General features: G+C 63.0%; 88 protein-coding genes, 4 tRNA genes and 1 pseudogene (1 of these 93 cut by a window edge). 56 read left to right on the top strand and 37 right to left on the bottom strand.

From position 1 onward, the window contains the following. Positions 1-76: 76 nt before the first annotated feature. Together GSQ92_RS28150 and GSQ92_RS28145 are read left to right on the top strand one after the other, a co-directional pair. Positions 77-1,153, top strand: a complete 1,077-nt coding sequence (locus GSQ92_RS28150; RefSeq protein ID WP_158806420.1) for a hypothetical protein — start codon at positions 77-79, stop codon at positions 1,151-1,153. Between the two features lie 217 nt (positions 1,154-1,370). Continuing rightward, entirely contained in the window at positions 1,371-2,537 is a 1,167-nt protein-coding gene (locus GSQ92_RS28145) for a Fic family protein (RefSeq protein WP_158806422.1), read from the top strand. A gap of 59 nt (positions 2,538-2,596) precedes the next feature. Here GSQ92_RS28145 and GSQ92_RS28140 read toward each other — a convergent pair whose 3' ends face one another. Then, positions 2,597-3,013, bottom strand: a complete 417-nt coding sequence (locus GSQ92_RS28140) for a DUF423 domain-containing protein (protein ID WP_158806424.1) — start codon at positions 3,011-3,013, stop codon at positions 2,597-2,599. An 81-nt stretch (positions 3,014-3,094) separates the two neighbouring features. On the opposite strand from GSQ92_RS28140, the gene GSQ92_RS28135 reads away from it, so the two are divergent. Then, a tRNA-Pro gene (locus GSQ92_RS28135) sits at positions 3,095-3,171 on the top strand. Between the two features lie 188 nt (positions 3,172-3,359). Then, positions 3,360-5,180, top strand: a complete 1,821-nt coding sequence (edd, locus tag GSQ92_RS28130; RefSeq protein ID WP_158806426.1) for a phosphogluconate dehydratase — start codon at positions 3,360-3,362, stop codon at positions 5,178-5,180. A gap of 179 nt (positions 5,181-5,359) precedes the next feature. Here edd and GSQ92_RS28125 read toward each other — a convergent pair whose 3' ends face one another. The 5 genes from GSQ92_RS28125 to GSQ92_RS28105 form a co-directional block, all read right to left on the bottom strand. Beyond that, entirely contained in the window at positions 5,360-6,529 is a 1,170-nt protein-coding gene (locus tag GSQ92_RS28125) for a Gfo/Idh/MocA family protein (RefSeq protein WP_158806428.1), read from the bottom strand. Positions 6,530-6,820: 291 nt separating this feature from the next. Next, a complete protein-coding gene (locus tag GSQ92_RS28120; RefSeq protein WP_158806430.1) occupies positions 6,821-7,888 on the bottom strand; it encodes a WD40 repeat domain-containing protein in 1,068 nt (355 codons plus the stop codon). Between the two features lie 7 nt (positions 7,889-7,895). After that, positions 7,896-8,906 (bottom strand): GTP-binding protein, encoded by a 1,011-nt coding sequence (locus tag GSQ92_RS28115; protein WP_158806431.1) that lies wholly within the window; start codon positions 8,904-8,906, stop codon positions 7,896-7,898. 14 nt (positions 8,907-8,920) lie between these two features. Beyond that, complete coding sequence (locus tag GSQ92_RS28110) at positions 8,921-10,252, bottom strand: O-antigen ligase (protein ID WP_158806432.1); 1,332 nt, start codon at positions 10,250-10,252, stop codon at positions 8,921-8,923. Continuing rightward, on the bottom strand, positions 10,249-11,385 hold the full coding sequence (locus GSQ92_RS28105; RefSeq protein ID WP_158806433.1) for a glycosyltransferase family 4 protein: 1,137 nt from the start codon (positions 11,383-11,385) through the stop codon (positions 10,249-10,251). Before GSQ92_RS28105 ends, GSQ92_RS28110 begins: the two co-directional genes overlap by 4 nt. A gap of 312 nt (positions 11,386-11,697) precedes the next feature. Here GSQ92_RS28105 and GSQ92_RS28100 point away from each other — a divergent pair, with 312 nt between their 5' ends. The 3 genes from GSQ92_RS28100 to GSQ92_RS28090 all read left to right on the top strand — a co-directional run bounded on the left by GSQ92_RS28100 (position 11,698) and on the right by GSQ92_RS28090 (position 13,651). Further along, complete coding sequence (locus tag GSQ92_RS28100; protein WP_158806434.1) at positions 11,698-12,141, top strand: MucR family transcriptional regulator; 444 nt, start codon at positions 11,698-11,700, stop codon at positions 12,139-12,141. 158 nt (positions 12,142-12,299) lie between these two features. Next, positions 12,300-12,827, top strand: coding sequence for a Fur family transcriptional regulator (locus tag GSQ92_RS28095; protein ID WP_158806435.1), 528 nt, complete (start codon positions 12,300-12,302; stop codon positions 12,825-12,827). Continuing rightward, positions 12,824-13,651, top strand: a complete 828-nt coding sequence (locus GSQ92_RS28090; protein WP_159014707.1) for a GNAT family N-acetyltransferase — start codon at positions 12,824-12,826, stop codon at positions 13,649-13,651. The genes GSQ92_RS28095 and GSQ92_RS28090 overlap by 4 nt, the downstream gene beginning before the upstream one ends. A 178-nt stretch (positions 13,652-13,829) precedes the next feature. On the opposite strand, the gene GSQ92_RS28085 is transcribed toward GSQ92_RS28090, so the two are convergent. From GSQ92_RS28085 to lipB, 9 genes are all read right to left on the bottom strand, one after another. Next, complete coding sequence (locus GSQ92_RS28085; protein ID WP_158806438.1) at positions 13,830-14,813, bottom strand: RluA family pseudouridine synthase; 984 nt, start codon at positions 14,811-14,813, stop codon at positions 13,830-13,832. Then, positions 14,810-16,177 (bottom strand): replication-associated recombination protein A, encoded by a 1,368-nt coding sequence (locus GSQ92_RS28080; protein ID WP_158806440.1) that lies wholly within the window; start codon positions 16,175-16,177, stop codon positions 14,810-14,812. The genes GSQ92_RS28085 and GSQ92_RS28080 overlap by 4 nt, the downstream gene beginning before the upstream one ends. Before the next feature lie 217 nt (positions 16,178-16,394). Beyond that, entirely contained in the window at positions 16,395-16,829 is a 435-nt protein-coding gene (gene rplQ / locus GSQ92_RS28075) for a 50S ribosomal protein L17 (protein ID WP_158806442.1), read from the bottom strand. Between the two features lie 34 nt (positions 16,830-16,863). Next, positions 16,864-17,883, bottom strand: a complete 1,020-nt coding sequence (locus tag GSQ92_RS28070; protein WP_158806444.1) for a DNA-directed RNA polymerase subunit alpha — start codon at positions 17,881-17,883, stop codon at positions 16,864-16,866. An 84-nt stretch (positions 17,884-17,967) separates the two neighbouring features. Next, positions 17,968-18,366 carry a 30S ribosomal protein S11 gene (rpsK, locus tag GSQ92_RS28065; protein WP_158806446.1) on the bottom strand — a complete coding sequence of 133 codons (399 nt, stop codon included), beginning with the start codon at positions 18,364-18,366 and terminating at the stop codon, positions 17,968-17,970. Positions 18,367-18,457: 91 nt separating this feature from the next. Next, entirely contained in the window at positions 18,458-18,835 is a 378-nt protein-coding gene (rpsM, locus tag GSQ92_RS28060; protein WP_158806448.1) for a 30S ribosomal protein S13, read from the bottom strand. Between the two features lie 145 nt (positions 18,836-18,980). Then, positions 18,981-19,667, bottom strand: a complete 687-nt coding sequence (locus tag GSQ92_RS28055) for an adenylate kinase (RefSeq protein ID WP_158806450.1) — start codon at positions 19,665-19,667, stop codon at positions 18,981-18,983. Then, positions 19,664-21,013, bottom strand: a complete 1,350-nt coding sequence (secY, locus tag GSQ92_RS28050) for a preprotein translocase subunit SecY (RefSeq protein ID WP_158806452.1) — start codon at positions 21,011-21,013, stop codon at positions 19,664-19,666. The genes GSQ92_RS28055 and secY overlap by 4 nt, the downstream gene beginning before the upstream one ends. 76 nt (positions 21,014-21,089) lie before the next feature. Next, on the bottom strand, positions 21,090-21,821 hold the full coding sequence (gene lipB, locus GSQ92_RS28045) for a lipoyl(octanoyl) transferase LipB (protein WP_158806454.1): 732 nt from the start codon (positions 21,819-21,821) through the stop codon (positions 21,090-21,092). Between the two features lie 24 nt (positions 21,822-21,845). Here lipB and GSQ92_RS28040 point away from each other — a divergent pair. The 4 genes from GSQ92_RS28040 (at position 21,846) to pgmG (ending at position 26,804) form a co-directional block, all read left to right on the top strand. After that, positions 21,846-21,931: transfer RNA gene (locus GSQ92_RS28040), tRNA-Leu, on the top strand. Between the two features lie 134 nt (positions 21,932-22,065). Further along, a complete protein-coding gene (locus GSQ92_RS28035) occupies positions 22,066-24,336 on the top strand; it encodes an NADP-dependent malic enzyme (protein ID WP_158806456.1) in 2,271 nt (756 codons plus the stop codon). Positions 24,337-24,491: 155 nt separating this feature from the next. Further along, entirely contained in the window at positions 24,492-25,367 is an 876-nt protein-coding gene (gene galU, locus GSQ92_RS28030) for a UTP--glucose-1-phosphate uridylyltransferase GalU (RefSeq protein ID WP_158806458.1), read from the top strand. A 21-nt stretch (positions 25,368-25,388) separates the two neighbouring features. Then, positions 25,389-26,804 carry a phosphoglucomutase/phosphomannomutase PgmG gene (gene pgmG / locus GSQ92_RS28025; protein WP_158806460.1) on the top strand — a complete coding sequence of 472 codons (1,416 nt, stop codon included), beginning with the start codon at positions 25,389-25,391 and terminating at the stop codon, positions 26,802-26,804. Between the two features lie 143 nt (positions 26,805-26,947). Here the strand turns inward: pgmG and GSQ92_RS28020 are convergent, their stop codons facing one another. Continuing rightward, on the bottom strand, positions 26,948-28,420 hold the full coding sequence (locus tag GSQ92_RS28020; RefSeq protein ID WP_158806462.1) for an NADP-dependent isocitrate dehydrogenase: 1,473 nt from the start codon (positions 28,418-28,420) through the stop codon (positions 26,948-26,950). Between the two features lie 194 nt (positions 28,421-28,614). Between GSQ92_RS28020 and GSQ92_RS28015 the strand changes: the two genes are divergently transcribed. From GSQ92_RS28015 to GSQ92_RS27995, 5 genes are read left to right on the top strand one after another with little or no spacing between them, the layout of a single operon-like run. Further along, positions 28,615-30,330 (top strand): methyltransferase domain-containing protein, encoded by a 1,716-nt coding sequence (locus GSQ92_RS28015; protein WP_254065969.1) that lies wholly within the window; start codon positions 28,615-28,617, stop codon positions 30,328-30,330. Positions 30,331-30,376: 46 nt separating this feature from the next. Next, positions 30,377-31,090, top strand: a complete 714-nt coding sequence (locus GSQ92_RS28010; protein WP_254065987.1) for an ABC transporter ATP-binding protein — start codon at positions 30,377-30,379, stop codon at positions 31,088-31,090. Further along, entirely contained in the window at positions 31,087-31,851 is a 765-nt protein-coding gene (locus GSQ92_RS28005; RefSeq protein ID WP_158806468.1) for an ABC transporter permease, read from the top strand. The genes GSQ92_RS28010 and GSQ92_RS28005 overlap by 4 nt, the downstream gene beginning before the upstream one ends. 28 nt (positions 31,852-31,879) lie before the next feature. Continuing rightward, complete coding sequence (locus tag GSQ92_RS28000) at positions 31,880-32,734, top strand: MOSC domain-containing protein (protein WP_158806469.1); 855 nt, start codon at positions 31,880-31,882, stop codon at positions 32,732-32,734. Continuing rightward, positions 32,731-33,264: an ankyrin repeat domain-containing protein gene (locus tag GSQ92_RS27995; protein WP_254065970.1), complete on the top strand. Its 534-nt coding sequence runs from the start codon at positions 32,731-32,733 to the stop codon at positions 33,262-33,264. The genes GSQ92_RS28000 and GSQ92_RS27995 overlap by 4 nt, the downstream gene beginning before the upstream one ends. 6 nt (positions 33,265-33,270) lie before the next feature. Here GSQ92_RS27995 and folE read toward each other — a convergent pair whose 3' ends face one another. From folE to GSQ92_RS27980, 3 genes are all read right to left on the bottom strand, one after another. Further along, positions 33,271-33,897, bottom strand: a complete 627-nt coding sequence (folE, locus tag GSQ92_RS27990) for a GTP cyclohydrolase I FolE (RefSeq protein ID WP_158806471.1) — start codon at positions 33,895-33,897, stop codon at positions 33,271-33,273. 67 nt (positions 33,898-33,964) lie between these two features. After that, on the bottom strand, positions 33,965-35,434 hold the full coding sequence (locus GSQ92_RS27985; protein ID WP_158806479.1) for a glycosyltransferase family 39 protein: 1,470 nt from the start codon (positions 35,432-35,434) through the stop codon (positions 33,965-33,967). 37 nt (positions 35,435-35,471) lie between these two features. Beyond that, entirely contained in the window at positions 35,472-35,690 is a 219-nt protein-coding gene (locus GSQ92_RS27980; RefSeq protein ID WP_158806481.1) for an NYN domain-containing protein, read from the bottom strand. A 933-nt stretch (positions 35,691-36,623) separates the two neighbouring features. Between GSQ92_RS27980 and GSQ92_RS27975 the strand changes: the two genes are divergently transcribed. Next, complete coding sequence (locus GSQ92_RS27975) at positions 36,624-38,072, top strand: L,D-transpeptidase family protein (RefSeq protein ID WP_158806483.1); 1,449 nt, start codon at positions 36,624-36,626, stop codon at positions 38,070-38,072. 253 nt (positions 38,073-38,325) lie between these two features. Here GSQ92_RS27975 and GSQ92_RS27970 read toward each other — a convergent pair whose 3' ends face one another. Beyond that, positions 38,326-40,122: an IlvD/Edd family dehydratase gene (locus GSQ92_RS27970; RefSeq protein WP_158806485.1), complete on the bottom strand. Its 1,797-nt coding sequence runs from the start codon at positions 40,120-40,122 to the stop codon at positions 38,326-38,328. 163 nt (positions 40,123-40,285) lie between these two features. On the opposite strand from GSQ92_RS27970, the gene GSQ92_RS27965 reads away from it, so the two are divergent. From GSQ92_RS27965 to GSQ92_RS27925, 9 genes are all read left to right on the top strand, one after another. Continuing rightward, complete coding sequence (locus GSQ92_RS27965; RefSeq protein ID WP_158806650.1) at positions 40,286-41,026, top strand: SDR family oxidoreductase; 741 nt, start codon at positions 40,286-40,288, stop codon at positions 41,024-41,026. Positions 41,027-41,046: 20 nt separating this feature from the next. After that, on the top strand, positions 41,047-41,823 hold the full coding sequence (locus tag GSQ92_RS27960; RefSeq protein WP_158806487.1) for an SDR family oxidoreductase: 777 nt from the start codon (positions 41,047-41,049) through the stop codon (positions 41,821-41,823). Further along, on the top strand, positions 41,820-42,548 hold the full coding sequence (locus tag GSQ92_RS27955) for a GntR family transcriptional regulator (protein WP_159014706.1): 729 nt from the start codon (positions 41,820-41,822) through the stop codon (positions 42,546-42,548). Before GSQ92_RS27960 ends, GSQ92_RS27955 begins: the two co-directional genes overlap by 4 nt. 130 nt (positions 42,549-42,678) lie before the next feature. Continuing rightward, the gene (locus GSQ92_RS27950) at positions 42,679-44,223 is read left to right on the top strand and encodes a UxaA family hydrolase (RefSeq protein WP_158806490.1); all 1,545 of its coding nucleotides are present in this window, start codon (positions 42,679-42,681) and stop codon (positions 44,221-44,223) included. A 10-nt stretch (positions 44,224-44,233) separates the two neighbouring features. Continuing rightward, positions 44,234-44,998: a FadR/GntR family transcriptional regulator gene (locus tag GSQ92_RS27945; RefSeq protein WP_158806492.1), complete on the top strand. Its 765-nt coding sequence runs from the start codon at positions 44,234-44,236 to the stop codon at positions 44,996-44,998. Positions 44,999-45,096: 98 nt separating this feature from the next. Then, on the top strand, positions 45,097-46,464 hold the full coding sequence (locus GSQ92_RS27940) for an NAD(P)H-dependent oxidoreductase (RefSeq protein ID WP_159014705.1): 1,368 nt from the start codon (positions 45,097-45,099) through the stop codon (positions 46,462-46,464). A 67-nt stretch (positions 46,465-46,531) separates the two neighbouring features. Continuing rightward, positions 46,532-47,728 carry a substrate-binding domain-containing protein gene (locus tag GSQ92_RS27935; protein ID WP_158806496.1) on the top strand — a complete coding sequence of 399 codons (1,197 nt, stop codon included), beginning with the start codon at positions 46,532-46,534 and terminating at the stop codon, positions 47,726-47,728. 29 nt (positions 47,729-47,757) lie between these two features. Continuing rightward, positions 47,758-49,293 carry a sugar ABC transporter ATP-binding protein gene (locus tag GSQ92_RS27930; protein ID WP_158806498.1) on the top strand — a complete coding sequence of 512 codons (1,536 nt, stop codon included), beginning with the start codon at positions 47,758-47,760 and terminating at the stop codon, positions 49,291-49,293. A 10-nt stretch (positions 49,294-49,303) separates the two neighbouring features. Next, entirely contained in the window at positions 49,304-50,332 is a 1,029-nt protein-coding gene (locus GSQ92_RS27925; protein WP_158806500.1) for an ABC transporter permease, read from the top strand. A 211-nt stretch (positions 50,333-50,543) separates the two neighbouring features. Here the strand turns inward: GSQ92_RS27925 and nusG are convergent, their stop codons facing one another. From nusG to GSQ92_RS27910, 3 genes are all read right to left on the bottom strand, one after another. Then, positions 50,544-51,074: a transcription termination/antitermination protein NusG gene (gene nusG, locus GSQ92_RS27920; RefSeq protein WP_158806501.1), complete on the bottom strand. Its 531-nt coding sequence runs from the start codon at positions 51,072-51,074 to the stop codon at positions 50,544-50,546. A 13-nt stretch (positions 51,075-51,087) separates the two neighbouring features. Beyond that, entirely contained in the window at positions 51,088-51,282 is a 195-nt protein-coding gene (secE, locus tag GSQ92_RS27915; RefSeq protein WP_158806503.1) for a preprotein translocase subunit SecE, read from the bottom strand. A gap of 93 nt (positions 51,283-51,375) precedes the next feature. Next, positions 51,376-51,452: transfer RNA gene (locus GSQ92_RS27910), tRNA-Trp, on the bottom strand. A gap of 216 nt (positions 51,453-51,668) precedes the next feature. Here GSQ92_RS27910 and GSQ92_RS27905 point away from each other — a divergent pair. From GSQ92_RS27905 to GSQ92_RS27895, 3 genes are all read left to right on the top strand, one after another. Continuing rightward, the gene (locus GSQ92_RS27905; protein WP_158806505.1) at positions 51,669-53,234 is read left to right on the top strand and encodes a Do family serine endopeptidase; all 1,566 of its coding nucleotides are present in this window, start codon (positions 51,669-51,671) and stop codon (positions 53,232-53,234) included. Positions 53,235-53,361: 127 nt separating this feature from the next. Next, on the top strand, positions 53,362-54,393 hold the full coding sequence (locus GSQ92_RS27900; RefSeq protein ID WP_158806507.1) for an NAD(P)-dependent alcohol dehydrogenase: 1,032 nt from the start codon (positions 53,362-53,364) through the stop codon (positions 54,391-54,393). 10 nt (positions 54,394-54,403) lie between these two features. Further along, a complete protein-coding gene (locus GSQ92_RS27895) occupies positions 54,404-55,171 on the top strand; it encodes an SDR family NAD(P)-dependent oxidoreductase (RefSeq protein WP_158806509.1) in 768 nt (255 codons plus the stop codon). A gap of 194 nt (positions 55,172-55,365) precedes the next feature. Here GSQ92_RS27895 and rlmB read toward each other — a convergent pair. Then, positions 55,366-56,157, bottom strand: a pseudogene (rlmB, locus tag GSQ92_RS31275) (23S rRNA (guanosine(2251)-2'-O)-methyltransferase RlmB); the annotation flags it as partial. A 501-nt stretch (positions 56,158-56,658) separates the two neighbouring features. Between rlmB and GSQ92_RS27885 the strand changes: the two are divergent. The 6 genes from GSQ92_RS27885 to GSQ92_RS27860 all read left to right on the top strand — a co-directional run bounded on the left by GSQ92_RS27885 (position 56,659) and on the right by GSQ92_RS27860 (position 61,318). After that, positions 56,659-56,744, top strand: a tRNA-Tyr gene (locus tag GSQ92_RS27885). A gap of 488 nt (positions 56,745-57,232) precedes the next feature. Further along, positions 57,233-57,919, top strand: a complete 687-nt coding sequence (locus GSQ92_RS27880) for a type 1 glutamine amidotransferase domain-containing protein (RefSeq protein WP_158806513.1) — start codon at positions 57,233-57,235, stop codon at positions 57,917-57,919. A 21-nt stretch (positions 57,920-57,940) separates the two neighbouring features. Then, the gene (locus GSQ92_RS27875) at positions 57,941-58,792 is read left to right on the top strand and encodes an enoyl-CoA hydratase/isomerase family protein (protein WP_158806515.1); all 852 of its coding nucleotides are present in this window, start codon (positions 57,941-57,943) and stop codon (positions 58,790-58,792) included. A 120-nt stretch (positions 58,793-58,912) separates the two neighbouring features. Next, positions 58,913-59,995 (top strand): bifunctional DNA-binding transcriptional regulator/O6-methylguanine-DNA methyltransferase Ada, encoded by a 1,083-nt coding sequence (gene ada, locus GSQ92_RS27870; protein ID WP_158806517.1) that lies wholly within the window; start codon positions 58,913-58,915, stop codon positions 59,993-59,995. Positions 59,996-60,089: 94 nt separating this feature from the next. After that, the gene (locus GSQ92_RS27865) at positions 60,090-60,605 is read left to right on the top strand and encodes a methylated-DNA--[protein]-cysteine S-methyltransferase (RefSeq protein WP_158806518.1); all 516 of its coding nucleotides are present in this window, start codon (positions 60,090-60,092) and stop codon (positions 60,603-60,605) included. Then, entirely contained in the window at positions 60,602-61,318 is a 717-nt protein-coding gene (locus tag GSQ92_RS27860; protein ID WP_158806520.1) for a 2OG-Fe(II) oxygenase, read from the top strand. The genes GSQ92_RS27865 and GSQ92_RS27860 overlap by 4 nt, the downstream gene beginning before the upstream one ends. A 51-nt stretch (positions 61,319-61,369) precedes the next feature. Here GSQ92_RS27860 and GSQ92_RS27855 read toward each other — a convergent pair whose 3' ends face one another. Then, on the bottom strand, positions 61,370-62,302 hold the full coding sequence (locus tag GSQ92_RS27855; RefSeq protein WP_158806522.1) for a LysR family transcriptional regulator: 933 nt from the start codon (positions 62,300-62,302) through the stop codon (positions 61,370-61,372). A 93-nt stretch (positions 62,303-62,395) separates the two neighbouring features. Here GSQ92_RS27855 and GSQ92_RS27850 point away from each other — a divergent pair, with 93 nt between their 5' ends. The 3 genes from GSQ92_RS27850 to GSQ92_RS27840 all read left to right on the top strand — a co-directional run bounded on the left by GSQ92_RS27850 (position 62,396) and on the right by GSQ92_RS27840 (position 63,995). Further along, positions 62,396-63,277 carry an aldo/keto reductase family oxidoreductase gene (locus tag GSQ92_RS27850; RefSeq protein ID WP_158806524.1) on the top strand — a complete coding sequence of 294 codons (882 nt, stop codon included), beginning with the start codon at positions 62,396-62,398 and terminating at the stop codon, positions 63,275-63,277. 69 nt (positions 63,278-63,346) lie between these two features. After that, the gene (locus GSQ92_RS27845) at positions 63,347-63,688 is read left to right on the top strand and encodes a helix-turn-helix transcriptional regulator (protein WP_254066724.1); all 342 of its coding nucleotides are present in this window, start codon (positions 63,347-63,349) and stop codon (positions 63,686-63,688) included. Between the two features lie 55 nt (positions 63,689-63,743). After that, a complete protein-coding gene (locus tag GSQ92_RS27840; RefSeq protein WP_371418099.1) occupies positions 63,744-63,995 on the top strand; it encodes an SRPBCC domain-containing protein in 252 nt (83 codons plus the stop codon). Between the two features lie 6 nt (positions 63,996-64,001). Here GSQ92_RS27840 and GSQ92_RS27835 read toward each other — a convergent pair whose 3' ends face one another. Together GSQ92_RS27835 and GSQ92_RS27830 are read right to left on the bottom strand one after the other, a co-directional pair. After that, positions 64,002-64,274 carry a hypothetical protein gene (locus GSQ92_RS27835; protein ID WP_158806528.1) on the bottom strand — a complete coding sequence of 91 codons (273 nt, stop codon included), beginning with the start codon at positions 64,272-64,274 and terminating at the stop codon, positions 64,002-64,004. A gap of 1,055 nt (positions 64,275-65,329) precedes the next feature. After that, positions 65,330-65,800, bottom strand: a complete 471-nt coding sequence (locus tag GSQ92_RS27830; RefSeq protein WP_158806530.1) for a cupin domain-containing protein — start codon at positions 65,798-65,800, stop codon at positions 65,330-65,332. A gap of 803 nt (positions 65,801-66,603) precedes the next feature. Here GSQ92_RS27830 and GSQ92_RS27825 point away from each other — a divergent pair. From GSQ92_RS27825 to GSQ92_RS27815, 3 genes are read left to right on the top strand one after another with little or no spacing between them, the layout of a single operon-like run. Beyond that, positions 66,604-67,635 carry a sugar ABC transporter substrate-binding protein gene (locus GSQ92_RS27825; protein WP_158806532.1) on the top strand — a complete coding sequence of 344 codons (1,032 nt, stop codon included), beginning with the start codon at positions 66,604-66,606 and terminating at the stop codon, positions 67,633-67,635. A gap of 10 nt (positions 67,636-67,645) precedes the next feature. After that, positions 67,646-69,136, top strand: coding sequence for a sugar ABC transporter ATP-binding protein (locus GSQ92_RS27820; protein ID WP_158806534.1), 1,491 nt, complete (start codon positions 67,646-67,648; stop codon positions 69,134-69,136). Between the two features lie 10 nt (positions 69,137-69,146). Then, complete coding sequence (locus GSQ92_RS27815; RefSeq protein ID WP_158806536.1) at positions 69,147-70,184, top strand: ABC transporter permease; 1,038 nt, start codon at positions 69,147-69,149, stop codon at positions 70,182-70,184. A gap of 26 nt (positions 70,185-70,210) precedes the next feature. Here GSQ92_RS27815 and GSQ92_RS27810 read toward each other — a convergent pair whose 3' ends face one another. From GSQ92_RS27810 to GSQ92_RS27800, 3 genes are all read right to left on the bottom strand, one after another. Beyond that, positions 70,211-71,269 (bottom strand): aldo/keto reductase, encoded by a 1,059-nt coding sequence (locus GSQ92_RS27810; RefSeq protein WP_158806538.1) that lies wholly within the window; start codon positions 71,267-71,269, stop codon positions 70,211-70,213. Between the two features lie 38 nt (positions 71,270-71,307). Continuing rightward, positions 71,308-71,895, bottom strand: a complete 588-nt coding sequence (locus GSQ92_RS27805; RefSeq protein WP_256367143.1) for a TetR/AcrR family transcriptional regulator — start codon at positions 71,893-71,895, stop codon at positions 71,308-71,310. A 79-nt stretch (positions 71,896-71,974) separates the two neighbouring features. Beyond that, on the bottom strand, positions 71,975-72,667 hold the full coding sequence (locus GSQ92_RS27800) for a GntR family transcriptional regulator (RefSeq protein ID WP_216850618.1): 693 nt from the start codon (positions 72,665-72,667) through the stop codon (positions 71,975-71,977). Between the two features lie 291 nt (positions 72,668-72,958). Here GSQ92_RS27800 and GSQ92_RS27795 point away from each other — a divergent pair, with 291 nt between their 5' ends. From GSQ92_RS27795 to GSQ92_RS27735, 13 genes are all read left to right on the top strand, one after another. Then, a complete protein-coding gene (locus tag GSQ92_RS27795; RefSeq protein ID WP_216850619.1) occupies positions 72,959-74,239 on the top strand; it encodes an alpha/beta fold hydrolase in 1,281 nt (426 codons plus the stop codon). A 211-nt stretch (positions 74,240-74,450) separates the two neighbouring features. Beyond that, on the top strand, positions 74,451-75,626 hold the full coding sequence (locus GSQ92_RS27790; protein WP_158806542.1) for an ABC transporter substrate-binding protein: 1,176 nt from the start codon (positions 74,451-74,453) through the stop codon (positions 75,624-75,626). Between the two features lie 106 nt (positions 75,627-75,732). Beyond that, a complete protein-coding gene (locus GSQ92_RS27785; protein ID WP_158806544.1) occupies positions 75,733-77,280 on the top strand; it encodes a sugar ABC transporter ATP-binding protein in 1,548 nt (515 codons plus the stop codon). Next, positions 77,277-78,260, top strand: a complete 984-nt coding sequence (locus GSQ92_RS27780; RefSeq protein WP_158806552.1) for an ABC transporter permease — start codon at positions 77,277-77,279, stop codon at positions 78,258-78,260. Before GSQ92_RS27785 ends, GSQ92_RS27780 begins: the two co-directional genes overlap by 4 nt. After that, positions 78,257-79,273: an ABC transporter permease gene (locus tag GSQ92_RS27775; RefSeq protein ID WP_158806554.1), complete on the top strand. Its 1,017-nt coding sequence runs from the start codon at positions 78,257-78,259 to the stop codon at positions 79,271-79,273. Before GSQ92_RS27780 ends, GSQ92_RS27775 begins: the two co-directional genes overlap by 4 nt. A gap of 54 nt (positions 79,274-79,327) precedes the next feature. Then, the gene (locus GSQ92_RS27770) at positions 79,328-80,257 is read left to right on the top strand and encodes an MBL fold metallo-hydrolase (RefSeq protein ID WP_216850620.1); all 930 of its coding nucleotides are present in this window, start codon (positions 79,328-79,330) and stop codon (positions 80,255-80,257) included. A gap of 126 nt (positions 80,258-80,383) precedes the next feature. Further along, a complete protein-coding gene (locus GSQ92_RS27765) occupies positions 80,384-81,529 on the top strand; it encodes an LLM class flavin-dependent oxidoreductase (RefSeq protein WP_216850621.1) in 1,146 nt (381 codons plus the stop codon). Between the two features lie 4 nt (positions 81,530-81,533). Next, positions 81,534-81,935, top strand: coding sequence for a GFA family protein (locus GSQ92_RS27760; protein ID WP_158806556.1), 402 nt, complete (start codon positions 81,534-81,536; stop codon positions 81,933-81,935). A 287-nt stretch (positions 81,936-82,222) separates the two neighbouring features. Beyond that, complete coding sequence (locus GSQ92_RS27755) at positions 82,223-83,641, top strand: DUF4070 domain-containing protein (RefSeq protein ID WP_254065972.1); 1,419 nt, start codon at positions 82,223-82,225, stop codon at positions 83,639-83,641. 39 nt (positions 83,642-83,680) lie between these two features. After that, positions 83,681-84,760: an AI-2E family transporter gene (locus GSQ92_RS27750; RefSeq protein WP_158806560.1), complete on the top strand. Its 1,080-nt coding sequence runs from the start codon at positions 83,681-83,683 to the stop codon at positions 84,758-84,760. Positions 84,761-84,890: 130 nt separating this feature from the next. Next, the gene (locus GSQ92_RS27745; RefSeq protein ID WP_254065973.1) at positions 84,891-85,394 is read left to right on the top strand and encodes a DUF1993 family protein; all 504 of its coding nucleotides are present in this window, start codon (positions 84,891-84,893) and stop codon (positions 85,392-85,394) included. 196 nt (positions 85,395-85,590) lie between these two features. After that, positions 85,591-86,649 carry a class I SAM-dependent methyltransferase gene (locus tag GSQ92_RS27740; protein WP_158806564.1) on the top strand — a complete coding sequence of 353 codons (1,059 nt, stop codon included), beginning with the start codon at positions 85,591-85,593 and terminating at the stop codon, positions 86,647-86,649. Positions 86,650-86,878: 229 nt separating this feature from the next. Beyond that, the gene (locus GSQ92_RS27735; protein ID WP_158806565.1) at positions 86,879-87,109 is read left to right on the top strand and encodes a hypothetical protein; all 231 of its coding nucleotides are present in this window, start codon (positions 86,879-86,881) and stop codon (positions 87,107-87,109) included. A 47-nt stretch (positions 87,110-87,156) separates the two neighbouring features. Here the strand turns inward: GSQ92_RS27735 and GSQ92_RS27730 are convergent, their stop codons facing one another. The 4 genes from GSQ92_RS27730 to GSQ92_RS27715 form a co-directional block, all read right to left on the bottom strand. After that, positions 87,157-88,683, bottom strand: coding sequence for a SpoVR family protein (locus tag GSQ92_RS27730; RefSeq protein ID WP_158806566.1), 1,527 nt, complete (start codon positions 88,681-88,683; stop codon positions 87,157-87,159). Between the two features lie 27 nt (positions 88,684-88,710). Then, positions 88,711-90,000: a YeaH/YhbH family protein gene (locus tag GSQ92_RS27725; protein WP_158806567.1), complete on the bottom strand. Its 1,290-nt coding sequence runs from the start codon at positions 89,998-90,000 to the stop codon at positions 88,711-88,713. A gap of 10 nt (positions 90,001-90,010) precedes the next feature. Continuing rightward, a complete protein-coding gene (locus GSQ92_RS27720) occupies positions 90,011-91,957 on the bottom strand; it encodes a PrkA family serine protein kinase (RefSeq protein WP_158806568.1) in 1,947 nt (648 codons plus the stop codon). A 733-nt stretch (positions 91,958-92,690) separates the two neighbouring features. After that, on the bottom strand, positions 92,691-93,317 hold the full coding sequence (locus tag GSQ92_RS27715; RefSeq protein WP_158806569.1) for an ABC transporter substrate-binding protein: 627 nt from the start codon (positions 93,315-93,317) through the stop codon (positions 92,691-92,693). A gap of 232 nt (positions 93,318-93,549) precedes the next feature. On the opposite strand from GSQ92_RS27715, the gene GSQ92_RS27710 reads away from it, so the two are divergent. Further along, the gene (locus GSQ92_RS27710; protein WP_254065974.1) at positions 93,550-93,861 is read left to right on the top strand and encodes a hypothetical protein; all 312 of its coding nucleotides are present in this window, start codon (positions 93,550-93,552) and stop codon (positions 93,859-93,861) included. Here the strand turns inward: GSQ92_RS27710 and GSQ92_RS27705 are convergent. Together GSQ92_RS27705 and GSQ92_RS27700 are read right to left on the bottom strand one after the other, a co-directional pair. Continuing rightward, positions 93,858-94,883 (bottom strand): aldo/keto reductase, encoded by a 1,026-nt coding sequence (locus GSQ92_RS27705; protein ID WP_158806570.1) that lies wholly within the window; start codon positions 94,881-94,883, stop codon positions 93,858-93,860. The two genes, GSQ92_RS27710 and GSQ92_RS27705, sit on opposite strands and share 4 nt — an antisense overlap. 190 nt (positions 94,884-95,073) lie before the next feature. Beyond that, positions 95,074-96,156 (bottom strand): IS5 family transposase, encoded by a 1,083-nt coding sequence (locus tag GSQ92_RS27700; RefSeq protein ID WP_159014704.1) that lies wholly within the window; start codon positions 96,154-96,156, stop codon positions 95,074-95,076. Positions 96,157-96,475: 319 nt separating this feature from the next. On the opposite strand from GSQ92_RS27700, the gene GSQ92_RS27695 reads away from it, so the two are divergent. Then, positions 96,476-96,922 (top strand): DUF2501 domain-containing protein, encoded by a 447-nt coding sequence (locus tag GSQ92_RS27695; protein ID WP_158806571.1) that lies wholly within the window; start codon positions 96,476-96,478, stop codon positions 96,920-96,922. A gap of 85 nt (positions 96,923-97,007) precedes the next feature. Here the strand turns inward: GSQ92_RS27695 and ggt are convergent, their stop codons facing one another. Beyond that, positions 97,008-97,564: the final stretch of a gamma-glutamyltransferase gene (ggt, locus tag GSQ92_RS27690; RefSeq protein WP_159014703.1), read on the bottom strand. The gene runs 1,180 nt beyond the window's last position; 557 of the gene's 1,737 nt are visible here — the last part of the coding sequence; its start codon lies off the right edge, out of view — the gene reads right to left on this strand; its stop codon occupies positions 97,008-97,010.

Below are 97,564 nucleotides of genomic sequence, written 5' to 3'. Positions count from 1 at the left end.
TGACGGTATCCTCCCGCCATCTCCAGAATCACAATGCGCCGAGCCGAAGCAAGCAATTAATGGGTCCTGACCCTAGATGGTTGGCGCAGTGACGGTGAAGGGCGGCGCTCTGGTAGAGATGAATTTCGTGGGGTATCTGCCCCAGCCGCAATCGGCCGGAAAAAGCAACTACGCGAATTTCTTCGGTTCGGGAGCCTCGCTGGGCGCCAGCAGCGTTATCTATGATGGGTCGTCGCTACAGGATTCATCCGTTTCGCCCAACGCATCCCTCTGGATTTTCTCCAATAGTAGCGTAAGCGTGCCGGGCTCGTACAACGCGGTCTACGATGGCACCTTCGGTGACACGGTCACCACAGGCGCCGACAATCAGATGACGTTCCTGCAGGACAATGGTGTGGGGAATGGCACTGTCCTAAACCTCACGTTTGGCAGCAATACAATCTTCGCTGCCGGTGCCGACACCATCAACACCGGCAGCGCCTCTACCTTGATCTTTGCGGGTCGCAACGACGTCAATGTCCACGGCGGCAGCGGCTCCATGTATTTCGTTGGCGGCTCGGGCGCCGTTTCCATCCTCGGTGGTTCCGGGCCGACGACCCTTTTTGGCTCGTACAGCGCCAACACCTTGCTCGAGGCTGGCAGCGGGCAGAACGTGCTTATCGCGGGCGCTGGGCCCGAAAATACGACACTCGTTGGCGGCAGCGGTTCGACTTGGGAATTCGCCAACGGTTCTGGCCCCGTCACGATGTACGCCGGCAATTCTTCCGGCTCCGGCGCTTCCCCCGCTATCTCGATCTTGGTCGGCGTGACTGGCACCGGCCCCGAATTGATGAAGACTGGCAGCGGGAACGCGCTTATCGGCCTGAACGCCGCTGCTGACACGGTTATAGGCGGCTCCGGCGCGTCCACGGTTCTGGGAGGCATCGGCGACGACGTCTATGCTTTCGTCAAAAATCAGACAGAGGGAACCGAAGTCATCCTCGGCTTCAAGGTGGGCAAAGACGCCCTGGTCTTCAGCCCTGGCTACGGCGACAAGCCAGTGGCAAGCGAGACCATCGAGAAAGTGGCGGGCTACGGGACTTCCGACGTCATTCAGCTGACCGACGGAACGACCATTACTCTTATCGGCGTCTCGCATAAGATCGAGACCTAACGCTCTCGCTTCTCCGTTCCTGTTCCTCTGTCATTGAAAGGCCCGCCCAGTGCGGGCCTTTTTTTGCGCGAGAACTGCGTTTGATCTGTGAAGCGGTCGTAGTCCTGAGGCACCTCTGCTCAGTGTTAGGGGCAACTAACGAAAAGCACATGCCGTCCCGCTACATCTGTCAGGCCTGCTGAAGTCGCCATTTGCGGCGAGACGGAGAGAGGGGCGAATGAAGTTAAGCGATCTGTCCGCGGACCGGCGCCGTAGTGTTGTGGATGTTGAAGGCCGGCCCGGCGTCGTGGCACTGGTGCCAGCACCGTTACCGCGTCAAGTTTCGGTGGCGAATGTCCTGCTTCCACTGGAACAGGCGATTTCGGCCCTTGCCATGCTGCGGCTGACGGCCGATGGATTCCCGCTCGCGCGCTCCGCAGAGTTCGTTCTCGGCCGCAGCGAGGCCATAGCTTCCGCCCATTTCGCCCATGAGGATTGCGATCTGGTCAGCCTTCTTGCCTATGAGGCATCTGAGGAGGAGGAACTGCCTGCGGCGAAGCTGCGCCAGGCGGTTAACTGTATCAAAGCGCTGCAATTCGGCATGGGCCAGACCAGCGGTGGCTTTGCCGTCACGCTGTCCTTCCTGCGGGATGCCCACCGCATTGCCACCGGATCGGCCGCCGTCAACGGGATCCCCGGCGAGCTTCGCAGCCGTCAGACATGGATCGGCGGCCACCGCATCGAGGTCGCGCGGTTTGTGCCGCCACCGGCCTCACGGCTGGAACAATGCCTCGCCGACGTCGAGGAGTTCGTCGCCGCGCCGAAGTCAATGCCGCTGATCCTGCAAATCGCTCTGCTCGTCGCACAAGTCGAGGGCATTGCGCCATTCGAGTTCGGCAACGGCATTGTCAGCCGGCTGATCCCCTCATTGATGAGCGCCGGCGCGGGCTATCCGCCGCTCTTCATGTCCGGCTTTCTCTACGAGAACAGACAGGAATACGAGGAAGCGATCGCTGCGGTGCATCTTCGCAATGACTGGGACCGCTGGCTCTCCTTCTTTTTGGATGGCGTGGCGGCCGCCGCGAACCACACGATTAGCACGATCCAGGCGATGGCGCGGCTGCATGCAAAATGGGAAGGCAAGCTCGCTTTTCTCCGCTCCGACTCGCGTGCCAGGGACGTTGCCGGGCTCGCCTTCGGCAATCCCGTCATGACGGTCGGTGGGATCCAGCGGCAACTTGGCGTTTCGTTCCAAACAGCCAATTCGGCCGTCGTCGCGTTGGGCAAGATCGGCATCCTCAGCAGCTTCAACGGAAACCGGCGCGGGCGGGTCTTTGTCGCCGACGATATGCTCCAGCTGCTCGGCTCCGAGCGGAAGCAGGAAGCGTCACTGGTCACCGCCTGACGCCATGCGGGCCGTGCCGGCGGGCGCGGCCCTAGTCCTGTCCAGCCCCGCCGTGGACTTCAGATCACCGCGGGGCTGGCTTTGGGTGCCCTTGAAGAAGGCGCCGTTTTGCGAAGCGCCGAAACGGCCAGCAGAAGCCAGCCGGCCATCAGCAAGAAGCCGCCGGTCGGGGCGACGGCCGACAGCCGAAGCTTCGCGAGCGCCAGGGCGTAGACCGCGCTGCAAAACAGCGGTGTGCCCAACGCGAAGGCCAGTCCCGCAAGCGGGAGCAGGCGCCCCGTTGCACCCTGACCACGCAATAGCGCACCGCAAGCGATCAGCGCGAGCGCGTGCCACATCTGCATCTCGATCGCTGTGTGGACCAGAATGAGATCGCCGGCGGATAGGCGTTGGGGCAGGGCATGCGCGGCCAGCGCCGCGAGGATCACACCCAGCAAGCCGTAAAGGGCTCCGATCCCGATCCAGGCACGATCCATTCTCTGTATCCTCGCGTGATCGTCCTATGCGCCGCGCCGCTTGCCGGGGCGCGCCCCTGCCGCTATATGCCGCCGCTCGGCCGGAGTGTAGCTCAGCCTGGTAGAGCACTGTGTTCGGGACGCAGGGGCCGGAGGTTCGAATCCTCTCACTCCGACCAAAAATCTCAACGGCCCGGCAGTCATCTTCAAACAGTGACCGCTGGGCCGAGCGAACCCTTTGGCGGACGATCTTTCTGAGGGCGCGGCTCCGTCCATGTTTCGCGGGCGGCCTGATGCGTCTTAGCCGCGCTCGGTTCCGCTGCTAGAATGACCTTTGCGTCTGACAGCCGGAGGGTATTGCCCCGCCATGACCACTACTCACGCCCGCATCGCATCCGTCACGGACCGCATTCGTACGCGGAGCGCCGCGTCCCGGGCCGCCTATCTTGTCCGAACGCGCAAGGCCGCGGAAGCACATCCGGCGCGGTCAGGGCTGTCCTGCGCCAATCTCGCCCATGCCTATGCCCCGATGTCGGCGGGTGACAAGCTGCGCCTCGCCAATGGCAGCGCGCCGAATATCGGGATCATCACCTCCTATAACGACATGCTCTCGGCCCATCAGCCCTATGAGCACTACCCGGAGCTTATCCGGCGCGGCGCGAAAGAGGCGGGCGGCGTCGCGCAGGTGGCGGGCGGCGTGCCCGCGATGTGCGACGGCGTGACGCAGGGCAATCCGGGCATGGAAATGTCGCTGTTTTCCCGCGACGTGATTGCCATGAGCACGGCGATCGGGCTGTCACACAACGTCTATGACGCGGCGCTCATGCTGGGCATCTGCGACAAGATCGTGCCGGGACTGGTGATCGGCGCGCTACAATTCGGCCATCTGCCGACGATCTTCGTGCCTGCTGGCCCGATGACCTCAGGCATCTCGAATGCCGAGAAAGCGAAAGTCCGTCAGCAATATGCGATGGGCGAAGTCGGCCGGGAGGCGCTGCTCGATTCCGAGATGAGGGCCTATCACGGGCCCGGCACCTGCACCTTCTACGGTACCGCGAATTCCAATCAGATGCTGATGGAGGTCATGGGCCTACATTTGCCGGGTGCGGCCTTCGTACATCCCAATACGCCGCTGCGCGACGCGCTCACCGCGCATGCCGCGAAGCGCGTGCTGGAGATCTCGGCGCGGGGCAACCAGTACATCCCGATCGCCGAGGTGGTCGATGAACGCGCGGTGGTCAATGGCATCGTGGCTTTGATGGCAACGGGCGGCTCGACGAACCACACGATTCACCTTGTGGCGATGGCGCGTGCCGCTGGCATCCATATCACCTGGGACGATTTCGACGAGATCTCGGCCGCGACCCCGCTGCTGGCGCGTGTCTATCCCAATGGCAAGGCCGACGTGAACCACTTCCACGCCGCGGGCGGTATGGCGCTGCTCATCGGAGAGCTGCTCGACGCTGGGCTGCTACATGAGGACGTGACCACGGTCGCCGGCCGGGGTCTGTCGCATTACCGCACGGAGCCGGTGCTGGAGGATGGCGCGCTGGTCTGGCGCGATGGCGTGAAGGAAAGCGCCGACCCGGCGGTGGTGACTTCGGTGGCGAAGCCGTTTTCGCCCGATGGCGGGCTGCGGCTGATGCAGGGCAATCTTGGCCGTGGTGTCATTAAGGTGTCCGCCGTCACGCCGGAGCATCGGCGGGTGCGGGCGCCGGCGATCGTCTTCGACACGCAGGAGGCGGTGGTGGCGGCGCATAAGCGCGGCGAGCTGCAGCGGAATTTCGTCTGTGTCGTCCGGCATCAAGGGCCGCGGGCGAACGGCATGCCCGAACTCCATCGCCTGACGCCGGTGCTCGGCGCTTTGCAGGACCAGGGCTTCCATGTGGCGCTGGTGACGGATGGGCGGATGTCTGGCGCCTCCGGCAAGGTGCCGATGGTCATCCACCTGTGCCCCGAGGTCATGATGGGCGGCCCGGTCGGCCGGTTGCGCAACGGCGACATGGTGCTGCTGGATGCGGAGGCCGGCCAGTTGAATGCCGAAGTCGCCGCCGGCGAATGGGCGGCTCGCCGGTTGCCCGATTTCCCCGAGGATAGTCTGGCCGAGAGTTTGGGGCGCGACCTCTTCCAGGGCTTGCGGTCCCGGGCGGCGACGGCCGAGGAAGGCGCCTGGAGCTTCGCGGCTTAGCGATAGAATGATCTATTACTGAACCGGGACCAAAAGATCCGTCATGGCATGCGAAGGCATGCCATCCACGCCTTGCCTTGGTTGCGCAAGCAAAAGCGTGGATGCCCGGCCTTCGCCGAGTATGACGGGGTGGAATGAGCACGGCTCAAACCAGAGGCATTCTGCTCCACCGAACAGTCTCAGCCCGGGGGCACCCAGGTTCCGCCTTGGCGGTTCGACTCCAGCGCAGCCCGCACGAAGCGCATTCCGGCGGCGCCTTCCTCGACTGAGGCAACCAGAAGTGACTGCGGAGGCGGAGCGTGGCCTTCGTCGCGCGCCGCGATCTGGTCGGCGACATCTGTGTAGAGCTGGGCGAAAGCCTCGAAATAGCCTTCGGGATGTCCGGCGGGTCCGTGCGGGATATAGGGTGCGGGGACACCAACCACTCCGGGGCCGGCGCGGGTCAAGCGCTGCGGCGGCTCGCCGAAGCGGGTGAAGATCAGCTCGTTGGGCTGTTCCTGTTGCCAGTCCAGCCCGGCTTTCTCGCCATAGATGCGTAAGCGGATACCGTTGTCGTTGCCGGGCGCCACCTGGCTCGCCCAGATCATGCCGCGCGCGCCATCGGCATAGCGTAGGAGCAGGTGGACGTTGTCGTCCAGCTGGCGGCCTGGCCCGAAGCTCGTGAGATCGGCGCAGATTGCTTCCGGTGTGATGCCGCTCGCGAAGCCCGCGAGGTGATAGGCGTGGGTCGCGATATCGCCCAGGCAGCCGCCAGCGCCGGATTGCGCCGGGTCGGTGCGCCAGGCGGCTTGCTTGTGGCCTGTCGCCTCCAGCGACTCGGTCAGCCAGGACTGTACGTATTCGACATTGACGAGGCGCAGCTTGCCGAGCAGGCCGGCGGCGACCATGGCGCGGGCCTGCCGCACCATCGGATAGCCGGCATAGGTGTGGGTGACGGCGAAGAGCCGGCCGGTGCGGCGCCGGGTTTCGACCAGATCCTCGGCCTCCTCGACCGTCATGGTCAGAGGCTTGTCGCAGATGACGTCGAAGCCGGCTTCCATGAAGGCTTTCGCCGGGCCGTAATGAACATTGTTCGGGGTGACGATGGCGACGACGTCGATCCGGTCGGGACGGTTGCGCTCGCCTTCCACCATCGCCTGCCAGGTCTCGTAGCTGCGGTCCGGGGCGAGGTGCGCCTCGCGGCCGCCTTGGCGCGCCCGTTCGGGATTGGAGGAGAGCGCGCCGGCGACGAACTCGTAGCGATCGTCGATCCGGGCGGCGAGGCGATGCACTGGGCCGATGAGGGAGCCCGGGCCGCCGCCAACCATGCCGAGGCGCAGGCGTCGCCGGACTTTGCCGGATTTAGTCATGTGTTCTTCCCCCAAAGCAGATTGGGGATGATGCCTTGCGGGCACGCATGGGGAAAGCGGTCGAGTTTCGCTTTTAGACGGCTAGGATCGAATTCTGAACATTGCCCATTTCTCCACGTCATCCTCCGCGAAGGGGGAGGATCCACGCCTTGCTTGCTTCGTGAAGAAGACGTGGATGGCACGGGGTGCCCCGCACGCCTTCGCGTGACATGATGAATTTCTGGGGTGCGGTTCAAGCCAGAGACATCTCGCCTCAGACCCCGCGATGGGAAGCCCAAGGCAGCCAGCGACTTACTTGTTGCCTTTGCTCAGGTCGATGATCCCCGCGAAGCCCGTCTCCGTGCCGATCGCGAGATGGCTGCCGCCCTCGTTCCAGCTCAAGGCCGAGACGGGGCCGCGGCCCGGTGCCATGACGGGCAGGATGCGGCCGCCCTCGATCTCGCCGAGGATGACGCGGCCATCGGCGAAACCCGCCGCGACGACCTCGCTGCGCGGATTGAAGGCGACGCGGGTGACGACCACGCTGCCGCCGCCCGCGAGTTCGGTGGGTGCCTTGCCCATCGGACCGCCGCCGAAAAAGGGCCAGAGTACGACGGTATCGGCGCCGGATGAGGCGAGCCAGCGGCCGGTGCGGGAGAAGGAGATGGAGAGCGGCTTAGTCGGATAGCCGCTCATCCGCATGTGCTGCCCGTCTGACAGGCGCCAGCCGTGCAGGGAATTTTCCTGCATCGTGGTCACCACCGCCTCGCCATCGGGATGGAGCGAGATGCCAGTGTGGCTGCCCTTCCATTCCAGGCGGCGGGGGGTATCCGTCTTGGCGCCGGTGAACCAGACGCTGGCGCCGTTGTAATGCGAGGCCGCGACGCGTTTGCCGCGCGCGTCGAAGGCGATGCCGGTGACGGTCGAGGGATGTTCCAGCACCTTCAGGCGCTGGCCTGCCGCGTCGAAGACATGGAGCTGGCGGCCGGCGGCGCAGCAGAGCGTGGAGGCATCACGCTCCCGGCCACGCCCCGGCGCGTAGGCCGCGACATGCTCGACCCACTTCGAGCCGAGATCGGCGAGGGTGGTCGATTCGCCAGTCGCCGTGGTGCGGCGGAAGTCGCCGTCGTCGCCGCCGGTCACGATTGCCCCGGCCACGACATCGGACGCCACCGAGAGAATGGCGCCGTCATGGACGACGAAGTTCTTCCAGTCCTCCTTGGGTTCGCCGAGGCTCGCGAAATGCAGGCTGCCGTCACCCAGCGCGAAAGCCGCGAATTCGCCGCCGCGCTCAAAGGCGGCGCCGACGACATAGGCGTCAAGCATTCGGTGGGCGCCGCGCGTTTGGAGGAGCGTTTCGGCGTCCAGCGTCTGGCTCATGCGTGCCTCAGGCGACTTGGCAGGATTCGAAGCCGCGACGCAGCTGCGGGCGATTGAGATCGCGGCCGATGAAGACCAGGCGGCTTTGCCTCGGTTCGTCATCCTTCCAGGGGCCGATGAAGTCACCGTCGGCGATCATGTGGACGGCCTGGAACGCGTAGCGGCGGCTCTCGCCGGCATAGTCCAGGATGCCCTTGGTGCGCAGGATGTCTCCGCCCTTGGCGTTAAGCAGCGCGCCGATCCAGCTGTTGAACTTCTGCGGGTCGATCGGGCGCGAGACGGTGAAGCTCATGCTCGCGATGTCTTCGTTGTGCTCGTGCTCGTCCGATTCAAGGAAGTCGGGGTCAAGGGCGAGGATGCGGCTGAGGTCGAAGGCGTTGCGGCCGAGCACGGCATCCACCGGCACGCCCGAACGCTCGCTGCGGATAATCGGCGCGAGGGCGTTGATGGCCCGGATGCGGGCCTCCACCGCCGTCAGTTCCTGATGCGTCACCAGGTCGATCTTGTTGAGCAGGATGACATCCGCGAAAGCGATCTGCGCGGCGGCCTCGGCGCTGTCGGCGAGGCGGGCGGGCAGGTTCTTCGCATCCACCACAGTCACGATCGCATCGAGCCGGGCGCGGGCGCGAACGCCCTCATCGACGAAGAAGGTCTGCGCGACGGGGGCCGGATTGGCGAGGCCGGTGGTCTCGATGATGATGCCGTCGAACCGCTCCTTGCGCTTCATGAGGCCGCCGAGGATGCGGATGAGATCGCCGCGCACGGTGCAGCAGATGCAGCCGTTGTTCATCTCGAAGACTTCCTCGTCGGCATCGACCACGAGGTCGTTATCGACGCCGAGTTCGCCGAACTCGTTCACGATCACCGCGTATTTCTTGCCGTGCTTCTCGGTCAGGATGCGGTTGAGCAGCGTGGTTTTGCCCGCGCCGAGATAGCCAGTGAGCACGGTGACCGGGATGAGATCGGTCACGCTGGCGGCGGCGGCATTGAGGGCGGCGGCTTGATTGGTGTCTGGCATTGTCTCGGCTCCGGTCACGGACGGGAAGGCGCGCTACCTGATATAGGCGGCACTAACGTTTGGGGCGAGGGCTCGGCTACGCGTCGCCAGCGCGCTTCTGCCAATCCCCAGCCGAGGATGACAAAGAAATAGCCGCTTACCGGCAGGCTGGTGAAGGCGCTGGTGGAGGCGATCGGCCAAAGATGAATGAGGGCGGCGATGAAAAGCCCGGCTCGCAGCGCATCCGGGCGGCGCCACAGCCCTCTTCCCATATCGCGGAGCCAGACGAGGCCGAGGAGGCCGAACAGTACGAGGCCGGGATAGCCGCCATCGGTGCTGGCCTGCAGGTAGAAATTATGCGGGTGCTGTTTGCAGATGTCGGGACCCATGCCGATGTCGGCGACTTCCGGATATTGCCAGCCACGGAAATAGCGATGCATCGGGCAGCCGGTGCGGAAACCGTCGAAGCCACGGCCGAACCACGGGTGCTGTTCGGTAATCTCATCCCCTCGCCTGAGCAGATAGCCGTAGGGCGTGGTTTTGAAGTGCTCCATCTGGGTCGTGAACTTCTCGACCAGCCGGTAGTAGGTCGGTGGCGAGATGACCGGGGAGGCGGCGAGGACGATGCCTCCGGCCACGAGCGCTGCGATGGCGACGAGACGGAGGCGTGGCAGCAGGAGTGCCGCGACGATGAGGCCGAGCGCCGTCAGAAGGACCGGCATGCGCTGGCCGATGAGCACCATCACGGCGATGCCAAGGGCGGCGAGCACGACGCCAGCGAACCGCGCGATCCAGCTAGGCCTGGCGATCAGCGCCATAACCGGGGGCAGGAGCGCCGGGAACAAGATGCGGATGAGCTCCGGACCGGCGCGCGGCTTGAAGAAGGGGCCAGTCAGTTCGCCATCGACCCAGCGGCCGAAGCCGAAGAAGTTGCGGCCGGTAGCGTATTGGTAGAGGCATTGGATGCCGATATAGGCCGCGACCGCTTGCACCATCCGGAGCAGCCAGAGGCGATGGCGGGGATCGCGCAGGAAGCGATGCTCCAGCGCGGCGGCGAAGACCAGGAATCGCACCATCGCCGCCGCTTGGCCAAAGACATGCCAGCTTCCCTGCAACAAGGGCGGCAGCGGCAGCGAACACAGCATCTCCCAGCCCCACCAGGCGATGGCGAAAGGCACCCAGCCGAGCCGCAGCCAGCGCCAATGTCCTTCCCGCGCGCATTGCAGCAGGAAGAGGAGTGCCACGACGCTGATGAGTGCATCGGCAAGCGCGCGCGCATTGAGCAGCGCGGGCGTCACCAGCAGCAGCGCCACAAGGGCAACGCGGTCGGTGGCAAGGAGGAAGCGGGGAGAGAGAGAGCGGGTCACGGCTGAAGCATATCCGTCCTTATGCGATCCAGCAGCGCGCGGGCCGGGACCAGATCGTAATTCGCGGCCCGTTGCCGACCCGCTTCCGCGAGCCTTTCCCGCAGCGAGATATCCCGGGCGAGCAACAGAATGGCTTCCGCCACCGCCGCCGGATCCTCGGGATCGGCGATGAGCGCCGTGCCTTCGGCCAGTTCTCCCAAACCACCACGGCTTGAGGTGACGAGGGCGGAGCCGGAGGCCATGGCTTCCAAAGCCGTTAGTCCGAAGGGCTCTTGCCAGCGGCTGGGCACCACCGCAATGGCGGCTCGGCTCAGTGCGGTCATGACATCTCCATGATTTCGGAAGCCGAGCAGGGAGACACCGGCCTCTGCCGCCGATCGCCGGAGGCCTCGGGTAAAGGGTGTTTCAGGGCTGTCGGGGCGGAAGCGGTCGGCGCCAATCATGTCGGCGCGCCAGCCCGGCAGTTGCGGCAAAGCGAGCGCACAGGCGGCGACGAAAATATCGGCGCCCTTATCGGCCACGAGGCGGCCAGCGAAGAGGATCGTGGGCTCGCGTTCCGTTGTCGGCAGCAGTGTCGGAAGCGCCGCGAGGTCGAGGGAATTGGGGAGGATCTCGGGTGCCCGTACATCTGTTACGCCCTCCATCCAGCAATCCCGCAGAAAAGCCGAGACGCAGATTATCCGGCCCAGCTTTCGCGACAGAGCCGCGCGCCGGCGCGGCGAGGAGGCGCCTCGCATCCGGCGCGGATCATTGTGCAGAAACAGGGCCATCCGGTGAGCGGGAAACCGGCGACAGATGCGCGCCGCGACGTCCGGCCGGTTGTGTATCTCAACCAGGTCGGGCGCGAGCGCGTCGAGCGTTCGGAGGATGCCGCGCGCGTAACGGCTCGTTGCGCCGCCAAACCATCCCGAGTTATCGATGCGCTTGAACGGAACGGCGAAAACAGCGCCCGGCTTAGCTACACCTAGAACGACAACGCTGAACCGAGACTGCGCTGCGGCATTGACACCCGCGAGCCTGGCTTGAAGGAGACCAATCGCACCAGCGGTGTCAGGACCAAATCCCTCACGCGGCGGAAGGACCACTGCGACATGCATCGTCCCCGGAAGCTTCTCTGAGGACGCAATGTTCAAAGTTCGTTCCCTTGGGTAAAGCGCGCGGTGCTTAGGCATTACGTCGTCTGAGGCTCGTGTACGAGATCCAGATCGCAACCACGTCTTTTACTATTTGATACTACGCAAGATATTACTTGAAGAGGCTGGATTGCATTGATTCCACCGAGTTGATCTGCTTATAAAGCCTTCAGCGAATTAGCGAATCCAGTCGCGAACGTCATCAGGCAAATCCTGACATCTTCTGGAACAACGTTGCGGGGGCTCCGGTTGATGTCGGTGCTCAGAACCCACTGGGCCAGGTAAACGTGGCCGCGATATGGAGAGAGACGAATGTCTGACGAGACTGCCCATGCCGACGTCCTTGAATGGACGGCTCAGATCGTTTCTGCCCACGCATCGAATAATACCATCCCCCCCGACGCCCTTCCCAGCCTGATCCAGGACGTCTATCGCGCCCTGCTTGGGCTCGGCGCGCAGCCCGAGGTTATCGAGAAGCCACAGCCGGCGGTACCGGTGAAGAAATCCGTATTTGGCGACTACATCGTCTGCCTTGAAGACGGCAAGAAACTGAAGATGCTGAAGCGCCATCTCAAGACCGCCTACAACATGGATCCCGACCAGTATCGCGAACGCTGGGGCCTGCCGCCCGACTATCCCATGGTCGCGCCGAACTACGCGCGTCAGCGCTCCTCGCTCGCCAAGAAAATCGGACTCGGAACCAAGCCGCGCACCTCCATGAAGCCGGCCATCGGCAAGAGCGCGCGCGGCGGCTGAGCGTCCGGCGCTATGCCGGGCACTCAGCCTCGCTTATAACTAGCGGGATGAGGACCGCTTCCGTCCCCCCGCTTTCGACTGCGCCGGCCCAGGACCGGCCCTCGGAGGTCGCGCGTCCTGCCGCCGGCAAGGCCGGCGCCGTATCGGCGAGCCATGCGATGAACTCGCGCATCGAGCGCCTCTGCATCGAGAAGGGTCTGAAGATGACGGGGCAGCGCCGCGTCATCGCGCAGGTGTTGTCGGAGGCCGGCGACCACCCCGATGTCGAGGAGCTGTACCGGCGTGCGGTGGCGCAAGACAGCAAGATGTCGATCGCTACCGTCTACCGCACGGTCCGGCTGCTGGAAGAGAACGGCATCCTGGAACGGCGCGACTTCGGTGGCGGCCGCGCACGCTACGAGCCGACGAGCCCCGGCCCGCATCACCACCTCGTGGATGTCGATACCGGCCGGGTCATTGAGTTTACTGATCCGGAACTTGAGCAGGCGATCAGGGCGATCGCCGGGCGGCTCGGTTTCGACCTCGCTTCTCATAGGCTTGAGCTGTTCGGCCATCGGCGCATCGACCGGCCGTCGGAAGGTGCGGCGCGGAAGGCACAGCGCCGCGCGGCGCGCGAGGAGGCAGCCAAGGCCGTGCCGGTGGCTGGCGATGATGCGGATCTGAGTCCGCGGGATCCGGCGTCGTGAGCACGACCGACGATCTATCCGAGGCTCTGGCGGCGCGGCATGTCGGTATTGGGGAGCTTCGGGCCGGAAATCTGGGACTGCGGATCGCCCGGGCGGATTGGGAGATCGATGCGGCGCAGGCGCTGCGCTACCGCGTGTTCTACGAGGAAATGGGCGCCTTGCCCGATCCCGTCGTGCTGGCCTCGGGCCGCGACCGCGATGCTTATGACGCCGTGGCCGATCACCTGCTGGTGGTGGATCACGACCTCGGCGATGGCCGTGAAAGCGTGGTGGGGACCTATCGCCTCATTCGCGAAAGCGCCGCGAAGACGGTCGGCCGGTTTTACACCGCCGGCGAATACGACATCGGCGTGCTGGAGCGTTTTCCGGGGCAGGTACTGGAACTTGGCCGGTCTTGCGTGGACAGCGCCTATCGCGGGCGCGCGGCGATGCAACTGCTATGGCGCGGCATCGCCGCCTATATCTTCATCCACAACATCGATCTCATGTTCGGCTGCGCGAGCCTGCCGGGCACGGATGTCGATGTTCTAGCGCCTGACCTGACTTACCTGTTCGCCAACCATCTCGCGCCGCCGGCCATCAGGCTGCGCGCCTTGCCCGAGCGCTATGTCGATATGCAGCGCATGGACCCCGAGGCGATCGATTCGCGCAGCGTGCTGGCCGGACTGCCGCCGCTCATCAAGGGCTATCTCCGGCTCGGCGGTTTCGTGGGAGATGGGGCGGTGATCGACCATCAGTTCAACACAACGGATGTCGCGGTGGTGGTGCAGAGCGATCTCGTCACGGATAAATACTACCGCCACTTCGGCCGCGACCTGCGTTAGGCGGGGCTCGTCTCTGATTTGAACCGTGGTCGATCCACCAACGTCATGCTCGGCGAAGGCCGGGCATCCACGCCTTTGCTTGCGTGACGAAGAGGAAGGCGTGGATGGCACGCCTTCGCGTACCATGACGGATCTCTGGGTCGCGGTTCAGCATTAGATCATCACGCGTTAGTCGGCTCTACCGCTCCCACTTCGCAGCTGGTGCCGCGGGAATGGGAAAGCCGAGCTGGCCGAAGGTTTCGGCCATGTGCGCCGGCGGTGGCACGGCCACGCTGAGCGTGCCGCCAGCCGGATGCGGCAGGGTCAAGGCGCGGGCGTGCAGATGGAGCGGACCGGCGACGGTCTCCATGTTGGATTCGCCGCCATAGGCCATGTCGCCGAGAATCGGATGGCCGATCGCGGCGCAATGCACCCGGAGCTGATGGGTGCGCCCGGTCTCGGGATAGAGGCCGAGCCAACTGAACTTGCGGCCGGCATGATCGAGCGTCTCGAATTCCGTGACGGCGCGGGTCGCCTCGGGATCCTTGGGATGGGCGATGGCGCTTCTGGCCCCGCCCAAACCTTGCGTGCGGGTAAGGGCCAGGTCGATCCGGCCCTCCATTGGGATCGGCAGACCATGCACGACGGCCCAATAGGTCTTCTTGACGCTCCGCCCGCGAAAAGCGGCGGCGAGTTTGGCGGCGGTGCCGGGCGTCCGCGCGAGTAGCAGAGCGCCCGAGGTGTCGCGATCGAGGCGATGGACGAGCCTCGGCCGGTCCGGCGCGCCGAAACGAAAGCCGTCGAGCAGGCCGTCGAGATGATGGGTGATGCCGGGGCCGCCTTGGGTCGGGAGGCCCGGCGGCTTGTCGATGACGATGACCCAGTCGTCCTGATAGACGACCATGCGGGCGAGGTCCTTGAGTGTTCGCTCGTCTAGTGCGCGGGGCGTGCGCTCCGTTGGCGCCTCAGTCGCATTGAGGGCGGGGGGCGGCACGCGCACTTCCTGGCCGGCAACCAGGCGCAAAGATGTCGGCGCGCGCTTGCCATCGACGCGGATCTGGCCAGTGCGGCAGAGCTTCTCGATGGCGCCTTGCGACAAGCCCGGATAGTGGCGGCGGAACCAGCGGTCGAGACGGATCTCGGCCTCGTCCTCGGTGACCTGGCGCGTGGTGACGAGGCTCATTGGCCGGCCTGCCGTTCGGCGCGGAGCTTGGCCCAGTGTGAGAGGCGGCGGCCGATCTCGCGTTCCAGCCCACGGTCGGTCGGGCTGTAGAAGCTTCCCCGCTCCATCCCGTCCGGAAAGTAGTTCTGGCCGGAGAAAGCCTCCTCCTCGCCATGATCGTATTCGTAACCCGCGCCATAGCCGAGCTCGCGCATGAGTTTGGTGGGGGCGTTGCGAATATGAGCCGGCGGCATGAGGCTGCCGGTGGCCTTGGCGGCGCGTTGGGCCGCGCCAAAGGCGGCATAGACCGCGTTCGATTTCGGCGCGGTGCCGAGGTAGACGACAGCTTGCGCCAAGGCGAGTTCCCCTTCGGGGCTGCCCAGCCGCTCGTAGGTTTCCCAGGCGTGCAGCGTGAGGGTGAGAGCCTGCGGATCGGCCATGCCGATATCCTCGGCGGCGAAGCGCAGCAGGCGGCGCGCGATATAGCGCGGATCCTCGCCGCCCGTCAGCATGCGGGCGAACCAATAGAGCGCCGCGTCAGGGTCCGAGCCGCGCAGCGACTTATGCAGTGCGGAGATGAGGTTGTAGTGCTCCTCGCGATCCTTGTCGTAGAGCGCGGCGCGTTTGGACAGCAGATCGGCGAGTGCCGCCGCATCCATCTCGGGCGTGTCGTCAGGCAGTGAGAAAAGCTGTTCGGCCATATTGAGCAGATAGCGGCCGTCGCCATCCGACATCGCGGCGAGGCTGGCGCGCGCCTCGGCATCGAGCGGAAGGGCGCGTCCGACCTCGGTTTCCGCCCGCGCGAGAAGCTGGCCGAGCGCCGCATCGTCGAGCCGGCGGAGGACAAGAACCTGGCAGCGCGAGAGGAGGGCGCCGTTCAGGGCGAAGGACGGATTCTCGGTCGTGGCGCCGATCAGGGTGACGATGCCTTCCTCGACCACGGGCAGAAAGGCGTCCTGCTGGGCGCGGTTGAAGCGGTGGATTTCATCGACGAAGAGCAGGGTGCCCTGGCCGGTACGACGGTGGCGCGCGGCGTCCTCGAAGACCCGCTTGAGGTCGGCGACGCCCGAGAAGACGGCGGAAATCTGCGAGAAGAGGAGATCGGCCTGTTCGGCGATGAGGCGCGCGATGGTGGTTTTGCCGACACCCGGCGGTCCCCACAGGATGAGCGAGGCGAGCGAGCCGCGCGCGAGCATGCGGGTAACGGTGCCTTGGGGTCCCAGGAGATGATCCTGGCCGGTGACATCGGCGAGCGTCGCGGGCCGCAGCCGGTCGGCGAGGGGACGCGGCTTCGCGTTGCCGCCACGACGGTGGGACGTCGGAGAGGTGGCGGCGGGTTCGGCTTCGGCACCGAAGAGGTCGGGGGAAGCTGGCGCGCGAGACACTACTGACCTCTCCTCGTCCACATCGTCATGCTCGTCCTTGTCACATCGTCATGCTCGGCGAAGGCCGAGCATCCACGCCTTTGCTCGCCCCACCAAGAAGGCGTGGATGGCACGCCTTCGCGTGCCATGACGATGAGCGGGGATGAACCGTGGTCTGAAACGAAAAAGGCGGACCTTTGCGGGTCCGCCTTTTTCAGTCGTATCGGCTGCCGAAAAATCAATCCTCGGCGGTCGGGGACTGGGCGTCAGCGTTGACTTCCTGCACCGGGCCGCTGTCCTGGCCTTTGGCGGAAGGGTCACGCTCGACCAGTTCGATCACCGCCATGTCGGCGGCGTCACCGTAGCGGACGCCGGCCTTCAGGACGCGGGTATAACCGCCCTGCCGCGTCTTGTAGCGCTCGGCGAGCGCCACGAAGAGCTTGCTGACGATGATGTCGTCCTGCAGCAGCGACAGCGCCTGGCGGCGGGCGTGCAGACCGCCGCGCTTGCCGAGCGTGATGAGCCGCTCGGCGACCGGCCGAAGCTCCTTCGCCTTGGGCAGCGTGGTGGTGATCTGCTCGTGCTTCAGCAGGGCCACGGCCATGTTGCGGAACATGGCCTTCCGATGGGTGGAGGTAACGTTGAGCTTTCGCCCGTGTACACCGTGACGCATGGTTTCAGTCCTTTGACCTTTGCGTGCCTAAACTTCAGAACGGCTCTTCGAGGCGACGCGCGAGGTCCTCGATATTCTCAGGCGGCCACCCCGGCACGTTCATGCCGAGCGCGAGGCCCATCGCCGTAAGCACTTCCTTGATCTCGTTCAGAGATTTGCGGCCGAAGTTCGGTGTCCGCAGCATCTCCTGCTCGCTCTTCTGAACGAGGTCGCCGATATAGACGATATTGTCGTTCTTCAGGCAGTTCGCGCTACGCACCGACAGCTCAAGCTCATCGACCTTGCGAAGCAGGTTGCGGTTGAACGGCAGGTCGTCCTGCTGCTCTTCCAGGCGAAGCTGCTGCGGCTCATCGAAGTTGATGAAGAGCTGAAGCTGGTCCTGCAGGATACGGGCAGCGAGGGCCACCGCATCCTCAGGCGTCACTGCGCCGTTGGTCTCCAGCGTGAGCAGGAGCTTGTCATAGTCGGTAACCTGACCGACGCGGGTCGGCTCGACCTTGTAGGAGACGCGCTTGACCGGCGAGTAGATCGAATCGACCGGGATCAGCCCAATCGGCGCATCCTCGGGGCGGTTCGCGCTGGCGGCGACATAGCCCTTGCCGATGTTGACCGTGAACTCCATGCCCAGCTTCACACCCTCGTCGAGGGTGCAGATGACGAGTTCCGGGTTCATGATCTCGATATCATGGCCGGTCTGGATCTGCTCGGCGCGCACTTCGCCGGGGCCAACGGCCGAGAGCATCATCCGCTTCGGGCCTTCGCCGTGCATGCGAAGCGCCAATTGCTTCACGTTCAGCACGATATCCGTCACGTCCTCACGAACGCCGGGGATGGTGCTGAATTCATGAAGCACGCCGTCGATCTGGAGTGCCGTCACCGCGGCGCCCTGCAGGGAGGAGAGCAGGATGCGGCGGATCGCGTTGCCGAGCGTCATGCCGAAGCCGCGCTCTAGCGGCTCCGCCACCACGGTGGCGACGCAGGAGGGATCGTTACCCGGCTCGAACTCGAGCTTCTCGGGCTTGATCAGCGATTCCCAATTTCTCTGCAATACCACGTTCGCCTCTTGTAACAACAGACCGGGCGCGGCCCCTATCGAAGACGGGGACCGCGCCGCGGTGAATGAACGCAATCGAAAAGCTTAGACGCGACGGCGCTTGCGGGGGCGGCAGCCATTATGCGGCACGGCGGTACGATCGCGGATGGAACTCACCTGGAAGCCGACGGTCTGCAGCGCACGCAGCGCGCTCTCACGGCCCGAACCGGGACCGCTGACCTCGATCTCCAAGGTCTCCATGCCATGGTCGCGGGCCTTGCGACCGGCATCCTCGGCGGCGACCTGGGCGGCATAGGGCGTGGACTTGCGGCTGCCCTTGAAGCCCTGGCTACCGGCGGACGACCAGGCGATGGTGTTGCCCTGGGCATCCGTGATTGTCACGACAGTGTTGTTGAAGGTTGCGGCAACATGAGCCACACCCGAGCTGATGTTCTTGCGCTCTTTCTTACGGGGGCGAGAAGAGCTCGCGGCGGGCTTCGCCATGGATATTCCTGTCTATCTGAAGCGCCCACCGCAGCGGAGGAGCCGCGCGCGGCGAGGCGATAATTAAAGAAGCCGAGACCCCGAGGCGCCTCTACTTCGTGACCTTCTTCTTACCGGCGATCGCCACGGCCTTGCCCTTGCGGGTGCGGGCATTGGTGTGGGTGCGCTGGCCGCGAACCGGCAGTCCGCGACGATGACGGAGGCCGCGATAGCAACCCAGATCCATCAGGCGCTTGATGTTCATCGCGACTTCGCGGCGAAGATCGCCTTCGACCCGGATCTCACGGTCGATCAGCTCACGGATCTTCAGCACTTCGTCGTCCGAGAGCTGGTTCACGCGACGCTCGGACGCGATGCCGAGGCGGGTGCAGATGTCCAGCGCCTTGGTCGGACCGATGCCGTAGATATAACGCAGGCTAATCACAACCCGCTTATTGGTCGGGATATTGACCCCGGCGATGCGCGCCACGATGAAACACTCCTCAAGCGCCGAGCGCTCACGCGGTCGGCTGATCAATCCCGGAATGGCCGAGAAAAAAGGCCCGTCGGGGGAAAACCCCCTCGGCCGAGCGGCGGAATATATCGCCGGGGGTCAGAGAGTCAATCGCGCCTGATCAACTCTGCGTGAGCGCATGGGAGGGTTCGACGCTGGGCAGGGTCTCGAGCGTCGCCTCTATGGTCGCGGCAACCTCGGAGATATCGGCCAAACCATCGACAATCCGCAGGCGGTCCCGGGCCTCGTAATAGGGCAGGAGCGGCGCCGTCTGACGGTTGTAAGCCTCCAGCCGTGCGGCCACGACTTCCCGCCGGTCATCGGGCCGCCGGATAAAGACGTGGTTGCCGCAGATGTCGCAGGTCTCCGCCACTTTCGGGAGGCGGAACTCATCGTGGTAGCTGGCGCCGCAATTTGCGCAGCTGAAGCGGCCGGCAATGCGTTCCACCAGCACCGCATCATTCACGCGCAGTTCGATCACCCCGTCGATGCCGGTGCCGCTGTGAGCGAGCATTTCGTCCAGCGCCTCGGCCTGGGGCACGGTGCGGGGGAAGCCGTCGAGGATGAAGCCGTTCCGGCAGTCCTCATGCCGGATGCGATGTTCCAGCATGGCGATGATCATCTCATCCGGCACCAGGCGGCCGCTCTCCATGATGCTTTTGGCGCGCAGCCCGATCTCGGTACCCCCCGAGACTTCGGCGCGCAGCATGTCGCCGGTCGAGATTTGGGCGAGCCCATGGCGTAGCTGCAGGCCCTTTGCCTGGGTGCCTTTTCCGGCGCCCGGCGGCCCGAGCAGGATGATCTTCACCGTCCCCTCCCTCGCCCCCGGCCCCGCTTGATGAGGCCATCATATTGATGGGCGAGGAGATGGGACTGGATTTGCGTCACCGTGTCCATAGTGACCGACACGATGATGAGCAGGCTCGTGCCACCGAAGTAGAAGGGTAGGCTGTAATGCCCGATTAAGAACTCGGGCACGAGACAGACTACCACCAGATAGAGGGCACCGATCGTCGTCAGACGCGTCAGGATGCGGTCGAAATAGCTCGCGGTATTGGCGCCCGGCCGGATGCCCGGAATGAATCCGCCCTGCTTTTTGAGATTTGTCGCGGTCTCCTCCGGATTGAACACAACCGCGGTGTAGAAATAGGAGAAGAAGATAATCAGCGCCGCGTAGAGGATCATATAGACGGGCTGCCCGTGGCCGAGGGAGCCGGCAAGCCATCGCACCCAGGCGGGGCCGGTTCCGGTGATATGCGAGAAGCCGATGATCGTCGCCGGGATCAGCAGGATCGAGCTGGCGAAGATCGGCGGGATGACGCCCGAGGTATTGATCTTGAGCGGCATGTGGCTGGAGTCGCCGCCATACATCCGCTGTCCGACCTGGCGTTTGGGATACTGGATGACGATGCGCCGCTGCGCCCGCTCCATGAACACCACGAAGCCGATGATCAATACGGCGCCCAGAACGAAGAGCAGTACGAAGATCGGCGATAGGGCACCGGTCTTGCCGAGTTCCAGGAGGTTGGCGAAAGCGCGCGGCAGATTGGCCACGATGCCGGCGAAAATGATGAGGCTCGCGCCGTTGCCGACTCCTCGGGCGGTGATCTGCTCGCCGATCCACATCAGGAACATGGTGCCGCCGACCAGCGTGACGACGCAGGTGAAGCGGAAGAACATGCCGGGGTCGATCACCGCCGGTCCCAGCGAGCCTCGCATCGATTCGAGGCCGACGGCGATGCCGTAGGACTGGAAGATCGCGATGATCGCCGTGAGGTATCGCGTGTACTGGTTCAGCCGGCGCCGCCCGCTGTCGCCTTCCTTCTTCAACGCCTCAAGCGATGGGATGGCCGAGGACATCAGCTGAATGATGATGCTGGCGCTGATGTAGGGCATGATGTTGAGCGCGAAAACGGTCATGCGCCCCAAAGCGCCGCCCGAGAACATGTCGAACATGCCGAGAATGCCGCCGCCGGTGCGGGTCATGAGCTGGCTCATGACCGCGGGATCGACCCCTGGAACCGGAATGTAGGTTCCGATCCGGAAGACGATGAGCGCCCCCAGGGTGAACCAAATCCGTTTCTTGAGCTCGGTCGCCTTGGCGAAGGTGCCGAAGTTTAAGTTAGCCGCAAGCTGCTCGGCCGCCGAGGCCATGCCACGTCCCCATCCTTGACGGAGGCGCCAGTCCGATCGATCGCACGATCCTCCCGACGCCCCCTAGAAACCCGTTTTAGCCCGCAGCCAAGGCCGCGCCGAAAACACGCGGCCAACTCCCCGCCAGCGCGGCGTCGAGTTCAGCCATGCCCACGGGTATGCCCAGGGCATGCAGGCTTGTTACCCCATACTCGCGGATGCCGCAGGGAACAATGCCCGAGAAGTGGTCCAGCTGTGGGTCGAGATTAATCGAGATCCCATGCAGCGTGACCCAGCGGGTGACGCGCACGCCGATGGCGGCGATCTTGGCTTCGGTGCCCGCCGCGCGGTCGGCGACCCAGATGCCGACGCGGCCCTGCCGCCGCTCGCCACGGATGTTGAAGCGGTCGAGGGTGAGGATGAGCCATTCCTCCAACGCATGGACGTAAGCGTGGAGGTCACGCGGCGGAACGCTGCCATGAGGCCGGTCGAGGTCGAGCATGAGGTAGGCGACCCGCTGGCCAGGGCCGTGATAGGTCCATTTGCCACCGCGGCGGGAGGCGAAAGTCGGGAAGCGGCTCGCATCCGCCAAATCCTCGGGGCGCGCCGAACTGCCGCCTGTGTAGAGCGGCGGATGCTCCACGAACCAGGCGAGCTCCTCGGCTTCGCCGGCCCGAATAGCGCGGGCGCGCTCTTCCATCCGCGCGACGGCCTCAGGATAGGGGACGTAGCCGTCAGCGATTTCCCAGCGCAGCGCCGGGGGCGGCGCAGCCACGCGGAATAGGGGCGATGGCGCGGGCGGAAGGGCGATTGAAGCCTGATCGATCATTCGCTATACCCCGGCGCCCACGATGCGGTCGTGGCGGAATGGTAGACGCGCAAGCTTGAGGTGCTTGTGGGGGAAACCCTGTGGAAGTTCGAGTCTTCTCGACCGCACCATCTTTATCCGTGTTCCCTTGATGAAGCCTCGGCGCGGCGTGCCGGGGTGCATTGCGCCCCCTGGCCTCGCTTGATCTTATAGGGCGTGCGAGGTGCCGAGCGACAAGAGCGGCAAGCCTCCGGGGGAAACGCAAATGGACGACAATCTCCGCAAGGCCGCGCTCGATTATCATCGCTATCCGCGCCCCGGGAAGCTCGCGATCGAGCCGACCAAGCGCATGGCGACGCAGCGCGATCTGGCACTCGCCTATTCCCCGGGAGTCGCCGCCGCCTGCCAGGCGATCGTCGCGGATCCTACCGCCGCGAAGCTCTATACGGCGCGGGGCAATCTGGTCGCCGTCATCTCCAACGGCACCGCCGTGCTCGGCCTCGGCAATATCGGCGCGCTTGCGTCCAAGCCGGTGATGGAGGGCAAGGCGGTTCTGTTCAAGAAGTTCGCCGGCATCGATGTTTTCGACATCGAGGTCGATGCGGCGGACCCCGATCGCTTCATCGACGTAGTGGCGGCGCTGGAGCCGACCTTCGGCGCGATCAACCTCGAAGACATCAAGGCGCCGGAGTGCTTCAGGATCGAGGCCGAGCTGCGCGCCCGGATGAACATTCCGGTTTTCCATGACGACCAGCATGGCACGGCGATCACCGTCGCGGCTGCGGTGACGAATGGCCTCAAGCTCCAGGGCAAGACGCTGGAGGAGGTCAAGCTGGTGAGTTCCGGCGCCGGCGCCGCCGCGCTGGCTTGCGTCGATCTTCTGGTTGTCATGGGATTGAAGGTCGAGAACGTCTTCCTTACCGATGTCGACGGCGTGGTGCATCGCGGGCGCAATGGCATGGGGCCTAACCTCGCGCGCTACGCCAAGGATACCGAGGCGCGGACGCTGGAAGAGGTGCTGGACGGCGCCGATATCTTCCTCGGTCTTTCCGCACCGCGCGTGTTGAAGCGCGAATGGCTGAGCAAGCTGGCGCCCCGGCCAGTGATCATGGCGCTGGCCAATCCCGAGCCCGAGATTTTACCGGAATATGTGCGGGAGGACCGGCCCGACGCGATCATCGCCACCGGCCGCAGCGACTACCCGAACCAGGTCAACAACGTCCTGTGTTTCCCCTTCATCTTCCGCGGTGCCCTCGATTCGGGAGCGACGACGATCAATGAGGAGATGAAGCAGGCGGCGGTGGAGGCGCTGGCGGGGCTCGCGAGAATGGAGGCGAGCGAGGCAGTGGTCGCGGCCTATGGCGGTTCGGCGCCGCTGTTCGGGCCGGAATACATCATCCCGAAGCCCTTCGATCCGCGATTGATCCTGGAGATCGCACCGGCCGTCGCCCGTGCCGCCAAGGCGAGCGGGGTAGCGACCGCGCCGATCGAGGATTTCGTTCAGTATAAGAGAGAGCTGGAGCGGTTCAGTTATCGCTCGGGCCAGCTTATGCGCCCGGTCTTCCAGGCGGCGCAGAAGTCGCTCTGCCGCATCGTCTATGGCGCCGGCGAGGATGAGCGGGTGCTGCGGGCGGTACAGTCCGTTGTTGATGACGGCATCGGCAGCCCGATCCTGATCGGTTCGCGCGAGCGGATCGAGCTGAAGGTCCGAGAGATGGGGTTGCGGCTGGATCTCGATGGGCCTGTCCGGGTGCTCGACCCCGTGCTGGATCACGAGGTCTTCGACCCGCTGCTGCGGAAATATCAGATCCTTGCCGGCCGGCGTGGCGTGCAGCCCGATGCCGCCGCGATCAGGCTGCGCAGCCACAGCACCATCGCGGCGTCGCTCATGGTTTCGGAGGGGCTCGCCGATGCGGCGCTGTGCGGCGGCTACGGCGATTGGTGGCGGCATTTGCAATACGCGCTGCCGATCATTCCGCTGCGCCCCGGCTGCAAGCGGATCTATGCGTTGAGCGCGGTTATCCTGCAGGAGGGGCCGTTGTTCTTCTGCGACACGCATATGAACGTCGATCCGACGATGGAGCAGATCGCGGAGATGACGGAACTGGCGGCGGAGGCGGTTGCGGCCTTCGGCCTCACGCCCAAGGTGGCGCTGCTGTCCCACTCCTCCTTCGGGTCGAGCAACACGGATACCGCGCGGAAGATGCGGCGGGCGCTGCCGCTGATCCGGGCGCGCGTGCCCGATCTGGAAGTTGATGGCGAAATGCAGGCGGATGCCGCGCTCGCCGAAGCGACTCGCGAACGGGCGGTGCCGGACAGCAGTTTGACGGGCACCGCGAACCTGCTGATCTTCCCGACGCTGGACGCCGCGAATATCACCTTCAACCTGATCAAGGCGGCGGGGAACGGGTTGCAGGTCGGGCCGATGCTGCTGGGGCCGGCTAAGCCCATCCACATTCTGGTGCCGACGGCGACGGCGCGGGCCATCCTCAACATCAGCGCGGTGGCGGCCGCGGACGCCAATTCACGAAAGTGAGAGGCGGTGACTGGTAATGGGCTCCACTCCACCTCTACTACTTTTGCATGATGCCCGGTCTTGCCGGGGCGCCCAGCGCATGCCACTCATCATGTTGCCGCCTTAGGCGTGGCGGACATGTTCTCATTTGATCCCCGTAGACCTTGAGGTTCGCCATGCCCATTAAGCCGTTGCGGAAAGCGGTGCTCCCTGTCGCGGGGCTCGGCACGCGCTTTCTGCCTGCAACTAAAGCGATGCCGAAGGAAATGCTGACGGTCGTCGATCGTCCGCTCATCCAATATGCGGTAGATGAGGCGCGCGCCGCCGGGATCGATCTGTTCTGTATGGTGACGGGGCGCGGCAAGACCGCCCTGATCGACCATTTCGATGTCTCTTACGAATTGGAGGCGACGCTCAAGGCGCGCAACAAGACCGAGGCTCTCGCGGGACTTGAGGCAATGCGGCTATCGCCCGGCGCGATCACCACAGTGCGGCAGCAGGAACCGCTGGGCCTCGGCCATGCGATCTGGTGCGCCCGGACCTTTATCGGCGACGACCCCTTCGTGATCCTGCTGCCCGATGATCTCGTGCTTGCGGAAACCTCCTGCACCGAGCAGCTCGCCCGCGCCTATCGCGAGACCGAGGGAAGCGTGGTGGCGGTGATCGAGGTGCCGCCCGACCAGACCAACAAATACGGCATTCTCGATATCGGTAGCGATGACGGCAGGCTGGTCGAGGTCAAGGGCCTCGTGGAGAAGCCGAAGCCGGAAGACGCGCCGTCGAACCTGTCGATCATCGGCCGCTACGTGCTGTTGCCTGAGGTCATTGGGCATCTCTCCAAGATGGAGCGTGGCGCTGGCAACGAGGTGCAGTTGACCGATGCGATGGCTAAGATGATCGGCGGCTCGCCGTTCCATGGGCTGAGACTGGAAGGGCGGCGCTTCGATTGCGGTGACAAGGTGGGCTTTCTGGAAGCGCAGCTTGCATTCGCGCTTTCCCGCCCAGATCTGGCCGATGACGTGCGCGCCTTCCTCAAGAACTACACGTCATAAAAAAATCAAGGGGAACTCGTCATGGCCGCCGGATTCTCGCACCGCTTCGATCCGACATCTCTTCGCGAATACGACATCCGTGGTGTCGTCGGCAAAACCCTGAAGCCGGCGGATGGCTTCGCGATCGGACGAACTTTCGGCAGCCTCATTGCCCGCAAGGGCGGCTCGATCGTGGCGGTCGGCTATGACGGACGCACCCACTCGCCAGAGCTTGAGGCGGCGCTGGTCGACGGTCTCAAGGCTTCCGGCATCAATGTGATGCGCGTGGGCCTCGGCCCGACGCCGCTGCTCTATTTCGCCGCTTTCACGCGCGGGACGGATGGGGCGGTGATGGTGACCGGCAGCCACAACCCGCCGGAATATAACGGCTTCAAGATGATGATCGGCAAGAAGCCCTTCTTCGGCAAGGACATCCTCGAACTCGGTCGCCTCGCCGCGGCCGGCGATGTGGTGGCGGAGGGCGCCGGGAAGGCCGAGACGGTCGATCTGCAGGCCGATTACGTGGCGCGTGTGGCGAAGGACTGGGATGGCGGCGAGCGGAAACTCAAGGTCGTCTGGGACAACGGTAATGGCGCCGCGGGCGTGGTTCTGCAGGAACTCATCAAGCACCTGCCGGGCGAGCACAAAATCCTCTTCGCCGAGATCGACGGGCATTTTCCGAACCATCACCCCGATCCCACGGTGCCGAAGAACCTCGAAGCGCTGATCGCGGCGGTGCGCGGCAGCAAGGCTGATCTGGGCATCGCCTTCGATGGCGATGCGGACAGGATCGGCGCGGTGGACGGCAATGGCAATGTGCTGTTTGGCGACCAGTTGCTTGTGATCCTGGCGCGCGATGTGCTGCGCGAGAAGCCTGGCTCGATCATCATCTCGGACGTCAAGGCGAGCCAGGTGCTGTTCGACGAGATCGAGAAGGCGGGTGGCAAGGCGCTGATGTGGAAGACGGGGCATAGCCTGATCAAGGCGAAGATGGCTGAGACGGGCTCGCCGCTGGCGGCAGAGATGTCGGGGCATGTCTTCTTCGCCGACAAATGGTACGGCTTCGATGACGCGCTTTATGCCGGCGTTCGGTTGCTCGGCATTGTCGCGCGGTCGAAGGACAGCCTCGCGGCGATCCATGATGCGCTGCCGCGGGTAGTGAATACGCCCGAGTTGCGGTTTGATTGCGATGACGAGCGCAAATTCGTGGTGATCGAGGAGGTCGCGGCGCGGCTACGGCAGAAGGGCGCGGCATTATCGGACACGGATGGCGTGCGGGTGAAGACGGCTGACGGCTGGTGGCTGTTGCGGGCTTCCAACACGCAATCGGTTCTGGTGGCGCGCGCCGAGGCCAAGGACGATGCGGGGCTGGAGCGGCTGAAGTCGGATCTGGTGGAGCAGCTCGAGGGTTCGGGTATTGCGGCACCGGATTTCGAGGCGGCGTCCTCCGGGCATTAGGGCGTGACGTCTCTGGTCTGAACCCTGCTCATTCTACCACGTCATCCTCGGCGAAGGCCGAGGATCCACGCCTTCGCTTGCGTGACGAAGGTAAGGCGTGGATGGCACGCCTTCGCGTGCCATGACGGACTTTGGCTCGCGCCTCAGTTTTCACCCTGTGCCCTCGTGTACCCGTCCGCGCCGTCGAAGCGTTGCAGCTTTTCGACATGCATCCAGTGGTGGTGAGCGCTGATCCGGCCCATCAGGGACGCGATGTCGGAGGGTTTGCCCTCCGAGGGCACGTCCAGCATGAAGCGGCAGCGGAAGATGTCGACCAGGAAGGGCTTGCCGGTGCGCGCCGGCCATACCTGGGCACCGCGGTTCTCGATCATCGTCAGGCTGAATTCGGTGCCCTCGGCGGCTGCCTGAAGGGATTGCGCCAGAGCATCCGGCCGCTGCTCGGTCTCGATGAAGACGTCGAGGCCCATCATCTCGCGATGGGCTGAGGGGTGGTGCCAGACGACATCCGGCCAGACCGGCATTTTGAGCGGCTGATACTGGCGCGAAGCCTCGCTGCTGTCGCGGCCGAGATTGGCGATGATCTGATCGGTGAAGGCGGTGGTGCCGACGCCCTGGCCCTTCGCCGCGATATCTCCCGTAAGATTGCGGCCTTCTTCCAGCGTCACCAGAACTGCCTGCTCGACCTTCTCCGCGGCCGCGAAATCGCCGATGTGCCGGAGGAGCATGACGGCGGAGAGCAGGAGCGCGGTTGGATTGGCGAGATCCTTCCCCGCGATCTGCGGCGCCGAGCCATGCACCGCCTCGAACATCGCGGCATTGTCGCCGATATTGGAGGAGGGGGCGACGCCCAGGCCGCCCACCAGGCCGGCGGCGAGGTCGCTGATGATGTCGCCGTTCATGTTGGTGGTCACGATCACGTCGAACTGCTCGGGCGCGATGACAAGCTGGTGGGCGCAGTTGTCGATGATGATGTGGGAGGCGGCGATATCGGGATATTCGGGCGCCACGCGCTCGAAGACCCGCTTCATCATGCCCTCGGTCATCTTCATGATATTGGCCTTGGTCGCGCAGGCGAGCTTCTTGCGCCCCTCGGCCTGGGTCAGCGCGAAGGCGAGGCGGATGATGCGCTCGCAGCCCGGCTCGGTGATGAGCTTGAGGCATTGGGCGGCGCCGGCGCTCTGCATATGCTCGATGCCGGTATAGAGGTCCTCGACGTTCTCCCGCACGATCACGAGGTCGATGCCACGGCCCGAGAAGGGGGTGCGGATGCCGGGCAGTTCCCGCACCGGGCGGATATTGCCGTAGAGCTCAAAAAACTTGCGGAGGGTGACGTTGGCGGATTTCTCGCCGAAGCCGACCGGCGTTTCCAGCGGTCCCTTCAGGGCGAGGCCGGTGCGGGCGATGGAATCCAAGGTCTCCTGCGGGCAGCCCGAGGCGATGCCGCGGCGGAAGACGGCGGCGCCGGCCTCGGCATCTTCCCAGGCGATTTTGGCGCTAGCGGCGGCGAGAATGCGCTGGACCGCTTGCATCACCTCCGGCCCGATCCCATCCCCGGCGATGGCGGTGACCGTGGTCGTTCGCGAGGAGACGTGGGAAGCGGTGGGCGTTACATCCATCGGAAATCTCTTCGGTCTATTGATCGGGGGTTCTTGCGCGCGGCTGCGTCAGACTGCCTAGCAGCCGCAGGCTGTTCCTCCCATGCGAGCTGGGCATGCGCGGGAGCACGCAGGGGAGGAGGAATGACGTCGCGATACCGCTGCGGCGGGAGATCGCCTATAGGGGCGCCTGTGCGAGGGAAGGACGTTGCGACTTGGGACTGACTCAAGAGGCCGCTGAGACCGCGGTGTCTCGTTACCCGGACAACCTCAACCCCGATCTCCTCGACCGCATCCCTTTGGATGCCGATACCGTTCTGGATGTCGGCTGCCATACCGGCTTACTCGGCGGCGTCTATCGCCTCCGCAATCCGCGCGCCCGCGTCTTCGGCATCGACACCGACGCGTCGGCCTTGGCGCTCGCGGCGACCCGTCTGACCGAGGTCGCGTTGCTCGACGTTGAGGCGGGGCCGCCGCCCTTCGCCGCGCCGGACGGCTATGACTGCATCATCTATGGCGACGTGCTGGAGCATCTGCGCGACCCCTGGCGGGTGCTGCGCGAACATGTGGCGCTGCTCAGCCCGCGTGGCGTCGTGCTGATCTGCGTGCCGAACGTCTCGCATTGGAGCGTTACGCGGAGGCTAATCGACGGCAGCTTTGCCTATGAGGAGCAGGGGTTGCTGGATCGCACCCATCTGCGCTGGTTCACCTTCGAATCCATGCAGCGTGCCTTGACCGAGACCGGACTTGCGCTTTGCGACGTGCGGCCACGCATCTTCGATCGCGAGGCGGCGGAGCGTTTCGCCGATGTGATGGCGCCCGCGCTGGCGGCTTGTGGTGTCGATCGCGAGAGCTACATCTCCCGCGCGGCACCGATGCAATATGTCTGGCGCGCCCGGCGCACGCCGGCCCGCACCTTCGCCGTGCGCGGGACCATGCTCAAGCCTTATGGCGGCGTCAGTGACATCCGCGTCCTCAATCCGATGCGGGCCTTGCACACGGATCCCTCGGTTGCTGTTCAGGTCGGCGAGGTGGGCGAGTTTCCTCCCGCGACCGATCAGCTTCCCGCCATCTGTGTATTGCACCGGCCATTGCTGGTTGGTGAGCCGGGCCTCGCGGTGTTCCGCTACCTGCTTCAGCGCGGCTACCTGATCGTGACGGAATTCGACGACCGGCCGGATTTTCTGCCCGAATTGCTCGACGAGCGTTTGCTCAACTTCCGTGCGGCTCATGCGGTGCAGACGACGACGGCCGAGCTGGCGGCGACGCTGAGTTCGCAAAATCCGGAGATCGCCGTTTTCCCGAATGGTGTTTCGCAGCTTTGGCCGCTCTCCAATTTTCAGTCGGAGGATCACGTCACGCTGTTCTTCGGCGCGATCAATCGCCGGCTGGATTGGGAGCAGTTCATGCCGGTGCTGAACGCGGTGGCCGAGACGATGGGCGATCGGCTGCGATTCAGTGTACTGCACGATCGCGAGTTCTTCGATGCCTTGCAGACTCTGCATAAAAGCTTTGCGCCGACCAGCGATTATCAGACCTATCTGACGCTCCTCGGCCAGGCTGAAATCAGCTTCATGCCGCTGCGCGACACACCCTTCAATCGCGCGAAATCGGATCTGAAATTCATCGAGGCGGGAGCGGCCCGCGTGGCGGCCTTGGCAAGTCCGACCGTCTATGAAGGTTCGATCCGGGATGGCGAGACCGGCCTGCTGTTCCGATCCCCGGAGGAGCTGCACGAGCGGCTGACGCGGCTGGTCATGGCGCCCGCTTATGCGCGTGGTTTGGCGGAAACGGCGCGAGTCTGGGTCGCCGAATCACGCATGGATGCCTATCAGGTGCGCGACCGCGTGCGCTGGTACCGCAGCCTGCTCGATCGGCGCGATGAACTCACGCGGGCGCTCTTCGAGCGAGTGCCGGAATTGGCGCCCTGAAGCACCCGTCGGATCCCGGGGGAATCTTGTGACAGTCCCCGGCTTGATGCTGCAGCGTCTGACACTCTGGTACGGCGCCCAGCCATTATTCGAGGATTTGTCCCTGGTGGTGCCCGGGGGACAATTCGTCGCCTTGCTGGGTCCCAGCGGCGTGGGCAAGACCAGCCTCCTGAAGATTGCCGCAGGTCTTCTGATGCCGAAATCCGGCAGCGTTCAAGCGAGCGACGGGCGGCCGCTCGCGGGCCGGATCGCCTATATGGGCCAGCAGGACCTGCTGTTTCCCTGGCTCGACGTGATCGGCAATGTGATGCTGGGCAGCCGGCTACGGCGGCAACGCCCGGACCCGGCGCGGGCGATGGATTTGCTTGATCGTGTCGGGCTGGCCGGGCGCGCGGCAGCGCTGCCGGCCGAGCTATCCGGCGGCATGCGCCAGCGCGCGGCCTTGGCGCGGACGCTCTATGAGGACCGGCCGATCGTGCTGATGGACGAGCCCTTCTCCGCGCTGGATACCATCACCCGCGCCCGCGTGCAGGAATTGGCGGCCGAATTGCTGCGGGGTCGCACCGCGCTCCTCATCACCCATGACCCGCTGGAGGCCTGCCGGATAAGCCACCACCTAATCGTTTTGTCGGGGCATCCCGCGCGCCTCGGAGTGCCGATCGCGGTGCCGGGCGAGGCACCGAGGCCGCCGGATGATCCGGGGTTGTTGCGGACGCAGGGCGAACTCATGCGCCTGCTGACGGCGGGCGACGACGAATGAGACATGCGGGGGCGGCACTGCGCCCGATCGTCACGCTATTCGGGTTGCTCCTGGTCTGGTGGTGCGCGACGCGGCTTTTCGCCGTGCCATCCTTCATGCTGCCGGATCCCTGGGGCGTCGCCCAGGCCCTGGTTAGCCAACGGACGATCCTGTTCTGGAGCACGCTCACGACGCTCAGCGAGATCGTGCTCGGCCTTCTCCTGGGCACCGTGCTGGGGGCGGGCCTCGCGCTGCTCCTGGTGTTTTCGCAACGGCTTCAGCGATGGTTGATGCCGTTATTGTTGATCAGCCAGGCAATTCCGGTCTTTGCCTTGGCGCCGTTGCTCGTTCTCTGGTTCGGCTTCGGCATGAGCTCCAAGGTCGTGATGGCGGTGTTGGTGATCTTCTTCCCGATCACCGCTGCTTTCTATGACGGGTTGCGGCGCACCGATATCGGCTGGCTGGAGCTCGCTCGGACGATGGACGCCTCGCCCTGGGCGATCTTGCGGCATGTCCGGCTGATGGCGGCGCTTCCCGCTTTCGGCGCCGGCTTGCGGGTCGCCGCGGCGGTGGCGCCGATCGGCGCGATCATCGGCGAATGGGTCGGAGCTTCCGCGGGCCTTGGGTATGTGATGATGAACGCCAATGCGCGGATCCAGACCAACGTCATGTTCGCCGCCCTGTTCGTGTTATCGGTTGTCGCAATCATCCTGTGGGTGATCGTGGACCGGCTGCTCAAGCGTCTGCTCTATTGGGCACCCGACACCGCCGCGCCGCGCTGATCTCAGGCGGAGAATAAGGAGAAGGAGCTTGTCCGAAACCGAGCACCACGTCGCATCCGCGCATATCTACCCGGTCAAGGCCCTTCGCGGCCTGGAGAGGGCGGAGGTGGAAGTCGCCCGCTGGGGCTTTGTGCATGACCGCCGCTGGATGGTGGTACGGCCCGATGGCGCCTTGCTGACCCAACGCGAATACCCGGTGATGGCGACGATTGTGGCTGAGATTTACGGCGAGCGACTGGCCCTGACGCGGAAGGGCGTGCGCTCGATCCATCTCGCGCCACCGGAGGCCGATGCCGAGCGGCGGGTCGTTCGGGTCTGGAAGGACCACGTCCCGGCCCTCGATGCCGGACCGTTGGCAGCGTCCTGGCTGAGCGATGCGCTGGGGGCTGAATGCGGTCTGGTCTATCTCGACGATGTGAATGCCCGTCCCGCCGACCAGGCTTTCGCTCGGCCGGAGGATAGGACCGCCTTTACCGATGGGTTCCCGGTTCTTCTCACCAATACGGGCTCTCTAGCCGCGCTCAACAGCCTCTTGCGGACACCCGTCCCGATGAACCGGTTCCGTCCCGGCATCGTCGTCGATGGCCCGGCGGCCTGGGCCGAGGATGAGTGGCGACGGATCCGGATTGGTGACGTGGTCTTCCGCGTGGCGTCGCCTTGCGCGCGATGCGTGGTGGTGACCATCGACCAGATGACGGGCGAGCGCCCGCACAAGACCGAGCCGCTGCGCACCCTCGGCCGCATCCGCCGTACCCAGGGCGGCGCGATGTTCGGGCAGAACCTCATCCCCGAAAACGCCGGGACCATCACGCAAGGCGATCGGGTTGAGGTTCTTGAGATGGGCGAGAGCAATGTGCGCCTGCTCGTAGGGGCGACGCCTTGACGGATAGCGGCGCTGGGCCGACGGGCAGCAGTCTTACCCAGGAGCAAATCGAGCTGCTCTACTACGGCGCCATGCGCGAGGGGCGGGTTGAGCTGTTGGCCGAGTTCCTGCGGCAGGGGGTAGATCCCAACCGGCTGGATGCGCGTGGTTTTCCGCCGGTGATTATCGCCTCCTACAACGGGCAGGCGGAGGCCGTGGCGCTGTTGCTGCAGGCCGGGGCGGGCGTGGATGCACGGGATGCGAAAGGCAGCACAGCCCTTGGCGGGGTCGCCTTCAAGGACGAGCAGAGGATCGCGCGGCAGTTGATCGCTGCCGGTGCCGAGGTGGACGCGCCCAATGATATGGGGCGGACCCCCCTCATGTTCGCGGTCATGTTCGGGCGGCAAGCCATGGTTGAGCTTCTGCTCGAGGCGGGCGCTGATCCGCAGCGCCGCGATGTCGAGGGATATTCCGCGATCGATCTCGCCGCGGGCCAGGCTGATCCGGCGATCTTCGATCGGCTCAGCCGCGCCCCAGCGTCTTCGCGGTGACGTTCCTTACGCGTTGCTGGAGTTCAGGCCGGGCCGCTGCACCATGGCGAGGAATTCCGCCCTCGTCGCCGGATTGGTGCGAAACGCGCCCAGCATGCGGCTCGTGATCAGGCTCGTGCCAGGCTTGTGCACGCCGCGAGTCGTCATGCATTGATGCGTCGCCTCAATCACCACCGCGACGCCGAGCGGCTGCAATACCTCGGCAATCGTATTGGCGATCTGCGCCGTCATCTTCTCCTGTATTTGCAGGCGTCTGGCATAGGCATCGACCACTCGCGCGAGCTTGCTGATGCCCACCACGCGGTGATGCGGCAGGTAAGCGACATGGGCACGTCCGATGATCGGTGCCATGTGGTGCTCGCAGCAACTCTCGAAACGAATGTCGCGGAGCAAGACGATTTCATCGTAGCCGTCGGTTTCCTCGAAGGTTCGCTGCAATAGCGCTATCGGGTCGATAGCGTAACCTTTGAAGTATTCTTCATAGGCTCGGGTGACGCGCGCCGGAGTGTCCAGCAACCCTTCCCGGACTGGATCTTCGCCCGCCCAACGCAGTAATGTCCGCACCGCTTCCTCGGCTTCTTCCCGCGAGGGGCGCGTCAGGTGCTCGCCCTGCTTCGTCTGGTGCGTGTCCAAGGCTCAACTCCGACTATCCATCGCAGGATATGACTCATCTCTGCGAGAGTTTGCAACGTATGGGCGATTAATGGTGGCTGACTGCCGACCACCCGTGGAAATTCTCGCCGAGCACAACCGATACCTGCATCAGCGGATAGCCCGCGAAAGTCACCTCAACGGGTGGCAGAACGGAGAGCCGCGTGAAGTAAGGCCGAAGTCTAGCGACGATTTCCTCGGGCGCAACACGCGGAACGAGGACCAATATAGGATGTCCCTCGAAGGCCGCCGCAGGGGTCGTGATGCCGTTTTCGCGGGTGTCGTCTGCAAGAACGATCACGGGTACCTTGCCGCCGAGGGCGTAGTCGACCTTCCCCGCGTCATTCCAACGAGTGACGCCGATAGCCAGACCTGGTCGGGAGAGCAGACCGCGCGATGCCAGGGCCGGGCGCAGGCCTGTCCAGTCGACGCCACCCTCGATGTCGCGCGCCTTGGCCAATACCTGCGGGCCGAGCAGGGCAGCCACCCAATTGAAGCGCATCTCAGTGCCCGCCAAAAACACGCCGAGCAGGATGAACGCGGCAGTGCCGGTGACAACGCGGCGGAGACGCGGCGCGCCGAGGGCAATCCTGCGGCTGACCTCCGCGCCGAGCAACGGAAATAGCATCAGCGTGCCTGGTGCCGACCAGTGGTACAGGATGTGGCCGGATGACCAGATCGAGACCACCGCGAAAAGCAGGATCGGCACCGCCGCCATCAGCGCGAGGAACCATCCTTTCGGTTCCGTGGGGCCTCGGCGCAGGGCTCTCAGCCAGAGGAGAATGAGCGGCAGCCAGATCCAGGGGAGGACAAAAAGCGCCTCACCACCCCAGACGGCCAAAGGCGCAAAGGGCTGGAAGCGCAGGCCATCCGCGCGATTGCCCTGGAAGGCGATCGAAGCCCAGCCGTGGCGCGCATTCCAGATGACGACCGGCGTGAAAAGCAGGACTGCGAGCGCGCCGGCGACCCAGGGCTGGGGCCGGGCCAGCCAGCGGCGGGCAGTCGGCGTGGTGGCGAGGAAGGCCGGCAAGCCGATCAGCACGAGCGCGCCGTTGTATTTGGACAGCATGACGAGGCCGGCGCAGGCGCCAGTGGCGAGCCACCATGGCCAGGATGGCGAAGGTTTATCGTCGAGCCGGATGGCTTTGACGGCGCAGATGGCAAAGCCGAGGAGCGCGCAGTCGAGCGGCCCGTCCGGCAGCACCCAGCCGCCTGCGGTGACCGTATAGACGGGCGAGAGGTTGAGGAGGAGGGCGGCCCAAAACCCGGCGCGCTGATCGTCGAAGAGAAGAGTCGTCAGCCGCGCCATCAGGAAGGTGGAGACGGCGAAGAGGAGGATGAAGGGCAGCCGGACGACGAGGGGGGCCTGGCTGCCGGTCAGCGCCATCGCGGCGTGGGTGAGCCACCACGAGATCGGCGGGTGATCGTAATAGGACAGCGCCAGATGCCGGCTGGCCGCGACCATATAGGTTTCGTCGATGCCAAGCCCGAGCGCCCAGCCCATGGCGAGACGGACCAAGGTGGCAGCAAGGATGAGGAGGAGGAGCGAGCGGCCCTCAGTTCTGTAACGGCCAGAGAATTTTGCGTTTGTAATCGGTCTGCTCAAGAAGCTCGGGTGCCGGTCGATTGTCGGGAAAGACGATTAGCACGATCTGAATGCCGGACTTGCGGCGATGCTTCATGGCTGGGATACAATCAGTATCGCCGGTGACAAGAATGATTCGGGCACAGAGCCTTTTATCCGAGTCGGCTGCAATATCTAGTCCGATACGCATATCGACGCCTATTGCCCGAAGTCAGGCGCGGACCGTCGTCAGTTAAGATTGTCGACGAGATAGGAATTTTCTTTAGGTTAAGTCCGAGGAATTTAAACACGCCTTGACGGATTGCGAAGAGCTCCCGTCTCGCAAGATCTCGAAGCCAGTCATCGGAGCCGCTGAATCGCTTGATTCCGCCTGACGCAGGCACCTGGCCGTTCCGGTGTGAGGTGCGCAGTCGGAATAGAGAATCCGAATGAGCGCTTCCTGCGTCGGCTTGATGCGACCATGAGCAACGGACTCTACATAACTTAGACTTTATAGATTCCGCACGGCGGGCCAGGACTCTAAGAGCCTGTCTCTGGATAATGTCGGGTTGACTCTCGCAGTGCACCAAGGGCGGCTGTTGGTGGCAAGCGGCATGTCGGCTCTTAAGTATAGCCAATCTCGAAGCCGTCATTCGCCAGGACGTCAGCGACTTTTGCTGAAACCAAATTTGGGCATCAAAAAAGGCCCAAGGATACCGGCAGCCGAGACGGTGAGGCTCGTCTCGCTTAGACCCCCGATGCGATCGCCCCCAAGGTGAAAGTCTTCACCTTGGGGAGCAGACGAATATCAGAGAGAATCGTGCTTCAGTTCGATGGCCTGATCAGCCTCTGGCAGGCGGGACGGGCGTTGGTGCAGGTGCCGGAGGAGCCGCTTCAACCGGGGCTGGAGCAGGTTCGGGCGGCGGGGGCGGCGGCTTCGAGGCACAGGCCGCGAGGGCAATTATCGGGATCGCGGCGGCGACCGCTGCGGCATGACGCCACAGCCTAAACTTATCCACTGCTTTCTCGGAAAGGGCCGACATCGTCTTACTCCTTCATTGAACGGCGTAGACAAGACAGATTTTAAAGAGAATTCTTCCTAAAGAGTCAAATGTGTCGTTGCATAGGTAGGGGTAAGCTCGAATTGGTTGTCCAAGAATTATTGCCTTCGGTTCGAGCCAAGGCTTCGCAAAGCCTTGCGGTCGGAAGCACTATTCTAGCGCTCGCCGTTGTCTGCATGCTTTCCGGTTGCGGCACTAGCGTGACGCCTGGTTCTGGCGGTCTCGCTTCCGGCTCTGATACCGCGTCAGAGCTAGGGGCGCGCTCCGACACCGAGCTTGGCAACAAGCTCAACGGCCAGCATCAGTTAATTGTCGCTAACACTAGTTTGAATGTGGGATTGCTCCAACAGTTCTATGCTCGCCACAATTTCCAACCTGTCTGGGAGAATCACCAGGCTCAGGCCAATGCACTCATCGACGCCATTATGGGTGCTGGCGATCAGGGTCTGAACCCCGACTGGTTCCATGCAAAGCTACTGCGACAAAATTCGAATCTGTCGTCGATCGATCGAGACTTACTGCTCTCGGACGCTTTTCTCTCTTACGCCGACGCACTGGCCCGCGGAGTAGTGCCTCCTGAACGCCGTGGCGACGATGAGGTTCTGAAACCAGAGCCAATCGATGTAGCAGCCGCGGTCGATAACACTCTTACTCGCCCTGACCCTGCAGCGGCAATTGATGCATTGGCGCCGACCACGCCAACCTATACCGCATTGCTTCAAGCATTGAAGACGGAGCAATTCCGGAATGGTGTCCATGGGAGCCGCCTGCACACGATTGTGGTGAACCTGGAGCGCCAACGCTGGTTGCCCCGATCGCTTCCTGCGGATCGCGTGTGGGTCAATGTAGCCGATGAGCAACTGGTTTTTTATAGCGCTGACAATCCAGTTTTCTCGACGCGCGTGGTTGTCGGAGAAGACATAAAAATCAATCAGAGTCCCGAGTTCAGCACCAAGATTGATGCTGCTTACTATAACCCTCCATGGGTGATCCCAAGTGACATCGCTGCGAAGGAGATCTTGCCTAAGGCCAAGCTCGATCCAAACTATCTCGTGGCGAACAATATGGTCGCACTCCCAGGTGGCGAAGTGGAGCAACTTCCCGGCCCTGACGCGGGCCTTGGGTTCCTCATGTTCGACATGCCAAATCACTTTGACGTTTATCTGCACGATACCCCAGATCGCGACATCTTCAGCCGGGCCAACCGCCGCCTGAGCCACGGATGTATCCGGGTGCAAAACCCCCGGGAATTGGCCGCCCTATTAATGAACCAACCGACGAGCGAGATTGATGCCGGTATAGAGAAAGGCGGCACAACTCGAAACGATCTGCCCGTGCCGGTTCCTGTCTTCGTGGTCTACGAAACCGCTTTCGTCGATACTCACGGTGTGCTGCAATTTCGGCCAGACTTTTATCAGAGAGACGCCGCGATCTGGAACCAAATGCAGATGAGCCCTTCGGGTCAAGCAACGGGAACGCGGCCGACGCTGACTGGCGCGCTGCGCGACGGCAGCTCTGCTCACCTGACTTGAGGCAGATGATCGATGTCCGCTTTAGGGACGTCGGGTGCTAGCCTTCAAACATCTTGCAAGGGTCGAACGCGGTCATTCGGACATCATTCAGAGACAGACTCTAAGATGGCCGCCGTCGATCATCACGACTGTACCCGGCGGATAAAAACCCCGGGCGTTTCAGCGCCCAGGCTGAGATGTCGCAGCCCGCCTAAGGCGTAGCGGGTAAGCCCAACCTTGACGATTCCCACACGAAATCGTCTAGGCGAATGGGTCAGTGATTGTTCCGCGATTCTCCGCGCGTCTCGATGATGTTGAGATAGCGTGTGGCGGGTTCCAGGCAGGAGCCAGTGCCCATCTGGCCGACCATGCTGCGAAAGATCTCCTCCCACGGCGTCTTGTTCTCGAGCTTGGGCGGGACCCAGGCGGCACGCCGCGCCGCCAGCTCGGCGTCGGGGATCAGCACATCCACGCGGCGGGCGTTGAGGTCGATGCGGATCGGGTCGCCATCCTTCAGCAGCGCGAGCCCGCCGCCGATTGCCGCCTCGGGTGAGATGTTGAGGATCGAGGGGCTGCCGGAAGTGCCGGATTGCCGCCCGTCGCCCATTGTCGGCAAGGCGTTGACGCCGCGCTTCAGCATCACCGCCGGGGGCTGCATATTCACCACCTCGGCGCTGCCCGGATAGCCGACCGGGCCGACGTTGCGGATGATGAGAACCGAATCCTCGGTGACGCCGAGATCGGCCTGTTCGATCCGCGCGTGGTAATCCTCAGGCCCCTCGAAGATGACGGCCTTGCCGAGGAACACGTTGGGGTGCTCGGGGTCGCTCAGGAAACGTTCGCGGAACTCGATGTCGATGACGCTGGTCTTCATCACCGCCGTCTCGAACAAATTGCCGGAAAGCACGACATAGCCGGCCTCCTCGCGCAGCGGCTCGGCATAGGAGCGGATGACCTCGCGGTCGCCATCCGGCACGCCGATGAGGTTCTCGGCGATGGTCTTGCCGGTGACGGTCATGGCGGTGCCGTCGATTTTCCCGGCGGCCAGCAGCTCCTTCATCACGGCGGGCACGCCGCCCGCGCGGTGGAAGGATTCGCCGAGGTAGCGGCCGGCGGGCTGCATATCGACCAGCAGCGGAATTTCCGGCCCCAGGCGCTGCCAGTCATCCAGGCTGTGATCGACGCCCATGTGGCGGGCGATGGCGACCATGCTGATCGGGCAGTTGGAGGAAGCACCCAGCGCGGCGGCGGCCACCACCGCATTGCCGAAGGCGGCCTTGGTCATGATGTCGGAGGGGCGCAAATTCTCATGCACCATGGCGACGATCCGCCGCCCGGTTTCGTAAGCGATCTGGCCCCGCTCCCGATACGGCGCCGGGATGGCGGCGCAGCCGGGAAGCGACATGCCGAGAGCCTCGGCCAGGCCGTTCATCGAGCTGGCGGTGCCCATGGTGTTGCAGTGGCCGGCGGAGGGGGCGGAGGCCGCCACCATCTGCATGAATTCCTCGTATTCGATCTCGCCCTCGGCCAGCAGCTTGCGGGCATGCCAGACGACGGTGCCGGAGCCGGCGAGCTTGCCCTTGAACCAGCCGTCCAGCATCGGCCCGCCCGAGAGCACGATGGCGGGGATGTTCACGGTGGCGGCGCCCATCAGGCAGGCGGGCGTGGTCTTGTCGCAGCCGGTGGTGAGCACCACGCCGTCCAGCGGGTAGCCGTGCAGGATCTCGACGAGCGAGAGATAGGCGAGGTTGCGGTCCAGCGCGGCGGTGGGGCGCTTGCCGGTTTCCTGAATCGGGTGGCAGGGAAATTCGAGCGGCACGCCGCCCATCTCGCGGATACCGTCCCGCACGCGGCTCGCCAGTTCCAAGTGGTGGCGATTGCAAGGCGAGAGGTCCGAGCCGGTCTGAGCGATGCCGATTATGGGGCGGCCGGTTTGCAGTTCGGCGCGGGTGAGGCCGAAGTTCATGTAGCGTTCGAGGTAGAGGGCCGTCATCGCGGGGTCGGAGGGCGTGTCGAACCAGCGGCGGCTGCGAAGGCGCTTCGGCCCGTCTTGATTGTCGTTATGTGCCATGTTTTCCCCCTGCGCGACGCGCGTCGCAGGCTGCGCGAGGGGTGCCCAGGTGTCAACCGAACCGCCTGTGCTAGAAGACCCGCGTTATGCCGGGATGAGGCTGAAGCCCTTCACGGAAATCGGCGCCCGGTTCGGGGGCGTTTGGCGAGAGAGGAAACGGATGATGAGGCTGCAGGGTAAACGGGCCCTCGTGACGGCGGCTGGCCAGGGCATCGGCCGCGCGACGGCGGAGGCTTTCGCGCGCGAAGGCGCCGAGGTGATCGCGACCGACATCAATGCGGAGGCGCTCCGCACGCTGAGGGGCTGCACGACTCGCGTGCTCGACGTGCTGTCACCCGAGGCGATCGCCGAGGCGGCGGCCGAGGTCGGGCGCCTCGATATCCTGTTCAACTGCGCGGGCTATGTGCATGCGGGGTCCATCCTCGACTGCGACGACCGGGCGTGGAAATTCTCCTTCGACCTCAACGTGACGGCGATGTTCCACCTGATCCAGGCTTTCCTGCCGGGCATGCTGGAGGGCGGCCGGGGCTCGATCATCAACATGGCGTCCGCCGCTTCCTCGGTAAAAGGCGTGGCAAACCGCGCCGCGTACGGCGCGAGCAAGGCGGCGGTGATCGGTCTGACCAAATCGGTGGCGGTGGATTACGTGGCGCGCGGCATTCGCTGCAATGCGATCTGCCCCGGCACCATCCAGTCGCCCTCGCTGGATGAGCGCATCGCGACGCAGGCGGCGGCGGCGGGGGTAACGCTGGAGGCGACGCGCGCCGCCTTCGTGGGGCGGCAACCGATGGGGCGGCTTGGCAAGGTAGAGGAGATCGCCGCGCTGGCGGTTTATCTGGGGTCGGACGAGTCCGGCTTCACCACGGGCACCACGCAGATGATCGACGGCGGCTGGTCGGCCTGATTTAGGAAGAACCGCGGAAAATGGATCTCGGTCTGAACGGCAAGGTTGTGATTGTCACCGGAGGGGCGTCCGGGATCGGCGCCGCAATCTCGATTTTGTTGGCGGAGGAGGGCGCCATTCCGGCGATCCTCGCGCGTGACACACCGCCGCCCGCGTTCATGCTGGCGCTTCAGGGGTCGCAGCCTGCGGCCAGTTTCCAGGCGGTCGAACTGACGGATGAGGCGGCCTGTGGCGCGGTGGTGGCGGCACTGATAGCGCGCCATGGGCGGATCGACGGGCTGGTCAATAATGCCGGCGTCAACGACCGTGTCGGGCTGGAGGCGGGGGCGGCGGCCTTCGAGGCTTCGCTCCGCCGCAACCTCGTGCATTGCTATAGCATGGGGCATCACTGCCTGTCGCATCTGCGGGCAAGCCGTGGCGCCATCGTCAATATCGCGTCCAAGACGGCGGTGACGGGGCAAGGCGGGACGAGCGGCTACGCCGCCGCCAAGGCCGGTTTGCTCGGGCTGACGCGTGAATGGGCGACTGACCTGGCCGCCGACGGCATCCGGGTGAATGCCGTGTTGCCGGCCGAGGTCATGACGCCGCTCTATGAGAACTGGATCGCGACCTTCCCCGATCCGGCGGAGAAACTGGCGGCGATCACCGCGAAGATCCCGCTCGGCGCCCGCATGACGACGCCGGAGGAAATCGCCGCGACGGTGGTGTTCCTGCTGTCTGCCCGCGCATCGCACTTCACCGGGCAGTGGCTGAGCCCGGATGGCGGTTACACCCATCTCGATCGGGCGATCAGTTGAGCGGGCGGGCGGAGGCGAAGGCGGTGGAACCGGCGACTGATGAAACCGCGCGAACGGCACGGGCCGGGGACAAGCGACTGCCGGCGATCGTCAGCGCGATGCAGCACGATATCGTTTTCGGCCGCCTCAAGCCGCGCGAGAGGCTGGTCGAGGAAGAGCTTAGCGAGCGTTTCGCCGTTGGCCGCCATGTCATACGGGCGGCGCTGGAGGAGCTTGACCGCGCCGGCCTCGTTCAGCGAAGGCAGAACCGCGGTGCGGTCGTCAGCGACTACTCGGCGGAAGAGGTCGATGAGCTTTACGACATCCGCACGATCCTCCAGCAGCAGGCGGCGCGACGGATCCTGCTGCCGGCATCACCGGACCTCATCCGCCAGCTCCGCGAGGTGAACGATGTCTATGTTCGCTGCGGGACGGCGGGCGACCTCGATGCCGCCTCGGTTGCGAACGACACCTTTCACCGGATCATCTTCGGCGCCTGCCGGAACCGGCAGCTGGCGGAGCTTATCCAGCAGTATTGGACGAAGACGGCGGCAATCCATTGCTACGCCATCGCGAACCCGGCGCTCGCCGAGCAGTCGCGGCGGGAGCATTTCCAGATCATCGCGGCGATGGAGAGCGGGGACCGCGCGGCTTTCGAGTCGCTTTGCGTGCTCCACATGCAGCCGGCGTTGCAAGCCTTCAAGGCGGCTCATGGCGGCTGGATTTCTCGCGCGGGGGCGGGCTGATGCCGGGCGTTCGTCGGTGGAGGAATGCTTCTCTGCGGAGACCGTAACGTTGCCCGGCCGGGCAAATGTCTGATATCCTGATGCAGTGCGACGGGTCGGCCACTCGCCGCGTTCCGGAAAGGTCGGCGCCATGCTCAATATCCTCTCAACCACGATGCACCTCAACCCCATTGACAACGTTGCGATCGCGCGCGCGGAAATCGAGGCGGGGACGAACCTGCCGGATCGTGGCGTCACCACCACGCGGCGCATTCCACGCGGGCACAAGGTGGCGATCGCGGCCATTCCCAAGGGCGAGCCGATCCGCCGTTACGGGCAGGTGATCGGCTTCGCCAGCATGGATATCGCGCCGGGCGACCATGTGCATGTGCAGAACTGCGAGTTCCACGATTTCGCCCGCGACCATTCGCCGGGGGCCGATGCGCGTCCCACCGACTATATCGCGGAGCCCGCGACCTTCGATGCTTACGTGCGGCCCGATGGGCGGATCGCGACGCGCAATTACATCGGCATCCTGACCAGCGTGAACTGCTCCGCCGGCACCGCCCGCTACATCGCGGAAGCCTTCCGTGCCAATCCGATCACCGGGGATCGTGGCCTGCTCACCGACTACCCGAATGTCGATGGCGTGGTGGCGCTGACGCATAAGACCGGCTGCGGCATGGCGCTGACGGGCGATGGTATGGATACGCTGCGCCGCGTCATCATGGGCTATGCGGCGCATCCGAACTTCGCCGCCGTCCTCGTCATCGGCCTGGGCTGCGAGGTCAATCAGGTTGGGCCGCTGCTACAGTCCCAGAGCCTGCCTGAGGGCATGGCGATGTCATCCCTCGTGATCCAGGAATCCGGCGGCGCGCGGGCTAGCATCATGGCGGGGATCGAGCGCATCAAGGCGTTGCTGCCGGTCGCCAATGCGGTGAAGCGCCAGCCGGTTTCGGCTTCGAATCTCAAGGTCGCGCTGCAATGCGGCGGTTCCGACAGCTTCTCGGGCCTCACCGCCAATCCGGCGCTCGGTTACGCGTCGGACCTTGTGGTGCGGCATGGCGGCACGGTGATCCTGACGGAGACGACGGAGATCTACGGCGCCGAGCACTTGCTGACGCGGCGCGCGGTGAGCCCTGAAGTGGCGGGCAAGCTGTTGTCGCGGATCGAATGGTGGATCGAATACACGCGAAAGAATGGCGGCGAGATCGACAATAACCCGTCGCCCGGCAACAAGGCCGGCGGGCTCACCAATATCGTCGAGAAGTCGCTCGGCGCGGTGGTGAAGGCGGGCACGACGAACCTTGTCGATGTCGTGGGCTATGCCGATCCGGTGACGGCCAAGGGGCTGGTGGTGATGGACGGGCCGGGTTTCGATCCGGTTTCCGCTACAGGTCAGGTCGCGGGCGGCGCCAATGTTTTGTGTTTCACCACCGGGCGCGGGTCCGTCTTCGGCTGCAAGCCGACGCCTTCGATGAAGCTCGCCACCAATACGCCGATGTACGACCGGATGCCGGACGACATGGACGTCAATTGCGGCGGGATCGCGGAAGGCGTGGAGACGGTGGAGGAGTGCGGGCAACGCATCTTCGAAATGATCCTGCGTATCGCTTCGGGCGAGAGAACCAAGAGCGAGCAGCTCGGGTTCGGGGATGACGAATTCGCGCCGTGGCAGTTAGGCGCGACAGTCTGAGGTCTCCGTCTTGGACGAGCTAGCGAAGCCGGGCCGTCGCAGGCTCGCGCCACGATCGGCGGATGACCATATCCGGCCAGTGGCGCGCGCCACGCTGCCGCAGGAGATCGTGGACGCCATCGCCGGGCTGATCATGAAGCGGATTTGGAAGCCCGGCGACATGATCCCGTCGGAGAAGGAACTCGCGGCGCGGTTCCAGGTCGGGCGGTCCACGGTGCGGGAAGCAGTGAAAAGCCTTGCCGTGCTGGGCGTGCTGGAAGCGCGGCCGGGCGAGGGGTCCTTTGTCCGCGAGCCGACTTCCGAGCTGCTCTCGGGCGCGTTTCGCTGGGGGCTGCTGCTGAGCGAGCGGAACCTCGATGATCTGTTCGACGTGCGGACCACGATCGAGGTGACCTGTGCCGGCCGCGCGGCGAAACGCTGCACGGCGCAGGATGCCGCGGCGCTGGCCGAGAACATTACCCTCATGCGGGATCATCAGAGCGACGATCCCGCCTTCACCAAAATCGACAGCGACTTTCATATCCGCATCGCCGAGATCGGTGGCAATGCGCTGTTCTCGAGCGTGGTGTCGACGATCCAGACCATTGTTCGCATGTGGTATCCGGCGACCTATTACGTGCCGGAAACCAAGGCCGTGACCTTCTCCGAGCATGACGCGATCGTCCGGGCGCTGCGGCGCAAGGATGTGCCGGGGTCGGAGGAGGCGATGCTGGCTCATCTGACGGCGGCGGCGGGGCGGCTTCGCCGGGTCATGGGAAAGGCCGATGCCGCCTAGACTGCCGCCTTGCCTAGGCTGAGGCTGTCAGACATTATGACATCTATCGACGGCGCGGAGACGCCGTTCCCGTGGTCGGGATGGAGGGGGATGGCGCCATGTTCAAGCAGGCTCTCGATAAGCGGCACGCGCGGGGCAAGCCGATCCAAGTGGCTTTCGTGGGTGCCGGACGTATGGGCACCGGAGCGATTTGCCAGATCGGGCTGATGCGCGGCATCAGCGTCGCGGTGATCGCCGATCTCAGCACCGAGCGCGCGACCCGCGCCTTCGAGCTTTCCGGCTACCGGCGCGAGGATGTGGTTGTCGCGAACGCGGTGGGGCCAGCGCAGGATGCCATCCGCCAGAACAAGCCGGTGGTGACGCAGGATGCGACCCTGGTGCCGCAGCTCGAAATCGATGCGGTTGTCGATGCGACGGGCAGCCCGGAGCTTGGGGCGCGCGTGGCTTTGCAGACGATTCAGGCGCGCAAGCACATCATCATGCTGAATGTCGAGACCGATGTCGTTGTCGGACCCATCCTGCATCGCATGGCCGAAGCAGCGGGCGTGGTCTACACGGTGTCATCGGGTGATGAGCCGGGCCTGATCGCCGAATTTTATGATCGCTATGCCGGGCTCGGCTTTGAGATTGTGGCGGTGGGCAAAGCGCCTTCCAGCATCGGGCTGTTCGACCGTTTCGCGACACCCGACAGCGTTGGCGAGGATGCGAAGCGATGGGGTGTGAACCCGCATTTCCTCGTGACCTTCCGCGATGCCACCAAGACGATGATCGAGATGGCCTGCATCTCGAATTATACTGGTTTGGTGCCCGATATTCGCGGCATGCACGGCCCGATCGCGGGGGTTAATGAGATCCCGCAATTGTTCAGGCCGAAAAGCGAGGGCGGCATCCTCAATACGCGCGGCGTGGTCGATTACGCCCGGCCGCTGAAGCATGAAGACGGCAGCATCGACTTTGACCGATCCGTGACGCCGGGCACCTTCATCGTGGTGCATACCGACCACAAGCAAATCCAGGAGGATTTGCAGTATCTCGATGTCACCGGCTCGGACGGCTACTACAACATGTACACGCCCTATCATCTGGTGACGAACGAGATCCCGCTCTCGATCGTCAATGCGGTGGCCTTCAACCATCCGACCATCGTGCCCAAGCTCGGGCTGGTGACGGAGGTTTTCGGTGCCGCCAAACGCGCCTTGACGGCGGGTGAGACCGTGGAGGGCGCCGGCGGATCCTCGGTTTATGCGCTCAACGATCTCTACGAGACGGCCAAGGCCGATAATGTCGTGCCGCTCGGCTTGCTGACGGATGCCAAGCTACTGCGCGATGTCCGTAGGGAAGAGGTCATTACCTACGACATGGTCGAATTGCAGACCGACACGACGCTTTACCATTTGCGTGCCCTGCAGAATTCGATGAACCTGCAACCTCATGCGCCGCCCAGCCTGAAGGTGGCCGCCGAATAGACGAGTGCGTTGCCGCGACGATCGGCCGACAGAAGCCGACAAAATAGCAATGGAGCGAGTGGGAAGAATGATGTTCGAGACAAAACTGCCCTTGAAGAAGGCCTCCGCGATCAAGCGTCTGGCCGCCGCGGCGCTTTGCGCCTCCGTCTTCGGCTTGGGCGCGGTGGGCGCGCATGCGGCGACTCGCGCGCAGCCCTTCCCGGAATGGCCTGCGCCGGTCATCGACCCCACGCTGAGCGTCGATCAGGCGAAAGCGCTGGTGGCCGAAAGGTCGAAGCCGCAGACCGAGTGGAAAGGACCGACGAGCGGACCGCGCGCGCCGACCGGCCAATTTACCATCGCCTGGGTCTCCAGCGATCAATCCTATACGCCCTATGTCTATTGGGGCCTTGGCGTGGAGCAGGCGGCGAAGGCGCTCGGCTGGAAGGTCGTCACGCTCAATGGGCAAGGGACCGTGGGTGGAACACTTGCCGCGTTTCAGCAAGCGCTGTCGCTGAATGTTGCCGCCATCATCACGCCGGCCGACGCCAACGCGCTGCAGCAGCCGATTCAGGACGCGGTTAAGCGCGGCATTCCGGTCATCGGCATTCACGCCACCGCTTTCCCGGGTCCGGCACCGAAGCTCGGCCTTTACCAGAACATTGCGTCCAATCCAGCCGAGATCGGGCAGACCGAGGCCGCTTATGTCATCGCTGATTCCAACGGAACCGCGCATGACATTCACATGGTCGATAACAGCTACGCCATCGCGCGCTTCAAGGCTCAGGCGACGATCCAGCCGATCCAGCATTGCGCCGGCTGCAAACTGTTGACCGTGGTGAACCAGCCGATCGGCGATCCCACGCGTATGCCTTCGACCATCTCGGGCCTGCTCTCGCGCTTCGGCGATAGCTGGTACATGACGACATGCTGTGACGGCTATTACACCGCCGCTGCCGCCGCGCTGCGTTCGGCCGGTGCTTCGCCCGAGAAGATTCATCTGATCGGCGCCGATGGGCCGCCGGCCACCTATCAGATGATCCGCAAGGGCCAGTATCAGGTCGCCGACGTGCCTGAGCCTTCCTCTCTGTTCGGCTTCGAGGCGGTGGATGCGGCAGTGCATGCGATGGTCGGCGAGCCGCCGGCGGTTTTCACGCAGCCGACTTATATCGTGACCAAGGACAATGTTGAGGCTGAAGGCGGAAACAAGAACCAGTTTATCCCGAGCAACAACTTCGCTTGCCATTACGAGAAGATCTGGCTCGGCCAAGCGACGGGCTGCTGAGGCTCGGCTGAGGCGAAAGGCGCTTGCCGATGGCGGATGATATTCCGCTGCTGCGGATCGCGGGGCTCGGCAAGCGCTTCTACGGCACCCACGCGCTCAACGATGTGGATCTCACTCTACGAGCGGGTGAGATCCATGCGCTGATCGGGGAGAACGGCGCCGGGAAATCGACGCTCATCAAGATTCTCGCGGGTGTTTACGGTGCCGAGGAAGGTACGATCGCCTTGCGCGGCGAGGCGGTCAACCCGGTGACGCAACGTTTGCCGATCGCCTTCGTGCATCAGGATCTCGGCCTGGTCGATGATCTGAGCGTCGGCGAGAACGTGGCGCTGGTCGCAGGCTTCCCCAAGCGCCATGGGCTTATTGATTGGCCGCAGGTGGGGCGGCAGGCGATCGAGCTTTACGATCGCATGGAGATCGAGGCACCGGATCCGCAATCGCCTGTCGGTAGTCTCAACGCCGCGGGCAAGGCGCTGCTTGGAATTGTCCGCGCGCTTGCGAGCAGGGCCGATATCGTCGTGTTGGACGAGCCGACGGCTTCATTGCCGGAGCCTGATGCGCTGCATCTGCTCGATGTGCTGCGGCGGCTGCGCGCGACTGGCGCCGGCATCATCTATGTCAGCCATCGCCTCAACGAGCTTTTCGGCTTCGCCGATTCCGTCTCGGTGTTGCGCGACGGACGGCTGGTGCGCAGCGCGGCGATGGCGAGCGTAACGCCGTCCAGTCTGGTGCAGGACATGCTGGGCCGTGCGGTTGAGTTCGCGCATGGCCATGCGGAGCCTACCGCAAATAAGCCCGCGTTGCTTTTCGTGGAGGCGCTGCGGCTGCATGGCTTCGGGCCGGTGACCTTCTCGGTCGCGGCCGGAGAGATCGCGGCGCTGGTTGGCTTGCGGGGCGCGGGTCAGGATGAGATCGGGCGTGCCATATTCGGCGCGCTGGAGACGCGGTCGGGCACGATTCATCTTGGGGGCGAGCTTCTGCCGCCGCGAGAGACGATCACCGACCGGATGGCGCGCGGCATTGCGCTGCTCGCGGGAGACCGTGGCCGGGAAAGTGCGCTCGCCGGGATGTCGATCAGCGAGAATCTTTTCCCGAGCCAGAGCATCGTGAAAACCGGCAGCCTAGCCTTCCTGTCGCCCGCGGCGGATCGGGCGCGGACTGGCGAGGTGATGGAGCGCTTCGATGTGCGGCCGCGCAATCCGGATGCGCTGATCGATTGGCTGAGCGGCGGCAATCAGCAGAAGATATTCGTCGCTCGCTGGCTGGCCGCGGGTGCGCGGTTGCTGATCCTGGAAGAGCCCACGGCAGGCGTGGATATCGGCGCCAAGCTCGCCATTCACGCCATGGTGCGGGATGCTGCACGAGCGGGCGCCGCCGTGCTTATCGTGTCCTCGGATTTCGAGGAAGTGGCGACGCTGGCCGACCGGGCACTGGTCATGGGCCGAGGCCAAATCTCCGGGGAACTCTCAGGCGCGGCTTTGACCATGGACAGCCTGATCGCGCGCTCGTCGCTTGGCGAGGACTTCGCGGCCTCCGACTATGCGCCCGCCACGCTGAATGCCTAGGATGCCCGAGATGCCCGATCAGGTTAACCCCGCTCAAACCGCAGCTATTCGGCCGATCGCGCGCAGCCCGCGCCGGTTGTCGGATTTCGTCGCGATCTACGGTCTGGCGGTGGTCTTCCTCATCGTGATGGCGGTCTTCGGGGTGTTGCATCCGACGACATTCCTGAGTGCCTCGAATATCAATTCCATCCTGGTCGGCCAGTCGGTAACGGCGATGCTGGCGCTGGCGGAGATGATCCCCCTTGCGACCAAGCAATTCGATCTATCGGTGGGCTATCACCTGGGGATGGCGCAGATCCTGGTGATCGGGCTGCAGGTGCAGAATGGCCTGTCCTGGCCGCTCAGCATTCTCATCGTGCTGGTGCTGTCGGTTATCGTCGGGGCGCTGAACGGTTTCCTTGTCACGCGGTTCAAGATCGACAGTTTCATCGCCACGATGGGTGTCGGCACGCTGCTTTATGGTGTTTCCAATTGGTATAGCGGCGGCCAGCAGATCGTCGGCATGGATCTGGCGGATCGGTTTACCGGCCTGACGGAGATCTACCGGCACATTCCGCTGCCGGCGGTCTATGTCGCGATTGCCGCGATCCTGCTGTGGGTGGTGACGGAGCGGCTGCCGGTGGGCCGCAGTCTCTATGTTATCGGTGCCAGCACTCGGGCCGCCGAGCTTACCGGCATTCGGGTGCAGCGCCATGTGATGGGCGCCTTCATCGCGTCGGGGGTTTTGAGCGGGGTGGCCGGCATCATGCTCGGCAGCATCTTGCAGACGGGAACGCCATCGGTGGGTCCCGAATATCTGCTACCGGCCTTCGCGGCGACGTTGTTGGGCGCGACCTCGATCAAGCCGGGGCGGGTCAATGTGCTCGGCACCCTGCTGGCGGTGCTGATCCTGGCGTTTTCGTTCTCGGGCGTGCAGCAGCTCGGGGCGGCGTTTTACGTGCAGTATTTCTTCAATGGCGGAATTCTGATCGTTGCTGTGGGCCTGTCCGTCTATGCCTCCGCGCGGCGGCGGAGGGCGGCCGCGAAGGGTCAAGCGTGAGGCGGTTGGGCGGCGAGGAGGCGGTGCGCGGGTAGTTCGAACTCACCGTCATGGCATGCGAAGGCATGCCATCCACACCTTGCCGGAGGCTCCGCTACGAAGGCGTGGATGGCACGCCTTCGCGTGCCATGACGAGATGAATGGCCGCCCGTCGGAACGGCGTGGATTGTGCGCCTAGTAGGACCCAAGCAGTCAGGCTGGCGCCGCCGACTCAGACCTTCTCGACCTGGTTGTATTCCAGATCGACCGGGGTGGAGCGGCCGAAGATCGAGACGCTGACTTTCACGCGCCCCTTTTCCTCATCGACCTCTTCCACCGTTCCGTTGAAGCTGGTGAAGGGGCCGTCCGCCACGCGGACTTGCTCGCCGATCTCGTACAGGATGGAGGGGCGCGGACGCTCCACACCTTCCTGGGTCTGCTTCATGATCCGCTCGGCCTCGGCCTCGGTGATCGGCGTGGGCTTGTTGCGGTTGCCCAGGAAGCCGGTGACCTTGGGCGTGTCCTTGACCAGATGCCAGGCCTCGTCCGTCAGCTCCATCTTCACCAGCACGTAGCCCGGGAAGAACTTGCGCTCGGAATTGACCTTCTGGCCGCGCCGGACCTCGACGACCTCTTCCGCGGGCACGAGGATCTCATCGATCTGGTCGGCGAGGCCCTTCTGGGCCGCCTGTTCCTTGATCTGCTGGCCGATCTTCTTCTCGAAGCCGGAATAGACGTGGACGACATACCATCTCTTAGCCATGACCCAATTCCCCCTAGGCGCCGCTGCTGAACAAGGTGCGCACGCCGAGGCCAATGATCTGGTCCGCGGCAAAGAAGAACACCGCCGCGATGAGCGCCATACCGAGCACCATCGCGGTCGTTACGAGCGTCTCCTTGCGACTCGGCCAGGTGACCTTCCCGACCTCCGCCCTCACATCGCGTAGGAAACCCACCGGATCGAAATTCACGGCCGCCCCACCCAACCCAGGTTCATCTGCAACTCGTACAATCCTCAAGAAAAATGCGCCGGCCGGACGGATTTCCGGGCGGCGCGGGCCGTTTGGCAGGGGCGGAGGGTCTCGAACCCACAGCCTCCGGTTTTGGAGACCGGCGCTCTAGCCAATTGAGCTACGCCCCTGCACGCTCGACCGAGCCGCGCTAGACACAATGCGCCGCCCCGCAAGTCAAGGGGCAGACGCGGATAGACCGCCCTGCGAGCCGAAGTGAGCCTAGATGACGCGCTATTCACGATCTCGAAGGAGTAACGATCGGGCGCGTTGCCCTATGTGTGGCGACAGGATGATCCTGACGGTGCCATGAAGGTGCCGATTCGCTACCATAGGAGACGACGCTCATGCCCGCCCGCCGTTCCACGCTACGCCGGTCCTCGCTCGCTATCGCGCTACTCGCCGCCACGGCCCTCGGCAGCTATGGGCTGGGCCATGGCGCCTTCGCCGAGGATGTCAGCAAGCCGCCGGTGGGCGCCGGCCAGGTCCTGCCCGATTTCACCGAACTCGCCAGCCGGGTGAAGCCGGCCGTGGTGACCGTGCTGTCTGATCTGGCGCCGGGTGCCGCTACGGATGACAGCGACAGCAGCGGCGGTGATCAGGGCGCTGGCCCGGATCAGGGTGGCGGTGGTCCGCAGGCCTCGCCCTTCCCGTTCCCGCTGCCTTTCCCCTTCAACATGATGCCTCAGGGTCCCGGCGGCGGCGGCATGCAGGGTCAGCGGCCGCAGATGGTCGAGGCCGCAGGCTCTGGCTTCATCATCGACGAGGACGGCACCGTGGTGACCAACAACCACGTGGTGCAAGGCGCCAAGACGGTCACCGTCACCTTGGCCGACGGCACCAAGCTGCCGGCGACGGTGATCGGGCGCGATCCCAGCACTGATGTCGCGGTTCTGCGCATCAAGGCCGACCACAAGCTGCCCTTCATCGAGCTCGGCGACTCGAGCAAGGTGAAGACCGGCCAGTGGGTCGTCGCCATGGGCAATCCCTTCGGTCTCGGCGGGACGGTAACGGCGGGCATTGTGTCGGCGGAAGGCCGTGATATCGGCGATGGCCCCTACGACAGCTTCCTGCAGGTCGATGCCCCCATCAACAAGGGCAATTCCGGCGGGCCACTGTTCGACCAGTCCGGCCAGGTCGTCGGCATGAATACCGCGATCCTGTCGCCGAGCGGCGGCAGCGTGGGCATCGGCTTCTCCATCCCGTCCAACACCGTGAAGTCGGTTGTGGCGCAGATCGAGAAGGTCGGCCATGTCACGCGCGGCTTCCTCGGCGTCTCGGCGCAGTCGGTCGATGCCTCGATGAGCCAGGCGCTGCGGCTGCCCGGCGACGGCAAGGGTCCGCTGAACGGCGCCCTTGTCGCGGCGGTCGAGCCCAATAGCCCGGCGCAGAAGGCCGGGTTGCAGCCCGGCGACGTGATCGAGAGCGTGAACGGGACGGTCATCCACAATCCGCGTGACCTCGCGGTCGAGATCGCCGGCATCGTGCCGGGTGACAAGGCGGCGCTCGACATCATCCGCAATGGCAAGGCCGAGGACATTTCGGCACAGGTCGCCGAACTCAAGACCCGCGTCGCGAACAACGCCCAGAACCAGCAGCCGAACGCCCATCGCGGCGGGGTTGGGCTGGCGCTGGCGCCGCTGACCCCCAGCCTGCGCGATCAGCTTAGCGTGCCGGACGGGACCGATGGCGCGGTTGTCGCCCAGGTCGTGCCGAATTCTCCGGCCGATCAGGCGGGGCTACAGCAGGGTGACGTCGTGCTCGGCGTCAATAGCAGCAACGTGGGTTCGCCCGACCAGGCGGCGCAGGCCATCCGGCAGGCGATCAAGACCAACGGCAATGCGCTGGCGCTCCGCATCCTACGCAATGGACAGCCGATCTTCGTGGCTGTGACGCCCAAGACCGCGGGCTGATCAGACTGGCTTGATAGCTTGCGTCGCCGAGAAGAGGGCAGGCCCGCTTGGCGCCTGCCCTCTCACGGGTCCATGATGAACCTCGAAGAGGACGGGCGCGATCGCCCGCCGGATGAGGGGAATCGTCATGAAAGCGCTGGTGCTCGAGAAGATCCGTGATGCGCAACTGCGCGAGATCGAGCTGCCGACGGAGGCTGGCCCGGGCGAGGTAAAGATCGCCATGAAGGCGGTCGGTATCTGCGGCAGCGACCTCCATTACTACCTGCACGGCGCCATCGGCCCCTTTGTCGTTCGCGAGCCCATGGTGCTCGGCCATGAGGGCGCGGGCGAGGTGATAGGCGTTGGGGCCGGGGTGTCGAACCTCGCCCTTGGCGACCGGGTCTGCATGGAGCCAGGGATCCCGGACTGGACCTCGCGCGCCTCGCAGCTTGGGCTCTATAACCTCGATCCGGCGGTGCGGTTTTGGGCGACGCCGCCGATCCATGGCTGCCTGGCGCCCGAGGTCATCCACCCCGCGAACCTCACTTTCAAGCTGCCGGATAATGTGAGCTTCCAGGAGGGCGCCTTCGTCGAACCGCTGGCGGTGGGCATGCAGGCGGTCAACAAGGCGCATATCCTGCCGGGGCAAGTCGCCGTCGTCATCGGGGCCGGGACGATCGGGATGATGGTGGCGCTGGCGGCCCTCGCCGCGGGCTGCTCCGAGATCATCATGACCGATGTACAGCCGGAGAAGCTGAAGATCGCCGCCGGCTATGACGGGATTCGCACGGTGAACGTTTCCGAGGCGAGTGCCGCCGATCGCGTGAAGGAAGTGACCGCAGGCTGGGGCGCCGATGTGGTTTTCGAGGCGAGCGGCAGTCCGCGCGCTTTCAACGGCATCTTCGATCTGGTGGCGCCCGGCGGCGCGGTGGTGCTGGTCGGCATGCCGCCCGGCCCGGTACAGTTCGACGTGGTGTCGGCGCAGATCAAGGAGGCGCGGATCGAGACGGTGTTCCGTTATGCCAATGTCTATCCGCGCACAATCGCCCTGCTGGCGTCCGGCAAGGTGGATGTGAAGCCGCTGATCTCCCGCACCTTCCCCTTCGAGCAGTCGGTCGAGGCTTTTGAGTTCGCGGCCCAGGGCTCGCCCGAGGTCGTCAAGACGCAGATCGTTTTCTGAGGCGCGCGAGATGGATGTGAAGCAGCGTTTTTCCCTCGCTGGCCGCAAGGCCTTGGTAACGGGCGCCTCGCGCGGGATCGGCATCGAGCTCTGCGCGGTATTGAGCGAGGCCGGCGCCGATATCGTGGCGGTCGCGCGGGATGAGGCGGGTCTGGCCGCCGCCGCCGCGAAGGTGGAGGCCAACGGGCGCAAATGCCTCAAGCTGCCGGGTGATCTGGGCAAGCGCGAGGAGCCGGAGCGGGTCGGGCGCGCGGCGCTGGAGGCCTGGGGCACGATCGACATCCTGGTCAACAACGCCGGCGTCAGCTTCCCCAAGATGCTGGTCGATCAGACCATCGACGAATGGGACCTCATCCAGGCGGTAAACCTGCGGGCGCCCTGGCTGCTGGCGCGCACGCTGGTGCCCGCGATGATCGCGCAGAAACGCGGCAAGATCGTCAATGTGAGTTCGCAGACGAGTTCGGTCGCTCTGACCGAGCATGGTGCCTATGCGGCGTCGAAGAACGGGCTCAACGGGCTGACCAAGGTCATGACGGCGGAGTGGGCGCCGCACAACATCCAGTCCAACGCCATCTGTCCGACGGTGACGCTGACGCCGATGGCCGAGCAGGTCTGGGGCGATCCGGCGAAGCTCGGGCCGATGGTGGCGAAGATCCCGGCGGGGCGCGTGGCTCAGCCGGTCGAGGTCTGCGACGTCGTGCTGTTCCTGTGCGCCACCGCCTCCGACATGATCAACGGCGAGACGATCTTCATCGACGGTGGCTACACGGCGCTTTAGCGGTGGGATGGCTTTGGCTTGACCCGAGACCATTCCATCACGTCATGCTCGGCGAAGGCAGATCATCCACGCCTTCGCTGCGTGACGAAGCAAGGCGTGTATGGCGCGCGGGGGGCCGCCCCGCGTGCCATGACGGATCTTTGGCTCACGGTTTAGACCCAGCAATCACGCTTTAGCGCAACGTGAGGCGGTTCTTACGGCCGCCTTTGCAGCTCGTAGAGCGCCACGGCGGCGGCGGCGGAGACGTTGAGACTCTCCGCCCCAGCGGCCATCGGCAGCTTCGCCAACTCGTCGCAGGATTCGCGGGTGAGGCGGCGGAGGCCGGCGCCCTCGCCGCCCAGCACCAAGGCGACCTTCCGTTCGTTGAAGGCCGGACCGTGTAGGTTCGCGGGTGCCTCGGCATCCAGCCCAACGACCCAGTAGTTGGCGGCCTTGAGCACGACCAGCGTGCGCGCGAGGTTCACGGCCCGGATCAGCGGCAGGCTCTCAAGCGCGCCTGAGGCGGCCTTGGCGAGCGAGCCTGTCTCCTCCGGCGCATGACGTTCCTGGAGGATGACGGCGGCGACGCCGAAGGCCGCGGCGGAGCGGAGAATCGCCCCGATGTTGCGCGGATCCGTCACCTGGTCGAGCACCAGGATGGGTCCCGGCCGCTCCAGCACGGTGGCGAGGACGGGTGGCGAAAGCAGGTCGGCGAGGAGGGCGACGCCCTGATGCACGGCATCCCGCCCGAGAAGGCCATCGAGGCGGGCGCGATCGACCGTCTCCGGTGTTACGGACCACGGCCTTGGCAGGCGACTGGCGAGCGTCGTGGCGCCTTCCTCCGTCGTCACCAGCCGTCGCAGCCTGCGCGCGGGGTTAGTGAGCGCCGCCTGAACCGCATGGAGGCCGTAGAGCCAAACCGTTCCACGTGGCGCGGCGGCGCCCGACGAACGTGCAGGGTGAGGAGCAGCGGTATGGGCGGGCGTAGGACTCGCCTCGGCGGCACGGACAGGACGTTCGTATACGCGTTCGGTGGCGCGGGCGGGTTTCTCAGCGTGGAACGGAGTCCGGTCAGGGCGCGGGGTGGGCTTGTCGGAATGGGCGGCTTGCCGCTGGCCATGTGGCGCGGGTTTTCCTGGGCGTGGGCCTGATTTCGCGCGGTCGGCCTGAGGGCGCCGGGGGTCCCGTGTGTCCTGCCGGTCGCGAAACTCGCCGCGCGGCTGCTCGGCTCTGGAGCCGCCACCGCTGCCACCAGTCCCGCCGGCGTTGCGCGGCCGCGGGGCATCCTGCGGGCGCCTTGGGCCAAAGCCGGGGTTGGCATGATCGGCGCGCGGCGGGCGCGTTCCGGGTTGTGACGGGCGCGGGGTGCTGCCGTGTGGGCGCGAGGGGCGAGGGGGCTTCATCCCGCCATTATAGGCGCTTCCTGGCCGCCACATAGGCGTGCCGGGAGAAAGCTGTGCCTGTCGTTGACAACGGGCGGCGAATGAGGGAAATCGCCCTCCCACCCTGGAGGGGTGCCCGAGTGGTTAAAGGGGACGGACTGTAAATCCGTTGGTGAACGCCTACGTTGGTTCAAATCCAACCCCCTCCACCAGCGGTGCGCTTCAAGCGGTTGAGAAGTGCAGAGAATTAGCCGCCAAGCGGCTGCTGTTGGCGGCGTTGCCCATCGCCTGCGATCGTGCCTGGTCCAGCAGCGAGGTCGCCTCAAACCTCAAAAGGCCGGCGGACACGAATCCCAAAGCTGCAACGGAACTGGTGCCGTGCCGTGGGCAAGCCCGATACGGTGTTGGGTGGATGACCAGGAACCTGGCCTCATGCGTCAGGCCTGATGTGCTTGGGGAAATGTGGCGCTTCTCGACCATCAAGGCACGACCGGGTAATATGAACAGCGCTAGCGTGCACAGAGTTTCTGCCCGCGAAATAAGGGGAACGGGCGCTGGCGACATCAATTTCGCGTCCAGTCGATACCTAAGTATCGGCGATACCATAGTGCACTAGCTAGTCTTCCAGGCCTCTGCTGAGATCCTCAAGCGCCTGCCGATTCATCGGGATGTACAAAACCAAGAACAACGGAGAAAAGACATGAAAATACTCATGGTGACAACGTCGCATGATCAGCTCGGCAATACCGGCCGGAAGACCGGCTTTTGGCTTGAAGAATTCGCGGCCCCGTATTTTGTCTTCAAGGATGCCGGTGTGCAGCTGACGCTTGCGTCACCCAAAGGTGGGCAGCCGCCGATCGATCCGAAGAGTGATCTGCCGGAAAATCAAACCTCCGCCATGACGCGATTCAAACAGGACAAGGCGGCGCAAACAGCGCTCTCTAAAACCTCCCAACTCGCCGATATGAGAGCAGAAGATTTCGACACGATTTTCTATGTAGGTGGTCACGGCCCCATGTGGGACCTTGTTGATAATCCCGTCTCAATCGCCTTGATCGAGTCCTTCTACAATTCCGACAAAGTGGTTGCGGCTGTCTGCCACTCACCTGCAGTACTGCATCGGGTTACCTACAAAGGCGCGCCAATTGTAAAGGGCAAGCGCGTGACGGGTTTTACCAATGGTGAAGAGGAAGCTGTACAGCTCACCAAAGTTGTGCCCTTCCTTGTCGAGGATGAGTTGAAGCGGCTGGGCGGTCTCTATGAGAAGGCGGCCGATTGGGAAAGTTTTGCAATCGTCGATGATCGTCTGGTGACCGGGCAAAACCCTGCATCCTCGACCGCCGCAGCTAAGGCGTTACTCACTCGCGTCACAGGGAAACCCGCTTAGTCCTTTTCGGGGAGATTTAACGTGGTTCAGGTTGAGGCAGCTTCATCGACCTCCGGGCAGATTCGCCTCACTCGACACTCGTCATTCTACTGGAGGGTGACGCTCGACATTCCCCCCCTGAATATCTTCGGCCCGCAGTCTCTTCCGCAGTTGAATGAAATAGTCACGGCGCTCGAAACGGATGAAGAGGTGAGGGTCGTCGTCTTCGACAGCGCCGTCGACGGCTTCTTCCTGACCCATTACGACTTTCTCGCCAAGCCTGAAGACACGACGGATTTGCCCCCGGGGCCAACAGGCCTGCAGCAGCTTCCTGACATGTTGGTCCGGTTGAGCCGTGCCCCGGTGGTGTCGATCGCCGCGATACGCGGGCGCGCCACCGGGGTCGGCAGCGAGCTTGCGCTCGCCAGCGACATGCGTTTCGCAAGTCGGGAGAAGGCCATCTTGTCGCAATGGGAAGTCGGTGCCGGGCTGGTGCCAGGCGGTGGGCCGATGGCACGGTTGCCCCGGCTGATCGGCCGTGGACGGGCGTTGGAAGTTCTGCTTGGCGCAGATGATATTCCAGGCGATCTGGCGGAGCTTTACGGCTACGTCAATCGTGCCTTGCCGGATGCCGAACTCGATGCATTCGTCGATGCACTTGCAACGCGCATCGCCTCTTTCGACAAGCAGGCCATCGCGGAAACAAAACGTTTGGTTAATATCGCGAGCCTGCCGCCAGACGCTGAGATTGCGCCCGAGTGGGATGCATTTCTTACCTCCGTCGCGCGCCCGGCCGCCCGGGCGAGGATCAAGACTTTGATGGAGCGCGGCTTTCATCGCCCCGGGGATGTCGAAACCCGGCTGGGATACCACGTCGGCCAGATCGGCCACTGAGCAGAGCCTTCGCGGGTGATATCGCTTCGGCATTGTTGGATTTGAAAGCAAGAGCCGGAGTGTAGCGCCGAGAGATATTGATCAGGGTCGTGGCATAGTCATCCAGGTGAAAGACGGATCATGGAAACGACCTTAAAGGAGAAGACCGATCGCAGCGTCCCGGCCGCCGACCTGCGATGGGAGCGCGTGCTGGCGCGTGACAAGACCGCTGATGGCCAATTCTGGTATTCGGTGGCGACCACGGGCGTTTACTGCCGCCCGTCCTGCGCTTCGCGTAAGGCCAATCGCAGGAATGTCCGGTTTCACGACAGGCCTGAAGACGCGCGGGCAGCGGGTTTTCGGGCTTGCAAACGCTGCAATCCCGATGGGCTGTCGCTAGATGCCGAGAACGCGGCGATTGTCGCCAAGGCCTGCCGTCTGATCGAGCAGAGCGAAGAGGTTCCTTCGTTGGGCGCGCTTGCCCAAGCAGTCGAACTCAGCCCCAGTTATTTTCACCGCCTGTTCAAGAGCGTCACTGGCCTGACCCCCAAGGGCTATGCCGCTGGTCATCGGGCCGGGCGGGTCCGGGAGGGACTCGACAAGAATCACAGTGTCACCGAGGTGATCTACGACGCGGGCTTCAACTCGAGCGGAAGATTCTACGAGCAATCGACGAGCATGCTCGGCATGACGCCGACCAAATACAAGGCTGGCGGAACGAACGAGGAGATCCGCTTTGCCATCGGGGAGTCGTCGCTCGGCGCAATACTTGTGGCATCCAGCGCGAAGGGCGTTGCGGCGATCCTGATCGGGGACGATCCCAACCTGCTTGCTGAGGATCTGCAGGATCGCTTTCCCAAGGCGCGACTTGTTGGCGGCGACCGGGACTATGAGAAGCTCGTCGCGCAAGTGGTCGGTTTGGTGGAGGCGCCTAGGCTGGGCCTCAACCTTCCGTTCGACGTTCGCGGAACCGCATTCCAACAGCGCGTCTGGCAGGCGCTGCGCGAAATCCCGGCTGGGCGTACGGCCTCTTACGCCGAGATCGCCGCGAGGATCGGATCGCCGAAGTCGGTGCGCGCGGTAGCCGGTGCCTGCGCGGCCAATAACATCGCGGTGGCAATCCCCTGCCATCGGGTCGTCCGCAACGACGGCGCGCTGTCGGGCTATGCCTGGGGCGTCGAGCGCAAGCGCGCGCTCCTTTCGCGTGAGTCGGTTGCGGCCTGACCAGCCGCCGGCTTCTTTACATTGAAAGCAAGGTTCGGAGTGAGCCGCATCGGCTTAGGCGCGATGGTGGTTTTCGCGAATCAGGAGTAGAATCATGGCAATAACTTTAAACGACGTGTTGCATTACGGCTTCGGCGAGACGGCTATTGGCACAGTCCTGGTCGCCGTCAGCGGCGTCGGCATCGCTTGCATTCTTGTCGGCGATGACAAGATGCGCCTCCGTCACGAACTGGGCGCTACCTTTCCCGGCGCCGATTTCGCCGAAGATCAGGCGATGGTCACAGATGCGCTCGTCAGCGTCATCAAGGTGATGAGCGATCCGCGCACACCGTTGGATGCTGCGTTGGACATCCGCGGATCGGATGCCGAGCGTGCCGTCTGGTCGGCGCTGCGTGCGATACCGGCCGGCGAGACCCGCACCTATGGCCAGATCGCGAAAACCTTGCCAATGCCTATGACGGCGCTAGAGGTCGGTGCGGCCTGTTCGGCGAATGTACTCGCGGTGGCGATACCCTGCCATCGGGTGATCAAAGCGGACGGCAGCCTCTCGGGTTATCGCTGGGGTGTGGGCCGCAAGCGGCGGCTGCTGCAAATGGAGGCCGCAGCATGAGCGTTCTTGCTTTGGACGCGCGGCCATTGTCCATCGATTGGGCCACCGTCTCCGCCGATCTCGACGCGCAAGGCTGGGCCGTCCTGGCTGGTCTCATGAGTGACGCGGACTGCGACCGTATCGCGGCGCTCTATGATTCCAAGGACGGCTTTCGCAGTCGTGTCGTTATGGCGCGGCATGGCTTCGGGCAAGGTGAATATCGCTACTTCTCCTACCCGCTGCCGCCGATCATTCAGGATCTGCGCTCGGATCTCTATCCGCACCTCGCGCCCATCGCGAACCGGTGGCACGAACGGATGGGAATCGAGGTGCGCTTTCCGGCTACACATCAAGCGTTTCTCGATCGCTGCCACAGCGCCGGACAGACGCGGCCGACGCCACTGCTGCTGCGCTACGGTCCGGAAGACTACAATTGTCTGCATCAGGATCTCTACGGGGAGCATGTTTTTCCGCTGCAAATCGCGACGCTGCTGTCGGGACCCGGACGGGACTTCCAGGGCGGCGAATTCGTGCTCACCGAGCAGCGGCCGCGGATGCAGACAAAGCCAGCCGTCGTGCCGCTCACCAAGGGCGACGCCGTGCTGTTCGCGGTCAATAGCCGGCCGGTACGCGGCTCACGCGGCGACTATCGCGTGGCACTTCGTCATGGCGTCAGCAAGGTTCGGGAGGGACGCCGCCATACGCTTGGGATCATCTTTCACGATGCGGCGTAAGAGCATGGCAGGCTGGAGGAGCGATAGGGACTAGGTGCCAGCGCTTGCCCGTCAGTTTTTTGGCGATGCCGAAATACAAAGCGGCGGACGATGCGTGGCGATGAAATCCACGAAGGCGCGGAGCGGTGCGGGCAGGTGGCGGCGCCCTGGGTAATAAAGAAACGGCCCTGAGAAGGCTTGCCACCAGGGTTCTAGAACCGGAAGCAAGGCTCCGCTTCCGAGATACGGCTGGAGCCAGTCCTCGAAGAGGTGAATGATGCCCGTGCCGGCCAAGGCTGCGTCCACGGCAAGGTCGGTGGCTGCACCGGCGCGCACGATGAGCGGACCGCTCGGGTCCACCCGCACGATCTCCCCGTTTCGCTCGAATTCCCAGGCTGTCATCGCGCCGCTCGTGAAGCGACCGCGCAGACAGATGTGCTCCAGCAAATCGCGAGGATGGTCAGGGGGCGTGTGCCGATCGAGATAGGCCGGCGATGCCGCTGTCGCGAAACGCTGTCTGCGCGGCCCGATCGGAACTGCAATCATGTCCTGCTCGAGCCGCTCGTCGTAGCGGATACCGGCGTCGCAGCCCGCCGCCAGGACATCGACGAAGTCGTCCTCGGCGACCACTTCCAGCTGGATATCGGGATAGGCGGCGAGGAAGGGCGGCACGATGGCGGGCAAGACGAGCCGGGCGGCGCTGACCGGGACGTTCAGGCGGAGCGTGCCGGCCGGCCGGTCGCGGAAGCGATTCACCACGTCCAGCGCCGCTTCGACTTCGCTCAGAGCGGGACCGAGCCGCTCGAGCAGGCGTGCGCCAGCCTCGGTAGGCGCGACGCTGCGGGTGCTGCGGTTGAACAGGCGAACACCGAGCCTGACCTCAAGCCGCCGTACGGCTTCGCTGAGGCTGGAGGCGCTGGTTCCGCTCGCCCGCGCGCCATCGCGAAACCCGCCCGCGTGTGCAACCGCCATGAACGCGGCGAGGTCGCTGAGGTCTGCCGTCATTGTTCGCCACTCCGAACAGCCTGTGCCGATTGAGACCTATTATCGCGCAGGGCGAAGCTGTCTACATGCACGATCGATCAAAGGAGACATCGCATGGTCGATACCAGCAAAGCCGGAACATTTTCCCTGGGTAAGCGCAGCGTAAATCGCCTCGGTTACGGCGCCATGCAACTCGCCGGACCAGGCGTCTTCGGGCCACCGAAGGATCGCGACGGCGCACTTGCCGTGCTGCGCGAGGCGGTAGCGGCAGGGGTGGACCATATCGACACGAGCGATTTCTACGGCCCGCACGTCACGAATCAGCTTATCCGAGAGGCGCTCCATCCCTATCCGGAGGATCTTGTGATCGTCACAAAGCTCGGGGCGCGGCGTGGCGAGGACAGCTCGTGGAACCCCGCTTTCTCGGCCGAGGATTTGACGCGCGCGATTCACGACAATCTTCGCAATCTAGGGGTGGACGTGCTCGATGTCGTTAATTTGCGTTCCATGTTTGGCATTCACGGTCCTGCCGAGGGCTCGATCGAAGCGCCGCTGACGGTGCTCGCCGACCTTCAGCGGCAAGGGCTTATTCGCCATATCGGCCTGAGCAACGTCACGGCCAAGCAAATTACCGAGGGTCGCGCCATTGCGGAGATCGTCTGCGTGCAGAATCAGTATAATCTCGCCCATCGGGAGGACGACCACCTGATTGACCAGCTCGATGCCGAGGGGATCGCCTACGTGCCGTTCTTCCCGCTTGGTGGCTTCACCCCGCTGCAGTCGAACGAGCTTAGCGATGTGGCGACGCGCCTCGGTGCGACACCGATGCAGGTCGCGCTCGCCTGGCTACTCCGCCGCGCGGGAAACATCCTGTTGATCCCCGGCACATCGTCGATCGGACACCTGCGGGAAAACCTCGCGGCCGCCGAACTCGAATTGCCGCAGGACGCCATGGCCGGCCTGGACAAGATCGGCACGAAAGGTGCGGCGGCCTAACCATCCTGGGCGATAAACCGCGCCGCTAAGGTATTGCGCCCTTCCATATCCGAATGGTTATATAACCGGATGGAAATGGAAGAATCGCTCAACCTCAAATTCGCCGCGCTGGCCGATCCAACGCGTCGCGCTATTCTGCTTCGTCTGGCGAAAAGCGATGCAACCGTATCGCAGCTTCAGAAGCCATTCCCGATCACTCAGCCCGCGATATCCAAGCACCTCAGGATACTTGAGGGCGCTGGGCTGATCGAGCGCGGGCAGGCGGCGCAGTCGCGCCCTCGCCACCTCAACGTCATAGCGCTGAATGAGGTGACCACGTGGTTCGAGCACGTCCGTACCCTATGGGACGACAGCTTCGATCGCCTCGATGAGTTTCTGACTGCAACCAATAACGACAAGGGAGGGGACTAGTCATGGCAAAGAGCGCGGAAGCGTCGGCTGATTTAACGCCACTTTCGCGACTGGTCTGGGTGCACTCCTTCTCCGACGAGCACGCCAATGTCGTTCGGGCGCCTTTTTCGAGGGCAACTGGCCTCTGGAAATGCTGACCACGGTAGTCTTTGCGGAGGGGCGAACAGGCACACGCGTGACGCTGACCTGGACGCCGCTCAATGCCACTGAAATCGAGCTCCGGACCTTCGCCGCCAATATGGTATCGATGAACGGGGGTTGGACGAGCAGCTTCGACGAGCTTGGCGCATTCTTCGCTAGAGCTTGAGGCGCTTCAGAGCGTCGCCTGCGCCCAACCCATGACGCTGGGCCTTTTGAAGCGAGAGCAAAACAAATCGCGCTCCAGTTCCCCTTTTGCGGTTAGCTCGTCGACAATCTGGAGTGCGAGATCTAATCCCTCTTCGTCGATCCACAGTCTCTCACTCAACTCGTGCCCAGTTAATCTGGCGAGAAACCAGTCATCGTCGGGGCCCATCCCCACCTCAATGAGTTCGCCTGCTTGGAGACGATCAATAAAGGCTCGGATGACTTCTTGTGGCTTCAACATGGGGCGATCCAAAATTTGACGTCAATGCTCCAACATTGGATCAAATCCTCCGCGGAGGTCTCCCAACAGCGAGAAAGTCGGAGTAGCGATTTCGGGCAGCCTTATGATGGCAGAGTTACAAAAGAGATGCAGGCTTTGTTGCCGCCGTGGCAATAGTTTTGGTTTCTGCGACCGGGACAATCTAGCCAGAAGGGCTTGCGCCGGCCAGTCAACCTGCTCCACCTGGCAACAGCAGAGTATGTCAGAGATCGCCTAGACGGGCGCCTGCCACGATAGGTGCCCCCGCTATACTACTTTCTGCTAATGTGGCTGGCTCATATGGTCGGCCGACTCGTCGATGATATTCCGCCAGACTCCGTTTCCAACGGCAGAGCCAATAAGGTCGAGCGTAACGATATCACACCGACTCATCAGTGGCGCAAGCCAAAGGCTAACCGCGCTATGTAAGTGTTGTGAGGGTTTTCGCGTGACGGGCGCTAGGATTTCTCGCTCCAAGCAAGTGGTATCGACGAAAATCTTATCGATAGTCGAGACGAGAAAAAGATGGACCGCTCATTGAGCGACGTTGACCCGAGTAACGCAGGCTTGCCTGAAGCGCCGCGACACGGCTCGAACAGCCAGTGCCAAGACTGCAAAAATTGATTCGCAATCCAATCCACATGATGAGTAGCTGGCTCAAATTCTCGGAGGGATCTGAGTTGACGTCAGCCGAAGGAGTGTCTGGGACAACCGTTGATTGCAAGCCGGAGGGAACAAACAACTACTTAGTCTATGTGCTGAATGGCCAATCCCACAAAGTGCTGGGCTTGGAAATACAGTGCCGCAACGATCAAGAGGCACAGCGGTTCGTTCTCGAACTGCTCGATGAAACGGGACAGGCCGAAATCTGGTGTGGCGCTCGACGAGTTGGTCGAGTCGCACGGAACTACGGTCATATGGGATGATTTCGAGCGGACCGGCGAGATTTGTCATCCGCGCAGGCTTTGAAGCGGCGTGAAAAAGCCCGCCGAAAATCGGGCTGCGTCGAGACGGAGCCGCTTCACCACATGATGGCGCTAGACTTTGTTCAGCGGATAAGGCGTGCCGTCACGATGGAAATAAGCTTGGACACCAGGTTCTGCCACCATGTCGATATCGGAATAAACGCAGCGATCATGTTCCGGGTCGGAATTGCCGACTTCCAAGATTACCGCATCACGGTTTGAACGGTTGATCAGGTGATGTCCGTCCCGATCGCCGGCCTTGAAGGCCGCGCAGTCGCCCGGGCCGAACGTCTCTTCCCCGCTATCGGTGACGAGGATCAGCTCGCCCTCCAGTACCATGACAAACTCATCCTCATGGGTGTGCCAGTGCCGCTGGCTGGACCAGACGCCCGGCGGAATTCGGGAGAGGTTGACACCGAAGGCGGTTAGCCCCGCGGCGCGTCCGAGACGGTGCCAAGTCGATCCGAGACAGGGGGCATCGAAGGGCGGCGGGTAGTTGCAGCCGCTTTCCGTGGGAATTGCGTCGGTATTGAGTTTCTTCATGATTCCAGCTCACAATCTTTGGACAAGCGGCTCGCTCGCGGCTGCGGTGGAGACGCAATCAAGCCTAAATGGTTCCTACCGTTTGCGCTACCAGCCGATGGCCTGGACGCGGGCTCGATCAGCCTCAAGATGATCTTGGGCGGCCGTCTCGCGTTGGCCCTCGTTCCTGAAGTCGGGAGTATTGTTTCTTTTTCATGAGGTTCTGGTTCCTGCTGACGATGAAAGGATATTCGCGAAATTCTGTCATCTTTATCGGAACGCAACAACAGCCCGGCGCGAGCGATCCAATAAAAATACCCTGTGATGCGGCGAAGCAGCGAAACGATCACAAGCGATCGGTTCTACCTCCCCCCGAAGAGGGGACGACCCGGGGTGCGAAGCCGAGATCTCCAACGAATGAATGCCGCCGACCGGACGCGCCCTTGCCAGCTATCCGCCGCGGGAAGATGGCGGCGGCGCGACTGCACCCTTGACCCTCCGGTCTGGACCCGCCACCATCGGTGCGGTCCGCCGATTGCCCCTCGCAACCTCCTATAGTCGAGAGTCCGCCCTGGCTGCAGCGACTGAACCCGAAGATAACGCGGCGTGGGCGCGGAATAGGCTTGCGTGATCCGCCAATTGTCTGCTTCTGAATCGGAGCCATGCCGCAAGGGAGCGCGGCCGCCTTATTGTGGATCGCCAACGACTTAGACTAGCATGAGTTAACGACGCAACATGTCGCCAACCCGGCACTAGCCTGGGGCCGGCGACCAACGAGCACGGTGCCCGATCACGGAGCATCGGCCTTTCTGGGGAAAACGGTCATGACCGATGACACTATCGAGGCGGGCTCCGAGCGCCGCCGGTTTTTGCAACTCGCTGGCCTCTCCGCAGGCGCGGCTACGGTCGCTATGGCGGGGTTTGGCATCTCGCCCGCTTTAGCGGAGGCTGCCGGCCGTTCCGGCAAGCCACTGAAGGCAGCCTTCTCCAATGCGGGGCTGCAGGCTACCTGGTGCGCCCAGGGCAAGCGCGCGGCCGAGTATTGGGGCAAGCTGTTCAACGTAGAGGTCACCTGGTTCGACGGCGAGCTTTCCGCTCCCAAGCAGCGCGCGGCGATCGACAATATGGCCTCGCAGAAGTGGGATTTCGTGGCGATTCAGGCTTTCGGCATTGGCACGCTGACCGCGCCTGTGAACAAGATGATCGATGCCGGCATTCCGGTGATCGACATGGACACACTCATCGCCCCGCTCGACACGATCAACGTGCATAGTTTCATTGCGCCGGACAATCAGTTCATGGGCGCATCGGTTACTCAGGCGCTGGTCGATGCCATCAACGGCGAGGGCAATATGATCATGACCCAGGGCGCCCTGGGTCATACCGGCGCGCAGGGCCGGGCCCGTGGTTTCGAGTCGATCGTCAAGAAATACCCCAAGATCAAGGTGCTCGACACGCAGCCAGGGGACTGGGATGTCACCAAGGTCGCCCGCATCTGGGAGACGCTGCTGAACAAATATCCCAAGATCGATGCCGCCTATTTCCACAATGACGACATGGCGCTTGCTGCCTATAACGTGATGAAGGCCCATAACCGGACCAGCATCCTGATCGGCGGCTGCGACGCCATGCCGCCGGCGCTGGCCGCGGTGCAGGAAGGGCGGATGCTCGCTACGGTGCGAAACCCCTCCTGCCGCATCCATGGCGGGGCCTTGATCGCCGGCGTCGCCGCGGTCGTCGACGGCCAGAAGACCGGCCCGGGCGGCATTCCGAAGAACGTCATCGCCGATGGCCCGGTCGTTACCAAGGCCAATGCGCCGGGCATGATGTGGATGGAGGAGCAGTTCCTCATCTGAGGCGCCCCCAATGACCCCGCTGCTGGAACTACGCGGGGTCTCGAAGGCGTTCGGTGGTGCGATCGCGCTGCGCGAGATCGATTTCGTCCTCGGCGCCGGCGAGATCCATGGGCTTGTCGGCGAGAACGGCGCCGGCAAGTCCACGCTGATGAAGATCATCGCGGGGGTGCATACCGCCTATGGCGGTAGCATGCACCTGGACGGCCGTCCGGTGCACTTTGCCTCGCCGCGTGACGCGCTGGCGGCGGGCATCGGCATGGTGCACCAGGAACTCTCGGCGGTGCGAGGTCTCTCGGTCGCCGAGAACGTCTATCTCGGTGTGCAGCCGACGAACCGCTTCGGCCTCATCGATTGGCCGGCGATGATGCGTGGCGCTCGCGGACAGCTCGATCGTTTGGGCATAGACGTGGACCCAGCCGCCAAAATGGACACGCTGGCGCTGGGCGTGCAGCAATTGGTTGAGCTTGCCCGGGTGCTGTTCTCGGGAGCCCGCATCATCATTCTCGACGAACCCACCTCCGCCCTATCACCTCCCGAGGTGCAACTGCTGTTCGCTGTGCTCCGCCGGCAGCGGGATGAGGGGCGCAGTCTCATCTTCATCTCCCATTTCCTCGACGACGTTCTGGATATCTGCGACGGCCTGACGGTCTTCCGCAACGGCAGCAAGGTGGCGGATGCGCGGACCGCCGAGGTCGATAAGCCGTGGCTGATCGAGAAGATGATCGGCCATACGCATGGCGAGTTGGAGGAGAGTTACACCGGCGCATTGTTCCTCGACAGCAAGCCCGACGCACCGGTGATCCTGCGCGCCGAAAAGCTGAGCCTGGCCGGGGCTTACGCAGATGTGTCGCTGGAAGTGCGCGCCGGCGAGGTGCTGGGAATCTACGGCTATCTTGGCTCTGGTCAGCTCGACCTGGCGCGCGCCCTGTTCGGCAAGCTTCCGGCTGATCGCGGTCGCATCACCATCGACGGCCGGCCGGTCAAGCTCAGCAGCACCTCGCGCGGGCGCGCCGCCGGGGTCGCTTTCGTTCCGGAAAGCCGTCGCGCAATGCTGTTTGCGGATGCGCCGGTGTTCAAGAACATTTCGATCAGCATCCTCCGCCGCATCGGGCGCCTGTTGTTGCATCCTGCCGTGGAACGGCGGATCGCCGCCCGCCATACCGAGACTCTGCATATCCGGCCACCAGGCGTGGACCGCGCGCTGAGTTCGCTCTCCGGGGGCAACCAGCAGAAGGTGGCTCTGGCGCGGTGGCTGACGCATTTGCCGCGTGTGCTGGTGTTGAGCGAGCCGACCCGCGGCATGGACGTCGGCGCCAAGGAGGATGTCGTGCACATCGTCCGCGGGTTGCGCGAGCAAGGCATCGGAATTGTTGTCGTCTCGACCGAGCCGGAAACGGTGCTGTCGCTGGCCGATCGCATCCTGGTGATGAAGAAAGGTCGCATCGTGCGCGAATTCGCCGGCGAAGCGGTCAGCAAGGACCGCCTGCTGGCGGCGGCCTAGGGAGCGAGATATGGCGGACGACACCATTCAGGTAAAGCGACGGGCCGGCGGCAGTAGAATTTTAGCCTGGGTTCGGGCGCGGCTGAGAAACATCGCGCCCTTCGTTACCCTGATCTTCCTTGTCGCGTTTTTCTCGTTCGCCAGCCCGTCCTTCGTCACGCTGGGCAATTTCTACAATATCCTGACGCAGATCTCGGTCACGGGTATTATCGCGGTCGGACTGACCTTTGTTATCCTCTGCGCCGAGATTGACCTCAGCGTGGCCAGCATTGCCAATGCGATCGGCATCGTCGTGGCTTTCTTCACGCTGCAGGATGCCAGCGTCAACATCGCCAACCTCCCGCTGCCGGGTTGGGCGGCCATTATGCTCGCGCTGGCGGCTTGCGTGGCGCTCGGACTGGTCAATGCCTTTGGCATCACCCGCGTCGGCATCCCGTCTTTCATCATGACATTGGCGATGTTGCAGATCGGCGCTGGTATTTGTGCTTTGCTGGTGCGCGGCCAGATTGCCTATGCGGTGCCGAAGCTTGTCGTCACCTTAGGCAGCAAATCGCTGGGGCCGATACCATGGATTGTCGTGGTTCTGGGTATAACATTACTCCTGGGCCACATTGTGTTGACCTATACCCGCTTCGGCCGATACGTGTACATGGTCGGCGGCAACCGCGAGGCGGCGGAGTATTCCGGCGTTAACGTGAAGCTGATCATTTCGGCGGTGATGGTGATCTCGGCCGTTTGCTCGGGCGTGGCAGGCATGCTGGGCGTCGCCTATTTCGGCAGCGCCCAGCAGGACGAATTCGACACCTATCTGCTCGATTCGATCTCCGCCGTGGTGGTCGGCGGCACGAGCCTGTTCGGCGGGCAAGGTGGCATCGGCAACACGATCATCGGGCTATTCGTTCTCGGCGTGCTGAATAACGGTCTGGATCACGTCAATATCGATAGCTTTCTCAAGATCCTCATTCGTGGCGTGATCCTGCTGGTCGCCCTGATTATCAACGTCTATGCCCAGCGTATGCGCGCCACCTCTGCCATCTCGGACGCCTGAGCGATTCTCGCCCATAGCATGAACGATCAGGCGAAGGTCGATTTCGCCATCTTAGACCAGTCACGGACGGCGCCGGGGGCGCGGTCACTCCCGAAGGTCGCGAACATCCAGCCTGGGTAGGTCAATTTCGGCGCGCTCGCGGCGTCGATTTCGGCGAGATCTTCGGCCCCTAGTTTCACGTCGACGGACTTCAGGTTGTCGTTCAACTGGTCCGCGTTCTTTGCCCCGATGATGACGGTGGTGACATAATCCTTGTGGAGCTGCCAGCCGAGTGCGATCTGCGCGACCGTTGCCTCACGGCGCTTCGCGATCTTCTGCAGGACCTCGATGATGTCGAAGCCTTTCTCCACATCGACCGGGGGAAAATTGAACACGGTGCGGCGGCCGTCATTCGCGCCCACCTTGTCGCGGGTGAATTTGCCAGAGAGGAAGCCGCCCGCGAGCGGGCTCCAGGTCATCAGCCCCATTCTCTGGTCGAGAAGAAATGGCACGAGCTCGTGCTCAAGGTCGCGGCCTACCAGCGAATAGTACGCCTGGAGGGAAGCGAATTTCTCAAGGTTGTGCGCGGCGCTCGTTCCAAGGGCTTTCATGATGTGCCAAGCGGCTTGATTCGAGCAGCCGAGATAGCGCACCTTTCCCTGGCGCACGAGATCGTCCAGCGCGCGGAGCGTTTCCTCGATCGGCGTTACGCTGTCATAGCCGTGGATCTGGTAGAGATCGATATGATCGGTGCCAAGACGCTTTAGGCTGGCTTCCGCCTGGTTCATGATGTGGTAGCGCGACAGTCCGACCTCGTTCGCGCCTTCGCCCATGCGGCCAAAGACCTTGGTGGCAAGCACAACATCATTGCGTCGCTTGCCAAGTGCTTTGCCGGTGATGACCTCGGATTCGCCGGCGGCGTAGATATTCGCGGTGTCGATGAAGTTGATGCCGGCGTCGAGCGAGCGGCCGATGAGGGCGTCGGCTTCCTTTTGCTCCAGGCCGCCGATCGCGCCGAAGATCGTGCCGGCGCCGCCGAAGGTCATTGTGCCAAGGGTGAGACGCGAAACATAAAGTCCCGTGGTCCCGAGCTGTTGATATTGCATTGTCGTCTCCAATTAGAAAGCGTTGATCGCAAACAGCGTCAAAGCTTCAGTGAATCCCAACAGGCGACCATCACGTCGCGCTTGATGTCTTGGGAAATGGGGCGGGCCGCGTCGCCGTTGGCGTTAGTCAGGGCGATGATCGGTCCGATCATGAGCGCGTAAAGAATCTCTGGGGGCAAGGGTTTCAGAATCTGATCCCGATAGCCTTCCTCGAAGAAATCCTTGAACACCTGAGGGGTGGTTTCCCACATGGTGGATTGAAGCTCGCGCAGGAACGGAGAACTCGCATACTGCTCCATGAAGATGAAGCTCTGTGGGTTTGCGCGGTAATAGTCGAAGAGGTTCGACCAGATGGCGAAGAAACGTTCGCGTATCGGCTGAGCCGGTTCAAAGTTTCGCAGGATTTCCGCCATCATCTGTTCCTTGATCTCCTTGTAGAGGTCGTGGATCAGCGCTTCCTTGCTGGGGAAGTAGCGATAGATTGTCCCGACCGGCACGCGAGCGAGCTTCGCCAGCGCGGCCATTCCCGACCCGTGAAAGCCGTGCTCCGCGATCAAGGCCAAGGCGCCATCCAGTATCTGGCGACGCTTATCCTTCGGCGCGGCGCGTTCGGAGTGAACGTTCATTCCGGCACTCTACGAGGCTGAAACCGGACGCGCAAGGGGGCTGCGGCCGGTGATCTAAACTAGGATTGCGGGCGTCGGCCTAGGCTGCGGTCTTGGCACGGGCGAGGTAGGCGAGGGCGACCTCGGCGGCCATCTCGATGTGATGCTTGCACGCTGCCTCCGCGCGGTCGCCGTCGCCCGCTTCGATCGCCGCCAGAATTTCGCGGATCTCGACTTTGCTGCGCTTTAGCCTGCCGGGTTGCGTCATCGAGGTGAGGCGCAACAGGGTGATGCGGTTATGCAGCGTGGTCAGCGCCTGCTTGATAAAGATGTTGCCGCTGCCATCCATGAGGAGTTCGTAGAAACGCGACTTCGCCTCGATCAGCTTCTGCTGGTTGCGCGACCGCGCGGCACGTTCGAACTCGGCGACCGCGCTCGCCAGCAAGGCGTAGCTTTCCGGGGTTCGCCGTTCCGCGCAGCAGCGCCCAGCAAAACCTTCGAGCAACTGGCGCAAAGCATAGAGCTGCTGCGCTTCCTCCGCCGAAATCGTGCTGACGCTCGGGCCGCGATGCGGAATATTGGTGATCAGGCCCTCCGCCTCAAGCTGACGCAACGCCTCCCGAATGGAGGTTCGGCCCACTCCGGTCAGCTCACAGAGTTCGCGTTCGATGAGGCGCTGTCCGGGCTTGAAATCGCCGGCCGAAATTGCCGAGCGCAACCGTCCCTCAACGATCAGGCGTAGGGTTGCCGGCTGCTTCGAGATTTGCAGATTGACCTTCCTGATCACGTTCACGGGCTGCACTGCCTTTAATGACTGTTTGGCTTTCGGCTTCCGAGCGACCGGCGGATGCCCCGGCAACGTATTGTTCAATGCCATGTCTACTACACACCCTGAGCGATATGTTGGCGGAGGAACGTCTGGTCGGTCAAGGCGAGAGGCAAGGGTAGGCTCCGGGACCCTTCGGCGGTCTTGACAGATTGTCTTATACCTCGCTAGCCATTCCGTGTCGCTGCCTGCGGCGGGTGCGGGCTGGCGACGAAACTTCGCCTGGACAATAGAAGACTTTGGTCGGGAGAACGGACTTTGGCCATCGCCGGCGCGCTTCGTGAGCGGATTGCACGCGCTCTGACGGATCCGGAGATTCCACGACAGGCGCCGCATCTATCCGTGCGGGTGAGGCTTCTGGTGGGTGAGGACGGCGTGGATTTCGCCTTCGCGGAAGGTGCTCTCAGTTTAGCTTCGCTTTCCGGGCCGCCGGATATCGAGATCTCGGCCGATGCGGAGGCATGGCGCAAGGTCTTGCTCGTTCCTCCTCCTCCTACTTTTCATGCTTTCACGGCTCTCGACATTGCTAATCCGGAATTTGCAGTGCGGGGAGAGGGGGCGCTGATCGCGAGGGCCCGGCCCGCGCTTGAACGCATCTTCGACCTGATTGCGACCTCACCGATCGCACCCGCTTCTCCGGTCCGGCGTGACCTTAGCCAGATCCGCGGCGGCTACACGACGGTTCGGGCGGCCGGCAAGACTTACGAGGTCTACTCAGAGACCGCTGGCAGCGGTCTCCCCGTCCTGCTCCTGCATACCGCGGGAGCGGATAGCCGTCAGTATCTGGACCAGATGTCGGATGTCGGCTTCGCGGCAGGGTTCAAGCTGACAGCGGTGGACTTGCCATTCCACGGGCGATCGATGCCTCCGCGTGATTGGGATGGAGAGCCATATACGCTGACCACGGCGCTTTATACCGAATGGTGTAGCGCGATCATCGAACAGGTGATCGGCGAGCCCTGCATCGTCGTCGGCGGATCGATGGGTGCCGCCATGGCATTGCATCTCGCGGCGGAGCGGCCCGATCTTGTGCTTGGCGCGGTGGCTGTGGAGCCGCCCTTCCGCGCCAAAGGCCGCATCAACCCATTTCAGAACAATGTCGCCGTGCATGGCGCGCTACACAACGGGGCTTTCGTGCGCGGCTTGATGTCTCCGCAAAGCCCGCAATCCGGTCGGCGCCGCGCTTCCTGGATTTACTCACAAGGGGCTCCAGGCGTTTATCCTGGCGACCTTGCGTTCTACAGCCTGGAATTCGATGGCGCGGTGACGGCGCCTCGGATCGATGCCAAGCGCACTCCGGTTGCATTGCTCTGCGGCGGTTACGACTATTCGGCAAGTCCTGCCGACGGACGGCAACTCGAAGCACTCATACCAGGCGCATATCTACAGATCATGCCGAGCCTCGGGCATTTTCCGATGTGCGAACATGCCGATCACTTTCGTCCATATCTTTGTCATGCGCTGCAGCATGTCGTTGATGCGGCGAATCTGCGTATGGGCGCGTCCGCGTCTTCCGCGCCCTCCGAGATTCAAGATTGACGGATTGTCTGGGACCTGCGACGGTCGGGCGATATCGCGTGATCGTGCGATGCCTGTAGTTCGCCGGCTGAAACCGGATCATGCCTCGCCGCTTGAAGCCGGAAAGGCGCAGCAGGTGTCTGACAGGATGACCAGGCGCCTCAACGGGCGATGGTGAGCAGGCCAAGGGCGTTTCGAGAAACGAAAACATAAGAAGAGTTGGGAGGGTAGCTTGAGGAAGATAGTTCTCAGCCTGTTGCTGGCGGGAAGCCTGATAGGATTGGGCCGAGCGGCGCACGCGGCGGATAGCGTGGTCAGCGCGCTGCCATCCGATCTCCAGCCTGGCTACCAGAATCTCGATCCGTTGGTGCCGGTTGGGCCGAGCGCCTACGGCGATTTCAAGCCGAAGAAGGGGCCACCCTGGACCATCGGCTATGCCAGCAACTACGCAGGCAATACCTGGCGCGCGGCGGTCATGGACCGCCTCATGGGCGATGTGCTGTCGAAGTATCAGAAGGCGGGCCTGGTCAAGAAAATCGTCGTTACGCAATCCAACCTCGATAACGCGACGCAGATCCAGCAGATGCGTCAGATGGTCGGCCAGGGCGCGGATGCCATCATCATTTGCTGCTCCGACGTGACCGCGATGAATAACGCGATCAAATACGCGCATGACCGCGGCGTTCCGGTATTTTCCTACAGCGGCTACGTGACCTCGCCTTATGCGATCAACGTGACCGAGAATATCGATAACGGCGGCTATGACATGACGAAGGCGCTTGCCGAGCAGATCGGTGGCAAGGGCAATGTTCTTCTCGTGAGCGGCATCCCCGGCTATGCGTCGTCGGATACTTTCGACAAAGGGGCGATGCGCGCCTTCAAGGAATATCCGAACATCAAGGTGGTCGGTGACGTCGCCGGCAAGTGGACCGACCAGGTGGCGCAGGTCGAGGTGCAGAAGTTCCTGGCGACCCACCCTGAGAAGCTCGATGGGATCGTCGTGCAGTCGGCGGCTGAAGCTGGCGTGCTCCGCGCGGTTCTGCAATCTGGCCGTCCGCTCATGCCCATAACGCTCGGTGGCGAGACGGGTCCGTCATGCTACTGGCGCCAGCACAAGGACTGGGTATCGACGAGCTGGAATTTCTGGCCACCCGGCAATGATATCGAGCTTGTCTTCGACGCCGCGATCCGTGTGCTTGAGGGTCAGGGACCGAAGATCGAGACGATCACCTGGAACATCAAGCCGCTGAGCTATGATGAGATGACGCAGTCCGTGCCGGCAGATTGCTCGGTCGATGCGAATGGCTGGGTGGAACCAGCCTATGGTCCGTGGTTCGGCGATGCCTTGGGCAGCTTCTATGCCCATCCCCACGATCCGCTGACCTGGAAGCCGGGCGCCGCGCAATAGTCCGGAGGCCTGGATCGGAGCCAAGCCCGGAGGTGACACCTCCGGGTTTTGACTGCTGAGGCCGTAGAAATATAGAGATGACTGCAAGCTTGCGTCGAAGGTGAGAATGCTTAGAGGCGAGATCGTCGTCCGCGACTTGCACAAGTCGTTTGGGGAGACCAAGGCGCTCGATGGATGCTCGTTCTCGGCCTCCGCTGGCGAGGTTCATGCCATCGTCGGGGAGAATGGCAGCGGCAAGAGCACGCTCGCCAAGATACTCTCGGGCGTGCTGCACCCGGATTCCGGGGAGGTTTCGGTCCTGGGCGTGATGCCGCGCTCACCGATCGAGGCGCGCAGGCTCGGCATCGCGACGATCTTCCAGGAAATCCTGGTCGCCGACGAGGCGAGCGTCGCCGCCAATCTCTTCGTGGGTGCCGATGGGTTGTGGGCGCGCAACGCGAGGCCTGGGCCGCGCCGCCGCCAGACGGCCGAGATCATGCGGCGCCTGACGGGTGTGGAGATCGACCCGGATGCGCCGGTCGGCCAGCTTCCGCTGAGCGTGAAGCAGTGGATCGTTATCGGGCGGGCAATTCTCGCGAATCCGAAGGTTCTGATCCTCGACGAATCCTCAGCCGCCCTGGACCTGGACGCGACCATTCGGCTGCACCAGGAAATCAGACGGCTGCGCGACGAGGGCGTATGCGTCATCATCGTCACGCACCGCATTGCCGAACTCGTGCGGATCACCGATCGCGCCACGATCCTCCGGGACGGCCAGACCGTCGCCACGCTGCCGAAGGCCGAGATCACCGAGAAAAATCTCATGGCGCTGATGACGCCGCAGTCGCGCCAGCGGGCGGCGCGCGCGGCGCAAATTGCACCCAGCAGTTCCGAGCGCGCGCGGGTCCTCCACGCCTCAGCACTTCGCCTGACGGCTGTGGCGGAGCCCTTCGACTTTACGCTTGGCAAGGGCGAGATCGTTGGGGTGACAGGGCTGGACGGCCAGGGACAGGACGGCTTCATCAAGGCACTCGCCGGAATCAGGCCGGCGGCGTCTGGACTGCCCGTCATCGATAATGGCGCGAATGGCGAGGCTTCTATCGGAAGCTTGGCCGATGCTGACCGGCTTGGGATCGCCTATGTCTCGGGGGACCGGAAGCGCGACGGAATCTTTCCCCAACTGAGCATTTACGAGAATCTCGCCCTCGGGCTCTACCGCCGCAATCTTGCTTTCGGTGGTTGGATCCGCAGGGTGCCGATTGTCGGCGCCTTCAAGGCAGAGGTGGTGCGGCTGTCGATCAAGACTGGCGCCGCATCAAACAAAATAACGTCGCTGAGCGGCGGCAACCAGCAGAAGGTGTTGATCGGCCGCGCCTTTGCCGCTCTGCCGCGTGTCATCGTGTTGAACGATCCGGCGCGCGGCGTGGATCTGGGCACCAAGCGCGAGCTTTACGAGGAACTCAGGAAGTTCGCGGCGGGAGGGGGGTCGGTGGTCTATCTCTCAAGCGAGATCGAGGAGTTCATCGGCTTCGCCGACCGCGTCGATGTATTCCGCGACGATCGTCTGAGCCGTTCGCTCGCCGGTGCGGAGATCGACGAGCAACCGATCCTCGCCGCGATGTTCGGCCATGCACCGACCGAGGTGGTCTTTGAGACCGGAGAGACGGTGGGATGAGCGCAGCCGTGCTCCGGACCCGCCGCTTCGGCCTTGGCGGCACTTACTACGGCGTGGCGGTGGGGCTGTTCGTCGTGCTGCTCGTCATCTCGGCGGTTTGTGGTCCGCATCTTTTCACGCTGGACGGCGCCGCAGGGGCGATCATCGTCGTCGTGCCGCTGGTGCTCGCCGCTATGGCGTTGACGCCGATCGCGCTTGTTGGGCGGGGTAGCGTCGATCTGGCCATCGGGCCGCTGATCGGTTTCCTCAACGTCACCTTGGTCCAAGTGCTGATCGCGAACGACGTGACCTCGCCGGTTGCGGTCATCGCCTGGGTGATCGCGGTGGGCGTCGCCTATCAGCTTCTTCAAGGCGCTATCATTGTCTTCGTGCGTGTCGCCCCGATTATCGTCACGCTGAGCGGCTATCTGGTGCTGTCGGGCGTGAACCTTGTCATCATGCCGAAGCCTTCCGGCTCCGTGCCTGATTGGATGAGCGACTGGGGAAGCGGCACAACCGTCTTCACGCCCGTTCTGCTGGTCTTGGTGATCGGGCTGGTGGCGTGGCTACTGTTCACCCGGACGGCTTTTTACCAGCATCTGCGCCTTACTGGCGCCGACGAGCGAATGGCCTATGCCAGCGGCGTGCAGACGAACCTAGTGCGGTTGGGCGCGCATGCGATTGGCGGGTTTTTCGCCGGGCTCGCGGCACTCGCTTATACGGGGCTCATCAGCTCGGGCGATCCGACCCAGGGAAGCAACTACACTCTGTCCGCGATCACCGCGCTGGTGCTCGGTGGGACTAGCATTGGCGGCGGACGAGGCGGGATCATTGGCTCGGCGGTCGGGGCGCTCGACATGTATCTGATCACCTACGTGCTCTCGACCTTCAACTTCGGCATAGTGTCGGGCTTCGTCACGCAACTCGCCTTCGGGACGGTTCTCGTGGTGGCGCTTCTGTCGAATATCTTCCTGACCGGCGGAAAGGCGACAGCCAGATGACCGCAGCCCTGCGACCCGCGGCGAAGCAGGCATCGGTTTCGGGGGCGCTCTCGCGAAACCGGAGCATCGCGATCGGTCTTGGCGTGTTGATTGTTCTCCTCGTCATTGGCGCGGCGCTGGTGGGGAATTTCCTGGCGGCGGAGAACTTGCGTTCCATGCTGCTGCTGGCGGCTTTCCTTGGCCTTGCGTCGCTCGGGCAGACGTTGTGCGCCCTGCTGGGAGGCCTCGATCTTTCGATCGCTTATGTCATCGGTGCCGCCAATATTCTGCTGCCCAAGCTCATCAATCTTGGCCTGCCGCCGGTGCTCGCGGTCATCGTCGTGGCAATTGGCGGCGCGGTGATTGGGGCGGTGAATGGTCTGCTGAGCTTCAGGTTGCAGGGCCAGGCGTTGATTGTCACCCTCGGCGTCGGTTTCGCGGTGCTGGGTGGAGCACAGATCCTTACCAGCCTGGGTTCCTCCTTCGCCGGTACAGTCTATGGCGTCGTGCCCGTCTGGTTGAGCAATATGGCGGCGATCAATGGCACGACCTTCGGGCTGCATTTTCCGCCGATCATCTTGGTGTGGCTTGTGATCTCGGCCGGCCTCATCATGATCATGCATCGCTCCTGGTTCGGGCGCAGCCTCTACGCGCTTGGCAATAGCCGGCTGGCGGCGAGCCGCCTGCTGATTTCGGAGTTGAAGCTATGGGTCGCTGTCTATGCGATCAGTGGGCTGATGGCGGCGATCACAGGTGTGTTGCTGCTCGGGTTTAGCGGCGGGGGTTTCGCCGATGTCGGCAATCCCTATCTATTTACGACAGTCGCCGCGGTCGTCATTGGCGGCACCTCGCTGTTAGGCGGTTGGGGCGGCTATGGTGCGACGGTCATCGGGACGCTGGTGCTCACAGTGCTGACGACGATCCTGGTCGGTATCGGGTTGAACTACGCAGCACAACAGGCGGTGTTCGGCTTGCTTATCGTGCCGGTGGTGGCGCTTTACGCACGCTCGCCGCCGATCCGCATGCAGATTTAAATTCCGCGGGGCCGAGTCCCTGAACGGACAAACTAAGATATAGGAGAAAAAGTCTTGTCATCGATCAAGCCGGGCGAAACACCATCCGCACCTGCGAGCGCCCGGACGGCGCGCCCGCAGAGCCCCTATTTCTATCGCTTCAAGCTCGGCGACGCCGATGTCTCGGTAGTGACCGACGGGCCATTGGAACTCGGTGATGCGAGTAGCAATTTCGTCGGGGTGAGCGAGGAGGAGGTGCGCCGCATGCTCGCTCGGCACTATCTGCCGACCGACGATGTCGTGCTTGAGCAGAATGTGCCGGTGGTCGAGATCGGCGGCAAAACTGTTCTGTTCGAGACCGGCATGGGCGAAGTCAAAATCTTCGGGCCGCGCACCGGTCAATTGCAGAAAAGCCTGCGGGCCGCTGGCATCGATCCGGCTTCGGTGGATGCGGTGGTTCTCTCCCATGCTCATATCGATCACGCGGGCGGAGTCTGCGCGCCAGATGGCACGCCGCTCTTCCCAAACGCGCAAATCTATATCAGCGAACGTGACTTCATCGACTGGACGGATGAAAGCCGGCTGAGCTCGCCCTTCGGCAATCAGGTCGAGGTTGCTCGAAAAAACCTCCTGCCGGTGCGCGACCGGCTGGTGTTTTTCAAAGACGGCCAGGAGTTTCTACCGGGCATCCAAGCCATCGCGGCGCCCGGCCATACATTCGGCCATCATTGCTTCATGGTGAGTTCCGCAGGGGCGTCCTTCTGCTTTCTCGGCGATCTGACGCATCACCATGTGCTGTTGATGGAAAAGCCGCTCATGGAGTTCGCCTACGATGCGGATCCGAAGCAGTCCGCGCAAACGCGCACGCGCCTGCTCGGCATGCTGGCTGACCAGCGGATCCCTGTGATGTCCTACCACTTTGCCTGGCCGGGCTTCGGCAATGTTGGCCGGGACGGCGATGGGTTCCGCTATTTCCCCGCGCCCATGCAGCTCGATCCCCTCTGAGGGTTGGAAGGCGGCGCGCTGCTTATTCAATTGACGGATTGTCTGCTGATCACCTAGTGATCGCAGATCGAGGCCGCGACCGGAAGGCGTGGAAGGCGACAAGCCAAGGCTACGGGAGGTAGGACAATGGAAAATCTGGATCGTTTCCGCGCCGCGGGCAATCCGATGTTCAACGAGAACAAGCTGAAACTCGGCATCTTCGGCAGCAACTGCGCCAATGCCTGCGCGGTGACGATGGCCGAGACGACCTTCAGGCCAACCTTCGACGTCAACCTCGCCATCGCGCGCCAGCTAGAGGCGGCGGGCTGGGAATGCATGGTGCCCATCGCCCGCTGGCGCGGGTTCGGCGGCCCGTCCAACTTCAATGGCGACTGCATGGAGACTTTCACCTGGGCGGCCTCCTTGTCGGCGGCGACCTCCAAGCTCCATTTCTTCGCGACCACCCATGTGCCGACACTGCATCCGATTGTGGGCGCCAAGATGGCAACGACGATCGACCATATCTCTAAGGGCCGCTTCGGTCTGAACCTCGTCTGCGGCTGGTTCACGCCCGAGATGGAGATGTTCGGCCAGAAGATGATGGAGCACGACACACGCTACGAATATGCCACCGAATGGGTGGAAGTCGTCGAGAAGCTCTGGACCGAAGATCACTTTGATTACAAAGGCCAGTTCTTCACCATCAATGATGGCGAAAGTTACCCCAAGCCTTACCAGCAGCCGCGCCCGGTGTTGATCTGCGCTGGCTCTTCCTCAAAGGGGAAGGATTTCACAGCGAAATATTGCGACATCAACTTCGGTTTCATGGAGAGCATGGAGAAGGGTAAAGCCTGGGTAAGCGACACGAAGAAGCTCGCGCATGAGCGTTATGACCGCGAGATCGGAACCTTCACCTCCTGCCCTGTCGTTTGTCGCGAAACCGAAAAGGAAGCGCGCGACTACTACAACTACTACGTACATGAAAAAGGCGATTGGGAGGCTTGCGAGAACATCTGCCGTATTCTCAGCATCGAAAGCGCGAACCACAGCCCGGAGATGTACCGGTTGTTCAAGGAGCGCTTCATCGCCGGCTGGGGCGGATATCCGATGGTCGGCACGCCGGAACAGATCGCCGATATGCTGGTGAAGCTCTCGGATACCGGTGTTGATGGCACGCTGCTGTCGTTTGTTGATTATGTCGAGGAACTTCCTTTCTTCAACGCGCGAGTGTTGCCGCTGCTGGAGCAGGTGGGATTGCGTAAGCCCGTGCAGCCCGCGCTGAAAGTCGCTTAGCAGAATGACGTTGTTGGGAAGCTGTCACTGCGGCGCGGTCGCCTATGAGGCGGCCGCGATCAATGGCGACCTTTGGCATTGCCATTGCCAGACGTGCAGAAAGACCCACGCCGCGGAGCGCAATACCGCGGCCAGGGTGCGCCGGGAGGATTTTCGTATTGTGCGCGGCGCCGAGTTGCTGACGCACTACGAGTCCTGTCCGGGGAAGTTTCGGCACTTCTGCTCTCGTTGCGGCTCGCATGTCTATGCCGAGCGGCCGGAATTGCCGGATGTTGTGCTGCGCACCGGCACGCTTGACACCGATCCCGGGCTTAAAGCCGTGCGCGCCGTCTGGATGTCCCATTCCAAGCCATGGCTCGCGCATCAGGATGGACTGCCCGAGTTTCCGGAAGCCTCGCCAGCATAAGGTCTAGGCCAACTCAGTTTCCGATGCCGACGCCTCTATCTTCGCCTCGCGCGGCGGAGCGGTGACCCCGAATTAGCTGTTGGAGGGGCGATCCGCATGTCTTAAGGTGTCCGCCGCTCCTGAAGGTCAAGGGCACGCTTGACATGGCGCATATCGTTCTCATCAATCCGCGCTTCGAAGTCTCCTTTTGGGGGCTAGAGCACGCAATGCCATTCTTTGGCAAGCGTGCCGTCTTCCCTGTGGCGGCTCTGCCTCTGCTAGCCGCGCTCAGCCCAAGCGAGCATCGGGTGACGCTGATCGACGAGAATGTGGAGGAGATTGATTTCGCGCTCTGCGCCTCGGCCGATATTGTTGGTCTCACAGGGATGAGCGTGCAGCGCTTCCGTATGCGTGAGATACTGCATGAACTCAGGCGCCTGAATGCCTTCACGATTGTGGGCGGCCCCTGGGTAACGCTGCAAGAAGACTATTTCGGGAATCTCGCCGACGTAATATTCGTAGGCGAGGCGGAGGATACCTGGCCGCAATTTCTTTTGGAGTGGAGCGAGGGTCGTCATCTTACTCGCTACGAGCAGCTTGACCGCACCGATATGTCTCGCTTGCCTGTTCCACGTCACGATCTTCTGAGGATGAAGAACTACGCATTCGGCAGTGTGCAGTTCTCCCGCGGCTGCCCATTCACTTGCGAGTTTTGCGATATCATCGTGACATTCGGCCGCCGTCCTCGATTGAAACTGAGACAGCAGATAATCGCGGAAGTGGAGGCGCTCGAGAAGCAAGGAATGGAATTTGTCTTCATCGTCGACGATAACTTGATCGGCAATAAGAAAGCGATCAAACCGATCTTGCGTGAGCTTCGAGATTGGCAGGAAGCGAGAGGATTCCCGCTCACACTTTTCACAGAAGCTTCTCTCGATCTCGCCGACGACGCGGAATTGCTAGTCTTGTTTTCACAGGCCAATATCGTCTCGGTTTTCGTCGGGATCGAAAGCCCAAACGAGGCCGCTCTCATCGAAACTAAAAAGAAGCAAAACCTTCGCGGTCAGCGATCACTCGTAGAAAAAGTCCACGCGATTCAGGAAGCGGGCATCGAAGTTTGGTCCGGAATGATCTTGGGCTTCGATAACGACGATGCTACGATCTTTGAAGCACACCGTCAGTTCCTCTCAGAGGCTCGGATCATCCATTCGATGACCGGCATGCTCACCGCCCTGCCAAAGACACCGCTTCACGCCCGGCTGGCCAGTGAGGGACGGCTGGACCCGACGGATCGCTCACCATTTGGCACAAACGTTATTCCGCTGCGTTTGACCCGCGACGAATTGCGTCGTGGTTATGTAGAGTTGATGAGCAGCCTCTATGCCCCAACCCCCTATTTCGATCGGTTCGAAGCGCTGTTTATCCGTGGGCAGCTCGGCTTCGATCAGGCCCGTCGCGGGTATTGGTCCAAACACCCGTGGCGGCGTGCCCAATCCGGGGCGCGAGCATTCGTGCAAGCCGCAGCGATCCTGGCACGGCTGCTCTGGAGCGTGAATGAGGTCGAGCTGAGGCGCGAGTATCGTTGGCGGATGTTCAGGGTGATGCGAGCGAGACCGCGACCCGAGGTTTTGCTTGTCTTCGCCATGAAATGTGCGATGCATGCACATGTCTACGCGCTCACGCGCGAGATGGCCCGCGGCGAGACAGCGATCAGCAATACGTTCTAGGCGGACCAGCCGCCCCGCCGCCGCCCAGGATGGCTGCCGATGAACACCCTCCCAGCTCGCCAAAACGGTAATGGCGGAAGCCGCGCGCAACAGCTTGCGGTCGGCGCATTGGCGCTTGGCCTGTTTCTCCTTGGTCTATTCACGCTCCGGCACTTCCTCGGCGCGCTGGCCTGGGCGGGGATCTTCGCCATCGCTCTTTGGCCGACATATGGCAGGGTCGTCGCGCGATTCGGAACCGGGCGTCACAACCTGCTGCTGCCTACCGTATTCACTCTGGGCGTGGCCTTGCTCTTCATCGTGCCGCTCGGTCTTGTGGGGTTGCAACTGGCCCGGGAATCCGCAACCGCGAATGACTGGCTCCGCGATGTTCAGGAAAATGGCATCGCGGAGCCGGAATTCCTGGAGCACCTACCTTTCGGCCGGGCTCAGGTCGATGATTGGTGGCAACAGAATCTGGGCAATCCGGGCAGTGCCAAGGAGCTCGTGCAACGCACGACGCGAGGTCACGTCGCCGGCGTCAGCCGCATCATCGGCGAACAAGTCGTCCGACGATTGACGTCATTCGTGTTTACATTGCTGACATTGTTCTTTCTATTCAAGGAGGGACATGCGTTGACGGAGCAGATGCGACGTGTTGCCACTCGTGCATTCGGCAGCGGCGGTGAGCGAATAGGGCAGCAAATCATTGCGTCCGTGCATGGCACAGTCAATGGTTTGGTGCTCGTAGGTTTGGGCGAAGGCGTGCTGCTGGGGATTGTCTACGCCATAGCGGGTGTGCCGAACGCCACGGTACTTGCCGTGTTGACAGCGATCGCCGCGATGATTCCCTTCGGCGCTCCTGTCATTTTCTCGATTGCTACACTCTTGTTGGTCGCTCAAGGGTCATTCGCATGGGCGATCGTGGTGTTCTGCACAGGAATGGCGGTTACGCTGGCGGCGGATCATTTCGTCAGGCCAGTGCTCATCGGGGGCACAACAAAATTACCATTCATCTGGGTTCTCCTGGGCATTTTGGGAGGCGTTGAAGCCTGGGGTCTCATCGGCCTCTTCATTGGTCCGGCGATCATGGCCGCATTGATTTTGTTGTGGCGGGAATGGGCGGGCGAAGGACGAGTGTAGCCCTGGGACGCAAGCATCGACGGCGGCATGCCATGGGTGTAACCCATCGCTACGAGAAGCGACAAAATGAGTTAGGTCATAGTCGGTCGATAATTTTGGCCAGCAAGGATGCAAGCCTATGGCGCTATCAATGTACGACGTCTCCGTTCCGGTACTGCTTCGAGGACTTAATATTCTCTCAGCCTATCTCGACAAGGCAGCCACTTTCGCGGCCGAGAGGAATATCGATCCAGCGGTCCTGATAAGCGCGAGGCTTGCGCCTGATATGATGTCACTCGCGGGCCAGGTGCAGCGTGCCAGTGACAATGCAAAAGGCGGCATAAGCCGCCTGACGCTCGTCAAGGCTCCAAGCTTTCCAGACACAGAGACAAGCTTTGAGGAATTGAAAAACCGCATCGCCAAGACCGTGCTGTTTTTGCAAGCCGTCAAGCCGGAGCAGCTTGAGGGTAGTGAAAGCCGGCCGGTCGAGATGAGAACCGGAATCGTCAGCGGCACGCTGCGTGGAGATACCTATCTTCTGTCGGTTCTCATACCAAATTTTTTCTTTCACATCACAACCACGCACGACATCCTTCGTCAAAACGGCCTGAAGGTTGGCAAGAACGACTATTTCGGTGCTCTCGAATATTTATAAGTAGGCGGGCTTCCCGAGGGCGCCGACCTTAGCTTCCTGAGCCAAAGTAAAGTCATAAGCCGCGCGGCGCGGAACGCAAGGTTCTTGTTGACAATTTACCTTCTGAGTGCTAGGCAAAATGTAACGTTAGGTTACAAAGAGCGCGCTGGGTTATAAGCGGTTTGACCGCGCTGCATCTCCTGGGAGGGAAATGCCGATGCCGCAGCTTGACCAAGACAAATTGAACGCTTTTCTCGGCCGCATGGTCGGAGATCTCGGTGCGATCGCCACCGGTGCGCTTGTCGTACTCGGCGATCGTCTCGGCCTCTTCAAAGCGATGAAAAGCGGCGACAAGGTAACGGCCGCGGAAGTTGCGGCGCGTACTGGCACGCACGAGCGCTACATTCGCGAGTGGCTCTCAGCCCAGGCCGCCGCGGGCTATGTGCAGTACGATGCTACTGATGACCGCTTCTATCTCGATCCGGAACAAGCGGTGGTTTTCGCTGAAGAAAACAGTCCGGCCTTCATGGCAGGGGCTTTCGAGTTGATGGCGGCCCTTTGGATCGACGAGCCAAAAGTGTCGGAGGCGTTTCGCACCGGCAAAGGTGTCGGCTGGCACGATCACAGCGCGTGCCTGTTCCGTGGGACCGAGCGCTTCTTTCGCCCCGGCTACAACGCAAATCTCATTGGGTCATGGCTTCCCGCACTCGATGGCGTCGTGGAAAAGCTTGAGCGCGGCGTGCAAGTCGCCGATGTCGGCTGCGGACACGGCGCTTCGACGGTGCTCATGGCGCGCGCCTATCCCCGGTCACACTTCACCGGCTTTGACTACCACGCGCCGTCGATCGAGCGCGCCCGCAAGGCCGCGGAGGAGAATGGTGTCTCCGGCAATACGAAGTTCGAGGTCGCATCCGCGAAATCCTATCCGGGCAAGTATGACCTCGTCGCTTTCTTCGATTGTCTGCACGATATGGGCGACCCGGTTGGCGCATCGACCCACGCGCGGCAGTCGCTTGCGCCGGATGGAACCTGGATGATCGTCGAGCCATTCGCGCACGACCAGCTCTCCGGCAATCTCAATCCTGTGGGCAGGGTGTTTTACGCCGCGTCGACTTTAATTTGCACTCCAGCGTCTCTCTCGCAAGAGGTTGGGCTTGGGCTCGGTGCCCAAGCGGGGGAGGCAAAACTTCGCCAGGTCGTGACGGCGGGCGGTTTCACGCGGTTTCGGCGAGCCACGGAAACGCCTTTCAATATGGTGCTCGAGGCTCGGCCATAGTTTGTGTGGGGAAGACGGCCTTTTTTAGGTTCTCACCCAGCAAACGCGACACCCGGGTGGGAAGTTTTTGCACCTTGCTCATCCCTGCCGATAGGCCCATTCAGGTTCTCCGCCGTGGTTGTCAGGCGCCGAGAGGCGCGCTGCATACCTGAGTGCGGGTCGAGAATTGGGTGGTTCCGTCGTGGCACCTGATGCCCAGTTGAGACGTCAGTACGAAAGTAAGCGGTGAATGCCTCTCCTGATTGAAGACATCTATCGCAGCTCGAACGGTGATCGCTGGCTGCTCGTTTGCGATAGCGAGGGCGGGCAGGCGTTTGTTCGGCACGAAGCGAACCTCTCGGCCGGCGGCCAGGTCACGGATATGGAGATAGAGGATTTCCTCGCGCGAGGCGGCTCCGGTCCCGAGCATACGGCGTTGCGGGAGATCATCGAGACTCATGCCGTAAGCGACAAGGAGTAAGACGCCGGGAATAGCCGCTCACCGCCGCTTCCGCGCGGGCGGCATCGTCAGCTGGCGGGTGGTCCGGCGACGTGCGTCGCCAAGACCGCATCGGTGTCGGCATCGACTTCCTGCATCTTCACTTCGTAGCCCCAGAGCGACGCGATGTGGCGCAGCGTAAGCTGTGCGTCATGCTGCGCGAGCAAGCGGCCGGGGCGTGTCCGATGTTGCAGCATCAACTGACGGTTGCCGGCAAGATCGACATCGACAACCTGAACATCGGCATCGCTTTCGCCGGGATCGTAGCTGCGCGCGAGGCTGCGCCGAATGGCGCGATAACCCGGATCGTCATGGATGGCATCGACCAGCAAAGTCGTCTCGGCCGTGTCGTCGAGCAGCCGGAACATGCGGAACTGCCGCATGACGCTGGGCGAGAGATATTGCAGGATAAAGCTCTCGTCACGGTAGTTTGCCCAGGCGTAGCGAAGTGTACCGAGCGGATCGCCATTGCCGGCAATGTCCGGGAACCAGGTGCGGTCTTCCTGCGTCGGCTGCGTGCAGATACGCTCGATATCGCTCATCATCGCATAGCCGAGCGCATAGGGATTGAAACCGGGGCCACCGGCTGGGTGGTCGAAGCCCGGCTGCATGATCACATTGCTTGTCGAATGCAGTACCTCGAGAAATGCGCCGTCGTCGATCTGCCCGGTCTCGTGCAAGCGGGTCATGATGCGCTGGTGTACCCAGGTCGCGCAGCCCTCGTTCATGACTTTCGCTTGGGGTTGCGGGTAGAAATACTGGGCGATCAGCCGCACAATGCGGATAATTTCCCTTTCCCACGACTGCAACTTCGGCGAGATCTTCTCGATGAAATAGAGGAGGTTTTCCTCGGGCAGGCCGAGCCGCCGCCGCCGCTCGCCGAGCGGATCCGCGTCGACGATGGCTTTAGTTCCTGGAACCGTGCGCCAGAGATCGTCGAACACGCGTTCGTCGTATTCACGCCGTTCCCGCTCGCGTTTTTGGTCTGTCTTCAGGTTGAGCGGGCGTGCGCCGCCATGCCGATGCACGCCTTGGCGTGAAAGTGCATGCGCCGCATCCAGTATGCGCTCCACGGCGGCAACTCCGTGGCGGTCTTCGCAGCCGATAATATAGGACCGGGCGAATTCCAGATAATCAAGGATCGCGGAAGCCTCAGTCCATTGCTTGAAGAGATGATTGTTGCGGAAGAAGTGGTTGTGTCCGAATGCCGCATGCGCGATCACCAGCGCCTGCATTGTCGCGGAGTTCTCCTCCATCAGATAGCTGATGCAGGGGTTCGAGTTGATGACGACCTCGTAAGCCAGGCTGCTATATCCGCGGCGATAGCTGCTCTCGTGCTGCAAGAAGCGCTTACCATATGACCAGTGGCGATAGGTGAGAGGCATTCCGTGCGCCGTATAGACGTCGAGCATCTGTTCGGCGGTGATGACTTCGATACGGTTCGGGTAGGTCTCTAGGCCAAGCTCCTCATGGGCGATACGCTCGATCGCGTCATAGCTCCGCCGCAGCGTGCTGAAATCCCAGTCGGTACCGCTATAGAGCGGGGATGAGTCCATAAGCGCTTTTCGCCCGTGCTATTTCGTTCATGCTGCTGTCGTCGCTCGTCCGAATAGTTCGCGAAACACAGGGAAAATCTCGCGCGCCTCCGACACGCGGCGCATCGCGAGGCGCGGCTGGCGATGCGCTAGTGGGTCATAGCCACGCCAGAGGTCGCTCTCGCCTCTGATCTGCGCCAGCGAGGCCGCGACCTCGATATAGGCGAAGTGCTGGACCACCGGCAGGATATCATTCTCCAGCATCGCGACCGCCTTCTGCGTGTCACTGCCGGAATTATCGCCATCCGAGGCTTGCGCTGCGTAAATGTTCCACGAATCCTTCGGATACCGCGCACGCTGGATGCGGTTGAGTTCGGCGAGCGCCGTGGAGACGACCGTTCCACCAGTGCGCGGATCGGTAAAGAAGGTCTGCTCATCCACTTCCTCGGCCGTCTCCGTGTGGCGGATGAACACCAGTTCGACGCGCTTGTATCGGCGTTCCAGAAAGACATGCAGCAAGAGGAAAAAGCGCTTGGCAATGTCCTTCATCGCCTCGCTCATGGAGCCGGAGACGTCCATCAGGCAGAACATGACGGCACGCGCCGACGGCTTTGGTGTCTGAGTGTAGCGGCGGTAGCGCAGGTCCATAGGATCGATCCACGGAACCCTTGCGAGCCGCCGCAGCGCTAGCGCCAATTCGGCCTGCAAAATCGGCAGCCGCTGTGCGGCGTCGCCAGTCTCCTCAAGCGCCGCGATTTCGGTTTGGAGCAAAAGCACCTCCGGCGAGGTCGGCCGGCGCAGGCCGATCCTGCGCGCCATCGACTGGCGTAAGCTGCGTGCCATGTCGATCTGGGAAGGTGAGCCGTCCACGCTGACACCGGCCCTTGTAGGCGACGTGGTTTCGGTCGCGACGATCTGATTTTTGACCAAATCCGGCAGTTCGAGATCCTCGAAAAACAAATCGAGGAATTCGTCGCGTGTGAGCACGAAGCGGAAGCCATCTTCTCCATCACCGCCGCCCTTGCCGCTTCCGCTACCACCATCGCCGCCTCCGCCGCGGCTGGAGGGTCGCGATAGCCGGTCGCCTGCGGAGAATTCGCGATTCCCAGACAGCACTACTTGTCGCTGGCCGCTGGAGAAGATGGTATGGAAACTTGGCTCGTGCAGGGAATCAGCCGGAATCGTGACAGCCTGATCGCGCCCTACTTCCCGCAAGGTTCCTTCGTCGATCGCAGCGCGAGTCGCCCGTGCCACCGCGGCGCGGGCTCGCACGAGCACCCGCTGCCGGTTCTCCAGGTTCTTGCCGTGTGGGTTAGGTCTTCGGTCGATGATGTCCAATTTCGCGCGCTCAGGCTGACTGCTTCACCCGCATGTACCACTCGACCAACCGGCGTACCTGTCGTTCGGTGTAGCCGCGCGATACCATGCGACTGACGAATTCATCGTGCTTCTTTTCGGTCTCGTTGTCCTTTTTGGAGCCGAAGCTGATCACCGGCAGTAGGTCCTCCACCTGGCTGAACATGCGCTTCTCGATGACTTCACGGATCTTTTCGTAGCTGGTCCAGGATGGGTTGCGGCCACTATTGGCGGCCCGATTGCGCAATGCAAACTTGACGACCTCGTTGCGGAAGTCTTTCGGGTTTGCGATGCCGGCCGGCTTCTCGATCTTGGTCAGCTCCGTGTTGAGGAGCTCGCGATTGAGCATTTGCCCGGTGTCGGGATCCTTGAAATCCTGGTCCTCGATCCAGGCATCGGCGTAATCGAGATAGCGGTCGAAGAGGTTCTGACCGTAGTCGCCGTAGCTTTCCAGGTATGCCTTTTGGATTTCGTTGCCTATGAATTCGGCATACCGGGAGGCGAGCTCGGTCTTGATGGTGGCCAGATATGCGGCCTCTGTGTCAGGTGAGAATTGCTCACGTCGGATGGCCTGCTCCAGCACATACATCAGATGCACCGGATCCGCGGCGACTTCGTTCGAGGAGTGGTTGAAGGTCGCCGACAAAACCTTGTAGGCAAAGCGAGTCGAGACGCCGTCCATCCCCTCATCGACACCCGCCGTGTCGCGATACTCCTGCATCGTTTTTACCTTGGGGTCGGTCTCGCGGATGTTCTCCCCATCATAGACGCGCATTTTGGCGAAGGGCCGCGAGTTCGCATGCGGCTTCAGCCGTGACAGCACGGCGAAGCGGGCCAGCATCTCCAGCGTATGCGGAGCGCAGGGCGCGTCCACCAAGGCCGATCCGCTGATCAGCTTCTCGTAGATCCGGCTCTCCTCTGTCACCCGCAGGCAGTAGGGGACCTTGATGACACTGACTCTGTCGAGAAAAGCTTCATTGGTGCGATTATTGCGAAAACTCTGCCACTCGGCCTCATTCGAATGAGCGAGGAGAATGCCCTGGAACGGGATAGCGCCGATGTTTTCGGTGCCCAGATAATTGCCCTCCTGCGTCGCAGTCAGCAGGGGATGCAGCATCTTGATCGGCGCCTTGAACATCTCGACGAATTCGAGGATGCCCTGATTGGCTCGGTTGAGGCCGCCCGAAAACCCGTAGGCATCTGGATCGTTCTGGCTGAAGGTCTCCAACTTGCGGATATCGACCTTGCCAACCAGCGCCGAGATGTCCTGGTTGTTGTCGTCTCCGGGTTCGGTTTTGGCGATCGCGACCTGCTTGCGCCGGGACGGGAAGAGCTTAACCACACGGAAACGCTCGATATCGCCGCCCCATTCCTCTAACCGTTTGAGCGCCCAAGGGCTGGCGATGCCGGTCAATACGCGGCGAGGGATGCCATAGCGCTCGCGCAGCGCGTCGGCCATCATGTCCGGGTCGAACAAGCCAAGCGGCGTCTCAAACACCGGGCTGAGCTCTTTGCCCGCTTTGAGCACATAGATCGGCTCGCGCTCCATCAGCGCCTTCAGCCGCTCGCCGATCGAGGACTTTCCGCCGCCGACCGGCCCTAGCAGATAGAGTACCTGTTTGCGCTCCTCCAGGCCCTGCGCGGCATGTCGGAAGAAGCCGACGATGCGCTCGATCGTCTCTTCCATGCCGTGGAAATCGGAGAAGGCGGGGTAGACCCTGATCGTGCGATTGAGGAAGAGACGGCTGAGCCGTGGGTCCCGCGAGGTATCTACGATTTCTGGCGCCCCGATCGCCCGGAGCATGCGCTCTGCCGGGCTCTCATAGGTCTGCGGGTCATCGCGGCACAGGTTCAGGAACTCGGCGAGGCTCATCTCCACCTCGCGCGTCTGATCGCGGAGGCTGGCGTGGAGAAGGAAAACGTCGTCCTGTCGATTCATAGAGCCCTCCAAGCGTACTGGCCGCGTGAGCGCGATTGCGGTTGGGATAGGTAGCTTCCGGAGCTACCAGTGCTGCGGACTACCCCATCAGGGCGGCAGACCGCGTCGCCTGTGTCGCTTATCCGACCACAACCAAGTGTAGCGTAGAGATCTCTTACAATGCATCAAGAACATGCCGTATCAACCGACTTAAAAACGTCTTTGTGTCTGGACAGGACACCCTCCTGCTGAGACGTGACGCGAAAACAGCCGAATAGCTCGCGGAGCGCCCCGCACACGTCCCTGCAAGTTCCATTCCAGGAACCTTTGCGGAGATGGTGAAATTGTCTCGGAAGGCGTCGCTGACCCAGGTCCAGGAATCGCTGCCTCTTCGCGGGCGAATCGACCTCACGTCGCGGAAACCTGCCGCCTACGTCCGATTGTCCGGCCGTCCAGTCGCTCCAGCGCGGTTGTCGGAGGTCCCGTTCGGCTAGCTGACGCGGGGGCTTGGCCTATGAGGGTGGGGCCGCACGTCGCCGCGAGCAGGGGCTCGGGATGGAAAGAGTGTTGGCAGTTGCCGCAGGGGCGCCAGACCCCGACAAGCACGCATGCGATAGGCGAGGCTTACGCGACGCCGGGCAGACGGCCGATAGATCGACACCTCACCGCTGCCGCTCGGAAGTCGTGCCGAGCGGGACGCCAAACGTCCTCAACCGGACCCAATCCTAAAGAATCGAGCGACGAGGACGGCGCTCTAAACCCTCACTGTGCCATGCGACAGGAGGGAAACTTTCTGGGAGAGCGTGGCGATCAGCCGGCTTGCATTGCCTGCTGACAGTTGCGAGGCGAAGTCCGACCGTTGAACCGCCACGCGGCTAATCGTCCCATCCAGAAGGATGTCCTGGACTCTCCAGCCTCCGCCGCTCTGCCCCATGACATAGTCGATTCGCACCGGATCGCGATTAGGCTTGTTGATGGTGCTGGTTACCACCTGAAAAGAGCCGACCGCTCGTGTGGCGGGGAACACAATAATTCGCCGATTTCGGTAGGAGTGAAAATTGGACACATAGGTCGCGACGATGAAAGCACGGAAAACCTGCAGCAGCCTCTGCTGTTGATCGGGCGGCAGGCCTGCCCAGTAGGACCCGACCGAGATGCGGAGGATGCGCTCAAGGTCGAAGGTCGCATCGACCGCAGGCGCGAGCATCTGGTAGCGCTGGGGAAAAGGCGTGTTGTTCCCCGCCTTCATGACGTTGAGCAGAACTGCGCTGAATTGCTCGATCGGCGCGGTGACCGGATTGCCCGACTGAGCAAGGGCGAGAGACGGGAGAAGCACCATCGAAAGGCTTCCCGTAAGAAAGCCACGCCTTGATGTTGTCATCACGAGATGTTCCCCCTTGTGATCATTCACTCGACGCTCGCTGGCACGGCTAACCGCCCAACGGGTCGTTCTCACGAAGGACAGATCGCTTTATCGTGAATGTCAACGTGTCGCGCCGTGGGCGCACTAAAAATCAAGTCGGATCGGAGGCTTTAGGGGCACGACACTTTGGAACGAATATGAGCGCTTCCTCGCCGGCTAACGGGCGTCACCGATGACACTGGAATCAAATATGAAAATGTTGAGCGTTGAAGCCTTCCGGGCCAGTTTATCCGCCGCCGTGCCTCCCGATGATGTGGATCTGGCCCTGGCGGCCTTGTGGTGGGCCGGCAAGGGCGAATGGGACCAAGCCCATGGCTGCGCGCAGCAGCGGGAAGGCGACCCGCGCTGCGATCAGGTTCACGCCTTTCTGCACCGGCAGGAAGGCGACGTAGCGAATGCAGGCTACTGGTATCGGCGGGCTGGCCAATCGATGCCCGCCGTCTCGCTGGAGGAGGAGTGGGAGGAGCTCGCGAAACGATTGCTCTCGCCTGGGCTCCGCTAGACCGGAACAGGATTGCGCTCAGTGAAGCTCCGCTGGTGCCAATAGGGGTATGGCAAGGTCCGCTCGCTGGCCTTGTCGAGCCGCGCGACCTGCTCGGCCGTCAAGTTCCAGCCGACGGCACCGAGATTCTGCCGGAGTTGCTCCTCGTTCCGCGCGCCGATGATAACATTCGCGACCGTCGGCCGCTGCAGCAACCAGTTGAGCGCGATTTGCGTCACGCTCTTGCCGGTTTCCTCCGCGACTTGATCGATCGCCTCGACAACCGTGTAGAGAAATTCGTCGGGAACCGGCGGTCCCATTTCGGCGGTCACATGCAGGCGTGAGTTTGCGTGCAGCGACTGGCCGCGGCGTATCTTGCCGGTCAGACGACCCCAGCCCAGCGGACTCCAGACGATCGCGCTGACGCCCTGCTCGACGCCCAGCGGCATCAATTCCCATTCATAGTCGCGGCCAACGAGGGAATAGTGCGCCTGATGGGCCACGTAGCGCGGCAGATTGTAGCGCTCTGCGACCGCGAGCGACTTCATGAGGTGCCAGCCTGAAAAGTTCGAAACGCCGACGTAGCGGATCTTGCCGGCGCGCACGAGGTCGTCCAGTGCGGAGAGGGTTTCCTCGACCGGGGTGAGAGCGTCGTAGCCATGCAACTGAAAAATGTCGATGTAGTCGGTACCCAGACGCTTCAATGCGAGTTCGCAAGCGCGGACCAGGTTGAAGCGTGAAGAGCCGACATCATTTGGACCGGGGCCATTACGGAAAGTAGCTTTGGTGGAGATGATCACCTTCTCGCGCCGACCCGCGATCGCGCCGCCAAGCACTTCCTCCGCCGCGCCGGCCGAATAGATATCGGCGCTGTCGAACATGTTGAGGCCGGCTTCGAGGCAGATATCAACCAGGCGGGTAGCCTCGGCGATATCGGTAGTGCCGAAGGCTTTGAAAAACTCACCCTTGCCGCCGAAAGTACCCGTACCGAGGCTGAGAACGGGCACCATGAAACCCGATCTGCCGAGACGTCTTTGTTCCACTAGCTTTCTCCTCTGAAGCACATGAGCTGGCCTCGTGGCTAAGGCGAGTTTAGCAGGCTGCGGAAAATCGGCCGGATTCCGCGGTGAGTGGGGAGTCCCGGCGGTTTAGGCCGCGTGCCGCACGGGGATTACAGCCGTTTCCGCTATTCGGAAGGGCTGAGTCACGCCTTCGGACAGACTCCGGGCATGGCTACACCGCCGCAGCCAGCAATTTGGGCAAGCGCACCAGATTGTAAGCAGCCGCGACAAAGGTGAACATCCAGCCGACCCGGGCGGTGCCGCGATGGCGCGTCTTGCGCAAGCCGCCCACCGTCTTCATCCAGCCGAACACCTCCTCGATGCGCTTGCGGACCCTTAAGCTGGCCGCGTAGCCGACGTGGCGGGTGGTGCGGCCATCGATGGCCGAGCGGCGTCCTTTGGTGTTCTGCGTGACATGCGGCGTGACGCCGAGCCGGCGCATCTCGGCGACGAACTCCTGAGTATCGTAGCATTTGTCCGTTCCCAGGGTGATACGCCCGTCATCGGGCAGGTCGCCGATCATCGCGATGGCGGCTTCACGTTCGGCGGTGCCGGTGGCCTTGGTGAGCGACGTGTCCACCACCAGACCGTTGCGGTTCTCCATCAGCGCGTGCCCGATGTGGCAGAGCTTGGCAGCCTGGCCTGCTGCTTTCTTATAGAGCCGCGCATCGGCATCCGTGGTCGAGGCATGTGTCTGATTGCTGCGTGGCTCGCCGCGGAAGTCGACTTCGCCGTTGCGACCCGATGTTGGCGGCTCGCCCGATCCGTCCTTCGGGCGAAAGCTCTTCATGCTGGCCCACGCCTCGATCAGGGTGCCGTCCACCGAGAAATGCTCGTCCGACAGCAGCGGCTTGACCTGGGGATCCACCAGAATTGCGGTTAGAAAGCCGCGCGCGATGTCGCCCTGCAGGAGGCGCTCCCGGTTCTTGGTGAACACCGTCACGTCCCAGACCGACGCGTCCATCGACAGCCCGACGAACCAGCGGAACATCATATTGTAGGTGATTTGCTCCATCAGCTGACGTTCCGAGCGCACCGAGAACAGGGCTTGCAGCAACAACGCCCGCAGCAACCGCTCCGGCGCGATCGAATCACGCCCGCCAGGGGCATAGATCTTATCGAACTGCGGCGAGAGACGCTGCAATGCGGCGTTCACCAGCGGGCGGATGGCTCGCAATGGATGATTTTGTGGCACCAATGCTTGGGGGCTGACGTAGCTGAACATCGCAGGAGTCTGATAATCGGCACCACGCACTTGCAAACGTCCTCAGATCAACTGAGGGCTATTGAATCGTCTCGTAGCCGATTTGGGAAGCCAAATTTCCGCATCCTGTTAGACCGACAAGACCGCCTTCAGGAACCCAGCTTCGGGAAGCAGTAATCTGTCGTGTGGTCCTGCTCCACACGCTTACAAATATCACATGAGACACGCTCGCGGAGCGCTACCGCGAGAGCTGTTCATCAACGTCGGCGGATCACACGAGATTGGCGATCGCATTATTTCTTGCTCTTGACCTCGGGCGTCGAATGCTCACTGTTCTACCTTGCTGAGCCTAGCCATGCGAGGATGTCCGATGAAAAAGCTGCTTCTGGGCCTCTTGGCAGTGCCGCTTCTCGCCGTTGCAATCCCAGGCGTGCCCGCCCAGGCGCAATTGCTGAACGCACTCCAGGGTGCCACCGGCTCGGGCCAGGGCAGTGCGCTAGGGTCGGCTATGAGTGGATTAGGCGGCCTCTCCGGCTCGTCCGTGGGTTCGGCGAGCACCAGCAACATCGCCGGTGTCCTCCAATATTGCGTTCAGAACAATTTCGTGAGCGGCGGGTCGGCGAGTTCGGTGAAGGATGCTCTCGTCAACAAGGTGACAGGCTCGGGCGGGGCTTCCTCCAGCCAATTCACCGAGGGCAGTCAGGGCGTCTTGCAGGCGGGCGGGCAGAACGTGCAACTCGGCGGAAGCTCCTTGAAGGAGCAGCTGACACAACGCGTTTGTTCGGAGGTTCTGAAGCGGGCGAAGTCGCTGCTCTAGCCAACACGCCTGCTTGGATTGCTGCGGCTAATCCGGAGAAGCGGTGGTTGGTGCCGAGTACGTGTCGGATCGCGGGACCGCGTGATCAGTAGCCTACTGCCGCCCCTGCTGGGCTGCGATCATCGTTTACCCCGTAAAGCTTGTGCGGCTTGGCCAGGATGAGTTCCATGGCGCCCCAGCGACGCGCGGGGCGTATCTCATAGCCCATCGCTTTCAATGTTTTGAGGGTATCCGCCGATAGAGCGAGTGGCTCGGTATCGATCGCGTCCGGCAGCCACTGATGATGAAAGCGCGGAGCACTCACGGCCGCGGTCGGCGATAGATCATAGTCCAAGATATCCAGCAGCGTCTCCAGGACGATCGTAATGATGCGCGACCCTCCGGGTGATCCCAGCACGAGGAAAACCCGGCCATTTTTTGTTACCACCGTCGGTGCCATTGATGAGAGGGGACGCTTTCCTGGGGCTATGGCATTTGCCGCGCCCTGAACCAATCCAAACTTGTTCGGCACGCCAAGCTTCGCGGTGAAGTCGTCCATTTCATCGTTGAGTAGGAAGCCTGTGCCCGGGGCCATCACGAAAGCGCCGAAGCCGCCATTGATCGTGTAGGTGACGCTCACGGCATTCCCCGCCTTGTCGAGGA

The sequence above is a fragment of the Acidisoma sp. S159 genome (assembly GCF_009766125.1).
GTDB lineage: Bacteria > Pseudomonadota > Alphaproteobacteria > Acetobacterales > Acetobacteraceae > Acidisoma.
This window is presented reverse-complemented; position numbering and strand designations above follow the sequence as displayed.

Bases quoted from the DNA above. Each gene is read 5' to 3' on its own strand.
- GSQ92_RS27810 (WP_158806538.1), bottom strand. From the start codon at position 71,269: ATGCAATATCAACAGCTCGGGACCACGGGACTTTATGTTTCGCGTCTC.
- GSQ92_RS27935 (WP_158806496.1), top strand. From the start codon at position 46,532: ATGATGTTCGAGACAAAACTGCCCTTGAAGAAGGCCTCCGCGATCAAG.
- GSQ92_RS27720 (WP_158806568.1), bottom strand. From the start codon at position 91,957: ATGAATCGACAGGACGACGTTTTCCTTCTCCACGCCAGCCTCCGCGAT.
- GSQ92_RS28035 (WP_158806456.1), top strand. From the start codon at position 22,066: ATGGACGACAATCTCCGCAAGGCCGCGCTCGATTATCATCGCTATCCG.
- nusG (WP_158806501.1), bottom strand. From the start codon at position 51,074: ATGGCTAAGAGATGGTATGTCGTCCACGTCTATTCCGGCTTCGAGAAG.
- GSQ92_RS27780 (WP_158806552.1), top strand. From the start codon at position 77,277: ATGAGCGCAGCCGTGCTCCGGACCCGCCGCTTCGGCCTTGGCGGCACT.
- GSQ92_RS27950 (WP_158806490.1), top strand. From the start codon at position 42,679: ATGCTCAATATCCTCTCAACCACGATGCACCTCAACCCCATTGACAAC.
- GSQ92_RS27715 (WP_158806569.1), bottom strand. From the start codon at position 93,317: ATGACAACATCAAGGCGTGGCTTTCTTACGGGAAGCCTTTCGATGGTG.
- GSQ92_RS27855 (WP_158806522.1), bottom strand. From the start codon at position 62,302: ATGACGGCAGACCTCAGCGACCTCGCCGCGTTCATGGCGGTTGCACAC.
- GSQ92_RS27860 (WP_158806520.1), top strand. From the start codon at position 60,602: ATGAGCGTTCTTGCTTTGGACGCGCGGCCATTGTCCATCGATTGGGCC.
- GSQ92_RS27900 (WP_158806507.1), top strand. From the start codon at position 53,362: ATGAAAGCGCTGGTGCTCGAGAAGATCCGTGATGCGCAACTGCGCGAG.
- GSQ92_RS27735 (WP_158806565.1), top strand. From the start codon at position 86,879: ATGCCTCTCCTGATTGAAGACATCTATCGCAGCTCGAACGGTGATCGC.
- GSQ92_RS28020 (WP_158806462.1), bottom strand. From the start codon at position 28,420: ATGGATGTAACGCCCACCGCTTCCCACGTCTCCTCGCGAACGACCACG.
- GSQ92_RS27850 (WP_158806524.1), top strand. From the start codon at position 62,396: ATGGTCGATACCAGCAAAGCCGGAACATTTTCCCTGGGTAAGCGCAGC.
- GSQ92_RS28095 (WP_158806435.1), top strand. From the start codon at position 12,300: ATGAACTCGCGCATCGAGCGCCTCTGCATCGAGAAGGGTCTGAAGATG.
- GSQ92_RS27825 (WP_158806532.1), top strand. From the start codon at position 66,604: ATGACCGATGACACTATCGAGGCGGGCTCCGAGCGCCGCCGGTTTTTG.
- GSQ92_RS27835 (WP_158806528.1), bottom strand. From the start codon at position 64,274: ATGTTGAAGCCACAAGAAGTCATCCGAGCCTTTATTGATCGTCTCCAA.
- GSQ92_RS27830 (WP_158806530.1), bottom strand. From the start codon at position 65,800: ATGAAGAAACTCAATACCGACGCAATTCCCACGGAAAGCGGCTGCAAC.
- GSQ92_RS27960 (WP_158806487.1), top strand. From the start codon at position 41,047: ATGGATCTCGGTCTGAACGGCAAGGTTGTGATTGTCACCGGAGGGGCG.
- galU (WP_158806458.1), top strand. From the start codon at position 24,492: ATGCCCATTAAGCCGTTGCGGAAAGCGGTGCTCCCTGTCGCGGGGCTC.
- edd (WP_158806426.1), top strand. From the start codon at position 3,360: ATGACCACTACTCACGCCCGCATCGCATCCGTCACGGACCGCATTCGT.
- GSQ92_RS27940 (WP_159014705.1), top strand. From the start codon at position 45,097: ATGTTCAAGCAGGCTCTCGATAAGCGGCACGCGCGGGGCAAGCCGATC.
- GSQ92_RS27925 (WP_158806500.1), top strand. From the start codon at position 49,304: ATGCCCGATCAGGTTAACCCCGCTCAAACCGCAGCTATTCGGCCGATC.
- GSQ92_RS27930 (WP_158806498.1), top strand. From the start codon at position 47,758: ATGGCGGATGATATTCCGCTGCTGCGGATCGCGGGGCTCGGCAAGCGC.
- GSQ92_RS28150 (WP_158806420.1), top strand. From the start codon at position 77: ATGGTTGGCGCAGTGACGGTGAAGGGCGGCGCTCTGGTAGAGATGAAT.
- GSQ92_RS28010 (WP_254065987.1), top strand. From the start codon at position 30,377: ATGCTGCAGCGTCTGACACTCTGGTACGGCGCCCAGCCATTATTCGAG.
- GSQ92_RS27805 (WP_256367143.1), bottom strand. From the start codon at position 71,895: ATGAACGTTCACTCCGAACGCGCCGCGCCGAAGGATAAGCGTCGCCAG.
- GSQ92_RS27845 (WP_254066724.1), top strand. From the start codon at position 63,347: ATGGAAATGGAAGAATCGCTCAACCTCAAATTCGCCGCGCTGGCCGAT.
- GSQ92_RS28100 (WP_158806434.1), top strand. From the start codon at position 11,698: ATGTCTGACGAGACTGCCCATGCCGACGTCCTTGAATGGACGGCTCAG.
- GSQ92_RS27710 (WP_254065974.1), top strand. From the start codon at position 93,550: ATGAAAATGTTGAGCGTTGAAGCCTTCCGGGCCAGTTTATCCGCCGCC.
- GSQ92_RS27965 (WP_158806650.1), top strand. From the start codon at position 40,286: ATGAGGCTGCAGGGTAAACGGGCCCTCGTGACGGCGGCTGGCCAGGGC.
- GSQ92_RS27745 (WP_254065973.1), top strand. From the start codon at position 84,891: ATGTACGACGTCTCCGTTCCGGTACTGCTTCGAGGACTTAATATTCTC.
- GSQ92_RS28085 (WP_158806438.1), bottom strand. From the start codon at position 14,813: ATGAGCCTCGTCACCACGCGCCAGGTCACCGAGGACGAGGCCGAGATC.
- GSQ92_RS27895 (WP_158806509.1), top strand. From the start codon at position 54,404: ATGGATGTGAAGCAGCGTTTTTCCCTCGCTGGCCGCAAGGCCTTGGTA.
- ada (WP_158806517.1), top strand. From the start codon at position 58,913: ATGGAAACGACCTTAAAGGAGAAGACCGATCGCAGCGTCCCGGCCGCC.
- GSQ92_RS27740 (WP_158806564.1), top strand. From the start codon at position 85,591: ATGCCGCAGCTTGACCAAGACAAATTGAACGCTTTTCTCGGCCGCATG.
- GSQ92_RS27695 (WP_158806571.1), top strand. From the start codon at position 96,476: ATGAAAAAGCTGCTTCTGGGCCTCTTGGCAGTGCCGCTTCTCGCCGTT.
- GSQ92_RS27865 (WP_158806518.1), top strand. From the start codon at position 60,090: ATGGCAATAACTTTAAACGACGTGTTGCATTACGGCTTCGGCGAGACG.
- GSQ92_RS27775 (WP_158806554.1), top strand. From the start codon at position 78,257: ATGACCGCAGCCCTGCGACCCGCGGCGAAGCAGGCATCGGTTTCGGGG.
- rplQ (WP_158806442.1), bottom strand. From the start codon at position 16,829: ATGCGTCACGGTGTACACGGGCGAAAGCTCAACGTTACCTCCACCCAT.
- GSQ92_RS27750 (WP_158806560.1), top strand. From the start codon at position 83,681: ATGAACACCCTCCCAGCTCGCCAAAACGGTAATGGCGGAAGCCGCGCG.
- GSQ92_RS28145 (WP_158806422.1), top strand. From the start codon at position 1,371: ATGAAGTTAAGCGATCTGTCCGCGGACCGGCGCCGTAGTGTTGTGGAT.
- GSQ92_RS28115 (WP_158806431.1), bottom strand. From the start codon at position 8,906: ATGCCAGACACCAATCAAGCCGCCGCCCTCAATGCCGCCGCCGCCAGC.
- GSQ92_RS27760 (WP_158806556.1), top strand. From the start codon at position 81,534: ATGACGTTGTTGGGAAGCTGTCACTGCGGCGCGGTCGCCTATGAGGCG.
- secY (WP_158806452.1), bottom strand. From the start codon at position 21,013: ATGGCCTCGGCGGCCGAGCAGCTTGCGGCTAACTTAAACTTCGGCACC.
- GSQ92_RS28140 (WP_158806424.1), bottom strand. From the start codon at position 3,013: ATGGATCGTGCCTGGATCGGGATCGGAGCCCTTTACGGCTTGCTGGGT.
- GSQ92_RS27820 (WP_158806534.1), top strand. From the start codon at position 67,646: ATGACCCCGCTGCTGGAACTACGCGGGGTCTCGAAGGCGTTCGGTGGT.
- GSQ92_RS27880 (WP_158806513.1), top strand. From the start codon at position 57,233: ATGAAAATACTCATGGTGACAACGTCGCATGATCAGCTCGGCAATACC.
- GSQ92_RS27970 (WP_158806485.1), bottom strand. From the start codon at position 40,122: ATGGCACATAACGACAATCAAGACGGGCCGAAGCGCCTTCGCAGCCGC.
- GSQ92_RS28005 (WP_158806468.1), top strand. From the start codon at position 31,087: ATGAGACATGCGGGGGCGGCACTGCGCCCGATCGTCACGCTATTCGGG.
- GSQ92_RS27905 (WP_158806505.1), top strand. From the start codon at position 51,669: ATGCCCGCCCGCCGTTCCACGCTACGCCGGTCCTCGCTCGCTATCGCG.
- GSQ92_RS28125 (WP_158806428.1), bottom strand. From the start codon at position 6,529: ATGACTAAATCCGGCAAAGTCCGGCGACGCCTGCGCCTCGGCATGGTT.
- GSQ92_RS27815 (WP_158806536.1), top strand. From the start codon at position 69,147: ATGGCGGACGACACCATTCAGGTAAAGCGACGGGCCGGCGGCAGTAGA.
- pgmG (WP_158806460.1), top strand. From the start codon at position 25,389: ATGGCCGCCGGATTCTCGCACCGCTTCGATCCGACATCTCTTCGCGAA.
- lipB (WP_158806454.1), bottom strand. From the start codon at position 21,821: ATGATCGATCAGGCTTCAATCGCCCTTCCGCCCGCGCCATCGCCCCTA.
- GSQ92_RS27785 (WP_158806544.1), top strand. From the start codon at position 75,733: ATGCTTAGAGGCGAGATCGTCGTCCGCGACTTGCACAAGTCGTTTGGG.
- GSQ92_RS28120 (WP_158806430.1), bottom strand. From the start codon at position 7,888: ATGAGCCAGACGCTGGACGCCGAAACGCTCCTCCAAACGCGCGGCGCC.
- GSQ92_RS27730 (WP_158806566.1), bottom strand. From the start codon at position 88,683: ATGGACTCATCCCCGCTCTATAGCGGTACCGACTGGGATTTCAGCACG.
- rpsK (WP_158806446.1), bottom strand. From the start codon at position 18,366: ATGGCGAAGCCCGCCGCGAGCTCTTCTCGCCCCCGTAAGAAAGAGCGC.
- GSQ92_RS27765 (WP_216850621.1), top strand. From the start codon at position 80,384: ATGGAAAATCTGGATCGTTTCCGCGCCGCGGGCAATCCGATGTTCAAC.
- GSQ92_RS27980 (WP_158806481.1), bottom strand. From the start codon at position 35,690: ATGCGTATCGGACTAGATATTGCAGCCGACTCGGATAAAAGGCTCTGT.